The sequence below is a fragment of the Exiguobacterium sp. s36 genome, from assembly GCF_018618345.1.
Taxonomy (GTDB): Bacteria; Bacillota; Bacilli; order Exiguobacteriales; family Exiguobacteriaceae; genus Exiguobacterium; species Exiguobacterium chiriqhucha.
Genome location: NZ_JACSLW010000004.1, coordinates 57,672 through 171,343 on the forward strand (window position 1 = coordinate 57,672; position 113,672 = coordinate 171,343).

Genomic DNA, 113,672 nt, shown 5'->3' on the forward strand with positions numbered 1-113,672 from the left:
CAGTTCGGCCATTTCACAATGCTCGGTGACGGACGAGCACTCGTGCTCGGGGAACATGTCGCCCCGAACGGAAAGCGTGTCGATGTTCAATTGAAAGGCTCAGGTCCGACCGAGTATTCGCGTGGAGGCGATGGACGGGCCGCCGTTGGACCGATGGTGCGCGAGTTCCTCATCAGTGAGGCGATGCACGCCCTCGGCATCCCGACGAACCGTGCGCTCGCCGTCGTCACGACCGGTGAGTCGATCATGCGCCAAGGACCGAAGCATGGTGCCATCTTGACGCGCGTCGCGGCAAGCCATTTGCGCGTCGGTACGTTCCAATATGCCGCTGCGGCCGGCTCGATTGATGACGTCATCGCTCTCGCCGACTATGCGATTCAGCGCCACGACCCTGATCTTGAAGGAGAACCGAATCGCTATGAACAGTTCCTCGGCCGCGTCATCACCCGCCAAGCGAAGCTCATTGCGGATTGGCAACTCGTCGGATTCATCCACGGCGTCATGAACACGGACAACACGTTCATCAGCGGTGAAGGGATCGACTATGGCCCGTGTGCATTCATGGATACGTATCACCCGAACACCGTCTTCAGCTCCATCGACCGCGAGGGACGCTACGCCTATGCGAATCAGCCGTATATCGGGTCGTGGAACTTGGCCCGCCTCGCCGAGACGCTGTTGCCGCTCCTCGCTGACACGCAAGAAACAGCCGTCGATATCGCCAATAAACTGTTGAACGACTACACGGAAACGTACAAAGAGGCATACTTCACCGGACTTGCCCATAAAATCGGGCTCTACGTCCGAAAAGATGGCGACGATGAACTGACGGACGAGTTGCTCCGGCTCATGATGGAGTCTGAGGCTGACTTCACGAACACGTTCCGCGCGCTCACACTCGGCGACACAAATTCGCTTGCCTTTGCTAAGCAAGATGATGGCAAGGCGTGGCTGTCCGCTTGGCAAAAACGCCTCGGAGAGCAAGGTCTTCCTGATGAGGACGTCATCCGGCTCATGCGTCAGCATAACCCGGCCGTCATTCCGCGCAACCATCATGTCGAGGCCGCCCTCACAGCAGCCGAGCGCGGTGACTTTGGACCAGCCCATGCCCTGCTCGACGTATTGCGAAAGCCGTACGATTACGAAGCCGACTATGGACGCTATGTCTCTCCCGGACCACCTCGCAGCTATCCATATCAGACATTTTGTGGCACGTGAACCATTCTGCTTCGGCAGGATGGTTTTTTTGGAACCTTTTTCATTTTCGAGCGTAAAGTAGATAACATCACTTTTAGGAGGTTCAACATGCTTCTACTCACTTCACTCATTGCGTTAGGGTTTGCCTGCTTGATGTCAATCGAGCTATTACAAGGACCATTCATAGATGACTGGGCCTGGCTAATGCCTGCCTTTTTCTTTGCTGTTTCCTTTTCCACCTTGATGAGACATTTGAATAACCTTGAATGGAATGAATCGAAATGAAGATGACTATCTTGCTCATGGCAATCATCGTCTTATCCACGTCCTATCTCGTCTACAGTTTTTATCTGTCATTTACGGGTCAGCCGATTCAGCCGCAAGTAACTGGACTCGCAATCGGCGTCCTGCTCACGTCCTCGTATTTCGTGACAACCGGTCGTCTTCCGTTTTGGACAGAACCGGAGGAAGAAGACGTATGAAGGTTCTTTATTCCGTCTTGGTAGGATTCGGAAGCATCCTTTATGTCGTCTATGCCATGCACCTATTCCGCATTGGTTATCCTCAACCGCTCCTCTTGCATGTTTTGTTTGCCGCCACTGTATTTGGCATAATCTACATCGAACGCAAACGAAACCCCGAACATCGATGACGATGCTCGGGGTTGTTCTTTTCTATAGACTCATAGTCCGAAATGAATCATGTCCTTCTTGTCTACTTGGGCTTGTGTGATTTTGGAAATAAGTCGATTCAGTTGTTCCGACTCATGCGTGTACATCATCGCTTTGACGACTTGATAGAACAGCGCCAGTGACTCATATGGAATGAGCGTGATCCCGCATTCGTCTAATCCGAATCCAGGACGGTCATAGGAGTGGAAATACGTGCGCATCTCGTTCAGCTCCTCGATAAACTCATCCACCCACTCCCCATCCACCGAGACACAATCGAAGTGTTCAGGTGTATACGTATCATATGATGATTGACGATTTGTTGAATCCAATACACCGAATTCGTGCGTGTATGGCATGGCCATCCCTCCCTGTAAAAATATGTACACTTTAAATACCTTCATCGACTTAACCAAGTTTCGACCTACGTTCCTAACACGCATTCTCAATGAGAGTCTATGTAACGAATGGCAATGTATAATTATTTTCTTAGTCCGTTAAATCCCAAAATGAACCAAGTCTTTGCCTTCGCGTTCGGCTTGAATGATGAGACTCGCCAAATCGCTCAACTCTTCTGAACGATGGAATACACGTGACTGCGTGACGATGTCATAAAACATCGATAACGATTCGTTTGGGATGAGGGTAATTCCGTAATAATCCAGACCGAGATCAGGACGATGATACGAATGAAAATAGGTCCGCATAATCGAGCACGCTTCCATAAGCTCTTGGATAAAATCATCATCAACCTCAGTGTAGCCATTATAATCTGGATTACGTGTAGGTGCTTTCAATGTTCGTTCCCATAAATCAAATTCGTGCACTGGCAAATTAGAACTCATCCTTTCGCCTGCTTCAATTTATTCTTTAATTGGAAAATCCACCGACCACGCCTCCGGTAGCGAGTCCGAAAGGTCGAGCAACACCTCTTCCGACACATTGCCCGTCACGACGATGAGCTTGCCCTGGTCTACGTAAAACAAGCCGTTCCCTTCCGGTTGATTCAAGCGATACCGCTCATTTGAATCGTCTCGCCGGTCAATCAATTCTCCGTCTGCCACACTGGACGCATCGGTCACTAAAATCGTGATGCATTGCGTCTCATCATACAACGTCCACATCTCCACCGGCCGCTCGAGCTGACTCATCTCGAAGTTGGCGACAAACAGCTCTTCTTCAGGCAAGTCCAACCCGTGTCGGACTTTTTCGGCCGCCTCGGGAATCGTAAAGTTTTGAATCCCGTGCAACCCCCACTCCTCGTCCCGTGAATAGTTGAATACGCCGAACGAATCGTCGCGGTTTGGTAACTTAATGGCAATGAGCCCGAGATCATCGATGACGGTTTCATAGATTACACCGTCTTTCGATGGTCGCTCGGACGTGCCATCTGTATATTGAAGCGTGTATTGGGACGTGACCGCATCGACTAGTCGAACGGTCCCTTTCGGCACGTCCTCAATCATCGAGCCGAACACTTCTTTGTCCGTCGTTACGGGAATATCCTTGGAAGACGTCTCTTCTGCACTTTCATTAATTGTCACTCCTGATTCCGTCGGTTCGATCGGTTCAGCTCGTTCCGCCACACACCCACTCAGTCCCATCACTGCCAAACTTAACATCATTCCGATTCGTCTCATGTCACACCACCTTTATATCGTCTCCTCTCCTAAATTCCACCAAACGACAAAAAAACCTTCTTCGGAGAACAAGTCTCCAAAGAAGGTTGATTCATTATTTACGCAACTCTTCCAAACGCGCACGGACTGCGTCACGTTTGTCGAGGTAGTCTTTCTCTTTCGCCTTCTCTTCGTCGATGACGTGAGCCGGTGCCTTGCCAGTGAAGCCTGGGTTGCCGAGTTTCTTCTGAACGCGCTCGACTTCCTTCTCGTACTTCGCCACTTCTTTTTCAAGACGGGCGATTTCTTCCTCAAAGTTGATGAGGTCAGCGAGTGGGATGAACAGTTCCGCACCCGTCATGATGGCTGACATCGACTTATCAGGAGCCGTCAAGCCACGTCCGATTTCGAGCTCGGTCGCGTTCGTGAACTTGCCGATTGTCGTTTCGTTCGCGCTCAAGTAATCTTGTGTCGCCTCATCCGACGTCGAGATGAAGAGCTGAATCGGTTTCGACATTGGGGCGTTCACTTCCGAACGGATGTTACGGACCGAACGGATGACGTTCATGACCGCTTCGAACGCTGGTACCGAGTCCGCGAAGTGGAGCTCGTCGCGGCGTGTCGGGTAGCACGCACGGACAATCGAGTCGCCTTCGTGCGGCAAGTGCTGCCAGATTTCCTCTGTGAGGAACGGCATGAACGGATGCATGAGACGCATGATTGAGTCGAGCGTGTACGCGAGCACTGAACGCGTCGTCGCTTTCGCAGCCTCGTCCTCACCGTAGAGCGTGAGTTTCGCCATCTCGATGTACCAGTTACAGAACTCTTCCCAGATGAAGTTGTACAAGTAACGGCCGGCTTCGCCGAACTCATACTTGTCGACGAGACGTGTCACTTGGTCGATTGTGTCGTTCAAGCGAGTGAGAATCCACTTGTCAGCGAGCGTCTTCTCACCTGACAAATCGATCTCCTCATACTTCATGCCGTCCATGTTCATAAGGGCGAAACGGCTCGCGTTCCAAATCTTGTTCGCGAAGTTCCATGTCGATTCGATTTTCTCCCAATAGAAACGAAGGTCGTTCCCTGGTGTCGATCCCGTAAGGAGGAACCAGCGGAGCGAGTCCGCGCCGTATTGGTCGATGACTTCCATCGGGTCGACGCCGTTACCGAGCGACTTCGACATCTTGCGGCCTTCCGAGTCGCGGATGAGACCGTGGATGAGCACGTCGTTGAACGGCTGCTTCCCAGTGAACTCGAGCGATTGGAAAATCATGCGCGATACCCAGAAGAAGATGATATCGTAACCCGTGACGAGCGCGCTCGTCGGGAAGTAACGTTTGAAGTCTGCTGAGTCCGTGTCCGGCCAGCCCATCGTCGAGAACGGCCAGAGCGCTGACGAGAACCATGTGTCGAGCACGTCCTCATCTTGGTGCCAGTTCTCACTGTCCGCCGGTGCTTCTTTGCCTACATAAATCTCACCTGTCTCGTTGTGGTACCACGCCGGGATGCGGTGGCCCCACCAGAGTTGGCGGCTGATACACCAATCGCGGATGTTCTCCATCCAGCGGAGGTATGTGCCTTCAAACCGCTCAGGGACGAAATTGACTTTCGTGTCATCATGTCCTTGTGCTTCGAGCGCTGCTTTCGCGAGCGGCTCCATGTCGACGAACCACTGTTTCGAAAGATACGGCTCGATGACCGCGCCTGAACGTTCCGAGTGACCGACCGAGTGCGTGTGCGGCTCGATTTTGACGAGCGTGCCGTCTGCTTCTAGGTCTTTGACGAGTTGCTTGCGGCATTCGAAACGGTCGAGCCCTTCGTACTTGCCAGCATTCTCGTTCATCTTGCCGCCTTCGTCCATGACGAGGATGCGCGGGAGCTCGTGGCGGTTCCCGATCTCGAAGTCGTTCGGGTCGTGCGCCGGTGTGATCTTGACGCAACCTGTACCGAACTCCATGTCGACGTAGTCGTCAGCGACGATCGGAATCTCGCGGTTCATGACCGGAAGCATGATCGTCTTGCCGACGAGGTGCGCGTAACGCTCATCTTTCGGGTTAACGGCAACGGCCGTATCGCCGAGCATCGTCTCCGGACGCGTCGTCGCGATCTCGATGTGGCCTGAGCCATCAGCGAGCGGGTATTTCATGTGATAGAACGCGCCTTCGACTTCTTGATAGATTACTTCGATATCCGAAACGGCCGTCTTTTGCGCCGGGTCCCAGTTGACGATATATTCGCCGCGGTAAATCAAGCCTTTCTCATAGAGGCGGACGAACACTTCCTGGACCGCTTTCGAGAGTCCTTCGTCGAGCGTGAAGCGCTCACGTGAGTAGTCGAGACCGAGGCCAAGTTTTGACCATTGGGCACGGATCGTATCGGCGTACTCGTCTTTCCATTCCCACGTCTTCTCGAGGAACTTCTCGCGTCCGAGGTCATAGCGCATAATGCCGTCCTCACGGAGCTTCTGTTCGACTTTCGCTTGTGTCGCGATCCCGGCGTGGTCCATCCCTGGGAGCCAGAGGACGTCATAGCCTTGCATGCGCTTGAGGCGCGTCAATAAGTCTTGGAGCGTCGTGTCCCACGCGTGTCCGAGGTGAAGTTTCCCTGTTACGTTCGGTGGCGGGATGACGATCGTGTACGGCTGTTTTGAATCGTCCTCGTCTGCTTTGAATACGTCGTTCTCTAACCAGTAGTCATACCATTTCGCTTCCGTCGCACTTGGATCGTACTTCGTCGGCATGGTGATTTCGTTTGTCTCGTTGGCCATATGCCCAACCTCCTCTAATAATGTGGACAAAAAAACGGCTACTCTCGTCCTTAACGCTAAGGACGAAAGAAGCCGTATCTTCCGCGGTACCACCTTAGTTCGCCAACAGGTGGCGCCCTCAAAATCGAATAACGGTCGATGGACCGGACCTTCCTACTTCGTTCAAAAGGTCAGCTCCGAGGCGACTTCCGCACCATCCTTCGCGGCCTCGCACCAAGCGGCCGCGTCTCTGAAAAAGGATGTTGATTGCGTACTATTCCTCATCGTAGCTTTTGTTCGTATCTGTTAAACAATTGTAGCGACAGAAGCTGTTTCCGTCAAGATTACAATGAAAACTCTTGTTGCAGCTCTTTGAACGTCGCGTCGACCGCTGCGAGCGTCAAGTCGATATCTTCGTCCGTGTGAACGGTCGAGAGGAACAATCCTTCGAACTGTGACGGTGGCAAGAACACGCCGCGCGCCGCCATCTTCTGATAGTAAGCACGGAACAAGTCGAGGTTCGCCGTCTTCGCCTTCTCGAAGTTCGTCACTTTCTCGTTCGTGAAGAAGAATCCGAACATCGAGCCGGCCCGGTTCGTGTCGTGCGGGATGTTATACTTCTCGGCCGCTTTCGTATAGCCTTCAGCGAGACGGTCCGCTTTGCGTTCGAACTCGGCGTAGTGCTCAGGCTTGAGTTGCGACAAGGTCGTGTAGCCGGCGATCATCGCGAGCGGGTTCCCTGAGAGCGTCCCTGCCTGGTAAATCGGTCCTTGTGGCGCGATTTGTTCCATAATCTCGCGTTTCCCGCCGTAGGCACCGACCGGAAGGCCGCCGCCGATGACTTTCCCGAGGCACGTCAAGTCCGGCGTCACGCCAAAGTAGCCTTGGGCACAGTTATAGCCGACCCGGAATCCGGTCATGACCTCGTCAAAGATGAGGAGTGAGCCATACTGTTCTGTGATCTCGCGGAGTCCTTCAAGGAATCCAGGTTGCGGTGGCACGAAGCCCATGTTGCCGGCCGCCGGTTCGACGATGACACCAGCGATATCGTCGCCGAACTTCTCGAAGGCGATGCGGAGGGCATCCAAATCGTTATATGGCACCGTGAGTGTCTGGCTCGCCAAGTCTTTCGGCACGCCCGGTGAGTCCGGGAGACCGAGTGTCGCGACGCCTGATCCGGCTTTGATGAGGAGCGAGTCGCCGTGACCGTGGTAGCAGCCTTCGAACTTCAAGATTTTCGTCTTGCCCGTGTAGCCGCGTGCGAGGCGGAGTGCCGCCATCGTCGCTTCCGTACCCGAGTTGACCATGCGCACCATCTCGATTGATGGGACGCGCTCGATGACGAGCTCGGCCATTTTTGTTTCGAGCTCGGTCGGTGTCCCGAACGTCCAGCCTTTCTCGGCTTGCTCTTGAATCGCCTTCGTGACGACAGGGTCGCGGTGGCCGAGGATGAGTGGTCCCCATGAGAGGACGTAATCGATATATTCGTTGCCATCGATATCGTAGACGCGTGAGCCTTCACCGCGTTCAGCGAAGATTGGCGTCATGCCGACTGATTTATAGGCACGGACCGGGCTGTTCACCCCGCCCGGCATGAGCGGACGTGCTTGTTCGAACGCCACTTCTGAGCGTGTTTGTTTGTAGGTCATGCGTAGTCTCCTTCCAAATAGCGACAGACGTCTTTTGCGAAATATGTGACGATGAGGTCCGCACCGGCCCGTTTGAAGCCGACCATCGTCTCCATGACGATGCGTTGCTCATCGACCCAGTCGTTCAAAGCAGCCGCTTTGACCATGGCGTACTCTCCGCTCACGTTATACGCCACGATCGGCATATCGAGCGAATCGCGCATGTCACGGATGATGTCCATGAACGCGAGCGCTGGTTTGACGATCATGAAGTCGGCGCCTTGCTCGACGTCCGATTGTGATTCGCGGAACGCTTCACGGCGGTTGGCCGGGTCCATCTGATAGCCTTTGCGGTCGCCTTCACCAGGTGCCGATTGCGCTGCGTCACGGAACGGTCCGTAGTACGCCGATGCGTACTTGACGCCGTAACTCATGATCGGGATATGGTTGAAACCGTTTTGGTCGAGTCCTTCACGGATCGCGGCGACGAAGCCGTCCATCATCGAGCTCGGCGCGATGATGTCAGCGCCTGCTTGCGCTTGCGTGATGGCCGTCTGGACGTGAAGTGGTAGCGACGCGTCGTTATCGACGTCACCGTTCTTCACGATGCCGCAGTGGCCTGTCGACGTATATTCGCACAGGCATGTGTCGGCGATGACCGTGAGCTGTGGTGCCCACTCTTTCACTTTACGGATCGCTTCTTGGACGATACCGTGGTCATGATACGCTTCCGTACCTTCCGGGTCTTTATGTTCCGGCACGCCGAACAAGAGCACCGATTGAATGCCGAGGTCGACGATCTCGTTGATCTCGTCCTCGAGACGGTCGAGCGAGAAGTTGAAGACGCCCGGCATCGAGCTGACTTCACGTTTAATGTCTGTCCCTTCGATAATGAAGAGCGGGTAAATCAAATCTTCTTTCCGAACATGATTTTCACGTACGAGTGCACGCATTGACTTCGATGAACGAAGACGACGATGACGGTCAAACTGGTTCATGAAAAATCCTCCCCTATACACTGTATTAATGCATCCATAGTATAACACTCAGGCACTCGGACCGGTAACGTCGACACTTCCCGGACGGCGCGCTCGGTCACTTCACCGATGCCATACCACGTCCCGTGGAAATGGTCGAGATATGGCGTGAGCGCCCGGACGGCGGACGGGCTGAGCACGAGGAGCGCCTCGATTCCTTCGAGCGCCTCGACTTCCGTCTCCGTCAGTTCACGGCCGATCGTCTCATAGACGACCCAGTCGTGGACGTTTTCGAGTTGCGTCATATGCGCCGTGTTCGCCAAGTCGCCCCGGGCGAACAAGACGACCTCGTCTGCTTTTACGACAGTTGCAAGGTCATGGAACAACGCCTCGCCCGTAAACGTCTCCGGCATGAGCGCGACGGTGAATCCAACGGCCTCGAGTGCTTGTTTCGTTTTCTCGCCGACGGCCGCGACTTTGACGTCACGCGGGACGTCACGGAGTGCCGGTACCGCCGTCTGGCTCGTCACGACGAGCCAATCGAATCGGCTGATTGGCATCTGGTTGTGCGTCAATCTCGTCTCGATGAGCGGGACGTGATGAACGGAAAGACCGCTCGCGGTGAGCCGGGCTCGCTGCGAAGCGGTCAGTCGTTTTGTCCCTGTGTACCAGACGTCACGCATTGACCGAGGCGAGAATTTCGCGCCCGCCGCGTCCGAGCAAATCGTCTGCTACGTCTTTCCCGAGTGCGACCGCGTCTGACGACGTCTTCGTCACGCGGAGCACTTCTTTACCGTCGACCGAGGCGATGAGGCCTGTGAGCGTCACGTTGTCGCCATCGACCGTCGCATAACCGCCGACCGGCACATGGCAGCTGCCTTCGATTGCCATGAGGAACGTCCGCTCGGCCGTTGCGGCTTTCGCCGTCACGTCGTCATGGAGCAATTGTAGAATTGCCGTCACTTCAGCGTCGTCCTTCCGGCTTTCGATGGCAAGCACACCTTGTCCGACGGCCGGGACCATCATGTCGGCGTCAAGCGCTTCGAAGTCGACGCGGTCCGTCCAACCCATGCGTTCGAGCCCGGCTTTGGCGAGCAAGATGGCGTTGAAGTTTTCTGTCTCGAGTTTTTTGAGGCGCGTGTCGATGTTCCCGCGAATCCATTGAATGTCGAAGTCCGGGCGAGCGGCGAGCATTTGGGCACCACGGCGCAGTGAGCTCGTCCCTATGACGGCACCTTCCGGGAGCGTTTCGAGCGTGTAGCCGTTCTCGCAAATGAGCACATCACGGGCGTCGACGCGTTTCGGCATGCAGCTGATATAGAGCTCTTCCGGCAACTCGGCCGGGACGTCTTTCATGCTGTGGACCGCGAAATCGATGTCCCCGGCGAGCATCTGTTGCTGAATCTCTTTGACGAACAACCCTTTGCCGCCGACTTTCGAGAGTTGCACGTCGACGATTTGGTCCCCTTTCGTCACGATCTCTTTGATTTCGAACTCGTTTTGAGCTCCGGCTTTCTTCAATTGATCGATGACCCATTTCGTCTGTGTCATCGCAAGTTGTGAGCGGCGTGAGCCGACGATAATTTTACGCATGATCGGTTATCCCCTTCATAGAAAAAGGCGACGAGATCCGCCGCCTTTTTTTGTTTTGTATTAGCGCATCAAGGCGCGAAGTGGTGCTTTCGCTGACATCGCTTCGGCTTCTTCCGTTTCCGGTTCGGCGTCAGGGACGTCGACATCCAGACCGAACGTCTCCACGAACTGATTGATGCGTGTGTTCGCATCCGGTTGAGCGGCGGCGTCTTTGATGTAATCAATCGGTTCACGAAGCATCTGGTTGATGATTGACTTCATGTGCTTGCCGATGACTTTTTTATCGCGGTCCGACAGATGATCGAGCTTGCGCTCGAGGCTTTCCATCGTCTCTTCTTGAATGTTGAGCGCACGGGCGCGCAATTCATTCATGATCGGCACGACACCGAGCGTGATGAGCCAAGTTTGGAACTCTTGAATCGCCTCATCGATTTTGATTTCAATCTTTTCGGCTTCAATGAGACGGGCCGCCAAGTTTTTATTGACGATGCCGTTCAAGTCATCCACATCGAACAAGTGGACGCCCGGAAGCGCCCGGACCGCTGGATCGATATCTCGCGGCACGGCAATGTCGATTAACAACAGTGGACGTTCCCGGCGGAGCAATTGAGCTGCGGCGACGTCATCATAGGCGATGACCGCTTCTTTCGCACCGGTCGAGCTAATTAAAATATCGGCGTCAAGCAAGCCGCAAGCAATCTCACGGATCGAGTGGGCCCGGCCTTTGAACTTGTCAGCGACCGCTTTCGCTTTGCTCTCGGTCCGGTTAAAGACGGCAATCTGTTTCGCACCGGCCTCGAACAAGTTGAGCGTCGTCAACTCGCCTGTCTCACCCGCACCGACGACGACGACTTGTTTGTCATCGAGCGACGAATACATTTCCTGGGCGAGCGTGACTGCTGCCGCGCTGACCGATACCGACATTTCCCCAATTTGCGTGTCAGTATGGGCGCGTTTGGCGAGCGTCACGGCTTCTTTGAACAGTTTGTTGAACACTGTTCCCGTCGTCCCGTTCTCTTGGGCGCGGAAGAAGCTCGATTTCACTTGTCCTAAAATCTGTGTTTCCCCAATGATCATCGAATCGAGTCCAGACGTGACACGGAACAAGTGGCGAATCGCCTCTTCTCCCTCACGAATCGATAAATACGGTGTGAATTGGTCCATCTCTAAATCAAACCAGTTGGCTAAAAACCGTTTTGTATAATAGCGTCCTGTGTGGAGCTGGTCGGTGACGACGTATAGCTCCGTCCGGTTACACGTAGACAAAATAACCGATTCAAAAATGCTTTTCTCTTCGCGAAGTGCAATCATCGCATCCACGATTTCTTGCTCCCCAAACGAGAACTGCTCCCGAATCGCGACAGGGGCTGTCTTGTTATTTAGTCCAACGACGACAATATGCATGTATCTCTTCCCCTCATCCAAAATCCACCGACGGTTGTCTTTTCTATATCAATCTCTACCGTACATTATAACAGTTCTTATCTGTGAACTATAATCTTCTGTTTGATTTTCCTGAAATAAAATAAGAATTTTTTGTGACAGAAAAAAGTAGAAACGGACATGACGACCATTTCTACTTGTTCCATCAATTAAAAGTTTTCGGATCGGTGATGATTGTACTCTCTTGTTTCTTTTCCTCTTCTTCCGCTTCGAGATAATGCTTCCGTTCCCTCAGCTTGTAGATGCGGACGATGTTTTTCACGACGACTTTTGCCACCGCGTAGAATGGGACCGCGATAAGCATCCCGATAATCCCGGCCAAGTTCCCGGCGACAAGTAAGACGATGATGATCGTCAGCGGGTGGACCTTGAGCGACTTGCCTTGGATGAGCGGCGAGATGACGTTCGATTCGATCTGTTGGACGATGATGATGACGACGATGACCCAAAGCACTTTAATCGGATCTTGGATGAAAGCGACGACAACGGCCGGTGCCGCACCGAGGAACGGTCCGACGTACGGGATGATGTTCGTCACCATCATGAAGAGCGCGAGTAGAATGGCATAGTCGAGTCCGATAATCCATAATCCGATGAGCGACGTGATTCCGACGAAGAACGCCACAATCAACTGGGCATGGACGTAGTTTTTAACCGTCGTATGCATGTCATGCAAAATTTTACGTGTCTCCGTCTCATAACTCGACGGCAACAACTTCACGATTGAGTCCGGAAGACGTTTCCCGTCAAGTAACATATACAAAAGCATGAATGGAATGACGACGATTGTGATGACGGCCGACGTGATGAAGCCGACAAGACGACCGAACGATGACGCGACATTCCCGAAGACGTCTCCGAGATACGACGTCACGTTGTTCGTGAAGTCGGTGAACATATCGTCATTCTCGGCGATGAAGCGTGACAAGAACTCATTTTGCATGAGCGAGTCACGAACGGCGAACGCCTGTACCTGCAATTCCTTGGCAATGCTCGGCATCGCGTTAACGAGTGACGTCACCTGCTCCGCGAGTACTGGGCCAAGGATGCTGAAGACGAGCGTAAAAATCAACACGAGTCCACCTAGCGTAATCCCGACGGCGAGCGGCCGTTTGCCGTCCATCCGTTTTTCTAAGAAATCGACAATCCCCACTAAGAAATAATAAAAAAGTCCGGCAATGATGAGCGGTACCGTGACGAGCGCCAAAATGACTTGGATTGGTTGGAACACGAATGAAATTTCCGTCCCGACCCAGATGACCAAGAAAATCGTCAGCGTCCAAAATAAAAAGCGGTACCATTTGTTCTGAAACATGATTTGCATCTTTCCACCTCGTTCTCTATTCTCTTGTCTTATGTAATTAGGACAATTATACGATAATTACCCGCTCTCGTAACCCTGAAAACAAAAAAGACGAGGGGTTGCCCTCGTCTTCGGTCAATCTTCTTCGCGTGTCAATAAATCGTAAATCGCTTTCCACGCTTCGTCTTTGCCTTCTGCCGTCTCCGCCGAGAACGCGACGAACCGGTCAGTCGATTCAAATTGAAGCTTGCGTTTGACGGCCGCTTCATGTTTTTGACGCTGCGCTTTTTTGATTTTATCGAGCTTCGTTGCCACGACGATGACCGGAATCTCGTAATGCTTCAAGAAGTTGTACATCGTCACGTCGTCACTTGACGGCTCATGACGGATATCGACCAACAAAACGACGCCGCGAAGCGCGCTCTGTGACGTCAAATATTGCTCCATCATGATGCCCCACTTCTCGCGCTCCGTCTTTGAGACTTTCGCGTAGCCGTAGCCCGGGACGTCGACGAACATGATTTCATCGTTGATGTTGAAGAAGTTCAGCGTCTGCGTCTTCCCTGGCTTCGAAGAAGTCCGTGCGAGTGCTTTGCGCTGACAAATCTTGTTGATGAACGATGACTTCCCGACGTTCGAACGTCCGGCGAGTGCGACTTCCGGTAACTCGTGAATCGGGTAATGGTCCGGTGCGACGGCACTCGTGACAAATTCTGCTTTAGTGATTTTCATTATTTAATTTCCTCCAAATGCTACTTCTAATACTTGATCGAGCGTCGTGACCGGGACGAACGTCAGTTTCTCACGGACGGTGTCTTGAATGTCATCGATGTCACGCTCATTGTCTTTCGGAATGACGATGGTCGTCAAGCCGGCTCGGTGTGCGGCGAGCGCTTTCTCTTTCAATCCACCGATTGGCAGGACGCGGCCGCGGAGCGTGATTTCCCCGGTCATCCCGATGTCACGGCGGACTTTCTTCCCGGTCAACGCCGAGATGAGCGCCGTCGCGATCGTAATCCCCGCCGACGGACCGTCTTTCGGGACGGCACCTTCCGGCACGTGGATATGCACGTCTTGGCGCTCATAGAACGTCGGGTCAATCCCGAACCGTTCCGCGTTTGAACGGACGTAGCTATACGCCGTCTGCGCCGACTCTTGCATGACGTCACCGAGTTTCCCCGTCAACTGGAGCTTGCCTTTACCAGGTGCGAGTGCAACTTCAATCGTGAGCGTGTCGCCCCCGAACGCCGTGTAAGCGAGTCCGGTGACAGCACCGATCGAGTCTTCCGTCTCCCCTTTGCCGTAGCGGTACTTCGGTTTCCCAAGGTAGTCGCCGAGGCTCTTCAATGAGACGGTGACGCGTTTCTTCTCGCCGATGGCGATTTGCTTCGCCGCTTTCCGGCAAAGTGAACCTATGACGCGTTCCAAGTTCCGGACACCGGCCTCACGCGTGTAACGGCGAACGACTTCGTAAAGTGCGTCCTCTTTAATCGTGAGCTGGCTCTTCTTCAAGCCGTGCTCTTTATACTGTTTCGGTACCAAGTGACGCTTGGCGATCTCGACTTTCTCGAGTTCCGTGTAGCCGCCGATTTGGATGAGTTCCATCCGGTCAAGGAGCGGCGCCGGAATTTGCGAGACGTCGTTCGCCGTCGCGATGAAGAGCACGTTCGATAAGTCGAACGGTTCCTCGATATAGTGGTCCGAGAACGAAACGTTCTGTTCCGGGTCGAGCACTTCGAGCATAGCCGACGCCGGGTCACCCCGGAAATCGGACGCCATCTTGTCGATCTCGTCGAGCAAGAACACCGGGTTTTTGCTCTCGGCCTGTTTCAAGCCACGGATGATGCGGCCTGGCATCGCCCCGATATACGTGCGACGGTGCCCACGAATCTCGGCCTCGTCACGTACCCCACCGAGCGAGACACGGACGAAGTGACGTTCGAGCGCCGACGCGATCGAGCGGGCGAGTGACGTCTTCCCGACCCCTGGAGGTCCGGCGAGACAAAGAATCGGCCCACGGAGTGAATTCGTCAATTGACGGACGGCCAAGTACTCGAGGATCCGGTCTTTCACCGACTCGAGCCCGTAGTGGTCGTCATCTAACACATCGGCGGCATGTTTGACGTCGAGTTTATCTTCCGTCTCGATGCCCCACGGGAGCGAGGCGATCCAGTCGAGATAGTTGCGGATGACGGCATATTCAGGTGACGTCGCCGGGACGACGTTCAACCGCTCGGCTTCGCGCATGACGTTTTTCCGTGTCGTCTCAGGCAAATCGAGCGCCTCGAGTTTCTCACGGAGACGGTTCGGTTCAGACTCTTGCGACTGGTCGCCGAGCTCTTGCTGAATCGTCTTCATCTGTTCGCGCAAATAGTACTCTTTTTGTGCCTGTTCGATCGTCTTCTTCGTCCGTTCGCGCAACTCTTGCTCGAGCTCGATGATCTCGACCTCGTGCGTCATAATCTCGAGCAGCTCTAAGCCGCGTTTGACGGCGTCCGGTTCTTCGAGCATCGCTTGGCGGATATCGACGTCGACGTCGAGCTTCGACGCGATATAGTCAGTCAACGACTCGAGCCGTTCATACATCTCGAAACGACGACGCTCGTCCGGTGACAATCCTTTGATGGACCCGACGAGTTTTCCGAACTGTTCTTTCAATAAGCGCACGAGTGCCGTCCGCTCGACTTCTTCCCCTTCGACGAGTTCAAGTGGCTCGACGTCTGCGAACCAGCCTTCCTTCGTCTCTTCGATCGAGTTGATCTTGACGCGTTCTTTCCCGACCAAGCGGACGCGGACTGTCTCGTTCGACAGCTCGCTCATCTTGGCGATATGGACGCGTGTCCCGATCGCGTACAAGTCTTCCGGTTCAGGTGATTCTTTCCCCGTCTCTTTTTGTGTCACAACAATCAAATCTGTCTCGTGTTCCTTTGCGGCAAGGAGTGCTCGTAGGGAGAGCGGACGCCCCACGTCGATTGTCACTCCGATGAGCGGATACACCACGACTCCACGCAAAGGAAGGATTGGTAATTGTTCCATTACAACGCCTCCTGTGCAAAAAGGCCCAAAACTCGGATGTGCCGAGTGTTTGAGCCTTTTTCGTTCAAAATTATGCTGTCTCTTTATTGTCGCCTGTCTGTTCGACAGTACCATCGCGAAGTACGTATTTCGGACCGGCAAGACCCGTAATCGTTTCATCCGTGATGATGACTTTCTCGATATCGTCGCGCGATGGGACAGTGAACATCACATCGAGCATCATTTCTTCGATAATCGAGCGGAGACCGCGTGCGCCTGTCTTACGTTTAATCGCAAGTTTGGCGATTTCAACCAACGCCTCGTCTGTGAACGAGAGTTCGACATCGTCGAGTTCGAGCATTTTCTCGTACTGACGAACGAGAGCGTTCTTCGGCTTCGTCAAAATCTCGACGAGTGCTTCTTCGTCAAGCGTCGTGAGCGTCGCCATAACCGGTAAACGACCGATGAATTCCGGAATCAATCCGAACTTCTGAAGGTCTTCCGGAAGCGCGCGGGCGAGCAAGTCTTCTTGCGTCAACTCGCGGTTTTCTTGATCGTTCCCAAATCCGATGACTTTCTTCCCGATGCGGCGTTTGACGACCGCTTCGATGCCAGCGAACGCGCCGCCGACGATGAACAAGATGTTCGTCGTATCGATTTGAATGAACTCTTGATGCGGATGCTTACGTCCACCTTGCGGCGGTACGCTTGCGACCGTACCTTCCAAGATTTTAAGAAGTGCCTGCTGAACGCCTTCACCCGATACGTCACGCGTGATCGATGGGTTTTCCGACTTACGGGCAATCTTATCGATTTCATCGATATAAATAATCCCTTTTTCAGCCTTCTCGACATCATAGTCAGCCGATTGAATCAACTTGAGCAAGATGTTCTCGACGTCTTCCCCGACGTAACCAGCTTCTGTCAAGCTCGTCGCGTCCGCGATTGCGAACGGGACGTTCAAGACGCGTGCCATCGTCTGAGCGAGAAGCGTCTTACCGCTACCAGTTGGTCCAATCATGACGATGTTCGACTTCGAAAGTTCGACATCATCAGAACGGCCGCCGGCGTTGATGCGTTTATAGTGGTTATAGACAGCTACTGAAAGCGCACGTTTGGCGCGGTCTTGACCAATGACATAATCGTCTAGGATGTTACGAATCTCTTGTGGTTTTGGAATGTCTTTAAATTCGACTTCTTCCTCCACACCGAGCTCTTCCTCAACGATTTCATTGCAAAGTTCGATACATTCGTCACAAATGTATACGCCAGGACCGGCGACTAATTTACGGACTTGTTCTTGCGATTTTCCGCAAAACGAGCACTTGAGTTGCCCCTTTTCCTCGTTAAATTTGAACATTCGGTACACCCCTTCTAAATGAAAATGGATGTAAGTGCGATAAATCGCCTATTTGTATTCCCAGGTGCGCATGCACCGTGAAAAGACATTTACATCTCTGCGTTGCAATAATTGTAGCATGAACAAATCACTTCATCAAAGATAAACACATGCAAAGTGTCGTGACGAAAAAAAGGACGACTGCTAGGCAGCCGTCCTTCTGTCATCCGATTACTTCGCTTTCCCGTTTTCAACGAGAACGTCGATCGCTTTACGGAATTTGAGATCACCTTTAAGTGTCTCGATTCCGCCTTGTGGCGCGAGCATCGTGCGGAGTTGATCCGGTGCGATGTTGTAAAGTTTAGACATTTCTTCGAGTTCTTTCTCAGCATCTTCGTCAGATACTTCGATCGCTTCTTTCTCAGCGATTGCTTTCAAGACGAGACGAGCTTTAACGCGCTCTTCAGCTTGCTCTTTCATCTCTTCGCGCATCGCTTCTTCAGTCGTTCCAGTAAGCTGGAAGTACATGTCGAGGTCGATTCCTTGTGAAGAAACACGTGTGCCGAACTCTTGAACCATGCGATCTACTTCTTGGTCAACGAGTACTGCAGGTACGTCGATTGTTGCGTTAGCTGTTGCTTGCTCGACGAGTTGGTCGCGCATTGTGCCTTCCGCTTCTTGTTTCTTCGCAGTTTCTAAACGCTCACGGATTTTCGCTTTCAACTCGTCGAGTGATGAAACTGACTCGTCGATGTCTTTTGCGAACTCGTCGTCGAGCTCAGGAACTTGCTTCGCTTTGACTTCGTGAAGTTTGACTTTGAATGTCGCTGGTTTACCCGCCAAGTTATCAGCGTGGTACTCTTCAGGGAATGTTACTTCAACGTCTTTTTCTTCGCCAGCCGTCAAGCCGACCATTTGCTCTTCGAATCCAGGGATGAATTGGCCTGAACCGATTTCGAGCGTGTAGTTTTCAGCCGTGCCGCCTTCGAATTGCTCTCCGTCAGCGAAACCTGCGAAATCAAAGACAGCTGTATCGCCGTTTTCGATTGCGCCTTCTTTGACAGCAAGCTCTGCGCCTTGCTGTTGAAGCGCGTCAAGTTCAGCTGCAACTTCTTCGTCAGTGACTGTTGTTTCAACAGCTTCGTACTCGAGACCTTTGTATTCGCCAAGCTCAGCTTCTGGCTCAACGACGAACGTTACTTTGAACGTTACAGGTTTGCCTTTTTCGAGCGTGCCGTCTACATCGATGTTTTCGAGAGCGATTGGTTCGAAACCAGCTTCTTCGACCGCACCTTGAACTGTGTCACGGTAGAGGATATCGAGCGCATCTTGATAGAGTGCTTCTTCTCCGTACATTTTGTTGAACATTGGGCGTGGCAATTTCCCTTTACGGAAGCCAGGCACGTTCAAAGTTTTGACGACATCTTTGAATGCGGCGTCGACTGCTTTATCAAAAGCTTCTGCAGGTGCTTCGTACGTGAGTACGCCTTGGCTACCTGATGTTTTTTCCCATTTTGCTGTCATGCTAAGTCCCTCCAACAATTCGTTTATACGTACAAGAATGTACAACAATCCGTATTATAGCATAAATCCGGCGACTGCACACAAGGATTTAGTCTAGAAACGCCTCGGTGAAACGCATGTCCGCCTCGAGGATTTCCGCTGCTAGGCCGTCAGTTTCCTCGTGTTGCAAGATGGCCGTTTTCGCCTGTCCGAGTGCCACCTCCACGTCAGACGCTTCTCGCGGTGTGAACGGGTAGTGCGTGTACATGTAATTCATAAGCAGTTGTGTCGCAATCTCGTCACCGTACACGACCCGCTGCAATTGATTGGTCATCGCTTCCCACGCTTGCGTATGCACGGTCGCCTCGTCTTGCGTCAATCGGTGCCGTGTCCCGAGATCGGTCCATTCGATGACCGGCAACTCGTCGAACGCTTTTTGGAGCACGATCAACTTCATCAACTTTGGACGTTCCGCGACGAGGAGCTCTTTCAAGACGTTGTCGAGGACATCGTCGATATTGAAATGGACGTGTTCAAGCGTCTCGATCTGTTCGCCGATTCCGCCTCGATGAAGGATTCGCTTCACTTTGGCAATCGCGGCCGGGAACTCGGTCAACTTCAACACTTGCAGTACTTGATGCGCTTGTGTGTTGACGTGATCGGTCTTCTCTTGCCATTCGAGATAGAGATTGATCCAGTGGGCCGCCTCGAACGGTTGGTCACGCATGATGTAATACTGGGCGATTTGAAGCCCGCCGGCTGCAGGTTCTTCTGCGACCGTCATCTGAGTCGTGACGAGTTCTTCGAGTTTCTCAAGCGTCTCCGGTTCTTCCGGACGTTCCATCAGACATTGGAATAGTTCCATGAAAACAAAGGGATCACCGGGCACTGCCTCATACCAATCCCACAGAATCGGTTCGACCCGTTGCCGTTCTCCGGCCGTGTCCGCCTCTTGAATCATCTTCTGAAGCCGCGACCAGTTCCCAGGAAACGGGTACGCTTTCTCTTTTGCCATCTCTCCACACCCTTTCCATTCATCTCCATCTTCCGTTAGGAATCGATTCGTTGTCAATCAATACCCCGAAAAACGAAAAAAGAGACAACCTCCGTGGAGGCTATCTCTATTTTAAATGGAAGTGTCCCAAGAGGGATTCGAACCCCCGACCGACGCCTTAGCTTACCACCATGGCTTTCGCCACCAACGTGTGTTGTTTGTAGTCTGGACTATATCTTCACCATTTCAGGTGCGACACGTGTAGTCTCTACGGAACCTCACGAGCAAGGTGCTCCTTCAATGGCTCTACCTCTAAAGGATGACCTTTAGTCCTTCGAACCATCTTGTCCCCGAAAGGAAATAAGTTTCCTCGGTATTACCATCAGCATGATCTGTTAAGGCTTCACCGATATAGTGTCGTCCACTCCATAGGTTTCTGTTTCCCTATAAAGGCTCCTATTTGTCTTGAAGGGCGTTGCTCTATCCAGCTGAGCTATTGGGACATTGACAAGAAAACTATAATAGAAAAATGGTTTGCTGTCAATTCCTTCTTTTCATTCCGTCACAGCTTTCCGCTCACATCGAGATCCTCGACGGCCGAACCGTCCTCAGACCGATAAAAGCGGACGTTGGCCAGCCCGTTCTCGAGATCCATCAGTACATACGTCTTGTCACTCCGTCCGCGCGGCATCCGAATCGAGCCCGGGTTCACATAGAGCACCCCGTCCTCAATCAACGCTCCGGCGACGTGCGAGTGGCCGAACAACACGACGTTCGCCCCGACCTCTTCGGCCCGATAACGCAACCGGTTCAAGTCGTACTTCACGTCGTGGTGATGGCCGTGGACGATGAGAATCGTGCCTTCAGCCGTCTCCTCGATTCGCTCGAGCGGCAAGTCGCCACCGAAGTCGCAATTGCCGCGCACGGTGTGGTACGGGAGCAGGTGCTCGTCGACGAGCGCGAGTTGCGAGTCGCCACAATGATACGCGTCGTCGATTTCTTGTTCGTGCCGATTAAAGATGATCGATAGTTCTTCTGTCAATCCGTGACTGTCACTGACTACGAGAAAACGCATACGGGTCACCCTTTCATGAACGGAATGATTTCTGCCTCTAACTTTCGTAGTGCTTGACCGCGGTGACTGACCGCCGCCTTTTCGTCGCGTTCAAGTTCTGCTGCCGTCTTATGGAGCGACGGGACGATGAAGAGCGGGTCATAACCGAAACCGTTCTCCCCGTGCGGCGCATACCCGATCGTCCCTTCAATCGTTCCGCGTACCGTCAACGTCTCCCCGGACGGTTTGGCCAAACAGAGGGCACAGATGAAGCGTGCCGTCCGGTCGGTCGCCCCGTTCAACTTCTCGAGCAAGAGGGCGTTGTTCGCCTCATCCGATTTTTCAGGTCCGGCGAAGCGGGCCGAATGAACACCCGGTGCCCCGTCGAGCGCGTCGACTTCAAGCCCCGAGTCATCAGCGAGGACAGCATGGCCGAAGAAGCGGGCCGCCTCGGTCGCCTTCAGCTCGGCGTTCGCTTCGAACGTCGTGCCCGTCTCGTCCGTCTCAGGTGCGTCCGGGTAGTCAAGCAACGATTCGACCTCGAAGCCGAGCGGCGTGAGCATCCCTTCGATTTCTACGACTTTTCCTTTATTGCGTGTTGCGACGATGAGTTTCATGTTGTCTCCTCCAATTGTTCCCCGACATACCACCACGAGGCGCCGAGCGCGTCTTCGGCCGCTTTGAATAGCGTCTCGATCCCGCTTTGGGCCATCTGGAGCATCTCGTTCATCTCGAGCAACGTGAACGTTGCTTCTTCCCCCGTCCCTTGTACTTCGACGAAGCGTCCGCTCGCCGTCATGACGACGTTCATGTCGACCTCGGCCGCGGCGTCTTCTTCGTAGTTCAAGTCAAGGAGCAGTTCGTCGGTCCGTCCGACCGAGATGGCCGCGACGCCTTCTTTAATCGGCGTGTCGTCAAGCTTGCCTTGACGGATGAGCGCATCGACCGCGAGGACGAGGGCACAGAAGCCGCCCGTAATCGAGGCCGTGCGCGTACCACCGTCCGCTTGGATGACGTCACAGTCAATCCAAATCGTCCGTTCGCCGAGCCGTTCCAAATCGACGACCGAGCGGAGCGAGCGGGAAATCAAACGCTGAATTTCCATCGTCCGGCCTGACTGCTTCCCTCGGACCGATTCGCGGACCGTACGGTTGCCGGTCGCGCGTGGGAGCATGGCATACTCGGCGTTAATCCAACCTTGCTTCTTGCCGCGCAAGAAGTTCGGGACGCGTTCTTCGACGGTCGCCGTACAGATGACTTTCGTGTCCCCGATTGAGATGAGGACCGATCCTTCCGCATGCTTGTTCACATGGGGAACGATTTCGACGGGCCGGAGCTCGTCATGGTTTCGTTCGTTACGCATCGACACCGGACACCTCTACTTTCTCCGCTCTCACGGGCTGACCGAGCCACTCTGTCGCGAGTCGGTCAAAGATGACGACGTCCCCCGTCGCATAAAACTGATGCGCCGGGACCGTGTCGAGGTCGTTCTCAAGCTCTTTGAAATCAAGGATGGCCGCCACTTCGAGCGCCGTCTCGTCACCAGATGAAATCAAATGGACGTCCGGTCCGACGACGTCTTGAATGACCGGAGCGAGCAGCGGATAATGCGTGCACCCGAGGATGAGCGTATCCATCTCGGAAGACTGGAGCGGGCGGATCGTCTCGGCGACGATGGCGCGGACACGTTCCCCGTCAAGTTCGCCGGCTTCGACGAGCGGTACGAACGGTGGACAGGCGAGCGAATACACATCGATCTCGCCGGCAACGTGCCGGAGTGCCGTCTCGTACGAGTTGCTCTCAATCGTCATCTTCGTACCGATGACGCCGATATGTTTATTGCGCGTCCCTTTGACGGCCGCGCGGGCTCCCGGATCGATGACACCGATGACCGGGATGTTGAGGCGTTTGCGCGCCTCTTTCAAGACGACCGCTGTCGCCGTGTTGCAGGCGATGACGATCATCTTCACGTTCTTGCTTAACAGGAACTCAATCAGTTCCCATGTATAGGCTTCAATCTCATCGTGCGGGCGCGGGCCATACGGGCACCGTTCCGTGTCGCCGATATAGATAATTTCTTCTTTCGGTAGTTGGCGCATCAGTTCTTTGACCACCGTCAAGCCGCCAACTCCTGAATCGAGTACTCCAATCGCTCGTTTCATGATCATCACTTCCATTCCCATCTATCTTACCAAAAAAGCCGATTCTGAAAAAGAAACGGTCTCGTGACAAACAAAAAAGACGAGGTAGCCGATTGGCCGCCTCGTCCGTCGCTCAATTACTGAGCAAGACCTTCGCTTGTGAGCATGTCAGAAAGCGTGTTAACCGCTTCTTCTGCATCGTCACCAGCTGCAGTGATTTTGATTGTAGAATCTTTTGCGATTCCGAGTGAAAGAACACCCATGATTGACTTGAGGTTTACTGTTTTACCGTTGTACTCAAGGTTGATATCTGATTGGAACTTAGAAGCTGTGTTAACCAACTGTGTAGCTGGACGAGCGTGAATTCCTGAATCTGCAACGACTGTGAACGTTTTTTCCATGACGTGATAGTCTCCCTTCAAATTTCAATTCTACAGGTGAACCTGCAGAATAATTGTTTGTGAACTCATTATCAAATGATAGCGGATTCGCAAAAATTCTGCAAGCGATTTTTATATTCTGGAGTCCATTCGGTCGGACGACCGGATTTCGACAAGTGCACGAGGCTCGTGCGCCCCGCGAACATGAGCTGTTCTCCATCATATGCCCCGTAATGAATATCACATGAAGTGTTTCCGACCGTCAAGACATTGGCATACACCTTGATCGATTGGCGCGGCATCACCTGGCGGACATAGTCGCACTGGGCGTCCGCCACGACGACGAACCCATCTTTTAACGAGAACCCTGTCGCTTCAAGCAACTCGATCCGTGCATCCTCGAAATAGATGAACGGGATCGTGTTATTCATGTGGCCGTACGGGTCGCACTCCGAAAATCGGACTTTGACGTCTAGCGCGACCCCTGCTCTGACACGTGTTTCCCAATCGGCTTCCCGGAAGTACTTCGTCATCCGTAACCCTTACGCCTCGACCGCAGAACCGGTGCGGCCTTTGTCGCTACCGAAGAACGATTTGAACGAGTGAAGCGTCGTCTGACGGTTCATCGCAGCGATTGACGTCGTGAGCGGAATGCCTTTCGGACAAACTTCGACACAGTTTTGTGCGTTTCCGCACTGTGCGAGGCCGCCGTCTTCCATGAGCGCTTCCAAACGGTCTTCCGCGTGGAAGGCGCCGGTCGGATGCGAGTTGAAGAGACGGACTTGCGAGATGGCGGCTGGTCCGATGAAGTTCGATTTGTCGTTGACGTTCGGGCATGCCTCGAGGCAGACACCGCACGTCATACATTTCGATAGTTCATACGCCCATTGACGCTTGTTCTCTGGCATCCGTGGTCCTGGTCCGAGATCGTACGTCCCGTCAATCGGAACCCAAGCCTTCACTTTTTTCAACGCGTCGAACATGCGCTGACGGTCGACTTGAAGGTCACGGACGACCGGGAACGTCTTCATCGGAGCAAGACGGATCGGCTGCTCGAGTTTATCGACGAGTGCCGTACACGATTGGCGCGGCTTGCCGTTGATAATCATCGAACAAGCGCCACACACTTCCTCGAGACAGTTCATGTCCCAGTTGATTGGTGTCGTCTTGTCCCCGTTCGCATTGACCGGGTTCCGGCGGATTTCCATCAACGCCGAGATGACGTTCATGTTCGGGCGGTACGGGACGGTGAACTCTTCAGTATAGGTCGGTTGATCCGGCCCGTCCTGGCGTTCAATGATAAAACGAATGTCTTTTTGATCTGCTTGCATCGGCGTCGTCATTTCGTCTTCGCCCCTTTCTTCGAGTAATCCCGTTTACGTGGCGGGATTAACGAAACGTCGATCTCTTCAAACGAGATATCGACTTCCCCATTGTCGTAACGTGCCATCGTCGTCTTCATGAAGCGCTCGTCATCACGTTCCGGGAAGTCCGGTTTGTAATGAGCTCCACGGCTCTCGTCGCGTTTCAAGGCGCCAAGTGTGATGACGCGTGCGAGGTCAAGCATGTGGTCGAGCTGTCGGATGAACGATGCCCCTTGGTTGCTCCAGCGGGCCGTATCGGTCGCGGAGATGTTGTTATAGCGTTCACGAAGTTCACGGAGTTTGAGGTCCGTCGCTTCGAGTTTATCGTTGTAACGAACGACCGTGACGTTGTCGGTCATGAGTTCGCCGAGCTCACGGTGGATTTGATACGCGTTTTCCGTACCGTCCATCGCGAGGATGTCGTTGAACCGCTCGATTTCTTCACGTTCGTTGAAGTTGAAGAGTGCTTCTGGCACGCTCTCTGTCGCTTGGTCGAGACCGCGCATGTAATGAACGGCCGCAGGACCGGCTTCCATCCCGCCGTATACGGCCGAGAGGAGCGAGTTGGCACCGAGACGGTTGGCACCGTGCATCGAGTAATCGCACTCACCGGCAGCGAATAGCCCTGGGATGTTCGTCATCTGGTCGTAATCAACCCAAAGTCCGCCCATCGAATAGTGAACGGCCGGGAAAATCTTCATCGGGACTTTCCGCGGGTCGTCGCCGACGAACTTCTCGTATATCTCGAGGATACCGCCGAGTTTGATGTCGAGCTCTTTCGAGTCTTTATGCGACAAGTCGAGGTACACCATGTTCTCGCCGTTGACGCCGAGCTTCTGGTTGACGCAGACGTCAAAAATCTCACGCGTCGCGATATCACGCGGCACGAGGTTTCCGTAGGCCGGGTACTTCTCTTCAAGGAAGTACCATGGCTTGCCGTCTTTATACGTCCATACACGTCCGCCTTCACCACGTGCTGACTCACTCATGAGACGAAGCTTGTCGTCCCCTGGGATCGCCGTCGGGTGGATTTGGATGAACTCGCCGTTCGCATAGACGGCGCCTTGACGGTAAACCGCTCCAGCCGCTTGTCCGGTGTTGATGACCGAGTTCGTCGATTTACCGAAGATGACGCCTGGGCCACCTGTCGCAAGGATGACCGCATCCGATGGGAACGCTTTAATTTCCATCGAGCGTAAATCCTGACAGACCGCACCACGGCAGACGCCTGATTCGTCGATGATGGCACGGAGGAACTCCCAGCCTTCATACTTCTCGACGAGCCCTTGCGCCTCATAGCGACGGACCTGCTCGTCTAGCGCGTAAAGGAGCTGTTGCCCTGTCGTCGCACCGGCGTAAGCCGTGCGGTGATGGAGCGTGCCGCCGAAACGTCGGAAGTCGAGAAGACCTTCTGGCGTCCGGTTGAACATGACGCCCATCCGGTCGAACATGTGGATGATTTTCGGTGCCGCTTCTGCCATCTTTTGGACTGGCGGTTGGTTGGCGAGGAAGTCGCCCCCATAGACCGTATCATCGAAGTGTTGCCAAGGAGAATCCCCTTCCCCTTTCGTGTTGACGGCACCGTTGATGCCGCCTTGTGCACATACTGAATGTGAACGCTTGACCGGTACAAGCGAGAATAGTTTTACCGGAACACCCATCTCAGCCGACTTGATTGTCGCCATGAGTCCAGCTAGACCGCCACCGATGACGATCAAACTTTGATTTGCCATGAACTTTTCCCCCTATTACAAGATGCCAGCGAACGTCAAGATTGAACGGATGCCGACAAAAGATAGTGCCAAGAAGACCGCGCCTGAGACGTAGCTCATGAAGCGCTGTGAACGAGGCGACTGTGTGATCCCCCACGTGATGGCAAACGACCAGAGACCGTTCGCGAAGTGGAACGTAGCCGAGAGGATCCCGACTATGTAGAAGATAAGCATGAGCGGATTGTCGACGATGTTTTGCATCATCTCCGCATTCACTTCAACGCCACGTAACTTCGCCAAGCGCGTTTCCCAAACGTGCCAAGCGATGAAGATGACGAGGAAGACGCCCGTGAAGCGTTGGAGCATGTACATCCAGTTACGGGCGTATGAGTAACGGTTCGTGTTAATCGAACCGAGAAACGCATAATACACGCCATACACGCCGTGGAAAATCATCGGCAAAGCGATGATGGTGACTTCAAGGAAGTACAAGTACGGTAAGCTCTCCATGAATTTTGCTGCCTTGTTAAACGACTCCACCCCATCGACGATATAGTAGTTGACCGACAAGTGGACGATCAAAAACAGGCCGATTGGGATGACCCCAAGTAGCGAATGGACTTTACGACTGAAATAGTCACGCTGCGAAGCCATTCTAGTTCCCCCTTTGTACGAGCCCTTGGCTCGTTTTGTAAATAAAAGCGTTTTCAAATGTAAATATAGCTTTCTGTCTCCTATTCTACTCTTGTGAATTTTGTATGACAAGACAACCTGACCGATTTGTGACACATTCTTTTGCAAAATACCCGGTGACCAAAAGCCGATTCGTCGTTATAATGGTATAGAGAGATTGGAGTGATGGAAGAAGATGGAAACGATGAGCCAACCCACTTTCGCGATCGAACTGTTGCGCGATTATGTGTTGACGGATTTGCTTGGGGACGATTACGCCCAAGTCATCTATTGGTCGGGTAAACGGGTCGCACGCAAGTTCCCGGTCATGCCCAATGAGGAACTGAGCGCCTTCTTTAGTGAGGCCGGCTGGGGAGATTTGACGCTGTTGAAAGAAAAAGGAAATAAATTCTTGTTCGAGCTCATGCCCCCACCCGCGACCCAAGAAAAGGCAACTGGCTACTTCCAGCTCGAGGCTGGTTTTTTAGCCGAACAGATTGCGGGTCGTTTCCAATGTGTCGCCGAAGGCTACGCCGACGTGACGCGCAAGGCCGTCCACATCACCGTCCAACTAGACCGAAAAGATACGTACGAATGAAAAAGAGCCGATGCGAATTTTGATCGCATCGGCTCTTTCTTTTTGAGTTAATCCTCTAACTCATCCATCTCTTCATACGGAAAGAGGCGCTCATTGGCGAAGATATAAAAGTCGATGAGTTCCGACCTTGAGAACGTACTGTCTTCACCCGCATACGCCGCTGCCGCTTTTTGAATGACATGCAGGAGATCAGTCGGAATCGATTGTCGCTTCGCCCACTCGAGCACTTCTCGTTTGGCGAGCACACGTCTATCCGTCTCGTAGGCCATCACCCGCACGAGGTTCAATACGCTGTACACGGGATGGTTATCAAGCGAGCTCAGGCAATCCAATGCGTCGTCCTTGATTGCTTCTCGGTAATGTCCATCCTCAAACCCGACCACCAACTCATGCATCGGAGTCCCGAACAAGACACAGCCTCGCTCCATGATGACTTTGAGGTGGGCGGCCAAATCCGAATCGGTCATTTCTCGTTGCTCATGGAGCAACTCGTCGATTGACGTTTCTTCTAACCGCATGCGCCACTGCTCACTATAATGGAACTCGAACGGACTCGGATGGACCCATTCTTGTAACGCTCGTTCCGTCAGCACGGTCAGCTCGAGCGGATAAGGCTGCGTCGAAGTCTCCAGGCACAGTCGCATCAAACCGAGCCGTTCCTCGTCCGACAGGTCTCGGTCGCTCACGAACAGTAAATCGACGTCGCTCTGTCGCGGATGAAAGCCTCCCATCGTCAAAGACCCGTGCACGTACGCATGTCGAATCGCGTCGGTCACGTCCGCCAAGTCACGCACGAACTGTTCAATAAAAGGGGATGTCTCGTCTGGAAAATCGGCTAACGCGTCTCGGTTCATTCATCGGTCTCCTCATGGACGTATTGGATTACGGTCTCGGCCAACTTCTCCGGCAGACCCGCTTCTTTCAACTGTTCGAGCGAGGCGAGACGGATCTGCTTCATCGACCCGAAATGACGAATCAATTGCTGACGCCGCTTTGGCCCGACGCCCGGGATATCGTCGAGCACCGACTTCGTCATCTTCTTCGTCCGCAGGCTGCGGTGGAACGTGATGGCGAAGCGGTGGACCTCGTCTTGCATGCGTTGCAGCAAATAGAACGCGCTCGAACGTGAGTTCAATTCGACGACCCCGCCGCCTTCCCCGAACAAGAGCTGGCTCGTCCGGTGACGGTCATCTTTCTTCAACGAGCCGACGGGCAAGTCGAGCCCGAACTCGTTTTGCAGGACGTCGAGGGCGGCGTTCAATTGCCCGATGCCCCCGTCAATCAACAGCAGATCCGGCAGACGTTTCTCTTCCGTCAACAGACGGCGGAATCGACGGCGGACGACCTCTCGCATCGTCTCATAGTCGTCCGGTCCTTGGACGGTACGAATCTTGTATTTGCGATATTCCTTCTTGAGCGGCTTGCCATCCTCGAAGACGACGAGCGCCGAGACGGCGTCCGCACCTTGGATGTTGGCGTTGTCGATGATATCGACGCGCGACAAGTTCGGGATACCGATTGCCTCACCGAGTTCACGCATGGCGAGGAGCGTCCGCTCTTCGTCGCGGGCGAGCAACTCGAACTTTTCGTTCAAGGCGATGCCCGCATTTTTCGTCGCCAAGTCGAGCAACTGTCGCTTCGCCCCTCGTTTCGGCTGCATCACTTTCGTGCCGATCGCCTCGTTCAACAGATCGATGCGGACGATCTCAGGGACGAGCACTTCCTTCGGCAATACGTTCTGCTCGTAGAACTGGACGATGAAACTCTCGAGTTCCTCGGACGGTTCCCCGTGAAGTGGGAACAGGGACACGTCGCGCTCGATCATCTTGCCGCCTCGCATATAGAACACTTGGACGCACATCCAGCCGCGGTCGAGTGTGTAGCCAAAGACGTCACGCGCTGTCGGGTCGGCCGTGATCATGTTCTGTTTGTTCATAATCGATTCGACGGCCCGGATTTGGTCACGGAGCTCGGCGGCACGTTCGAACTGCATGTCTTCGGCAGCCAGTCCCATGTCGACTTGGAGTTTGGCGAGCGTCTCGCTCGTCTCCCCGTTCAAGAAGCGTCGAATCTCTTGGACGATCTCTTTTTGCTCGTCCGTGTCGATGGCGAGCTCACACGGTCCGAGGCACTGCCCGATGTGGTAATACAGACAGAGCTTGCGCGGCATCGGTTGGCATTTTCGCAGCGGATACAACTTGTCGAGCAGCCGCTTCGTCTCGTTGGCGGCATAGGCGTTCGGATACGGCCCAAAATAGAAGCCGCCGTCCCGCTTCAGCTTCCGTGTCGTGAGCAACCGCGGATACGGCTCGTTCGTGATTTTGATATACGGATACGACTTGTCATCCTTCAAGCGGATGTTATATTTCGGGTCGTGCTTTTTGATGAGCGTCATCTCGAGCAAGAGTGCCTCGAGCTCGCTCGCCGTGACGATATATTCGAAGTCCCGAATCTCGGCCACAAGGCGCATCGTCTTGATGTCGTGCGCCCCGGTGAAATACGACCGGACCCGGTTCTTCAGATTTTTCGCTTTCCCGACGTAAATGATTTCCCCGTACTCGTTCTTATGCAAGTAACAGCCGGGCTCGTCCGGGAGGAGCGCCAATTTATGTTTAATGTGGTCAGAATGACTCAAATTCAATCACCTCAGTTTAGGTTCCTTCCAGACGGGAAAAAATTGATGAAGTCTCAGAGGGAGGGTTTTGGAATGAAACGGTACGATGTCATCATCATCGGCAGCGGCTCGGCAGCGAGCCAAGCCGCCAGCGTGTTACGTGACGCCGGTAAACAAATTGCGATTGTCGAGAATTGGACGTTCGGCGGGACGTGCCCGCAGCGCGGGTGTGACCCGAAAAAAATGCTCGCGGAAGGAGCCGACCTGATTGCCCGGGCCGAACGGATGAAACCGCTCGGTGTGACCGGCGAACTCAAGCTCGACTGGCACGCCTTCAAACATCGTGTCGACGAGTACCGCTTTGCCGTCCCGACGACGAAGATGCATCATTGGCAAGAACACGGCATCGATTTGTTCGAAGGCGAACCACATTTCATCGACGAAGACTCGATTGTCATCGAAGGACATGAAATCTCGGCGCATCAATTCTTGATCGCATCGGGGCAAATCCCGCGTCCACTCGACATTCCCGGCGGAGACGCTGCCATCACGAGCAACGACGTCTTCGACCTTGAGGTGTTACCGCAACACGTCATCATCGTCGGAGCCGGTTATATCGCCTTCGAGTTCGCCCATATTCTGCGCCGGTTCGGATGTGACGTGACGCTCCTCGTCCGGTCGCGGGCGTTGAAGCCGTTCGACCGTAAAGTCGTCAAACGGCTTGTCGATGAGACGATTCAAATCGGGATCGATGTCCGCTATGGAATCGAACCGGTCGACATCAATGGCGACGTCGTGACGCTATCAGATGACTCTACCCTTGTAGGACTCGTGCTTAACGCCACCGGGCGGATTCCGAGCATCGAGCGACTTCGGTTGGATGCGGCCGGCATCGAGTCCGACCACGGCGGCGTCTTGGTCAACGAGTTTCTCCAGACGACGAATCCGAACGTCTATGCGGCCGGAGACGTCGCCAAGAGCCGCAACCCGGCCCTCACCCCGTTCGCCGGACAGGAAGGCCGCATCGCCGCGCTCAACCTGCTCCGCAACAACACGCGTCCGCTCCCCGAGCGTCCCGCCCCGACGGTCGTCTTCACGACACCACCGATTGCCAAAGTCGGGCTGACGGTCGACGAGGCCAAGGCGCAAGGGATCGACTATGAATGTAAAGACAACGACTTGTCCCATTTCTTGACGTATGAGCGGATCAACGACACGACGGCGTTCTCCCGCATCTTGCTCAGCAAAGACGGTCATGTGCTCGGCGCCCACTTGATTGGGCAACACGCGCCGGAACTGATCAACTTGTTCTCATTCATTATACAAAACAATATGACCCATCAACACGTCAAACACTTGGAGTTCGCGTATCCGACGTCCGCGTCCGATATTTCGTACCTCATCTAAAAAAGGCTCTTCCATCGTGCGATGGAAGAGCCTTTCGTCATTCGATTCCTTTATCCTTATCTTCTTGCAAGGCGTCCTGGAGCGATTTGTCCCAGAGCTTGACCCCTTGGGCGTGAGCTGCCCGAGCAATTAAGTGTCCGCCGACCGGAGCCGTCAACAAGACGAAGAACAAGCCGAGCAGGAGTCGTGCGTCAAAGATACGCTGGTCGACCCAGACGTGCAGGAGCGCCGCGAACAAGACGAACATGACGCCGAGCGTCGCGCTCTTCGAGGCCGCATGGGCCCGCGAGTAGATGTCCGGCAGCCGGATGAGACCGATGGCCGCGACGACGGTGAAGAATACCCCGATGATTGTGAAGACACCGGTCAAAATGTCATAAATCATTGTTGCGGTCATGTTGGATGATCTCTCCCTTCTCGAGGAATTTCGAGAACGCCACCGTTCCGATAAAGGCTAAAATCCCGAGCAAGAGGATGACTTCGAAAAACATCGTCGTGTCGAGCAGAATCGACAACAGCGAGACGACGGAAATCAAGCCGATTCCGATCGAGTCGAGCGCAATGACACGGTCAGCCGTCGTCGGTCCTTTGACGACCCGATACAGCATGCCGAGCATGGCGAGCACGAGGATGGCGAGCGCCACGTAAATAATAATATCTAACATTAGCTGGTCGCCTCCTTAATCTTCGTCTCAAAGTTATCGTGAATGCCTTGCTTGAGCGACTCTTTATCCGGCATATGGAGCGCATGGATATATAGCGTCTTATTGTCGTCCGACACTTGGACGACGAGCGTCCCTGGTGTCAGGGTGATGAGCATCGACAGCCAACTGACCTTCCAACCGGCATCGAGCTCGGTATGGTACCGGAAGATGCCTGGTTGGATTTTCAGTTTCGGGCTGAGGACGAGCCGGAGCACCTCGACATTGGCGAGGACAAGCTCCCGACAGAAAATCAAGAACAGTTTAAGCAGTTTCAAGACGCGGATGAAATAGAAATCCGTATTCTTGAAGAAGCGGCGCATCATGAAGATGACGAGTAATCCGAGCAAATAGCCGATAAGAAATCCGCTCGTCGTGAACGTACCCGTGAAGAACATCCAAATGAACGCCAGGAAAAAGTTGATGAGTAGTTGGTAAGCCATCTCTAAATCACTCCTTAATCACGGCATCGATATAGATTTCGGGTTGCACGAGCGGTTCAATTGCCTGGGTAATGAACGGATGCATCGCCTCGGCGCCGAACCCGTAAGCCACGGCGACGGCGACGAGCAAGAACGTCGGCACGATGAGTTTCTTCATGTGCGGAACGAGCGGACCGTCGTAGGCACGCTTCTCTTCTCCCCAGAATCCGTACAAGAAGATTTTGATGACGGAGAAGAGGACGAACAAACTCGACAGCAAGATGAGGAGTGGCCCGAACAGGCTGCCCTCGGCGACCCCACCTTGAACGATTAACAGTTTCCCGAAGAATCCGCTAAGCGGCGGAATCCCGGCGAGCGACAAGGCGGCGATGAAGAACGTCCAGCCGAACAGCGGGAACCGGGTAATCAAGCCACCCATGTCGCGTAACTGACCAGACTTGGTGATGCCGATCATCATGCCGACGAGCATGAACAAGGCGGCCTTGATCAACATGTCATGAATCAAGTAGTAAAGCGCCCCTTCGAGCGACGTCTGCGTGTTGAGCGCAATCCCATAGAGAATCACGCCGACTGCGATCATGATGTTGTAGATGATGATCAATTTGACGTCATTATAGGCGATGGCGCCAATCATCCCGATGACGATTGTCAACACGGCGAGAATAATCAAGAAGTTCTGCGTGAACGACCCGACATCAAACAGGAGCGTGTATGTCCGCAAAATCGAGTATACCCCTACTTTCGTCAGAAGCGCCCCGAACATAGCAAGGATTGGCGTCGGTGCCACGACATACGAGCCCGGGAGCCAGTAGTGTAACGGTACGAGTGCACCCTTTAAACCGAAGACAATCATGAACAATACCCCGATGACGACGAGAACGGATTGATTCTCGACGAGCGGAATCTTCTGCGCGAGGTCAGCCAAGCTGAGCGTGCCGACCGTTCCGTAAAGCAGCGCGACGGCCATGACAAACAACGCCGAGGCGATGACGTTCACGAGCAAGTACTTGATTGACTCGCGAAGTTGGACCCCTTTCCCGCCGAGGACGATCAACACGTATGACGAGATGAGGAACACTTCGAAGAAGACGAACAAGTTGAAGATATCGCCTGTCGTGAAGGCACCGTTCACCCCGACGAGGAGGAACAGCATCGCGACATAGACGTAGTTCGACTCATACGCGTCCGAGAAGTAATGGGTCGCGAACCAGACGATGAAGAAGACGATCAACGTCGACGTGGCGACGAGCAATGCCGACAGCATGTCCGAGACGAGCGTGATCCCGAACGGTGCCGGCCAGTTTCCTAAATTGACGGTCAAGATGCCGTCCTGTGACACGGTGAAGATCAGCAGCACCGTCACTGCGAACGTTACAAGTAAAGCCCCGAGTGCCACTCCGCGTTGCAGACGAATCTGCTTCGGCGCGAAGAGGAGGATGATGGCCGCAAGCGCCGGGATGACAATCGGAAAGATCGGTAAGTTAATCATTCGATTCCGTTCCTTTCATTTCCTCAATATTATCCGTATTCAGTTCTTGATAGGCCCGATACGCGAGCACTAGGAAGAACGCGGTCACCCCGAAGCTGATGACGATGGCCGTCAAGACGAGCGCTTGCGGGAGCGGATCGGTATATTCCGTCACCCCGTCGACGAGGACTGGTGCCGCTCCGGTTTTCAATCCGCCCATCGTCAAGACGAGTAAGTGGGCGGCGTGACTGAGCAGGCCGGTGCCGATGATGATGCGCAACAAACTCTTTGAGAGAATCATATAGACAGCGCTCATCGTCAAGACACCGATGATGATGCTAACGAAGATTTCCATTATTCACTCTCTCCAATCGTTTGAATGATCGTCATCGTCACACCGATGACCACAAGGTAAACACCAAGGTCGAAGGCGATTGCCGTGTGAAGCGTCTGTTCGCCTAAGAGCGGCAAGTCAAACTTACCATACGCATGCGTCAGGAACGGACGGTCCCAGAAGATGCTGTGAAGCGACGTCAGTAACGCGATAGCGAGACCGAGCGCCGTCATCTTGCGATAGTCGAACGGAAGCACGTCGGCGAGCGTTTTCGAATCAAAGGCAAGGAGCAACAATACGAGCGCAGCCGCCGTCATCAAACCACCGATGAAGCCTCCGCCCGGCGAATAGTGCCCGGCGAAGAAGAGATTGATTGAGAACACGATGATGATGAAGAAGATGATCACCGCGGCCGTCTGTAAGATGACGTCATTGACTTGATCATTTTTTCGGTTCATGTTCACGTGCTCCTTTCGTACGTTCTGTCGTTCTGAATTTGATCATCGTGTAAATCCCGATGGCCGCGATGGCAAGGACGACGATCTCGAACAACGTATCAAAGCCCCGGAAGTCGACAAGGACAACGTTGACCATGTTTTTCCCGGCTGCTAAATCATAGACATTTTCTTTATAGTACTCTGAGATTGACGACAGGGAACGGTTCGATAGCGCCATGAAGCTGAGGAGCATGACCGTCACCCCGACGATTATCGAGACGATTGCATTCTCGATTTTGAATTTCACGCGCACTTCTTTCTTGCTGATCTCTGGCATATGGTAGAAGACGAGCAAGAACAGCGCGACCGATACCGTCTCGATGACGAGCTGCGTCAAGGCCAGGTCCGGTGCATTGAAGAAGACGAAGAACAACGCGACCGAATACCCGACGACACCGAGTAGAATGATCGATGGCAGGCGCGAACGCATGAACAGAATTGCGATTGATGCCAAGATGACAACAGCCCCGAGGACGTATTCATACGGTGCGACAGGTTCCATCTCGCCGAACGAGAAGTTGAACAAATCGAACCAATACATCGAGAACAACATCATGCCTGACAAGAACAAGAAAATGTAGACCAAATACGAGCGGATGAAGCCCGTCATATAGTTATCTTTGAAGCGGTACGCCGCCTTGTTCGACCAGACGAGCGTCCCGTCATACATGCCGTTGAGTGTCAGGCGGTGTGGAATCCGGTTATAGATGCCCATCCACTTGTTGATCGTGTAGAACATGAGCGTCCCGAGCAGGATGACGCCGATCGTCATGAACAGCTCCGGTGTCAATCCGTGCCAGAAGTAGATGTCTACTTTGACTTCTTGCCCGCTCGCGACGAGCGTCGGATAAATCGATTCGACGGCCGGCTTGATGAGCGAGTTCGATAACACGTTCGGCACGAATCCGAGCACGACGACGAGGATGGCGAGAATCGCTGGCGGGATGAGCATCCCGATCGGTGCCTCGTGCGGCTGTTTCGGCAATTTGTCGAACTGGGCTTTGCCCATGAACGTCCGCGTGAAGATAATCAAGCTGTAGATGAACGTGAACACACTCGCGATGAATGCGACGACCGGAATCAAGATGCCGATCGTATCGAGCGCGAAGAAGTCCATTGAGAACACTTTCGTCGTCGCCTTCAAGAACATCTCTTTACTGAGGAATCCGTTGAATGGCGGTAACCCTGCCATCGACAATGAGCCGATGACGGCGATCGTGAACGTGATCGGCATGACGGTCATGAGACCGCCGAGTTTGCGGATGTCACGCGTCCCTGTCTCGTGGTCGACGATTCCGACCATCATGAACAGCGAGCCTTTGAATGTCGCATGGTTAATCAAATGGAAGATTGCCGCGATCGTCGCGACCATATAGATGTTGTCATCCATGCCGTCATAATGAAGCGCCGCGGCACCAAGTCCGAGGAGCGACATGATGAGACCGAGCTGACTGACCGTCGAGAAGGCGAGAATCCCTTTCAAATCGGTCTGTTTGACCGCGTTGAACGAACCCCAGAACAAGGTGAACGTCCCGACCGCGGCGATCGTCCATAGCCAGATCGGTGACTCTTGGAACACCGGGCTCATCCGTGCGACGAGATAGAGACCGGCCTTGACCATCGTCGCCGAGTGGAGGTACGCACTGACCGGGGTCGGTGCTTCCATCGCGTCCGGCAACCAGATGTGGAACGGGAATTGCGCCGACTTCGTGAAGGCTCCGAGCAAGATGAGTATCATCGCCGCGATAAAGAACGGGCTGTCCGCGATCACTGCCTGATTGGCCACCATGTCGCGGATGCTGAACGAGCCGACAATCGACTCGAGAATCACGATTCCCCCGAGCATCGACAGACCACCGAATACGGTGATAAGCATCGATTTACGCGCCCCGTAGCGAGAGCGCTCTTTCTCGTACCAGTACCCGATCAAGAGGAACGACGAAATCGACGTGAGTTCCCAGAACATGTACATGACGACCATGTTGTCCGAGAGGACGACACCGAGCATCGCGCCCATGAACAAGAGCAGATACACATAAAAATGACCGAGCGACTCTTTGTCTTTATTCAAGTAATAAATCGAATAAAGGACGACGAGCGCCCCAATCCCTGTAATCAGGAGGGCAAACAATAGTCCGAGCCCGTCCACGTAGGCCGTGAAGTTGATGCCGAGCGATGGCATCCATTCGACCGTTTCCGTCACGACGTCTCCCGCGCTCGTGATTCCGATGAAGCGGAAGAAGTACACGAATAGGACGACCGGAACGATTAACACGAACCAACCCGTGTGGATTCGCTTCAGCGCCCGGAACAAGAACGGGATGAACGGTGCCGCGAGAAGCGGCAATAAGATAGCTAAATGTAACACCGACAAGAAAATTCCTCCTTCGAACAGAGTCTTACAAACGATGGCTTAATTATTAAGGTCATTTGACGCCATCACGTCTTCTTCATGAGTATAGCGTAAATTTTCAGTCTGTTTCCATGATAAAACCTTCGCGTATTTTGACGCCTCCCCGATTTCTCCCGAACTGTTAAATATGAAGGGAGTCGACAAAAAGCGACGAAAAAAAATTACAATCGCACTCTATATGTATGCGTTTTCAGGTGGTGATTTGTCCGAATTCTCGCCCTCAATCCGTACCGAACCTTAACCGTTGATATTCCATGCGAAACGACTAAACTCCTTCTTCCCTAACACGCCCAACAAAAAACAGCCGACCAGTTGCCCGGTCGGCTGTACGTGATTATTGTGCTGTTGCGATAAACTCTTTGAGTGCTTCTTTTGGTTGGAAGCCCATTGTTTTCGAAACAGGTTGTCCGTCTTTGAACATCATAAGTGTTGGGATACTTTGGATTTGGAAAGCGCCCGCTACTTCTGGGTTCTCGTCAACGTCGAGTTTAACGATTTGGACTTGGTCGCCCATCTCTTGGTCAAGCTCTTCGAGTACCGGTGCGATCATGCGGCACGGTCCACACCAAGCTGCCCAGAAATCGACGAGGACGACGCCCTCTTTTACTTCTTGTTCAAATGTTTGAGTCGTTGCGTGTTTAATAGCCATTTGGTAAATACCTCCCCAGTAAGATGTGAGAGCCGAATGAATCACTCTCATGCATTTCATGTTCAGAGTATACCACGGAGGGTACGTTTCCCCAAACGTTCTGCATATCAGCTATTGACGAGGTGCTTGCGGAACTCTTCCGTCAGGAGTGGGACGACGTCGAACAAGTCGCCGACGATACCGTAATCGGCCACGCTAAAGATGTTCGCTTCCGGGTCTTTGTTGATGGCGACGATGACTTTGGCGTTGCTCATCCCAGCCAAGTGTTGAATCGCGCCCGAGATGCCGCAGGCGATATATAAGTCCGGCGTGACGACTTTCCCCGTCTGACCGATTTGAAGTGCATAGTCGCAATAGTCGGCGTCACATGCTCCACGTGAAGCACCGACGGCACCGCCAAGCAGTTCAGCGAGTTCTTCGAGCGGCTTGAAGCCGTCTTCGCTCTTGACGCCACGGCCACCGGCGACGATGACTTTCGCTTCCGTCAAATCGACTTTCCCCGTCGCCTTGCGGACGACTTCTTTGACGATCATGGCGAGGTCTTTCAGTTCAACGCTCGGTGTCTCGACCGTTGCGCTCGCCCCGGCCGTACGCGGCAGTGCGTCGATGTTGTTCGGGCGGATCGTGAAGAACATGACCGAGTCTTTGAACTTCACTTTCTCGAACGCCTTCCCTGAATAGATTGGGCGGACGAACTCGGCGTCTTTGCCTGATCCTTCGATTGAAACGACGTCACTGATGAGACCTGCGTCAAGACGCGCCGCGAGTTTCGGGGCGATGTCTTTCCCGAGTGCCGTATGACCGAGCACGATCATGTCCGGTGACTCTTGGTCGATGACTTGGCGGAGCACTTGCCCATAACCGTCCGGCGTGTAGTGCTTGAGACGCTCGTCTTCGATGATGAGGACGCGACCCGCGCCGTACTCCCCGAGTTCCGTCGCGAGTGCTTTGACGTCATCCCCGATGACGACCGCCGTCACGTCGTCCGTCAATTGCTTCGCTGCGGCGATTGCTTCAAATGATACGTTCCGTAACGCGCCTTCACGCGCTTCTGCGAGTACTAAAGCTTTCATCTATGTGTCCCCCTTAAATGACTTTGGCTTCCGTGCGAAGTAATTGAACGAGCTCGCTCACTTGAGACGACGTATCCCCTTCAAGGATGCGCCCGGCTTTCTTCTCTTCTGGCAAGAAACGTTCGATCGTCTCGATTTTCGCTTCGATCTCGTCTTCATCGAGGTCGATGTCCGACAGTTCGAGTTCTTCGAGTGGCTTCTTCTTCGCCTTCATGATGCCTGGAAGGCTCGGGTAACGCGGTTCGTTCAATCCTTGCTGCGCTGTCACGAGGAGCGGGAGCGCCACTTCGATCACTTCAGTGTCCCCTTCGACGTCGCGTGTGACCGTCGCTGTCGTGCCGTCGATATCGAGTTTCGTGATCGTCGTCACGTAGTTCATGTCCAACAGTTCAGCGACACGTGGTGCGACTTGGCCGCTACCGCCGTCAATGGCGACGTTCCCGGCGAAGATGAGATCTGGCGCTTGCTCTTTCAAGTACGTGGCGAGCACTTTCGAAATCGTCACATGGTCTGCGTCCTCGACGTCATCCTCGATCGAGATGCGAACCGCTTTGTCCGCTCCCATCGCGAGCGCCGTTCGAAGTTCTTTGTCCGCGTCTTCTGGTCCGACCGTCACGACCGTGACTTCTCCCCCGAGATCGTCACGCTTACGGATGGCCTCTTCGACCGCATATTCGTCATACGGGTTGATGATGAACTCAGCGCCGTCTTCTTGAATTTCCCCATTCTCGAGCTGAATCGCTTCCTCTGTATCGAACGTACGCTTCAGCAATACAAAAATATTCATCGTAGTTCCCCCTTATAAGTTGTTCGCACCATCATTCATGAATCAGCGTTCATTTTTTGAGCTAGCGAGAGGGCTTACGGTTAAGCAAGCCCTTTTTTTAACATATGGTGTACTTTCGGTAGTGTCGACATCAAGTCATACTTGAAGCCGCTCGCCATCCAACTCGTGACCACTTCATCGATCGTGCCGAAAATCATCTGCCGAGCGAGTCGATAGTCGAGATCGCGATCGAATTCGCCGGTGTCGATCCCGTGTTGTACGACCGCATCGATTAAGTTCAAGTACGGTTTGAGCACTTCGCTAATCTTTTGACGGAGCGCCAAGTTCGACTGCCGGAGCTCGATTTGCGTCACGACGGCGAGGTCGTAATCGGCCGATAGTTGCTTCAAGTGCGACTCGATCAACTGATACAGTTTGTCGCCGGCCGTCGTCTCCCGCTCGATTTGTTGTTTCGAGTAGTCGATGAACAGGCCCATCTTCGTCTGGAACAATTCAATCAACAGATGTTCCTTGTTTTTGAAGTACAGATAAATCGTTCCGTCGGCGACGCCCGCCTCTTTGGCGATGGCCGTCACCTTTGCACCGTGATAGCCATGATCCGCAATCACTTTCACTGCCGCATCGATAATGCGGTCACTTTTTGATCCATTCTTTGTCATAAACACCCAAGCTCCTTACCGCTGCTTAAAAATGAATGATGGTTCATTCATTTATTATTCTATCATGTGACACGCTTGTGTCAACTGCTTTGTTTCACTTGTTTCGCCTTCTCTTCGTCGACGAGGACACGACGTAAAATCTTACCGACGAACGTCTTCGGCAACTCTTCCCGGAACTCATACAGCTTCGGTACTTTATACGCTGCGAGCTTCTCGCGACAGTGCTTGTCGAGCTCTTCTTCCGTCACGCTGGCGCCGTCACGCGTCACGATGAACGCCTTGACCGTCTCACCGCGATACGGGTCCGGTACGCCGATACAGACAGCTTCCTTGACGGCCGGATGTTCGTATAGCACTTCTTCAATCTCACGCGGATAGACGTTGAAGCCTCCGGCGATAATCATGTCTTTCTTCCGGTCGACAATATAGAAGAATCCATCTTCGCCCATATAGCCGAGGTCACCGGTCGCGAGCCATCCGTCCTTCAAGACGGCTGCCGTCTCTTCTGGCTTCTGCCAGTACCCTTTCATGACTTGCGGACCGTGCAGCATGATCTCCCCGATTTCACCGATATCGGCCAGTGTCTCTCCGTCTGCCATTACAATTTTAGCAGAAGTGTCCGACAACGGCACCCCGATTGAGCCGACAATCCGTTTATCCCATAAGAAGTTCGCATGTGTGACCGGTGACGTCTCCGACAAGCCGTAGCCTTCGACGATGCGTCCGCCCGTGATGCTCTCGAACTGCTCCTGTACTTCGACCGGCAGCGGGGCCGAGCCCGAGATACACGCCTCGATTGACGACAAGTCGTATTTCTTCAGTTTCGGGTCGTTCAAGATGCCGACGTACATCGTCGGGGCGCCCGGGAAGAAGTGTGGTTTCTTCTTATTGATCGTCTTCAAGACGTCGGTGACGTCGAAGCGTGGCACGAGGACGAGCTCATATCCGTTCGCCATCCCGAAGTTCAGGCAGCACGACATGCCGTAAATATGGAAGAACGGCACGACACATAAGACGCGTTTCTCGTCGCCGCGATTATATCTATAGAAGAAGTTCGAAATCTGGTCGACGTTCGCCGTCAAGTTAAAGTGGGTCAACATGACGCCTTTTGGCAGACCTGTCGTCCCGCCCGTATACTGCAGCACCGCGACGTCTTCTTTCGGATCGACCGCGACCGGCGTGATTGGATCGAACTGTTTATAGTCCTTGAACGCGACCGAACCTGTCGTATCGATGACGATATTGTTCTCGCGCTTCACTTTGATCGGATACAGCTTATTTTTCGGGAACGGTAGATAGTCGGCGATGCTCGTCGTGATAATCGTTTTGACGTCCGTCTTCTGCTTCACACGAAGTGATTTTGGATACAGGAGGTCGAGCGTGACGATGATGCTCGCACCGGAGTCCGTAATCAAGTTCTCGAGCTCATGCTCCGTGTAGAGCGGATTCGTCTGGACGACCGTACCGCCGGCGTACAGGACCGCATAGAACGAAATGACGAATTGTGGACAGTTCGGGAGCATCAGACTGACACGGTCCCCTTTTTGCAGCCCTTTCGATTGAAGCATCGTCGCCAACCGTTTTGCCGCATCGTCGACTTCGGCGAACGTCAACTCTTTGCCAATGAATGAGATGGCGGTCTTGTTCGGGAAATCGGTCGCGGCTCGGGATAGCGCATCATAGAGCGGCTTCACCTCATAGTCAATCGTTTTCGGCATGTCAGCTGGATAATCTTGCAACCACGGTTTGTTCATCGCATTTCCTCCTTGGAATGAATAGTCATTCAGTTAACTCTATTATAATGCCAAGAAAACGCTTTCATCTACCCTTTACCCGATAATTTTCAGAAAATATCGAAAAAACGTGTGCGGATGAAAGTTTCCGCACACGTTCAGATTCTCTTGAAATAGGCTTCCGTCTGTTCTTCGTTGCTGATTTTCTCGTCCAAGCGGTCCTTCAACTCTTTTTCCCACTTGATCGTCGAGAAGTCGATGTCGAGCCACGCCTCCATCTCCGGGCGTGAGAATGCGTACGTCCGGTTCGGGAAAGCGAAGCGGACGATTTCCGCGTTTTGGACGAGCGTGAAATACGTCGCCGCGTTGCGGATCGCCAACCGCTCTTGCTCAATGCGCTCGATTTCCGGGTCGCTGTAGCGCACCGTCAAGCCGTACGGCCGTTTCGACGTCTGTAGCTCGATCGACTTGTAGCAGTCATGCATCGGCAACGTCTGGGCGATGCCCGAGACGGCGCTGTTGTCCCCGACGTATGAATCTTTGTATTGGAAGGCGTTCGGTCGATGGGTATCCCCGCATCCCGCGAGCATGACGAGCAAGACGACGAGCAGACTGAGCCGTTTCATGAAAATCCTCCTTTTAAGATTTTAGTTTCAAGTTAAAGCGGTAAAGCAACCGTTTGGCGAGCAAGTGGGCGATGAAGCCTCCGAGCACGAAACCGATGATATATAAGACGATATTTGGCGAGAACGTTACGGCTGACAGCAGGATGCCGCCGAGCATACCGAAAGTGAGCACCATGACGAGATGGACGAGCCAGAGCCAGTCCGAGAACATGAAGAAGCGGCCGTTGTTCTCTTGCGGGGCCCGGTTGAACGCCCATAATCCGAGGCCGAACGAGATGACGATTGACGCGAGTACACTGAGTGGTGCCACCGTGACAAAGTCTTCCCATAACCCGTTCGATCGGAAGATGTCATACGTGTCGATGTTGAAAACATTCGCCAGCGGTGAGATGACGCGCAACGGGATACTTTCCATCCACATTTGGGTCAAACTGTACGACACATCAATGAAGCGCTCGAACGTGTACAGCGACCCTTCAATCAAAGTAACAATCCCGATCGGGAACAGAAGGGCAACGAATGACCAGAGCGCCTGGGAAATCGACTCGCCCCCAAATGAACCCATCCAAAGCGAGATCGAGAAGACCGAGATGCCGGTCAACATCATAAATAGAATCATGATGGAGACCTCTAAATCTTTTGGCTGAATCAAAAAGCTAAAGTTCGACAAGTGGATGATTGCCATCAAAAGCGGACCACCGAGCAACGTCGCGACGACGAAGCCACTGGCCCCAATCAGCCATTTCGATATGTACAATTGGGTCCGTGTGAACGGTAGTGACATCGAGAAGTCGGACATTTGGCTGTTCCGTTCTCCGCCAATTAATACCGACGCCATGAGCAGTCCAAAGACGACGTAAAGGAAAATGACCATCCCCATCGGAATGAGTGACATCAAACCGTTGTAAAGCATCCCAACGCTTTCGCCCGATTCAAAGAACCATCTGTCCGGCAGGTTTGAGGCGTCCAATGGAACCCCCTCAAAAGACGAAGGATTGGCCCGGATATTCTCGATTTCTCGATTAAAGTCTTCCAGTTGTGTCCACGCCGGTACCGTGAACACGATGACGCTCAACACGACGAGCAACATCCATAAAATCGAGACTTGTTTCCAATCTTTCTTTAATAGGACTTTAAAAGACACTTGCCTCACCTCCTAATTGGACCCGGAAGATGTCTTCGAGCGACATCGGGATTTCTTCGACGAGCATCGGGTCGTGCGCATCGACGAACGTATCGAGCTCTTTCGTCCGTTCTTTCGCCATGAACAAGGCGACGCGTCCGGTCACATTGATGATTTCGATGTCCTTGCGCTCGAGCAGTTCGACCGGTACTTGGTCGTTGAAGACGACTTGCAGTTTGACGCTCGTCTCGCGCGCCTCCTCGAGCGACATGATCGCCTTGACGCGCCCTTTCTCGATCATGATGATGCGGTCGGCGATTCGTTCGAGCTCATGTAACTGGTGACTCGAGACGATAATCGAGCAGTTGCGTGCCTCGACTTGGGCGATCATCAGCTTCAAGACGTCCGACTTGGCGACGACGTCGAGTCCGTCCGTCGGTTCATCGAGTAGATAATATTTCGCTTGGACGGCGAACGCGAGCGAGAGCGTCACCATCGCCTTTTGACCTTTCGAGAGCTGGCGAATCTTCTTGTTGTCGATGTTATAGCGAGTGAGTGTCTCTCTGAAAACGGAACGGTTGAACGACGGATAAATCGATTCGTAGAGCGCTGCCGCCTCGTTAATCGTATAATGTTTGAGGGCGTCGGCCGAATCCGGGACGAAGATGACGTCACGCTTTAATTCTGCTTTTTCAAAGATGCTTGACGGTCCGTAGCGGACATCACCTTTATCCGGTCGAATGATGCCGACCATCGTTCGGAGCAACGTCGTTTTTCCGGCTCCGTTCCGGCCGACGAGCGCGATGATTTCACCCGAGTTGACCGTGAAGTCGATATCTTCTAACACTGGCTGGCGATCGATCGTCTTACTCAGTTGCTGTACTGTCAGCATGGTTCTCCCCTACTTTCTTATACTCTGTCTCAAATAGCGTCAGCGCTTCGGTGAGCTCAATATTGGCATAATGGCAATCGATGGCGAGTTTCTTGATTGCTTCAAGGATCGGCGCGCGCGGCGAGTCTTGGTCAATCCAGTCCTCGGACACGAACGTCCCGCGTCCGCGATGCATCTCGAGCAAGCCGAGCCGTTCGAGTTCCTGATACGCCTTGCTGACCGTGTTCGGATTGATGACGAGATCGGTCGCGAGTTCACGCACCGACATGACTTTATCCCCTGGACGTAAAATGCCACGGATGACGAGCGCTTTCGTCTGGTTAACGATTTGTTCATACAGCGGTTCCGCGCTCTTCATATCAATTTTATATAACATGGGTCACACCCTTTCTTGTGTACGTAACTTAAGTGTATTATATGTATTAGTACACGTAAAGATATTAGTTCTTCAAGGGCACTTTCAGTTTACAGGTATTTGGTAATAAATTGAATACGACTTTGGACCGAGGTAGGACACTTCCATTTCAGGTACATTGGTAGAGAGGTGAATCAAAAATGAGAAAACGATGGTTAGTCGCGACCGCTGTCGCCGTGACCGCGCTTGGCACGACATGGTCGACGTATGCAAAACAAGATGAGGAAGAACGATACGCATCCTATATTGAAGATACATATGGAGAGGACGTCCAGGTCACGCTCAAGCGTGACTGGAAGATGGGCGGCTATGCGGCCGAGTTCACGCTGACTGATCCGATACTCGAAGGTGACTACTGGGCCGAGACGTATCGGTCTGATCAAACAATCCATGACAACGTGCTCGAACATGTCTGGCAACAAGAGGCCGAAGACACGTTCAAGGAGCGACTCGAGCAACTCGACTTGTTGACTGAGGCAGAGACGGTTCGCGCGAGTGTGCCGACCGGTGTGGATGAAGGGGTTGCGACGACCGTACGCCCTACCCCGACGTCCGTCTTCGACGTCGAGTCGAAAGAGTTCTTGGACGTGTCGGTCATGTTCCATGAGGACTGGGCCAATACCGATTCGCAGAAACAACGGATGCTCGACGTGATTCGTGCTTTGGAGGACGACGTCTACTCGATTCACTTCTCGTTCGACGGGACACCGTATGAGGATGACGACTTCACCGAGCGGTATTTGAACGTCGCCCGCGACTCCTTACCGGGAGAACCGGCGATGCATGAAATTCAGACGATTGAGGACTTGAATCGTCATGATCGACTGTATGGCTTTGACGAGACGACGTTCATCCATGACTACCACTTCGATGGCACCAAATATGAAGAATGATTTCCATTCGCACGAGCGGATGGTTTTTTTGTGAGCATTCTCCTTTACAGCACAGCATGAATGTTTTACATTTGACGAGTCAACAATTGACTTATCAAATGAGAGGGGTGAGACACCACAGATGGAATTACGAGATATCAGCCGACTGCTGTACCAAATCAAACTGGCGGACCAACGCGTCGCGACCTCGTTCGAGAAAGAGACGGGCTTCAGCCTGACTCGCTACGAGATGCTCATGATTGTGCATGACAAGGGCGTCTGTTCGCAAAGCGAGATTCAGCAGGCGATGAAAATCGACAATGCGGCCATCACCCGCCATTTGAAGATTCTTGAAGAAAAAGGCTACGTCCGACGGGAACGGAACACCGCGAACCATCGTGAAGTGTTCGTTCATTTGACCGACGAAGCCAAGCATGACTTGACGAGTTGTGAACAAAACCATGACCGCGGTAAACACTTGATTACGAAAGTGCTGTCCGAGTCAGAGATCAATCAGCTGTCGAGTCTGCTGCAAAAGCTTAACCAACTATAACAAGAGAGAAAGAGGTAATATCCATGGCAACTACATTCGAAAACAACACATTCACTGACGTGATGCTCGGTCGTAAATCGATCCGCGTCTACGACGAGAACGTTAAAATCTCACAACTTGAAATGCTTCAAATGATTGAGGAAGCGACAACGGCTCCTTCTTCAGTCAACATGCAACCGTGGCGCTTCGTGGTCGTCGAAAGCCCAGAGGCGAAAGAGACGCTCAAGCCGCTCATCCGCTTCAACGTCCGTCAAAACGACACGTCGGCTGCGATGGTCCTCATCTTCGGCGATATGGAATGCTACGAGCTCGGTGAAGAGATTTATGACCAAGCTGTCGCCGAAGGCAAGATGCCACAAGAAGTACGCGATCAACAGCTCGGCGCGATCCTTCCGTACTACAAAAATTTGTCGACACAAGAGATGAACGACATCGTCAAAATCGACTCGAGTCTCGCTGCGATGCAATTCATGCTCGTCGCCCGTGCTCACGGTTACGACACGAACCCAATCGGCGGTTTCGAGAAAGACCAACTCGCGGAAGCATTCGGTTTAGATAAAGACCGTTACGTGCCGGTCATGATTCTCTCGGTCGGTAAAGCTGCAGAAGAAGGCTACCAATCGGTCCGCCTCGACGCTGAAAAAATCACATCATTCAAATAATCGGAGGACACCCACATGATCTTAATCAATGCTATTTTCGACGTGAAAGAAACAGAGTTTGACAACTTCTTGGCAGACATCAACAAGCTCATCGACTCGTCGAAACAAGAAGCCGGTTGCTTGAGCTATGAGCTGTTCCAATCGACGACTTCAGAGAACCGCTTCGTCATGATCGAGAACTGGGCCGACCAAGCTGCCGTCGAGCAACATAACCAAAACCCGGACCTCATCGCATTCGCCCAAAACGTAGGCAACTACGTGTCGGCGAAGCCGGTGCTCCATGTGACGGAAATCGCGACGGCCAACTAACATGTCTGGGCTCACCCTCGTCCTCGGAACGCTCGTCGCACTCGAGTTCTTCTACATCCTGTATTTAGAGACGTTCGCCACTCGTTCAAAAACGACGGCCCGTGTCTTCAACATGACGGAACAAGAGCTCGCGCGTGATTCCGTGTCGGTGCTGTTCAAGAATCAAGGTGTCTATAACGGATTGATCGGCGTCGGCTTGCTATACGGGTTGTTCGTCAGCCAGTCAATCGAGATTGTCACGATGCTCCTCATCTATATCGTGCTCGTCGCGTTGTACGGCAGTATCACGAGCAATAAAAAAATCATTCTCACGCAAGGCGGATTGGCGATTTTGACGCTATTGTCCATGTTGTGGTGAGCTGAAAGCGGTCGACTTCGTGTCGGCCGTTTTTTTGTACGCGGCGTGCGCTATACTGAAAAGTGAGGTGATATTCGATGACATACACATGTCCTTGTTGCGGCTATCAAACACTTAACGAAGACCCACCCGGCACGTATGACATTTGCGACATCTGTTTTTGGGAAGACGACGGCGTTCAGTTCAGCGATCCAGATTATGAGGGTGGTGCCAATAGGGTGTCGCTCAGGCAAGCGCAACAGAACTACATTCATTTTGGCGCATGCGATCGAGGTTCGCTCAAATTTGTCCGGACTCCGAACGAGCACGAGATCAAAGACCCGAAGTGGTGACCGTTAACAAAAAAATAGGCATACAAAAACCGCTTCTACGCATTGGTAGAAGCAGCTGTTTTGTTTATACACCGAGAATCGCGAACGAGACTCCGACGACACCGATGAGCGCCATCGCGTAAACCGGTACGCGTGGCATTTCACCGTTATTATCGAGCGCCTTCCCGAACATGTAGAACACGATTGGGTGGACGAGGAACGGCATTGAGAAGATAAGCGGTATGAGAAGCGATGCTTCTGTCCCGAACATGCCGCCTTGGACGGCTGCGAAGAGACCAAAGTGCGAGATGGCTGACGATTGAGCCATCGTCGTGTAGTCGAACGCGATCGTGCTGAAGCTGAGGATGACGAGTCCACCGAAGACCGCCATCATCTGCCAACCGAACGAGAACTGCATGAGCGCTTTCACTTCTTTGAAGTCTTCTCCGTTGGCACCGCGCAAGTTTTTGAGCGAGAGTGCCGTTAACGTGAGACCGACCAAGACGATGATTGCCGTCGGCCAAATCCAGAGCGCCCCGTTATCGGCACTGACTGCCAAAATCGAGAACACGAAGATGTGACCGAAAAACGGGATGTTGATCATGATTGGGGCACGTTTGGCTGCCACTTGACCGAAGTCACCGGCCGTACATGCGCCTGTGAGACCACTGTGCGAGAGCGAGCCGGCCATACCTGGTGCGAGGTTGCGGATGTGTCCTGTGCGGGCGAACCACATGAGGAGCGCAATCCCACCGAACATCCAGAACAATTGACCGAAGAAACCGTACACGAGAATCGAGTTCATGCCTTCGATGGCGAACGCATCACCGATCCGTGAACCACCGACCATGAAGTTGGCTGCCAAGACGACCGGGATCCCGGCGAACAGAAGCGCGCGGACGGTCGGTCCATACGTCCAGTTGTGGAAGATGGCACCGAGTGCTGACGAGAGCAACATCGCGAAGAAGATCTGCGGAAGCGCGATAATCGGTTGAACCGCCACGGCGATGCCGTACGACACGAACAAGATGACGAGCATCAAGACTGTCTCGATGACGCCTTTACGCATGTATACCTTCTTATCGTCGATTTGCGCCTTGTGGTCGATCAAGAGGAACGATGCCGCGAGACCGATCAACGCGAGAATCGGATAGTAGAGCATGATGCCCTCTGCCGCGCCCGGTTGAATCATCATGCGGAAGAACCCTTCGAGACCGACGAGCAAGAAGAATGAACGGAGGATGAAGATGAACTGTGTCCGCCCTGTCCCGAGGAACATCTCTTCTTTTGATGGAACAACGATGTCTTTCATGTCTAGCTCTTGCTTGCTTAAAATCTTGCGAAGTTCTTGTCCACCGACGAAGAACGACACGACGAGCGCGATGATCGTCGTCCGTGACATGTAGTCGACGAGCGGGAACTCAGGGAGACCCGGTGTCGCGATGCCCATCTCGACCATGGCGAAGCCAAGTCCGAGACCGAAGATGACGATAACGAGGATTGGTGAGAACCGTGAACCAGCCACGACCATCCGCGATAAAATGACCATCGGGATGACGAAGGCCATGAGCAACCAGAATTGGTTGAGTAATTGTACTTGCGATAATTGCTGAACGATTTCCATGGATAAACCCCTTATACATTTTTTTCACACTGTTTCGAAGTTTACAGGATTGAACATTCTGTGACAAGGGGGTGTGACGGATTGTAAACATTGAAAGCGGAACCAACTGAAATGGTTCCGCTTTCGGTTACTTATTCGGTTGGCGAAGGCCCCAAACACCTTTATTTCCCGTGGAATAAAACAAGTCGTCTTTGCCATTGAAGCTGGCCGAATCGCTCGAATGGGCACGAATCTGTTTATTGACGTGAGCCTTCCAATCTTTATACCGATCGAGCTCGAGTTGATAGTACGACCGCTCGATATATTCGTTGATTTCTTTCAATGACGCCGTCCCACCGTGATGCTGGAGGGCGAATTGGATTTTGCGAAGTAGTGCGCGTTTCAAATTATCCCTCACCTTTCACTAAATACTTCTAAGTACTCTTCAAACTTTTGTTCCACTGCTTTAAAGATTCTATCATGAGCAACTTCACCTTCAATACGGTATTCTTCCCTCACATAAAACATATCATCAATTAATTCAAAGGGTGGAGAAATATTGCTTAATCTAGTTGAAGTGGTCGATAGATACTTTAATGGCAGTGTTCTTAAATGCCGTTCCATTTTTGCTTGTGAAAAGTTCGTTGTAAAGTCAGCACTTATATTTTTAAGAGTATAAGAACGGAGTTGCTCGTTAACCAAATCATAATAAGGTCTCGCGAGTTCAGTTATTGAAATTGGAGCACACCAGTCTTCTGAACCCCGCTCTAACATTATCTTCAGTACGTTCATTTTATATGGTCCTTGCCTATCGAATTCATCTATATACTGAATTAACCGCTTAAGCCGATCTTCCATAATTACGCCACCCTCATTCTGAAGCCTTACGACTGAAGTAGTGATGTAGCCGCACTTCAACGATTTGACTGACCCACTCGTAAACCAAAGGATGAACAAACGCTTCATTCTGCTCGATATGTAATGCTTCCTCTGACACATAGAACGGTCCTTTAGCTATTTTATCAAACGGCATCCGTAAGAGTAACCTTTCAATCTTTCGTTGATGGAACGGTGATTGGAAGTCTTTCGTCTGTCCGTCAATTTGTTGACGATATGGGAATGCATTGATGAACTCATAGAATGGACGAGCCGCCTCGCTCGCTGAGAGTGGTTGAAGCCATCCCGCGACCCCACGACTTAACATGATGGATAACACAATCATCTTATAGCTCTTCGTCATGTCTGTGTATTCTACTTCAAGCAACAGCGACTTCACCTCTTCAAACAGGTGACTTTCTTCGTCATCCAGCTCCCCCACCCGATTGAGGAACCCGCAAAACCCTCCGTCTTTCTTCCATTCAGAACGATAGGCATCTATCGAGTATTCACCTCGCTGGATTAACTCTAGGTAACTCGGACGTCTTCCGAGTTCTTCTTTCACCATGAAGTAGTTACGCTCCAACTGTTGTCGCCGTGTCGAAGAACGGGTTACCATTCGCTTCAATAAATCGATGGCGTGCAAATCGAATTCGATGGTACATTCGCCTGGCAAATCCACATCTGTTGGAAGTGCTTTGAAAATCGGCTGTCGTTTCGTCGTCAACAGCGCCAACTTCTTATCGATGTTCTTATAGTTCCCAATCAAATCGATGATGGTGCAGTGCGTCTTCCCGCTCAATAGACGTAATCCACGGCCGATCTGTTGCGTGAAGACCGTCAACGATTCAGTCGGGCGGCAGAACAATAGCGTATCGATTTCCGGAATATCGACACCTTCATTAAATAGATTGACCGCGAATATGATATCGAGATGTCCCTGCTTCAATTGACGCATCACATCAGCACGATCATATTCGGTCTGGCTATGTAACGCGATAGCCTGCACACCTTGCAGGCGGAAATAGTCGGCCAAGTACTCAGCCTGTGTAACTGACGAACAGAACCCAAGCGCTCGAGTCTGGTGATGCATCCGCCAGGCATCAAAGATTTTTTGAGCGACACTTTCCTTCAACTGCTCCGCCAACAGTTCGTCCTGATCATAGCGACGACCATTGATCAATCGAATCTGTGAATAATCGATTTCATCATAAATCCCTACGTAATGGAATGGCGTCAAATACGACTCTTCAATCGCTTCTGTGAAGTGCATCTGATATGCGACATTGTCATCGCATAATGCGTAGACGTCTCCCCCATCTAGTCGGTCCGGCGTCGCCGTCAATCCGAGCAAAAACTTCGGTTCGAAGTAGTCCAGGACACGTCGATAAGATGGTGCCGCCGAATGATGGAACTCGTCGACGACAATCAAATCGAACTGATCTGGTGTGAACTGCTGCATTCGATGTTTCGATGCCAACGTTTGTATCGAAGCAAATAAGACATCTGCCGATTCCTCATCTCTCGAATCACCGCCAAGCAATAATCCCGTCTTCCATTCGCTCGAGACTTTCCTATACGATGCTTCAGCTTGAAACAGAATCTCTTTCTGATGGGCAATAAAAAGCACTCGTTTGAACTGGCTGGCGAAGAAGGCGCTCAAGTACGTCTTGCCTAGTCCGGTAGCAAGCACGAGCATCGCTTTGCGTCTGCCTTCGTCCATTGTCTCGCGTAAAGCTTTTAAAGCAGCGTCTTGCACAGTGTTCGGCGTGATTGTATCGTCCTCGATATAGACCGGAGTTGATTCTGCCACTTGCTCGGCTTCCTTCATTCGATCTTGTCGGGCCGTATACTCTTCCCGATAAGGCTGTAATGAGATGGTGTTCATGATTTGGGCGTAATCACTATAGAACAGCTCATGAAACGCGTCGACGGACTGTTCGAACACGTCTTCCGAGATGCTCGCCGGTATCTCGACGTTCCACTCGACACCTCGATTTAAGGCACTATGCGACAGATTGGACGAGCCGACAAAGAACGTCCCTCCATCTTGGGTACGGAATAAATACGCCTTCGGGTGGAATGACTGGCCTTTCGATCGATAGAGCCGTAGCTCCACTCCTTGAATGTTCATTAACATTTCAAGCGCTTCTGGATTCGTCAAATAGAGGTAGTCTCCAATCAGAATACGGACTTGGGCACCTCGACTGACTGCTTGCTTAAGTGAAGTGGCGAGTTCTTGAACACCAGATACTTGCGCAAACGCGACGACCATGTAAATTTCAGTCGCCGCGTCGATTTGGTGTTGTAATGGAATTCGTAGATGACTGGTGTGCAGACGTAACTCACTCATGGTCAAGGACCTCTTCCAAGAAGAGGCCTTTTTCAAAACCGCCCCGCTTCTCTCGCTTCCCCTCACGGATGCGATTCAATTCTTCGAAACTCGCGCCATGCATTTTCCCAAGTGTATAGACAAGTTCAAGAATGTCAGCAAGTTCTTCGAGTGACTCTTCATCGATGTTCGTCTCTTCGTACTCTTTGATTTCTTCATAGAGTTTCAAGCGTGCCTGTTCGAAATGTTCGGCTTGATTCAAGTGTTTGACGACAGGAATTTGTCCTGCTTCGTGAATGATTTCAGGAATCCGGTCGCGGATTAATTTATTATGAATCATACTTAGTCCTCCTATTTGAAATAATTTCATATTACTTATAACTAGATCTTTATTTTGATTTTTGAAATAATAACAATATATAACTTATTTTAAAAATTTATCTTACTAAATTCTTTTTAGGGAGGTACCTATGTCAAACATTATAAATAGAGAAATCAAAGAAATTATAGCATATGGAACATCTACAAACCCAAAAATTTCCTTGTCAGAAGATCAAGCATTTAATGTTCTATTGCTTCAATATTACTGTTTTAAAGAATCAGATATTTCAAAAGTGTGGTATGAAATTCTTTCAATGATTACAGACGGTAAAGATGATGGCGGAATTGACGCTATCTATTTTGATGAAGAAGACTCAAAAATAATTATTCTACAGAATAAATATTCAAATGCAATTCAAGTTCAAGATGTGGTAAATGAAATTAATAAGATTATCGCTACTATGAATGATTTTAAGGAAGCTCACACAGGTAGTTATAATAAAAAGACAAAGCGACTTTTGCAAGAATCGTTGGATAGGTTAACAGATGAAAATGAAGGTAACGTTGAAATTTTATTTTCTTCGTTGGCGACTATTGATATACATAAAATAAAATCAAAATTACTAGGTATTGAAGATAGAGTTGCGTATATAACAGTATTGAATAAAGGTAACATAGAAGAAATGATTGAAAAACTTCAGCTACAACATGAGGTAGTAGCCGAAGATAGTTTATATATCGATAATACGAAAAATGTGTTGAAGTATGCTAGCGATCAACATAAAGGTATTTTTGTTAATGTTAGCTCAGAATCAATAAGCCGCTTATATAATAAATATAATCAAAAAGGACTATTTAATTTAAATATTAGAAGATATATCAGAAATAAAAATGTTGACGATGGAATTAAAAACACTCTAGATAATAATCGTGATGAATTTTGGTTTTTAAACAATGGTTTGACAATTGCATGTACAGATTTTGTAGAAGATGGAAACAAAATAAGACTATATAATTTTTCCATAGTAAACGGTGGTCAAACAACAAATTTAATTGGAGAATATAAAGGCAAAAATAGAGACGAATTTTATATACCCTGTAAAATTGTTTCGAGTGTAGATGAAGTCTCTAGCCAAGATACAATGAAGTTCTTTAACACCATTGCGGAAGCTACAAATTCACAAAAGCCTATTCAACCAAAGGATTTAAAATCGAATTCCCCAGAAATGCGCTCCTTACAAACATTGTTACTAAAACATAGAGTATTTTTGGAAATTAAAAGAGGAGAAAAAACAGCCAAAGATATAAACATTAAAATCAAAAATGACGAGTTGGCACAACTAATTTTTTCTTTCGTAAATCAAAAACCAGGTACATCTAGATCAAATAAAAATTCGCTATTTAATAACAATAAATTTTACAAACAAATTTTCTTTAAGCGTTATTCTAGCGAAGTTGAGAAAACAGAATTTTTGTTAGACTTAATTGAACTCAATGACAGATACAATACATTACAAAAGAAATTTAAAGCAGAACTTAGTGATCAATTTAACCTAGAACAAGCTAATATATTTAATAATGGAAAATTTGTTCTGTTTGCGCTATTTGGATTATCTTATAGAATAATTAATGAAGATGTAGAGATAAGTTCTTTGAAATCTAATTCCTCTTTAATTGAAGATGATGACTTTATTTATGGACCTTTTATCTCTAACTACAAAGAAGACGATATTGAACAAAAATTAAAAGACTTGATTACTTTCTTTGTAAATATTCTTGATGAAGAATATACAAATCAATATGAAAACAAAAAAGTAACTAGCGTTAGTAACTTTTTTAAGACTGACAAAAAATATATCAATGACATTTTAAAAACTACAGTCAACAAATTAGGTAGAACTTATCTCTATAAAGAGTTCCTGGAATACGGTCAAATTTTTAAAAGAAAATAATAATTTATAAAAAAGTATCTTGCGATTATTCTTTCTGTTATGAGGTACTATTTATCTACTTAAAGGCCCTATAGTCATGATATCCGACTTTAGGACCTTTATTTTTCTCTCTCAAGTTAACCTATTAGCTCCTACTCCACAATCTCAAACGCCTTCACATACACGACATGGTCGAGGAAAATGATCCACTCATCCTCGAACTGAACGAACCCGTCCGTCGCATGACGGAACGACTGATAAATCGATTCGAGCGCCGCATAACGACTCTCCGCTTCCACCACTTGCGTCAACACCTCATCGTTAATCATATGGAACTCAATTTCGAACTGTTTCATTGTTTCCACTCCCTTTCACTCGATTCAACACGCTCATAACTCTTTTCCCCATTCCGTCCCATACTCCTCTCGAAACCAAGACGAAAATTTATCCGGCTATCAGCAGGAAACTTTTTCCTTTACACTATGATAAATAGTCAGAAAATTACGTGTTCTTACATATTTAATAATGACTATCTTATCCCACCAAGAGAGGAAGCTTCCAATGGACTATGCCTTTGAATGCAAACACCTGACGAAACGCTTTGACAATGGCGACGTCGCGACACTCGCTCTCGACGATGTGAACCTCCACTTCGCCCACGGCGACTTCATTTCCATCATCGGTCCATCCGGTTCGGGCAAGTCGACGCTACTCAGCTTGATTGGCACGCTCGACCGTCCGACCGACGGCACGCTCTTATTCAACGGTGAACCGATCTCGACCTTGTCCGCAAAACAGCTCGCCGACTTCCGCTTCGACAACATCGGTTTCATCTTCCAACAGTTCCACTTGATTCCGACGTTGACGGCGCTCGAGAACGTCATGGCACCGCTGTTCGGACGCAAAGTCGATTATGACGGGGAAGAACGTGCCCTTGAACTCTTAAAAGAAGTCGGCTTGAGCGACAAGGCGAACTCGCTACCGTCGCAGCTGTCCGGCGGTCAGCAACAACGCGTCGCCGTCGCCCGTGCCCTCATCCACCGTCCGAAGTGGCTGCTCGCGGATGAGCCGACCGGGAACCTCGACACGCATACAGGTGATATCATCTTCGACCTGTTGACGCGTCTGAACCGGGACAACGGCTGCGGCGTCTTGTTCGTCACGCACGACCCGGAGCTCGCCGACCGGGCGAACCGAAAAATCGAGATGCGCGACGGGCAGGTCGTCGCCTTGAGCGACGTCCATCATGCTTAAGTTCATCTGGAACTCATGGTGGCGGAATAAGGAACGCTTCATCCTGCTCATGGTCGGGATGCTCATCGTCAGTACCGGGCTCAGCTATTTGCTCGGGGTGACCCAGGCAAACAACGGTACGGTCGTCAACGAGCTGCAAAAGCGTTGGGACTCCTCGTACCATATCGTCGTCCGTCCGGAAGGCAGCCGCAGTGTGACCGAAGACTTGAACTTGCTCGAGCCGAACTATATGAGTGGACTCGAGGGCGGAATCACGCGCGAGCAATACGAGACGATTCAACAAATCGCAGATATCGATGTCGCGGCCCCGATTGCCATGATTGGGTCGACTTATTCGAGCTCGTTCACCCAAACGCATACGTTTGATAAAGCGGGTCTTTATCGACTCAAGATGAATACGCTCATCGATACGGGCATTGAAAAAATCAACGACTTCCAAGATCTGAAAGCTTATTTTTGGGTCGGCTGGATGCCAAACGGCGATTCGACCCACATCGGAATCGGTCCGACCGCCCTGTACGAAGAATTCCCACTCGATTACGGAAGCGACGTTATGCTCGCCGGGATTGACCCGGTCGCCGAAGCGAAACTCGTCGGGTTAGATGATGCCGTACAAGCGACAGAGTTCAGTCGTTACTTCAATGAAGAGGATGTCCCAGAACCTTACGATGAAGAAGTCACAACGATCCCGATTTTGATGAGTACAAAAGACTACGTCGACGCCTCGATCAACTACACCATCGAAGAAGTCGATGTCGATACAAGCGATCAAGAAGCGTTCATCAAAACGTATCTCGATAAAGGGAAAGAGGAATACCTTGATAGTTTGAAAGGGACGAAAGTTGCCTCATACGACTTTACAGCCCAACAAATGCACGACAATATCACAAAACACATTTTAGAAGGGAAACCGCAGCCACAAGATCCTCGTCTCACTATGGAATATACTTGGATTGCGGAGAAGGCATCACCACTCGTCTACGAGGGCGTGACGAGCCCGTTCCCGAAACGTTGGCCATACTCGTATCAAATCAAGCCGTTCCTCGCTGAGGGTCGCGTAGCTTATGGTCAAGAAAGTATGTATCGCAAGTCCAATTTATACGCGGAAGACATCAACGATGCACCGAAAGTGAGATATAACTACATCGGATTATTTGACCCTTCGAAACTGAAGCTATCAAAAGACCCGCTGACGGAACTACCGATGGAAACGTATTTCCCGGCCAGTGCCGAATGGGTCATGAACTCGAAGGATGAGCCGGTCAACCCACCGACGACCGTCAAGCCGACGAACAACCCGTACAGCTTTCTCACAAAGCCACCTTCGATGTTGACGACACTCGACGCCGCATTCGCCATCGCCGGCGACAAAGCCATCTCTGCGATTCGCGTCAACGTGAAAGGCGTGGACGTCTTAAACGAAGAGAGTGAGGCGAAGCTTCAAGCGGTCGCCAAAGAGATTGAAGACAAAACGGGTCTCATCACGGACGTCACGCTCGGCTCGTCTCCACAGTATGCCGTGACGTATCTGCCTGGACTCAAAGATTCGAGCGCGCTCGGCTGGATTCAACAGCCATGGATTAAACTCGGATCGTCGATTACGATTTTCCAAGAAGCGAAACTCGGCTTCTCTGGCGTCGTCGCGAGCGTCATCCTCGTCGCGATGCTGTACGTATTCAGCTCGAACATCATCATGCTGTACGCCCGGAAGAAAGAGTTTGCCATTCTGTTGTCGCTCGGTTGGAGACCGAGCCAACTGTCGAAGCTGTTGTTCCTGGAAGCGACGATTCTCGGTTCGATGGTCGCGCTCATCTCATGGATGATTCTTGGGACGTTCCTATGGACGGCAGCCGGTTCAACGTCGATTGCCCGCATCTTATTGATTGGACTCGCCGGTCTGTTGATTTACTGGCTCGGGACGCTCATCCCGATTCGACTCGTGCAGAAAATCAAACCGTATGAGACGATGCAGTCAGGTGAGGTGTCGAAAGGACGCCGTTTGCTCCGCTCTCGCTCGAGCGTCGGCATGAGTTTGAACCAGCTCGTGACGTATTGGCCGCGGACGACGTTGTCGATTCTCGCCATCGCCTTACCGACGAGTCTGTTCGGTTTCTTCCTATTCGTCACATTCCGCCTTCAAGGCGTCTTGTATACGACATGGATCGGCGAGTTCGTCGCCCTTGAAGTCGGGACAATGCATTACGTCGCCATGGGGGTCGCCTTACTCATCGCGATGCTGACGACGACAGAAATCATGTGGCAAAACGTCTCGGAGCGCAAGCCACAGCTCGCTGTCTTGAAAGCGCTCGGTTGGCAGAACACGTCCATTCGTCGCCTCGTCTTGACGGAAGGCGCGTTGACCGGTTTCTTCGCCGGACTGCTCGGCGTGACAGTGACTATCATCATCGTCACCATCATGTATCAGCAGTTCCCGACGTCCGAGTTGCCGTTCCTGTTCGCAACCATCCTCATCCCGGTCGTGACCGGTGTCCTCGGGGCACTCCTCCCAGCAGAGCGGGCTGTCCGCATCACACCGGCTGAAGCTATCGGCGGACACGTCGTTAACCAGAAGAAAGTCGAGAAACGGTTCCGTCTTGTGCTCGGGACGACTGCGACCGCTCTCGTCGTCGGCATCATCAGCTTGTTCGTCTTCACATCACCTGAAGTGAAACCGGTGACGGAAGAAGCGAAGACGACACCAGCTCCGACCGCACAGACGACCGGTGCGAAACAAGCTGATTTAAAAGCAGATAAACCGAAAGAAGCCAAAGCAACCACACCAAAAGAAGATGATCTTCAAAAAATCATGAACCTCGGTACGTTCCAAACGTTTATCGGGGATCCACAAATGAAGAAACGTGAATTCCAAGTCGGGGAACCGGTCTACGCCTCACCGGATGGGACCGAACCGGAAGCTGGAAAACGATTCGTCAGTCTCCCGCTCTCTCTCTTTCATGAGGATGATGGATATGGCGGCACTATGGACTATCGACCGAACGGGTTCCGTATGTACACGTCAGACGGGAAAAAATATAGTCCAGTCGATATGGTCAACCACAATAAAAAAGCGTTCAAGAACGGTTTTCGTTATTTCGCAGGCGAGAAATCCGAAATCGATTTAGTCTTCCTCGTTCCAGAGAAAGAGAAAACGCTCGTCTTGTATGCTTCAAGTGGCGCCATGCCGAAAGTGTATACCGTTAAAATTGAAGTGCCCTAAAGCAAAAAACGGAGCGTCGTCCCTCACTGGGATGGCGCTCCGTTGCGTTTACATCATTTTGGCTCATATCGAAATTCTGACACTTTTTCGTTGGCTCTTGAATACAGCGACTCCATCGAGAATCGACTTGGACGGCTCGTGTCCCCACCGTATAAGGCCTCGATGGTTTGATCGATATACACGTTTTCCGCTTCTAGATATTCAATAAAGAGGTCTTTATACTCATCGGCCGAAGTATCTTTATGTTGCACACCCTCCAGTTCAACTAAAAACCTATCGTTGTCTGCTTGCATTCTCTGCAACTCTTTAACTGCTCCAGATATGGCGACCACATCTGTTGGCACACTTGATAACGCGAGCATCTTACCTTGATGGTCGCGCGCTGATGAGAGGATGGAAGCGGCATCGAAATGGATGACTCGTCTGTCGTCAACCGGTTCAACCGTGCCAACGCAACCGGTTAAAATAGACGTCATGCCGATGAATAGACATATGGATAAAACGAACTTATGGATACGCTTCCCTCCTCTGAACTTAATCACGCTTCTTCAAATGTCTATCCCCGCAAGAAGCACTTTCAGTGAACAAACTTGAACGTTCGCTTCCCTGCTGATTTTGCTTGATATAGCGCCTCATCCGCTTGTTTCAAAAGCGTGACCAACGTCGTACGCTCATCTCGTATGTAGGTGACGATGCCAATGCTCGTCGAGACTTGGTAACCCTCATCCCACCTGCTTAACTCATCGATAATCTGAGTCGCGATGTGGCCCCATTCGTCTCGACCCGCAGCCTGTGAAAAGTGGAGCACGAACTCATCTCCGCCTAACCGGACCGCGAACGCATCACCTTGTTCGTTCACAATCGTTTGAAGCCTTGCCGCCACTTCTTGCAGGACGGTGTCCCCGATGTCGTGACCGTACCGATCGTTCACGCTTTTAAATCCGTCCAAGTCGAGGAAAAAGAGCGCGCCATGCTCATTCGAGCCATCTTCAAAGTACTTCGTCAAGTAGCGTCGATTGTACAGCTCCGTCAACATATCTCGCCACACAAAACGTTCTAGTTCCAAATAATACGAGAACAGCTTGACGATTCGTTGGAGCAACGCGATACTCCTCGAATCCAACAGACTCGCCTCATCATTGACGGCACACAACGTGCCAAACTTTTCACCGTTCGTCAGTGAGATTGGGATACCTAAATATGAGCGGATGTTTACGTCGTCGAGTAGCCGTTCCACTTCCTCCACATCACAGTCTCGCTTGATATCTTCATATCGCAACGGTTGATTGTTCTCGAAATCAATGCGATTACAAACAGAATTGCTCAAATCGACGACCATGTTTTCCGTAATCTGAATCGATGATTTTTGATTGGACAGTTTCAAAATGACCTGTTGCGAGTCTGTGAACGCAGTCAAATAAAACATTTGCTCGGGCAAAATTTCATTTGCGAGATCAAGGACATCGTTCGCAAGCTCGTCAAAGCTCTCATACATCTTCAATTCTTCAAATTGTGTGTTCATAAAAACTCCTCCACCCGATCCCTTTCTGCGCACATCCTATGCATTGAAAGGTTATGTTTCTCTCTTCGTCTTCATACATTTTACCATATGAGGATTGAAAGTAGAGAAAGGTGCAGGGATGAACGCTCGATTTGTACACTCGCTTCTTCTCCTTCGTTTATGCCTCGTCCACGACCTCGATGATGACGCCCGTATCCCCGACTTTCCCCAAGTCGAGCACGGTCGGATCTTCGTATGCCAAGACGTGAAACTCTTGCTCAATCGTGCGAATGACATAATGCGATAGTTCGCCTCGGTCTGTATTGACTCGGTCCGTCCCCATCCATTCCTTGGCGAACTTACTCAAAAGAGAGGTTTTCAATTTCACGATGGGATGCCCGTTCGCTAACCCTTCCTCCGGAATCCCGTGTTCTTCAAGTGTACCGAGAAACACCGCATATTGCTCGAAACGGATGCTGATTCGGTCCCGTTCTGAGGCCCACGTCAGCAACAACGTCGGGTCACTTGCCCCGAAAAACGTCCACTCGAGTGGGTAATAGGTGACGCCCTTCATCTGGAACGACTCCGTCTCGAGCACATAGTCTTCCGTCGTCATCAAAAAATCTAAATCAATCGCCATTCACGAATCCCCCTAGCAATCTTGATATAGTCTCGCAAAGCATAACACCATACATACTCATTGACTAGGATGATTATAATTGAAAGGTGATTGAGATTTGTAAGAAAATTCAACACTTCGGCAATACGATTCTCAGAAACCGACTATAAAACAATATTCCCTAAGTGAAAAAATATCGTATGCTACAAGAAAGAATACTGAACACGCCTTTCTTTGTGAGCATAAATAAAATAAAGAACCTGTGATATCAGATAAATCGAAATCACGGTCGCTATTCATTTGGTTTAAGCATTCTCTTCTAAGATGATAAAGTCGGCATCGATGATATCAGGGTTTACACGTTTCATTTCTTTGTAGCTTGAGACAAGCTCTTCATATGACACATCGACACTTTCCTCAAGTGCTTCCAACAACCGATTTCCCATTTGTGACATTGTCGAATATGTGAGTCCTCCCGAAATGACTCCTCCCGCAATCGGAATGAACTTAGACACGCTTTTCGCAAACGTATTTCGCGTCATCTTTACCCCAATTAAGCTAGACACCTTTTTAATGATTGGATAGTAAAATGTCTTCATAAGTGCTTTATTCGGCAATTGCTTCAATGCCTGCTTCGACAACTGTGACGATAACACTTTAATCGTCGCCGTCGCACCACCGACTCCGAACATAACCCCTAAGAAGAGAATCAAGTCCCCATTCACCCGTTCGACGTCCAATTCATCTTCATCCCAGAAATCCTCGTAGCCGTGCAAATACCCAATTTCTTGCGCTAACCTCAGCGCGACCCCGAAAAATTGAGCCGTGTCAGCTGGAATAGTAGCTGCGAGTGCAATTCCACCCGGTAATCCAGCCGCAAACGATGCCGTAGAGCTTTTCATCGTTTGGTTCATAATATTCTTCTTCGCGACTTTGCGAATCAACGCCGGTGAAACATTCGCTTCGATTGGTCCCTTCTCGACGATTTCAGCGAGTAGCACAGGCGGGACATGCTTACTGAAACTTTTCGCTAAAAACTCTTTTCGGTCCACTTTTACACCCGGCAATTTCACCGTGTTCGTAATCAACACTTCAAACAAATCTGATCCACTCGACAATCCCGACACCTCTTCCGTTTTGATTTAATACTCATCATCTATATCGGCTATATTCATTATTGAGTCTTACACTATCAGTATAAATCTTCTATAAGAAGAATTGGTAAAATATTTCATTTTCAGAAATCGATTATCTAAAATCCTACTCATAAAATCAAAAACGGAGCGCCCATCTCGGACGCTCCTTGCTTCGAGTTAATAAAAGATAAACCACAGTGCCGCTGCCACTAAAAACAGGCCGGCCCCGATGAAGAGAATCTTCGCTAGTCTCTCATATACCATGTCTTCACCTCACCAACGCCGCGCCGACGACGAGCGAGACCCCAATCGAGAGCAGGAACGCCATCAGTCCGACGGCGATGTTCCCTTTCCCGATCTCCTCGTTCACTTTGAGCGACGGCGTCAAAAATTCGAATAGCCAATACGTCACCAACAAGAGCACGAAACCGAAGCTCCCGCCGACCAACACATCCATCGTCTGGTCGTGGTGGCTCTCGACGACGCGGAAGATGTTGGCGAGACCGACGATTTTTCCGCCGGTCGCGAGTGCGACGGCGATGTTTCCTTTTTGAATCTCGCGCCAATTGCTGTACGGCGTCGTCACCTCAAAGATGGCGAGACCGACGACAATCATGAGTCCGGCGATTGAATATAAGCCGAGCGATTCAAGCAATACGTTGACGTTCACATTCCCCATTACCATGTTCCCCTCACTTCAGTTCGACGACCGTGACACCGAGTCCGCCTTCCCCCATCCCCCCGGGGCGCTGACTCTTCACGTGACGATGTCCTTTAAGATACTCCTGCGTCGCTTGGCGCATCGCCCCGGTCCCAAGACCGTGGATGATGCGAACGTTGTCGTACCCCGACACGAGTGCCTCGTCGATATATTTGTCGAGGCGGGAAAGTCCTTCTTCGACCCGAACACCGCGCAAGTCGAGCTCCGACTTCGTCGAGCTCTGACGCTTGAGCGAGCTGCCTTTCGACTGGAGCGACTGCTCTTTCGAAGGCCCGATCTTTTGAAGGTCGTCCGCTTTGACGTTCACTTTCATAATCCCGACTTGGACGTTGTACTCGTTATCGTTCAATTGCTTCACGATATAGCCCTTTTGGTTGAACGTCGTCACTTTCACTTCTTCGCCTTTACTGAACGTACGTTTCTGTTGCGCTTTTTGTTTCACTTTTTGAATCTTTTTATCTTGGAGCGTCGGTTTCGCCGATTCAAGCTGTTTCTTCGCGGCGATGATCTCGTGCTCTTTGACGATGCCTTCTTCACGAAGCTTCTTCAAGCGGTCGATGACTTCGTTCGCTTGGCGCTTCGCTTGTTCGACGGCCTTTTCGGCACGAGCCTCGGCTTCGCCGTACATCGTGTCGCGCTCACGCTCGAAATCGGTCAGCTTCGCTTCGAACGCAGCCTGTTCAGTTTCGAGGTCGTGGCGTTTGACAATCAATTCTTTCTCGAGCTGCTCGGCGCGATGCTTGGCCGCCTCGAGCTCATTGATCATCGATTCGACCGACTCGGCGTCGGTGCCGACATGGCTTCGCGCCTTGTCGATGACCTGTTCAGATAAGCCGAGACGTCGACTAATCTCGAACGCGTTCGAACGCCCCGGTACGCCGATCAATAGGCGGTACGTCGGGCTGAGCGATTCGATATCGAACTCCATCGAGGCGTTCATGACGCCTTCCCGGTTATAGGCGTACGCCTTCAGTTCCGAGTAGTGCGTCGTCGCCGCCACACGGGCGCCGCGACGTTTCACTTCGTCAAGGATGGCGATGGCAAGGGCCGCCCCTTCTTGCGGGTCGGTCCCGGCACCGAGCTCATCGAATAGGACGAGTGACATGAAGTCGATCTTGTCGAGCATGCTGACGATGTTCGTCATATGCGAGCTGAACGTCGACAAGCTCTGCTCGATTGACTGTTCATCACCGATGTCGGCATAGATGGCGTCAAAGACGGATAGCTCCGTCCCGAATTCGGCCGGCACGTACAGACCTGACTGCACCATCAGTTGGAGCAATCCGAGCGTCTTGAGCGTGACCGTCTTCCCGCCGGTGTTCGGTCCGGTGATGACGAGCGACGTGAACGCCTCGCCGAGTTCGACGGTGATCGGCACGACCTCATCTTGCGGGATGAACGGGTGACGCGCCTGTTTCAACTTGATTTCACGTTCATCGTTCAGTTTCGGTTCCGTCGCTTTGAGCTGATGCCCGTAGGCGACTTTTGCGAACACAAAGTCGAGCGTGGCGAGCACGTCGAGGTTCGTCACGACCGAATCAGCGACACCGCCGACTAGGTCTGACAGTTCGCTCAAGATGCGATCGATCTCGGCGCGCTCTTTCAAGCGGACTTCTTGAATCTCGTTGTTGATCGACACGATCGCCTGCGGCTCGATGAAGAGCGTCTGGCCTGATGCCGATTGGTCGTGGACGATCCCGCCGAACGCTTGGCGGTACTCCATCTTGACCGGGACGACGTAGCGGTCGTTCCGAATCGTGACGATGGCGTCCGACAGCATCTTCGCGTTGTTGCGGAGGATGTTGTCAATCCGTGAACGGACGCTGCCTTCAAAGCTACGGAGCTGGGTCCGGAGGCCACGGAGACGGTCGCTCGCCGAATCTTGGACCGTGCCTTGGTCGTCGATGGCGTGACGGATCGTCTGTTCGACCTCGATCAGCTTCGTCAAGCGCTCGGCATACTCGTCGAGACGCGGGATGCGGAGGTCTTCATTGTCCTCGTGCAGCTTCTCGAAGAAGTTCTTCACTTGGCGGCCGCTGTACATGACGGCGGCGACGGCGAGCAGTTCGCTCGTCGAGAGGACCGAGCCGATGGCGGCCCGCTTCACTTCACTGCGGACGTCGGTCAGTCCACCGAGCGGCAACCGGTCGCGGAGTCGGACGACCTCGGTCGCCTCGCGGGTGACGTTCAAGTTCGACAGTACCCGATCGTACGTATAGTCGGGCTGCATGTTGAGCGCCCGTTCTTTTCCGAGCGAGCTCGCGGCGTGGGCGGCGAGCTGCTGGCGGAGTTTTTCATATTCTAAAACGCGTAACGCGTGATCCATCTAGCATGTTCCTTTCTGTCGCTTCGCGTCGATGAACGCCTTGGCGTCCTCGAACGAGAGGCAGTTGATGATGTCTGACGGTTCGAGATAGGCTTTCCGGGCGTGCAGGACGCCGAGTGCCATATCTTCCATCATATCAGGGTGGTGCGTATCGGTGTTGATCATCAGTTTAACCCCGGCCGCCTTCGCTTTCTTCAGCGTCGAGGCAGTCAAATCGAGCCGGTTCGGGTTCGCGTTCAACTCGAGCGCCGTCCCCGTCTCTTTCGCGAGGGCGATCAAGCGCTCCTCGTCGATCGGATAACCGTCACGGCGCCCGATGAGGCGCCCGGTCGGATGGGCAATGACGTTGACGTACGGCGAGCGGCAGGCGTTCTCGAGCCGAGCCATAATCTCGTCGACGGATTGGTCCATCTTCGAGTGAATCGAGGCGACGACGTAGTCGAGCGTCGCCAAGAACTCAGGCTCATAGTCGAGCGTCCCGTCCGGGCGGATGTCCATCTCGACACCGCGCAGGACGTGCATGTCGTGTTTCTTGGCGGCAGCGAGAATCTCTTCCCCTTGCGCCTCGAGCCGTTCTTCGGTCAAGCCGTTGACGAACGACATGTATTTACCGTGGTCGGTGATGGCGATCCACTCATAGCCGCGCGCTTTCATCGCCGCGACGAGCTCGTCGACCGTCAACTTCCCGTCCGACCAGACCGTGTGCATATGGGCGTCGGCCTTGATATCGTCGAGTGTGACGAGCTTCGAGAGGTCGTGCTCGAACTCGAGGTTGCCCGCCCGGAGCTCCGGCGGGATGAACGGTAGTCCGTAGCGTTCGAACAGCTCGGCTTCCGTCTCCGGTTGCCAAAGGCCGTCCGCCGTCTCGACGCCGTACTCAGAAATCGACTCGCCCTTCGCTTTCGCGAGCTGGCGCATGCGTACGTTATGGTCTTTCGAGCCGGTGAAGTGATGGAGCGTCGCGGCGAAGGCTCCCGGTTCGACCATGCGGAAGTCGACCGACACCATCTCCTCGCGCTCGAGGACGAGCGACACTTTTGTCTCTCCGGCCGCGATTACCTCGTTGATGAACGGGAGAGCGAGCAACTTGTCACGGAGGGCGACAGGCTCTTCGGTCGCGATGATGAAGTCGAGGTCTTTACACGTCTCCTCGGCGCGGCGGAAACTGCCCCCGACCGAATGGCGCAAGGCGAGCGGTTCAGCTTCGAGCACCGTTTCAATCTCTTCGACGACCGGGCGCATCATGGCGTATGCGAGACGCTCCGGACGTGACTCGAGGTTCCGTGCCGCCGTGAGCAACTTCTCGACGCTCTTGGCGCCGAAGCCCGGGAGGCTCGCAGCCGTCCCGTCCTCTAATACGGTAATCAGCGTCTCGAGATCGACGACGCCGACTTCGCGGAGCTTGGCGAGTTTCTTGCCGCCGAGCCCTTGGATTTTGAGCAGTTTCATCAGGCCATATGGAATCTCTTCTTGGAGTGACTCGAGCACTTCACTGCGGCCCGTGTCCCGCCACTCTTCGAGGACGGCGGCCGTCCCTTTGCCGATCCCGGAGATTGTCGTCAAATCCTCGATGTCCTCGAGTTCGAGTTCGGTGTTCTCGAGCGCCGTCGCGGCTTTGCGGAAGGCGTTGATTTTGAACGGGTTCTCCCCTTTAATCTCCATGTATTGCGCGATCTTTTCTAGCAGCATCATCGCTTCAACTTTATTCATCGTGCTTCCCCCTTTTCCATACAGAAAAGGCCGAGACACAAGCACTAGCTTGCATTCCGGCCTGTCGTGTTACAACATCTTATTCGAGAACCATTCAGAGAGATATGGCGTGTCTTGAATGATGTACGTCGCGAGCGACGAGTTGTCGACGGCGCTCTGGACGCTTGCCATCGGTACGAACGCGATGACCCACAAAATGAAGAACGTGATCACGTACGCCTCGAAGAAGCCAAGGACCGCTCCGATGATTCCTTTCAATTGACGCAAGATCGGCAAGTCCGTCAAGAAGTCGAGCATCGATAGGATGAGATGCAAGACGAGCTTCGTGATGACGAACAAGACGACGAACCAGAAGACGTTATAAAACGTCATCTCGAGTCCTGTCAGTGCGTTTAAATCGATGACACCTTCTGGAAGCGACCCATCGAGTTGCGACGGGTATGGAATCCATAGCTTAAACGCTTCGGCGAGATCACGGTAGTACGCATTGGCGACGAGGAAGCTGATGATGAGCGCGACCCAATGGCCGAGCTGCAAAATCGCCCCGCGACGGAATCCGTTAATGATCCCGATGAACAAGAAAAACAGTATAAGTAGAGTAACCATAAAGTGATTTATTCTCCCGTATTTCGTTTAGTTTTGACGTGATCACTCGCGATTTGGATAGCGGCGAGCACCGCTGCCTGACGAGCGTCTAGATGAGGGGACTGTTCACGAATCTCACGGATCTTGCTATCGACCAGAAAGCCCACTTCCCTCACATGATCGGCCGGCTCTTCGCTGACGATCGTATAGTCCTGACCCGCGATATGAATCGTTGTTCGTTGTACCTGCACGCGTCACCCCTCCTTTACGTCTATTCAAAATTAATCATAACATCGTTTGTATATTAGGAAAAGAAGAAGGTCCCTCCCTTTTCCACTCCAACATTTTGTGATACCCTATTTCAAAGTTGTCAAACGTCAATCTTTGTTGAAAAATGAAAGATAGGGTGGCAACACGTCGCTAAATGTGCGAAAATAGCAACAATTCAAACATTAAGAGAGGATGATTTATTTGAAATTACGTATTGGCCTTCTAGGTCGCATCATCATCGCTATCGCATTCGGGATTCTACTCGGTAGCATCGTACCAGAAAGCCAGAACTGGATTGTCCGGACGTTTGTCACGTTCAACGCAGTCTTTGGGCAGTTCTTAGGCTTCGCCATCCCACTAATCATTCTCGCTTTCATCATTCCAGGAATCGGGGAACTTGGAAAAGGCGCTGGGAAATTGGTCGGTTTGACGGCCGCCATCGCTTACGTATCAACAGTCGTTGCCGGGACGCTCGCCTACTTCACGACGAGCAACTTGTTCCCGCAAATCTTGTCACGCAGTACGGCCTCTGCTGAAAACCCGGAAGAAGCTCTTTTGAAAAGCTTCATGGAGTTCGAGATTCCACCGGTATTCGGCGTCATGACGGCGCTCATTCTCGCCTTCGTCATCGGCATCGGGATTGCCGCCATCGAAAGCAAGCGCTCGCTCGATTTGGCCATGGATTTCCGCGATATCATTGAACTACTCATCAGCAAAGTCATCATTCCACTATTACCGATTCACATCGCCGGAATTTTCATGAACATGACGTACGCCGGACAAGTCGCTGAGATTCTCTCGGTGTTCTCGCTCGTCTTCGTCACGATCATCGTCCTTCACTTGACGATGCTCTTGATTCAATACTCAGTCGCAGGTGCTCTCAACAAAGAGAACCCACTTCGTCTCTTGAAGACGATGATGCCGGCTTACTTCACAGCCATCGGGACACAGTCGTCAGCGGCGACAATCCCGGTCACACTTCGTCAGGCGAAAGCGAACAACACGGACGAAGGCGTCGCCAACTTCGTGGTGCCGCTCTGTGCGACCATCCACTTGTCAGGGTCGACAATCACGCTCACATCGGTCGGTGTCGCCCTCATGTACTTGAACGGCATGCCGATGTCATTCGCCATCGTGCTCCCGTTCATCCTCGCCCTCGGCGTCACGATGATCGCAGCACCAGGCGTACCAGGTGGAGCCGTCATGGCCTCGCTCGGTTTGTTCGGTTCGATGCTCGGATTCAGCGAAACGATGCTCAGTCTTGTCATCGCCCTCTACTTGGCACAAGATAGCTTCGGTACGGCGACAAACGTCACGGGAGACGGCGCCATCGCCAAAATCGTTCATTACTTCAAACGCAACACCAACATTTTGGATGACGCAAAAGAACGCGAAGAAATCGCGTAATCTCATCTATAATTTGATAGAATGAAAAAAACGGGCAAGCCATCAGGTTTGCCCGTTTCGTATACATACGATGAAAGGGTGTTCATATGGAACTGATTCGTTGGAACGACCTATCCGGATTTGAAGAACGTGTCATGCCCCACCTGCTCGAACATGAGGCCGAGAACAGCTTGATGATTGGCGTGCTCGATGCCATCAAACAAGGCCGATACGAGTCGTATCATCAACTCACCGTCGAAGATGACGGTGATGTGCTCGCGATCCTGCAAGTGACTCCGCCCCATCCGCTCAACTATGTGCTCGTGAAGTATGAGCGAGAGGATGACGTCCTTCGTCTGCTCGTGCCTGAACTATTAAATGGTGATATCCCATTCACCGAGGTCGTCTCGCAAGCTGATCTAGCGATGAATTTCTACACGCTCTGGTACATCCTGACGGCGCGAGAGCCGAAAGTCTTCATGGAGCAAGGCCTATATCGTCTTGATCGTGTCAACGACATTCCGCTGTCGGAAGGGTCGATGCGACGGGCTACCGAGGACGATGAGGCATTCCTCGTGAAGGCGTATAACGCGTTCGAAAAGGATACCGGTTTACCGGTCTCGTCGAAGGCAAACGCGACACAAAAAATTGCGACGATGCTCGAGAATCAAGAAGTGTACGTCTGGGAAGTCGACGGCAAGGTCGTCTCGTGCGCGAAGAAATCGCGCGAGACCGCGAACGGCGTCACTGTCTCGTTTGTCTACACGCCAAAAGCGTTGCGCAAGCGCGGCTATGCCCGCTCGCTCGTCGCCGAGCTGAGCCGGGAGCTCTTGACGTCGAAACAATATTGTACGCTCTATACGGATTTGAGCAACCCGACATCGAACAAGATTTATAAAGAAGTCGGTTATGAAAGAATCTTCACTTCTGCGTGGATTCGATTGCCTAGCTGATTTGATGCGCCTCCCCTATACTGTAGGTGGAGGCGATTTTTGATGAACAGATTATTCGGTTGGTGGCTCCGCATCCCGCGCCGGGTACGGTTGACCGCCTTGACGGTCGTCACACTCGCCGTGCTCGGCTATATGGTGTTTCTCGGCGGCCGGAGCATGCTCGACGACCCGAACTGGGACACGCTCTGGCTGAGCGTCATCGGCGCCGCCCTGCTGACCTTTATCGCGTACAAGGCAACAAAAAAGTGATCGACGCGTTCGTCGATCACTTTTTGTATAGGCTTAGAAGAATGAAGCTGGGTTGACCGTGCTGCCCGCGCTCGAAGATGAGTACGAGTAACCACCACGGTGGATTTCGAAGTGCAAGTGTGAGCCAGTCGAGTTCCCTGTGCTACCCATGCCGCCGATGTGTTGACCTTGTGTCACACGTTGGCCGGCCGATACTGATACCGAGCTCATGTGTGCGTATACCGTCGTCCAAACTTGACCGTTCAAGACGTGCGTGATGATGACGTGGTTCCCGTAAGCGCCACCCCATCCAGCTGTCGTGACCGTACCTGTTTGTGCTGCGTTGATCGGTGTGCCGACCGGTGCTGCGATATCAAGTCCGTTGTGGAACGAGTAACCGTTCGCACCACTCGCCGCGCCCCATCCTTGTGAGAGACGACCGTTTGCCGGACGTTGGAACATGCCGCCGCTTGCCGGTACAGAAGATGCCGCTGCCGACGCTGTCGGTGTGCTAATCGCGCTAGCGCCAGTGTTTGTCGCTTGTTTTTTCTTCGCAGCCGCTGCTGCCGCTGCCGCACGTTTCGCTTCTTCAGCCGCACGACGTTGTGCTTCCATTTCAGCCTTGATGGCTTTCTCTTGCGCTTTGAGTGTTGACTCCATTTCTTGGAGGCTCATCAATTTCGATTCGAACTTCACTTTCTCAGCGTTGAGTTTCTTAATCTTCGCTGCGCGCTCTTTCATTTTCTTGTTGAGCGTCTTTTGACGTTGTTCGAGTTCTTCTTTTTGTTTCACGAGAGCATCGCGCTCGGCTTTCAACTCAGCTTGCGCTGCAGCCAATTTTTCTTTCGTCGCTTGATACTCTTCGAAGATTTGTTTGTCGTTCTCTTGAATCGTACCAGCCGTGATCATGCGTGTGAGCAAGTCACCGAAGTCTTTCGATCCGAAGATGAACTCTGCCCAGTCGATCGAGCCGCCGCCATTTTTTTGCATCGTGGCCATGCGCTCTTTCATGAGCTCTTCTTGCGCCTTCATTTTTGCTTCATATTGTTTAATCTGCTTTTGAAGGGCTGCAATTTTTTGTTGTGTTGCACGAATCTCAGCTTTCTTTTGCGCGACGTCATTGATGACGTCTTGGAGTTCAGCATCTAACTTGTTGATTTCTTGCTGCTCTTTGCTGATCGCCTGTTCACGTTTTTTGATCGAGGCGTTCGCTTTGCTCTGTTCACTGTTATTCTGTTGTTGCTGCTGTTGCACCTTTTTCTGCTTGTCTGTAAGTGACGCTGCATAGCCAGGTGTCGTGCCGCTAATGAGAAGAGCTCCTAAAGTGACGGTTGCTGCAAGTTTCTTCAAGTTAACCAATGTGCTTCCCTCCGCTGAGTTCTCTGAATTTCTATATAATATAGATCGCATAAATTATAAATTAATAGGCGAAATTCGATATCGCTCTGAGACTCATTATAGCAATCTAAACCTAAAGTTATTTTACACTTATATTTCATTCCCATTACATTGACCTGTTTTAGGTTTTATCCGTTTAAAAATGGGGGTATAAAGGGCTTTTGCAATTTTGCTTGTCACACAAACGTTATAAATCAAAAAGAAAAGCACTTCATGAAAGCGCTTTTCAAATAACTACCTATACGATTTTTTTACCACCATGGAGACACGAATCCCGATCGTGACCGTTTATGACGTCCTTGTTTGAACAGCAGAAACCCGCCAATCAATAGAATGCCACAGGCGGCACCAAAACTATCGAGCATGATGTCTTGGATGAGCGGCGTCCGCTCGGGTGTCAAACTTTGATGGAACTCATCAAAGATGGCGACCGTGTTCGCGAGCGCCCAGGCGAACAAGAGCGTCAGCCCAGGATGGAGTCGCGTACGCGATACCGCTTTGACGAGAAGTGCCCCGAGTGCGAAGAAGACGGTGAAGTGCGCCGCTTTCCGAATCAAGAACTCAATCAAGCCGGCACTCCCTTTCGCCTCGAGCGATACCGCTCCTCCGGCATACTCGAAGTCGACGGTCGAGAGGACAGGTTCGGCCCACGTCCAATTGATGCGTTCGAGCGGTGAGACGATGCTTTGGTCCGAATACGGGGTCGCGCTCGAGAAGAATAAGCCAATCAGGATCAAACCGATCCATATAAATTCATTTTTCAATATGTACATGACACCTTTCCTTTCTACAACGAGTCTCATTATACGCCGTCCATCACGTTTCATTGTAACAACGACTTCATCATTTCATGACAATTTGATTGCGAACGACCGATTCAAAGTCGTGTCTTGAAATCGCGATTGGTATAATGAAAAGAAAAAAGGGGGAATCAACATGATCTATCAATATGAAGCAGCCGACATGAGCGGCAAGCTCCAACCGCTATCCAAATACGAAGGTGACGTCCTATTAATCGTCAACACGGCGAGCAAGTGCGGCTTCACCCCGCAACTCGACGGGCTCGAGAAATTATATGAACGTTATCAGGGCCAAGGGTTCCATATCCTCGGCTTCCCATGCAACCAGTTCGGCAATCAAGACCCGGGGTCGAACGAGGAAATCAGCGAGTTCTGTCAATTGAACTACGGCGTGACGTTCCCGATGTTCGCCAAAGTAGACGTGAACGGCAAAGACGCCCACCCGCTCTTCCAATACTTATCGAAAGAAGCACCCGGCCTGCTCGGCTCGAAGACAATCAAGTGGAACTTCACGAAGTTCCTCGTCGATCGGAACGGCAATGTCATCGAGCGGTTCTCGCCGCAGACGACGCCGGACGAGATCGAGACGGCCGTCAAACGCCTGTTATAAGTCAAAGGATGGTCCGCCGCAATCCGGCAGGCCATCCTTTTTTATTAGCGTGGTGTGATGAAATTGATCGTATAGAACGGGCTCGACTCCTCATTGTAGACGAGGCCGACCGACACGTGCGTGAAGCCATCTTTTAAGATGTTCTCCCGGTGGCCGAGCGAGTTCATCAGTCCCCAGTGGGCATGGAACACGCTCATCTGCCCCATCGCCAAGTTCTCGCCGGCAAGGGAGTAAGCGATTCCGGCCTCGTTCATCCGCTCGAACGGATCGCGGCCTTCGGGATCCGTATGGCTGAAGAAGTTGTTCCGGGCCATGTTCTCACTATGGGCGCGGACGACCGGTAATAGCGGCTCGTAATCGGCGAGCGCCGACAGTCCGAACTTCTGGCGGTCCCAGTTCATGAGCATTCGCATCAACTGTTCGTTCGCGACGAGATTGTCTTCCGACACGTCACCGTAATAGCCCTCACTCGATTCCTCGACGTCCCGGTCGACGGTGAGCACGGCTTTCAGCTTGTCGTCGTCATGCTGATCGAAGAACAGCGTCACGTAGTCATCATCAATCGCATAGACGTTGAACGACGGGTCGTCCGGAATCAAATAGCGCTTCAGTCCCTTATTATACGATTTGACCTCATCGAAGCCGATTTTTTCGATTTGTTGTCGTGTCGTCTCGCCCACGATGAGCCCTTCAAAGATGCTGCCCGTCTCGAACTGATACTGGCCTTGCTTCGACCCGTCGGCATCAATCAACTCGAGGCTGCGGTCGCCGCTCTTCTCGAGCAAGTACCAGTCGTGCCCGGCATATTGGCTCGTGAAGCGCGGGGCGTCGGTCGAGCGTTCTTGCTGCTCCTCCGCCACTTCCGTCGACTTCACTTGAATGCTCGTCGGCGCCGACACGTTCGGCACTTCAAATTTCCAGGCCGCATACATGCCGATTGCGAGCAATAAAATCACTAGTTTACGAAACATCGCGTCTCCTTTCGAAAACCTACTCCTCTCGCTCACCGAATGCACGCAAGCGCGCCTTGATATCGATGAGCATCTCCATATAAGCGATATACGTCGCTTGATCTATATTCAGCATACCACTCACTTTGAGCGGTACCTCTTCGGCCTGCTCACGCAGTGCGCTCCCGGACGGCGTGAGTGACAAGAGGACACGACGCTCGTCGTCGGTCGCCCGCACTTTCTCCACGTAATCGAGTTGCATGAGCCGCTTGACGAGCGGTGACAACGTGCCCGAATCGAGCGTGAGTCGCTCCCCGAGCTGTTTCAAATCGATATTGTCCTCTTCCCACAAGACGAGCATGACCAAGTACTGGCTATATGTCAGGTTTAACGGCGCCAAAATTGGGCGATATAGTCTTGTAAGCTCTTTTGAAGCGGTATAGAGCTGAAAACAGATCTGATGCTCTAATGTTAATGAACTTTTCATAAAATTTCCTCCGGCTATAGTCTTAGGACAAGCATATCATTTGCTTATCTGTTTGACTGCCCTATAATTAGATTGTGCACAACTTAATTGCCTAAAAACGAAATGGAGGAATTGAATCATGAAACCATTATTCACAGCTTCTGCAACTGCAATCGGTGGCCGCGAAGGTCGCGTCACATCGACGGACGGCGTCATCGACTTGAACGTATCAATGCCTGGCTCAAAACACGCGGACGAAGCGACGAACCCGGAGCAACTCTTCGCAGCAGGTTACGCGGCATGTTTCGGTAGCGCCTTGAACCTCGTCATCGGCAAAGAACGTATTAAAACAGACGGCACGAACGTCACAGGACACGTGACGCTCAACCAAGACGATGAAGGTTTCTTCATCTCGGTCGAACTCGAAGTCGAAATCAAAGGTGTCGATCAAGCGACGGCGGAACGTCTTGTCGAAGCGGCACACCAAGTTTGCCCGTACTCGAAAGCGATACGCGGCAACGTCGACGTCAAGTTGACTGCCAAAACAGCATAATTCGATGGCCCGCTTCCGAGCGGGCTTTTTTTGCGTCCGGAGCATCAACAGAGTAAACTGAAGAAACGAACGATTCATCGAGAGGAGGCGGACGATGTTCAAAGGCAAACGTAAATATGTGACGATCGGCGTCGGAGTCGCGTTCCTCCTCGCCGCTTTCTATAACGGACTGACCGTCCGGAACTATACGGTCGAGTCGGACAAGCTCGCGTCGGGACAATCGTTCCGGGTCGTCCTATTGTCCGATTTGCACAGCTATTCGTACGGGGACGACCAACGCGTCTTAATCGACAAAGTGCGGGAACAGGAACCGGATTTGATCGCCCTTCCCGGCGATATCCTCGACCGCTTCCGCTCACCCGATGCCTCCTTCGAATTGATTGAAGGGCTGCAGGGCATCGCGCCGATGTATTTCGTGACCGGCAACCACGAGATTGACGGCTCTGACGACTTTGTCCGTCACGACGTCAAAGACGTGTTCCGCTCCTACGGCGTGACGGTGCTCGAGAATGAGACGGCCTCAGTCAACGTCAACGGGGTCGATCTCCTCGTCGGTGGGCTCGAAGACCCGCTCCGGACGTATACCGAAAATATTCAGGCGAGCTGGGAAGAGACGGCCTTGACCTCGCTCGGCGATGTCGACACCGAGACGGCGTTCAGCCTGCTCTTGTCACACCGGGCCGAACAAGTCGAGACATACGCCGCCCTGCCGTTCGACCTCGTCCTGTCAGGCCATGCCCACGGCGGGCAGGTTCGCATCCCCTATTTATTGAACGGACTGTACGCGCCGGACCAGGGCTTCTTCCCGAAGTATGCCGGCGGCCTGTACGAACACGAGTCGTTCACCCACGTCATCGGGCGCGGCTTCAACTATAGCGTCAGCGTACCGCGCGTATTCAACCCACCGGAGATCGTCGTCATCGACGTCACTGGGACCGGGGCTCCTCAGTGAGTCCCTTTTCCTATTTTCCCCAAAAATCGGATTCGCATGCGTGCGGGAGGGGTACAGTACTCTTGTTGTGACTTACTTGTTTTTGAAAAAAGGGAGGAAGTGGACAAATGCGTGCTGTCACCTATCAAGGAGCGAAGAACATCGAAGTGAAAGACGTGAAAGACCCAGAGATTGAGAATCGGGAAGAGATTATCGTCAAAATCACCTCGACGGCCATCTGCGGATCAGATTTGCACATCTACTTAGGCAACATGCCGACCCGACATGGCTACGTCATCGGGCACGAACCGATGGGCATCGTCGAGGAAGTCGGACCTGACGTGACGAAAGTGAAAAAAGGCGACCGGGTCGTCTTACCGTTCAACGTCTCGTGCGGCCATTGTTTCTATTGCGAGAACGAGATGGAGAGTCAGTGTGACAATTCGAACCACGCCCCGCATACGGACGCGGGCGGCTATTTCGGATTCACCGAGCAGTTCGGGAACCATCCTGGGGGGCAGGCCGAATATTTGAAAGTGCCTTACGGCAACTTCATGCCGCTCGTCATTCCCGAATCGTGCGAACTCGACGACGAAGCACTCCTCTTCCTCTCCGACGTCATCCCGACCGCTTGGTGGAGTTTGGACAGTTCCGGGATGAAAGCCGGCGACACGGTCGTCGTCCTCGGTTCGGGACCGGTCGGACTAATGACACAAAAGCTCGCCTGGGTGCGTGGTGCGAAACGCGTCATCGCCGTCGACCCGGAATTGTATCGCTTGAACCGAGCCAAATTGTCGAACAACGTTGAGACCGTTCTCATGAAAGACCCGATTGATACGGGCAAATACATTTATGAGATCACGAACGGCGGTGCTGACGTCGTCATCGACTGTGTCGGCTTCGACGGCAAAATGTCTCCAATCGAGAAAGTAGAGCAAAAGTTGATGGTTCAAGGCGGCACGCTCAGCGCCATCAAAGTCGCCAAAGAAGCGGTCCGGAAGTTCGGGACGGTTCAATTGACCGGGATTTATGCGATGAACTATAACCAGTTCCCGCTCGGCGACTTCTTCACCCGTAACGTAAGCATCCGGACGGGACAAGCACCGGTCATCCACTACATGCCCGAGCTGTTCCAGATGATCGTCGACAAGAAGTTCGATCCGACCGACATCATCACGCACCGCTTGCCGCTCGAACAGGCGGCCGACGCATACAAAATCTTTAACGATCATTTGGACGACTGCGTCAAAGTCGTCTTGAAGCCATAACAAAAGCGGTCCCCGACTTCTGTCAGGGACCGCTTCTTCGTTTACCAAATCGTTCGTTTCTCACAACATTGCGCTTCCCGTTCGATTTGAACGGTTGAACGCTCGAACGTGGCGAATTGACGGATTCGTTCCGTCACATCATGCAAGACGCGCTGGTCGTCCGTGTCGGACTCGATTAAGACGTGACACGTGACAGCGAGTTCGTTCGATGAAATCGACCAGACGTGCAAGTCATGGACTTCTTTGACACCGTCGATACCTCCGAGCTCCCGTTGCATCGCCACGACGTCGACTTGGTCAGGTGTCCCTTCCATCAAGATGTGAATCGCCTCCCGCGTCACCCGGTAGCCGCTGACCAAGATGAGCACGGCGACGAACAGGCTCGCGATCGGATCGGCGAGCGTCCAGCCGAACGCCATAATCAACACGGCCGCGGTGATGGCCCCGACCGAGCCGAGCAAATCGCCGAACACGTGCAACAACGCACTGCGGACGTTCAAGTTGTCACGCTCGCCCCGCATGAGCAGCCACGCCGCGAGCACGTTGACAAGTAGCCCGATGATCGCGACCGTGAGCATGCCGCCGCTTAAAATCTCTGGCGGTGCGAACAAGCGTTGATACGCCTCGATGATGATATAGATGGAAATGACGAGCAACGTCAAGCCGTTGACGAACGCCGCCAAAATCTCGAAGCGTCGATAGCCGAACGTCCGCTCCGGCGTCGCTTGGCGTGCCCCGAACCGGACAGCGAGGAAACTGAGCCCGAGTGCCGCCGCGTCGCTGAGCATATGGCCCGCGTCCGACAACAGCGCCAAACTGTTCGTCCAGATTCCGCCGATGACCTCGACGACCATAAACGTCGCAATCAGGACGAACGACCAGAATAATGCCCGTTGGTTCGTCGTATGATGATGGTGATGGTCGTCCCCGTGATGTTCGTGATGTGCGCCCATATTGTCGCCCCCTCTCTCTACTAGTTTATACCTTCCACCCCTAACATTCAAACGTTCATTTGAATGAATACATAAAAACAATCGCCGAAAGGGATGTCCTCTCGACGATTGTCGTTATTTCTGTTCGAGCCGGACCCGCATGACACCGTCATATGGGAACAACTTCAACTGGCGAGTCTCGCCCTCATACCAACTGCCGGCGTTTTGACTGCTCGTCGCTGTCACATCAGGCGTCGCGACCGCTTGTCGGTCCCAGTCGATTGCCCGCACTTGCTGGTCACGTACCATCAAGAAGAAGCCGTCATAGAAATGGTATTCGTTCACTTGGTCACGCTGGACCGCTTTCGGGGCACCGAGTGTGGCCCGGACACTGTCGATGTCTTGGCCGAGCACTTCGAGTGTCGCTTCATCAGCCGTCGGGACGACGGTTTTCCATGCCGCGGTCACATCGTCATCGGAAATGCTCGTCGCTTCTCCCGTCACTTGTGCTTCCGTCACCCATCCGGTCGTCCGCTCATTCAATTGGAGCTTGACGAAACCACTGACGGCCTCGAGCTGTTCGAACCGGTCACCGAGGTCGGCCTCATAAATGACCGTCGCGCGGTCGTCGGCGAACACTTTCGTATAAGGTGCCGCGATATAGACGTACGTTCCCGCTGACTCGTCGGCCTCCGCTTCCGGCTCGTCTCCTTCTGTCGCCTCTGATTCATTATTGACCGACTCGGTCGCGATGTCGTCTGTCTCCGGCAACGCCGAGTTCTTCGTATCCATGAGGGCCGCGAAGGCGATGACGCCGACGAGTGAAGCAATCAATGCGATGACCGTCGCCGTTTGCCATAACCGCTTCCGCTTCCGTGATGCGGCCCGTGATGCCCGAACTTCTTCTTTCATATGATTCCACCCCTATTTGTTTCGTCTATTCTGTTCGGATTCGGCAAGGGGGATGCCGTTTCCTGCCTCGTCGAAGAAAATATGCGGTTCGCTCGTCAATGTCTCAAGCGTCTGGAGCGTCGCGTCAACGTCGACCGGCTTTGTATCTCCGGACTCGAGCACGCGTACCGTCTCCCCAAGCTCGATCGTCCGGTCCGTCAAGCGGTGGAACGTCCGGTCATGCGAGATAAGAATCAATCCGCCTCGATACACTTCGAGCGCGGCCTCGATTTGCTCCCGTGTGGCCACGTCCAAATAGTTCGTCGGCTCATCGAGGGCGAGCAGGTCCGCGTCCGAGAAGTACAAGATGAGGAAGGCGATGCGGCACTTCTCACCCATGCTCGCCTCTCGGATTGGCTTATACACCTCATCGCGGCGGAACAAGAAATGGGCGAGCAGCGTCCGCGCCTCCGTCTCGGTGATGTCACTTTCGGCCAGGAGCGCCTCGAGCAACGTTCCTTCGGCCGGTAATCGGGCGAGCGTCTGTGAGAAGTAACCGATTTTCAGTTTCGGATGACGCTTGATATCCCCTGCCTCCGGTGCGAGTTCGCCAATCAATAGTTTCAACAGCGTCGTCTTCCCGCTCCCGTTCGGTCCGACGATGGAGATGCGGTCACCCCGGTTCACCGTGAGCGAGAGTCGTTCAAAGAGGGGTTCGTCGTAACCGAACGAGATGTCGTCGACCGCAATCCACGTCTTCGCCTCGAGTGGGTCGGCTTGGAAGCGGACCGAGATATGGGCCGCATCTTTCGGACGCTCAGGTCGCGTCCCTTCGAGCTGTTCGAGTTTACGTTCCCGGGCCTTCATCTTGATGGCAAGGTTCGCCGCGCCTTTTTGAGCGCCAGGACTTCGCACGCTCGCCGTCGCTTTCGCTTTCAAATGCCAGCCCTTATATTGGGCGATCATATCGAGCAGCTCCGACTTCCGCGCCACATAGCGGGCATGGGCCCGCTCGTCGCGTACCCGTTCCTCGGCCTTCTGATGTTTATACGCCGTGTAGTTGCCCGGATAGCGGACGATGGTCCCCTCATTCAGCTCGAGGATGACGGTCGCGACGTCATCGATGAATTGACGATCGTGGGAGATGGCGAGAACCGTCCCCGAAAACTCGTCCACCCAGCGTGTCAGCCACTCGATTGAGTCCAAATCGAGATGGTTCGTCGGCTCGTCGAGCAGGACGATGTCGACGTGTCGCATCGTGAGACGGGCGAGTTGGACCCGTGTCTGTTCACCGCCGCTCAACTCGCGGAGTCGGCTCGAGTCATGTCCTTCAAGTCCAAGTCGTTTGAGGGCCTGTCTCGCCTCAAGTTCGAGCGCGAAGGCGTCAACCGCGAGTGCCTCGTCATACGCTTCGAGCACGCGCGCCGAATCCCCTGATGTGACGGCAAGGTAGAGATTGTAGCGCGCCAAGTCGCCTTGCATGACGTAGTCGAGCGCGGTCTCTTCTCCATCAAACACCGTCTGTTCGACGACACCGATCGTGCCTAAGACGTCAATCGAACCTGACTGTGGGGCCAGTTCACCTATGAGCAGCTTGAATAGCGTCGTCTTGCCGGACCCGTTCTGGCCGAACAAGACGGCCCGTTCGCCTGCAGCGACGTCGAACGAGACGTTGTCGAATAAGGGTTGCCGGTCGTGGTCGAACCGGACTTGCTTCATACTTAACATATTGTTTCACCTCGCTAGTTTGTCCGATACGCGATGAAACAAAAAACACCATCCGCAACGTGCGGTGGTGTGAAGAGATCCGATCAAGCGGAAAGAAGGGTCACCCCTTAGCCTGAAATTGGACACACTTCACCCGTGACTGTTCGTGCGAACAGTGATGATTCGTTTCATCAGTTGAGGGAGTGTGACTTTTTCATGGCACGCGGTACCTTCCTTTCCTAAGTTACTGTCACCGTACCAAATTGAAAGCGGATTCGCAAGAGCCGGACCACAATCTCCCATTTTTTCTACACCTTCCGGCGGATGCGGGGTCGTCAGTCGAGCGGTATGATTAAACCATCTTAGATGATGAGGTGACTGTTATGCGATTACGAAACCTACTCGTCCCGAGCGCCGTCCTGGCGAGCGTCGGTACGTTCTTATATACCCGATTGAAACGAAGACTGCCTCGACCGGCTTTTAAAGTCCCGACGGTCAAACCAGACCTCGCCTCGTTCGATGAGACGATGGTCAGTGCCACTTGGGTCGGCCATTCGACCGTGCTCATCCATTGGTACGGATTGAAAATTTTGACGGATCCGGTGTTCTCGAAGCGGATCGGCGTCCACGTCGGGCCGGTCACGTTCGGGATGAAACGTCACACCGCCCCTGCCCTCTCGATTGAGGAGATCGGGCACGTCGACGTCATCCTGCTCAGCCACGCCCATATGGACCACTTCGATCATAAGAGTCTGAAACGACTGATCACCCGCGACACGGTCGTCATCTCGGCCCCGGGCACGAGCAAGCTGTTACGTAAATATCCGAGCCTGCAGACGCTCGAGATGCATCCGCACGACAAGCTGACGCTCGCGAACGGGCTTCACGTCCAAGCCATTCCTGTCGCCCACTGGGGCAATCGTTTCCCGTGGGACAAACATATGGGCTATAACGGCTACGTCTTGAAATATAAAGGCGTCCGCATGTTGTTCGCCGGGGATACGGCGTTCACCGAGTCGTTCAACGGGCTCGCGAACAAAGAACCGATCGACCTCGCTTTCTTCCCGATCGGTGCCTATCAACCGGAGTCGTTCGAGGAAGCCCACTGCACGCCGGAACAGGCATGGACGATGTTCAAACAGAGCGGCGCGAAACGTTTCTTCCCGATGCATTGGGACACGTTCGCCTTATCGTACGAACCGGTCGAGGAGCCGTATGAGCGACTCATCGCCGCTGCCAAGCTCGAACGTGACCAAATCGTGATCAAGTCCCACGGCGAAAGCATTCGGCTGTAGCTTTCGCTTTCACTTCCGTGCGATTTTCGGTAACGTAAGAGTTGAGAGGGAGGGAATCAATATGGAATGGACAACACTCAACAATGATGTGAAACTGCCGATGCTCGGGCTCGGCGTGTACAAAGTGGAAGACGGGGCGGTCACGGTCGATACGGTCAAAGCAGCGCTTGACGCGGGCTATCGATTGATCGACACGGCCGCTATCTATCAGAATGAGGAGAGCGTCGGCCAAGCGATTCGCGAATCCGGCGTCCCGAGGGAAGACATTTTCGTGACGACGAAACTGTGGAACGAGTTCCACGGCTATGACGAGGCGCTCCAAGCGTTCCAAGACAGCCTCGACCGGCTCGGTCTCGAGTACGTCGACTTGTTCTTGATTCACTGGCCGATGCCGCGCTTCGGTAAATTCGTCGAGACGTATAAAGCGCTCGAACAGTTGTATGAGGAAGGCAAGGTCCGGGCCATCGGGGTCTCGAACTTTGAAATCAGCCACCTTGAACAGATCATCCAGTCGTGCTCGATCGTCCCGGCGGTGAACCAAGTCGAGATCCACCCATACTTGTCCCAAAAAGAGTTGATCGCGTTCTGTCAGCGGTACGATATTCAAATCCAGGCGTGGAGCCCGCTCATGAAAGGGCGCGAGGCGCTTGAGGATCCGGTCATCGCCGAGATCGCGAACAAGCACGGGAAGTCACCGGCTCAAGTCATCCTGCGTTGGCACTTACAGAACGGTGTCGCCGTCATCCCGAAATCGGTCACGCCGAGTCGAATTCGTGAGAATATAGAGGTGTTCGACTTCACGTTGACGAAAGAAGAGATGCACGCGATCGACGGACTCAACCGGAACGAGCGGACCGGGTCTGACCCGAACGAGATGCACAAAATCCACTACTGAGGAGAGATTTGACATGTTCAAAAAACTAGCTTCTGATTTGACGGGCTTCAGCGATATCGGTGAAGTCATCGACCCGAAAGATTTCGATAAGGCGGATTCGGACGATTACGTCCTCCATGAGGACAACGAGAAGATTTACTTCTTAATCAAGTCGAAATCGGACGAGTATTGCTTCACGAACTTGGCGATGATTCACCTCGACGGGACGAGCGCGATGAGTTCGAAACGCGTCTTGTATCGCTATCCATACGCCCACTTCCCATTGAATAACGTCATGTTCGAGACGGCCGGCACGGTCGACATGGACGTCGAAATCAAATTCACCATCGGCGACAAGCCGTATTCGATTGACGTGAACAAGAAACAAATCGAGCATGTGAAAGACTTGTATAAATCGCTCCTCGCCATCGCCGAGAAACAACGCGAAGGCCGGAAGATGATGGAATACGCCAACGCCTCGCTCACGCATTCGGTGTCGATTTTGAGCGGGCTTCGTCAAGGCGATATGAATGTCGCCTCGACGTTCAAGGAATTGAATGAACAGAGCTTCGACTGGCTTAAAGGTCACTACCACGAGTGGAACCGCAAAGATTTCGGTGACGTGTTCGAGAAGTACATCAACAACTAATGAAAAATGGCCCACGATTCAGACGAATCGTAGGCCATTTTTATTTACTTTCATCAATCAACTGTTCGGCGAGCCGTTGGAACAAGTGGCTCATATGGACGGCCGAGGCGATGGCGAGCGACTGTTGGATGCCGTTCGTCTCGTTCGTGCGCACGTTGGCGAGAAGCGTCTCGGCTTGTTCCTCGAACGCCTGCATGTTCTGTTCTTTCTGAACCTGGTACGCGTCATAGAAGTCCTCGAGCGAGAAGCCCTCGTCCGACTCGTTCAGCGGCCGGAGCGTCTCTTTGATGTCATTGATCGAGAGCAATCCTTTCATCTCGTAAATCAGGCTGAGCAACATCAAGTGCTCGTTCGTGTACTTCTTGTTTTTGACGGGATGGAACAGCTTACCTTTGGCGTAGTTGTTGATCATCGTCTTCGTCAAAATCGTCTCGTCGTCACTCCGCTTCATCTTGCCGTAATGTTGCTCGAACAGCTGGATGACTTGGTCCATATATAAGTCAATCGTCGGGAGCACCTGCTTCGGCAACGTCCCTTCCGTCTCTACAATTTCATGCGGTTTCATCGAATCACCTCCCCTTCAGTATACGGACAAACCGGATTTGTCGAAACAAAAATCTTGTCGTTCTGACGTATACAGCTTATCATGTAGTTATGGATACTACATGACGTGATAAGGAGTGTTTTACATGAATTCGATTTTTCGGGAACCGATTAACGCACTGACCCACTTGGCCGGTGCCGTGCTCGCGTTCGTCGCGTTGATTGCGATGACGGTGAAAGCGTCACTGCTCGGCGAGCCGCTCGCCATTATGGCTGCGATTTTGTTTGGCATTAGCCTCGTCTTTCTCTATTTGTCGTCCGGTCTGTACCACAGCATCATCGCCTCACCGAACGTCATCGCCTTTTTCCGGAGAATCGATCATGCGATGATTTACGCCTTGATTGCCGGGACGTACGCCCCACTCACATTGCTCGCGCTTGAGGGACCGACACGTTGGGTGTTGTTCGGTACCGTCCACGCGCTCGCCTTGTTCGGCATCGTCTTCAAGCTCGTCTGGTTCCACGCCCCGCGCTTCTTGTCGACGGCGCTCTACATCGGCATGGGTTGGTTGTCCGTCTTCTTCATCGGACCGCTCCATAACGTCATCGGCAACGCCGGCATCTTCTGGCTCATCCTCGGTGGCGTCATGTACACGATTGGTGGGCTCATCTACGGGTTCAAACCGAAGTTCGTCAACTGGCGCGGTTGGGGCTTCCACGAGGTGTTCCACTTGTTCATCTTGTTCGGCAGTTTCGCCCACTTCGTCTGCGTGTTCTGGTACGTCTTCTGAGTCCTCCTTGCGAGGACTTTTTTTGTGAGCACATTCATTTACTTCGATTTCAAGACATCCTACACTGACTGTAGGAGGGATTAAATATGAAAATTGAAGTTTGGTCAGACTATGTCTGTCCGTTCTGTTATATCGGCAAGCGCCGTCTAGAAGAAGCGCTCGAACAGTTCCCGCACGCGGACAACGTCGAAGTGGAGTTCAAGAGCTTCGAGCTCGACCCGAACGCACCGACGTCGGACTCGCGTTCGATTTACGAAGCACTCGCGAAGAAATACAACATGCCGCTCGATCAGGCGAAAGGCACAACGGCCCAAGTCGCCGCCCAGGCCCGCACCGTCGGACTCGAGTACGACTTCGACAACATGGTCGTCACGGGTACACTCGACTCGCACCGGTTGACGCACTATACGAAGACGGTCGGAAAAGAGAAAGAATTGTCAGAAGCGCTCCTTAAGGCGTATTTCGTCGACGCGAAACATATCGGCGACCACGACGTCCTCGTCGAGATCGCAACAAGTGTCGGACTCGATGCCGACGCCGTGAAAGACGTGCTCGCTTCAGACGTGTACACGGAAGACGTCCGCGCTGAAGAGAAACGCGCGAGCGACCTCGGCATCACCGGCGTCCCGTTCTTCGTCTTCGACAACAAATACGGCGTCTCTGGCGCCCAACCGACCGAAGCGTTCACGCAAGTGCTCGAGAAGACGTGGGCCGAGTCGGCACCGACGCTTCAAGTGCTCTCGGGTGGTGCGACGTGCACGGATGACAACTGCGATATTTGATGTGAAACGAATAAAAGCAAAGCATTCGCCCATATTTGGACGAATGCTTTTTTGTTAATTTAAATCTTTCATCATATCCTCAAATGAAATGGTTTCAGAACTTTCTTTGTGCCTATGCATTGCTTCGTTGTAAAATTTCAAATCGAGTTCATTCTCGATACGTTCAAAGACAGTGTCCCGAACGAGAGTCGAGAGGGAGAGGTTCTTAGACTTTGCATACGCTCTAATCAGACGCTCGTCTTCTTCGTTGAGTTCAAAAGATATCGTCCTCATACAATCGACCTCCTATATGGAACATTGTATTACAAAATGGAAATGTTCATGTAGTCAAAACTTATATCTCTCGGAAGCCGAATCCCGGCTTCTTTTTTGTAGCTTTCTAAATCGTTCTGAAGGATAATTATTATTACCTAATAAGAATCGAGGACTTAACCATATGTGGAAAAATCGCAACGTCTGGATCATCTTGACCGGGGAGTTCGTCGCCGGTCTCGGGCTTTGGCTCGGCATCATCGGCAACTTGGAGTTCATGCAGGAGAAAGTGCCGTCTGACTTCGTCAAGGCGCTCATCCTCGCTGGCGGATTGCTCGCCGGGGTCGCCATCGGGCCGCTCGCCGGCCGTCTCACCGACCAAGGCTCGAAAAAGAAAATCATGCTCATCTCAAGTATTGTCCGGGCGCTGAGCGTTCTATTCATGTTCGTCGCCATCGAGACGGGAAGCGTGCTGTGGATGGTCGTCTTCCTCGTCTTCCTGCAGGGGTCGGCCGCGTTCTACTTCCCGGCACTCCAGGCCGCCATCCCGCTCATCGTCAAGGAACGGGAGCTGCTCGCCTTGAACGGGGTGCATATGAACGTGTCGACGCTGTCCCGGGTCATCGGGACGGCCATCGCCGGCATCTTGCTCACGCTCATCTCACTTCGGGACGTCTACGCGCTCTCGCTTGTCGCTTATCTGCTTCTCGCCGTCGCGACGTGGTTCTTGAAGATCGACGAGACGACCGTCCCGTCTGCGAAGAAAGTGGACGCGAAATCGTCCGGCGGGTTCAAGGACGTCTTTCCAATCATCAAATCGATTCCGGTCATCTTTATGACACTCGTCATGACGCTCATCCCGCTCCTCTTCATCGGTGGGTTCAACTTGCTCGTCATCAACATTAGCGAGCTGCAAGATTCGACGGCAATCAAAGGATGGATTTACACGGCCGAAGGGATTGCCTTCATGGTCGGTGCGTTCCTCATCAAACGGATCGGTGAGAAGTTCTCCGTGTTCTCCATCTTGTTCACGTTCTCGTTTTTGATTGGAATCGCCCAGCTCATGCTTTACTTCGCCGACATCCCGGCCGTCTCGATCGCCGCATTCGTCTTGTTCGGCTTCTCGGTCGGTTGCTTCTTCCCGACGGCCGTGACGATTTTCCAGACACGGATGCCGAAAGACTATCACGGCCGCTTCTTCTCGTTCCGGAACATGCTCGACCGGATCGTCTTCCAAGTCGTGTTGCTCGTCACTGGCTTCTTCCTCGACTTGATCGGCTTACAGCTCATGGTCGTCTTGTTCGGGATCAGCTCGATCCTCATGACGGCAGCGTTCCTCGTCTATACGCGCAAACACAAACTTCATATCGAACCGGACGAGGCCGAACGCCTCTCTTCATAAAAACAAGCGGTGACCGATTCGGTCATCGCTTGTTCGTGTCTTCGATGTCACGCCACCAGTTGGTCGTGTCGTTCCGTCCGTCGAGTGTGATCCGCTCACCGATTCGTGGCGTGAGCACGTCCTCTCGTGGTAAGAGCCCCACCATCTGCTCAGCTGGGTCGAACCAGGCATGGAACGATAGCGTGAACGCGCCCCAATGAATCGGGAGCATCTTGTCGGCCCGCACGTCACGGAACGCCTGTGCCGTCTCACTCGGTTGCATGTGCACGTCCGGCCAGCGCTCATCGTATTGTCCGCATTCGAGCGCCGCGAAATCGAACGGTCCGTACGCGTCGCCGATTTCTTTGAAGTGTGGTCCATACCCGCCGTCCCCGCTGAAGAACAGGCGGTCCGTCTCGCCGAGGACGACCCATGACGCCCAGAGCGTCGCGTTGCGGTCGGTGAGCGAGCGGCCCGAGAAGTGCCGAGCCGGCGTACAGACGAACGTCCATGAGCCGAAGTCAAACGTCTCGCCCCAATCGCGCTCGACGATGCGTTCCGCCCCGACGCCCCACCGTTTCAAGTGGCTACCGACGCCGAGCGGGACGATGAAGACGGCAACCTTGTCTTGAATCGCTTGAATCGTCGCATAGTCCAAATGGTCGTAATGGTCGTGCGTGAGCAAGACGACATCGATGTCCGGCAAGCCGTCGAGCTCGAACGGCAAGTCTTCGCTGAACCGCTCGTTCTTCGCGAACGGGAGCGGCGATGGGCTCCGGCCGAACATCGGGTCGACGAGCATCGTCTTACCGTCCATTTGGACGAGCATCGCCGAGTGTCCGAGCCAATAGATGCGTGTGAAGCTTGAACCGAGTTTCTCGCTGAAGTCGATCGGGACGACCGGTAAGCGCTCGCTCGGTTTCCGGAGCGAGTCCGGATTCAAATATTCCTTCGACATCGAAATCATGTCGTCCGATGAGAACCGCATCGGCGTCTCGAGCTGATTCTGAAACTTGCCGTTCACCAGGTTCGGCGACCGGAGCGCCTTCGGCTTTTTCCCGAGCGGTTTATATTGCGTGAGCACGGTACCTGTCACGGCAGCCAGGCCCATCAATGAAAATAATAGTGTCTTCTTCAATTCCATCCACTCCTCTACCTTATTCATTATACGGTACCAACGCCGATTCCCCTGTTTTCGAATACAAAAAAGACGGCACGGGCCGTCTTATGAGTTCTGTAAAATCTTGATGTCATTGACGATATCCTCGATTGGCACGTCTTGGAATCCTTGATACGCCTTGATGATTTTCCCGTCCTGGTCGACGAGATAGAACCACGTCGCGTGATCCACTTGGGTGCCTTCTGACGGTTTGCGGACGAGCGCTTTGAAGTTTTGTTGCGCGAACGCCTCAATCTCTTCTTGCGAATAGCCCGTCAAGAATTGCCAATCGGCTTTCGCCAAGTCGTAATCAGCCATGAACGCTTGAATCTTGTCCGGCGTATCGACGGTCGGGTCGACGCTGAACGACACGAATTGGACGTCTTCGACGCCTTCCTCGACGAGCGCTTCATTGAGTTTCGTCATGTTGTACGTCATCGGTGGACAGACCGTCTCACAGCTCGTGAAGACGAAGTCGGCCATCCAAACTTTGCCCTTCAAATCGTCCAGACTAACCATCTCTTCATTTTGATTCATATAGTCGAACGACTCGATCTCCCAATTGAGCGGGTCTTCAATCTCCTGGCCGCACGCGGCGAGCACCGCCATCAAGCTGATCAATCCGATGAGCATCCATTTTTTCACACGTTCCATCTCCTTCATTGTCAATTGCGTCTCACGCGCCAGACGAGGAGCGTGATCAAAGTAAATGCCGTCAAGGCAAGGAACGGAATCGTCACGAACCCGAACCAGTTGATGTATTGCACGTTGCACGGTACGCCTTGCACGCACGGCTTGATATCGGCGAAACCGGGTACTTTTTGAACCAAATAATGGTACAGTGAAACCAGACCTCCGAGGATGGAGAGCGGCAATACATACTTCTTCACCGCCCGGTCGTCCGTGAACACGGCGACCCCGAGCAAGATGACGAGCGGATACATAAAGATGCGTTGAATCCAGCAGAGCTCACATGGCACGAACTCGCGAATCTCGCTGAAATAAAGACTGCCGAGCGTCGCCGTGAGGGCGACGAGCCAAGCGAGATACAGACCATAACGGGTCAAGAATGACTGCTTCATGGCGTGCCTTGCTCGATCAATCGCTCAATCGTCTCGTAATCGAACGGGTCCTCGAGCATGACGCCGTTAATCATGATTGACGGTGTGAACTGGACACCTTGCTCTTTGACGAGCCCGTCATCGAGACTCACCTGTTCGAGCACCGTCGAGTTCTCACTCAAATCGTCCTCGAGCTTCGCCACATCGACCGATGTCGTCTCGCTCGCAATCTCTGTCAACCGCTCGACCGTGACCCATGCCTCGTCGTGCTGTTGACTTGCCGGTTGCGCGTCGTAAAGCGCCTTATGGAACTCCCAGAACGCGTCCGGGTCTTGTTTATACACCGACTCAGACGCGAGCGATGCCAAAATCGACTCTTGTCCGTGGAACAGGACGTTAATGTAGCTGAAACTGATTTTCCCTGTATCGATATAGTCTTCTTTCAACTTCGGATAGACCGTTTCGCCCCACTGTTTACAAGACGGGCATTTGTAATCCCCGAATTCGACGACCGAGACGGGTGCGTCCGCATCACCGAGCGTCGGCTGACCTTCCGTCGACACGTGTTCTGTCGTCGCCGGTGCCGCCGTCTCGGCTTGTTCGGTCGGTTGATTCATCAAGACGACCACGACGGCCACGAGGGCGACCGCGAGCAGTGTCGCGATGACTAATAGTTTGTTCTGTTTCAATCGTTTCACCTCTATTTGTATCGATTCGTCTTTCATTATAACGAAAGCGCTATCTGTTTCCACGAAATCGACCTTGTTTTTTCTCAACTTTGCTTCATGTCATGGAAAAAATGACGATGAACAAAGTGGATGTTGTGATTGTAGGAGGAATTTGTTCATGAAATCATTTTCGATGCGTCTCGGTCTCATTTTGGCGCTCAGCATCGCCACACTCGTTTTTTTACTCACTATCACGCTTACGTATATGACGAGTCAACGTTCCGCCGCCTCGCTCGAAGCGGAGATTGGGGAACGGTTGTCGATGACGTCGCATCAGCTCGTCGACAAGCTCGACTTTTACATGTGGTCACGCTATCAAGAAGTGCAATTACTTCAAGGGCTTGACGCCTTGAACGACCCTGCCTCGAGCCGGGCCCTGCTCGACCAGGTCCAGACGAACATCCCCGCTTTCTCGTGGATGGGCGTGACCGACGCGTCGGGGAACGTCGTCGCTTCGACGAACGGAATCTTAGAAGGCGCCAGCATCAAAGAACGCCCTGTTTTCCTCGAGGCACAGACTGAGCCGTTTATCGGCGATGTGCATGAAGCCGTGTTGCTCGCCGAGCTGTTGCCGAACCCGAGTGGCGAAGTCCTCCAGTTCGTCGACATCAGCGTCCCGCTCGTCCGTGACGGGACCTTCCAAGGCGTGCTCGCGACCCACCTCAGTTGGGAATGGGGCAATGAAGTGCTCCGCCACTTCAACCGGACGCTCCACCATCAGTCCGAGTATACCGACTTGTTCGTCGTCAGCGGACGTGACAACACGGTGTTGCTCGGTCCCGACCACCTCGTCGGCAAACCGCTCCCAACGTCATTGAAAGAAGGCTGGCACGTCGACACGTGGCAGGACGGAACTTCTTATTTGACTGGTGTCGCCACCGGTGAAGGTTATGAAGATTACGCCGGACTCGGTTGGAGTGTCGTCGTTCGCCAACCGACCGAAGTCGCGTTCGCCCCGGTCATCGAACTAGAGAACAAAATATTATGGATCGGTCTCATCGCCTCGCTCGTGACGTCTACGCTCGGATGGTTCCTCGCCTCGATTGTGACGCGACCGTTACAACGGATCACCGAAACGGCTGCTCTGATGAAGCAAGGGAAGGCCAAGACGTTCCCGCACCAGTCTGGGATTCATGAGATCGAATCGCTCGCATTCGCCCTCGAGTCACTTGTCTCGTCTCTCACCGAATCTGAGACAGAACGTGTCCATTACGAGTCACTCGCCAACCGTGACGTCTTGACCGGACTCGCGAATCGAACGGCGCTTCGACACTATTTGAACGAAGCCCAAGCGACGAAGAACGAGTACGTCTGTTTCTATATCGACCTCGACGGTTTCAAAGCCGTCAACGACACGTATGGACACGCCACAGGCGATGATGTCTTGATTGAGATTGCCGAACGGTTGAAACGCGTGACGCTCGATGGTGCCTACCCGGTCCGGTTGAGCGGTGACGAGTTCTTCCTCTTGTTCGAACGGAATGGAAAGAGTGAACGATTGATCACTCAAATCGGACAAGACCTCATCACTTCCCTGTCCGAACCGATCGCCATTGAAGACGGGACGACAAGCGTAGGGGCAAGTATCGGCGCCTCGCTCTGGCAGACGGAGACGGTGCCACACGCCGCCATCGAACGGGCGGACCAGGCGCTCTATCGCTCAAAGGCGAACGGAAAGCATCAAATCACGCTCGATGAGACGCTCATCGTATAAGCAAAGGTCCATGCCGCTCGGCATGGACCTTCTTGTATTACGCTTCGAACAACAATTGTTCTGGATCTTCAATCATGTCTTTAATGTGCTTGAGGAATGTCACGGCCTCACGACCATCGACGATGCGGTGGTCATACGAGAGCGCCACGTACATCATCGGGCGGTTCTCCATCGTTTCCGCGTCGATAGCGATTGGGCGGAGTTGAATCGAGTGCATCCCGAGAATCGCGACTTGTGGGCCGTTCAAGATCGGTGTCGACAAGAGTGAGCCGAAGACGCCACCGTTCGTGATCGTGAACGTTCCACCTGTGAGGTCGCTCAACCCGAGCTTGTTATTGCGCGCTTTATCGGCGAGGTGCAAGATGTCTTTCTCGATTTCACCGAAGTTCTTGCGATCCGCTTCGCGGACGACCGGGACGACGAGGCCGTCCGGAGCCGACACGGCGATACCGATATCATAGTATTTTTTCAAGACAATCTCGTTGCCTTGAATCTCAGCGTTCAAGTACGGCATCCGTTTGAGTGCCGCAACGGCCGCCTTCGTGAAGAACGACATGAAACCGAGTTTGACGTCATTGTCTTTGATGAACTTCTCTTGGCGACGTTTGCGGAGCGCCATGACAGCCGACATATCGATTTCGTTGAACGTCGTCAGCATCGCTGCCGTCTGTTGCACTTCGACGAGACGGTTGGCAATCGTTTGACGACGGCGCGTCATTTTGATGCGCTCTTCGTCTTTGCCGCTCGCTGCTGGTTGCGGTGCCGCTGCCGGAGCTTTCGGTGCTTGTGGCGTTGGCGTCGGTGCCGGTTTCGACTCGTGGCTCGTCACGTCATGGACGTTGATGCGGCCAATCGGGTCGTTCGTTTGGATGGCTGACAAATCGATGCCTTTCTCACGGGCCAGTTTACGGGCCGCCGGTGTCGCAATCGGTCCTTTGCCAGGGCTCGCGACGTGTTCTTCACGGCGCTCGACTTTCTTCGCTTCTCCGACCGCTTCGACTTTCGTCTCGGCTGGTGCTGGAGCCGTCTCAGAAGGTGCTTCTGTCTTTGTCTTCGTCGCGACGGCCGTGCCGCCACCCGATCCTGAGCTGAGGCGAGCGATCACTTGTCCAACTTGGACCGTGTCCCCTTCGGCCGCCAATTGCTCGTCGAGCGTGCCCGACTCATCGGCCGGCACCTCGATGTTGACTTTGTCCGTCTCGAGTTCGACGATGGCTTCCCCTTTTTCGACGTGGTCGCCTGGCTGTTTGAGCCAAGACGCGACCGTTCCTTCCGTAATGGACTCTGCTAATTCAGGTACTTTGATTTCGATCACAATGAGTTCCCCCTTAACTTATTTACGATCTTTTTGGTATGTGCTCGTGCCGGCAGCAGCCGAGACGGCGTCACGTGAAATGGCTTCACGGATGATTCGTGCTTGCTCTTGTTTATGGGCTGTCGGATTCCCTTCAGCCGGGCTCGAACGGCGGCGACGGCCGACGTAGCGGACGTTCAGACGGTTCGATGTGACCGCTTCGAGACGAGGCTCGATGTACGTCCATGCCCCCATGTTCTTCGGCTCTTCTTGGACCCAGACGATCTCTTTCGCGTTCGGATAGCGGCTAATCAATTCACGGATCTCACGGACCGGGAACGGATAGATTTCTTCGACGCGGATGATGTGCAGGAAGTCGAGTGACTCCTCTGACTTCATCGTCGCTTCTTGCAAATCGATTGCCATCTTCCCTGAACAGAAGACGAGACGTTCGACTTGCTCCGGATTCTCACCGAGACCAACTTGTTCGATGATCGGACGGAAGTTATTGTCTGACAGTTCATCGACCGATGAGGCTGCAAGCGGATGACGGAGCAGGCTCTTCGGTGTCATGATGATCATCGGACGGATTTGTTCCGTGCCGAGCATCTTCGCCTGACGACGCAAGATGTGGAAGTACTGCGCGGCCGTCGACAAATTCGCGACCGTCCAGTTTTTCTCTCCAGCGAGCGTCAAGTAACGCTCCATGCGGGCGCTCGAGTGCTCTGGCCCTTGGCCTTCATAGCCGTGCGGCAACAGCATGACGAGACCTGACTTCTGTCCCCATTTGGCGCGGCCGGCCGAGATGAACTGGTCGAACATAACCTGGGCCGAGTTGGCGAAGTCACCGTACTGTGCTTCCCACAGCACGAGCGTGTCTTGGGCGAAGACGTTATAGCCGTATTCGAAACCGAGCACTGAACCTTCCGAGAGCGGGCTGTTGTGCACCGAGAACGAGGCGTTCGCCGTCGACAAGTGATGGAGCGGCGAGAACTTCTTGCCTGTCTCGACATCGTTCAACATGATGTTACGTTGCGCGAACGTACCTCGCTCCGAATCTTGTCCGCTCAAACGGATTGGTGTGCCGTCCGAGATGATCGAGGCGTAAGCGAGCGTCTCGGCATGGCCCCAGTCGACTTTCCCGTTGTCCGCGAACGCGTCACGGCGACGGTCGAGCACTTTTTGCAGCTTATGGAACACGCCGAAGCCTTCCGGCCAGACGAGCAATTCGTCATTCAATTGCTGGAGCACGTCACGTTCGACACCTGTCTCAACGAACGGGAAGCCTTTGTGGACCGCTTCCGGCAAGATGATGTCGGCATCTTCTTCTTCGGCCGGGACGAGGTCACGGGCCGATTTGAGACGGTCTTCAATCGATTGCTCGATCGTCGCTTTGTCTTCTTTCGACATGACGCCTTCCGCTTCGAGCACGTCGGCATACACATGACGGACCGATTTGTGTTCTTTGATGGCCTTATAGAGCACTGGGTTCGTGTTCATCGGCTCATCCATCTCGTTATGACCGTAGCGGCGGTAGCCGACCAAGTCGACGAGAATGTCTTTATGGAACTTGGCGCGATACTCGCTGCACAATTTAGCGACAGCGACACATGCTTCCGGATCGTCCGCATTGACGTGGAACACCGGAATCTCATAGCCTTTGGCGATATCACTCGCATAACGTGTCGAGCGCGAGTCGCTCGGGTCGGTCGTGAAGCCAATCGTGTTGTTGGCGATGACGTGGACCGTCCCGGCTGTACGATAACCATTCAAGTTCGTCATGTTGAGCGTCTCGGCGACGATGCCTTGACCTGGGAACGCGGCGTCCCCGTGAATCAAGATTGATGCCGCCTTGTCGTCATGTTGGACGGCCATCCCTTTTTCAGAGCGGTCGTCTTGCGCGGCGCGCGTATACCCTTCGACGACCGAACCGACGAACTCGAGGTGACTCGGGTTGTTGGCGAGGTTCAAGCGGACTTCTTTCTTCTCTTCTAACACTCTGCGGTCGAGACCGAGGTGATATTTCACGTCGCCGGACCAACCGAAGTTGATGCCGATCGATCCTTCCGACGGAATCAATTCTTTATTCGGGGCGTGCTGGAACTCAGCGAAAATCATCTCATACGGTTTTCCGAGCACATGCGCGAGCACGTTCAAGCGTCCACGGTGAGCCATCCCGATGTTGATATGTTCTGACCCGCTCGAGATGAGACCACCGACCATGGCGTCAAGGAGCGGCACCATCGCGTCGAGCCCTTCGATTGAGAAGCGTTTTTGTCCGACGTATGTCTTATGAAGGAACGACTCGAACAACTCTGTTTCCGCTAGACGTTGGAACAACTCGATTTTCTCGTTCTTCGAGTATTTCACTTTCAATGCGCCCTGCTCGATGCGGCGGCGAATCCAACGCTTCTCTTCCATATCATCCAAGTGACGGAGCTCGATGGCGACCGGTCCTGTATAGACGTCAAGCAAGTGACGAACGAGCTCGAGCGCGTTCGCACCCGGCTTCGGCACGTCTTCCGACAACAAGTGAGCCGGTACTTGCTCGAGGTCCGCTTCACTCAAGCCGTAGCGGTCAAACGCAAATAAGCCGTGCTCGCGCGGGTGGTCTTTGAGCGGATAGATGTCGGCCGCTTTATGGCCGAGTGCCCGGATATCATTGACCAACCGTGTCGCTGCCACGACTTTCTCTAAATCAAACGATGCAGCCGGCGCGACAGGTGCGCTCGCTTCCGGTGCCCCGTGCTCGTCAAAGTATTGACGCGTCTCCGCATCGACTGATTCTGGGTCTTCCACATACTGCTCGTACAATTCAACGATATAGCCTAAGTTTGGACCATAAAATGCTTGCACTTCTTCGCGACCGTTCGACGACTCTCCCATTGAATAAATCCCCCTATCCGTTCCTATGCGCCCGATGTGTGAACGCTTTCATTTTAACATTAAGCACGAAGCAGTTCATCCTTCTGATTCGTCCTGCAAAAAGAGCCAAATCTTGCCTCTTTCTCTCCTCTCCATACTACACCTTTCCATATGGAAAGACCCTTTCAAATTCACAATTCGTCCATACTATTTCAATAAGTTTTCCTTATCAACAAATTGTGAAATCAGGCTTTTGTTTCAACAATTTCAAAAATAGGTGAAACCTTGTTTCAATCTGCCCCGTATAGTACGGTAATCCAGTTGGAAAATACTCTCAACGAAAGCAAGGTGACCTTATGTTATCCGTACAAAACGTACACAAGAAAATGGGGCAGACGAACGTCCTGACAAACGTCAGTTTTGACGTCACCCCTGGAGAAATCTTCGGATTCCTTGGACCGAACGGCGCCGGGAAGACGACGACGATCCGCATCATCACCGGACTCATGCCGGCGACACACGGAACTGTGACTGTCGACGGGTTCGACGTCTCAACAGATCGCCAACAAGCGCTCAGTCGCATCGGAGCCATCGTCGAGAACCCGGCCTTCTATCCATATTTGACGGGCCGCGAGAACTTGATTCATGCGATGAACTTGATTCCCGGCTTAAAGAAAGTCGATTTGAACGCCCTCGGTGCCCTCGTCGGACTCGAGACGAAACTTGATATGAAAGTGAAACAATACTCGCTCGGGATGAAACAGCGCCTCGGGATTGCCCGTGCCCTACTCCATAACCCGAAAGTTTTGATTCTCGACGAACCGACGAACGGGCTCGACCCGGCCGGAATCGCCGATTTGCGTAACTACTTACGGCATTTAGCCGACCATCGCGGCATCGCCATCCTCATCTCAAGTCATTTATTGAGCGAGATGGAACTGATCACCGATCGGTTCGCCATCATCGACCAAGGACAAATCAAATCGATTCAAGGTGACGGCGAAGCGAAGACGGAGAGCGTCATCCTCTGTAAAGTCGACCGCAAACAAATGAACGAGGCGCTCGATGTCGTCGCACTCGCGTTCGATGACGTGAAAATCATTCAACAATCGGCCGAGACGTTCATCGTCCCACGTCCGGAAACGGATATCCCGCACTTGTTGAAACATCTTGTCGATCGCGACATCGCGGTCTATCAAATCGGCATGAAACACGAGACACTTGAGGAGCAGTTCTTGAAAGTGACGAAGAAAGAAGGAGGCACGAACAATGCGTTCATTACTAGCCAATGAATTTATGAAGTGGCGGCGCACGATCAAACCGTTGATCGCGCTCGGCATGTATACCGGGATTATCATCTTGACGTACTTCATCGTCCGGAGCGGCGACAATCCAGGTGACGCGGAAACATTCGTCAACTATGCGACGATGGCCGCCATGACGTTCCTCGGTATTTTCACGATCGTGTTCACAGCCGAGATGATTGGAAATGAGTTGAAATTTGATACGTTGAAGCACTTGCTCATGAGCCCGTACTCGCGCGACCGGATTTTACTCTCGAAACTTGTCGCCGCGCTCTTGATTATGCTCGTCCAATTCGTGTTCATCCTTGCCGTCACATATGGCTTCGCCTGGACGCTCGACGGAGCATTGACGTTCGAGCAGTTCCGCAACGTCTTACTTAGTGTCTCGAGCGGCGTGTTCGTCATCTTCTTGACGCTCATGTTCTCGGTCGTCTTCAAGTCCGTTGGCGTCGTCATTGGTTTCACCGTACTTGCCAACTTCGTTTCGACGATGATTGGCGGACTTCTTATCGCTTGGAAGCCGGACATTGCCAAATGGATCGTCTTCTTGCATACGGACCTGTCGATTTATTACCAGAGCCCTGGCTTCATGGAAACAATGGACGTAACGATTTGGTTCTCGGCGTTCTATGTGTTGATTCATATCGTCGCGTTCTATATCATCACTGCATTCGTATTCCGGAGCAAAACGTTTGCTGAATGACGATTAACGCCGTCGGCAGAGTGGTACTTCATAATGTGAGACTCATTTTGAATGGAGGGACCACGATGTCAAAGACGGCGTTACTCATCATCGACATGTTCAATGATTTCGACTTTGTCGGCGGGGAGGACCTACTTCGAAACACGGAACCAATTGTCGACCCGATATTAAAACTGAAGCGTCATTTTAAGGCGAACGATTGGCCAGTCATCTATTGCAACGACAACTTCGGTCAGTGGAAAGACAGCACCGAGGATATCATCCGTCACGTCGAGTCGTCGAAAGGCAGCGCCATCGCAAAACGGATTGCACCGGAAGACAAAGAGTATTTCATCATCAAACCAAGGCACTCGACGTTTTACGGGACGCAGCTCGATATCTTGTTGCGTCAACTTGAGGTCACATCGCTCGTCCTGACCGGTGTCGCCTCGGACATCTGTATCTTGTTCTCGGCGAACGACGGCTATATGCGCGAGTATGAACTCCATGTCCCGCGCGACTGCGTCGCCGCCGAGACGGACAAACGAAATGATAGTGCCTTGACCGTCATCCATGAGGCGCTCGGCATTTCGACCGATGATGCCGACACGTATATAAAAGATACCCAGGTGTGATAAAAGCCTCTGATTGTTGGACACATAATCCCAACATTTCAGAGGCTTTTTCGTTTTGTTTTCAGCTATGCTTGATATATTAAGAAACAATGAAGGATGTGACAACATGTATCTCACAATTGGATTATCGTTACTCGTTTGCGTGCTTGCCCTCATTTTTACAATCATGGTCGGACTCGGGAAAGACAAATCAGACTACAATCAAAAGAAAAGCTGGTCAATGGTGTCGTGGACGTATATCGTCTTGTTCCCGGTCTCATTTTTGGCGCTCGGCCTGTTATACTATTTCATTACCCGATGACCTCGTTCATCGGGATTTTTTATTTGACCGCGACGGTGATGCCGATTGGATAATGGCGCGTCCCCCGCTTCGGTTCGACGAGCACGCCTCGCTGGTAATAGAACTCGGTCGATGTGAATGCCGTAAATAATTTCTCAAACTCGGCCTCAGTGAACTGATGGGCATGGAAGGGCTCATTCGTCGGTTGCCCGACGCCTTGACCGAACGGTGTCGACAACACCAAGATTCCGCCTGGCTTCAATAAGTCCCACACGTTCGCCATGAACGCCTCATATTCGGTGACATGTTCAATCGTCTCGAAGCTGACGATACAATCGAACGACCCCAGTTTGTCCGGCAACGTCCGGTCGACGACATCGCCGACGATATAGTTGACGTTCGGATGGTGATAACGCCCTTTCGCATAACGTGTCGCCTCTTCTGACAAGTCGACGGCGACGACCTCGGTCACAATCCCTTTCAAGTTCTTCGCAATCAATTGACTGCCATATCCACTCCCACTTGCAAAATCGAGGACGCGTCCGTTCATGTATAACAAGGCGAAATGGTAACGGGCGATATGTTCGAGCAACAAGCCGTTCAGCGGGTCCATGCGATCTGGGATGACCCGTTCTCCCGTATAATCTAATGTCATCTCGTTCTCCTTTTCTGATGTGCACTTCTTTCATCTTAGTCTTCCTAGCGCGCGACGACCACAAAAAAAGAGAAAAGATTGTCTCCAACCTTTCCTCTCTTCGTTATTGGTCTTGCTTGAAGCGGAGTAAATCCGAATAGATGAGCTGATCGTTCATCTCGAGGATTTTGTTCGCTTCTTCTTCAAGTGGCGTACATGCTGCACCGTCTTCGGCGACTTCGCCAGTCTTCGCGTCATAACACATCGACTGCGTGAACAGATGGTCTTGTGTCACGACCGTTCCATCACGGAAGATGGCGCGGTCATAATGCTCTTTCGAGAACAAGTCATTCCCGAATCCGACCTGTTCAGACGTATCGATTCCGAGCAAGTGCTGAATCGTCGGGTTCATGTCGACGTGACTTCCGATCGTCTCGTGCACTTCACCTTTGTCTTGGCCCGGTAAGTGGATCGCGAACGGGACCGCTTGGAGCTTGGCCACATCGTATGGCGTCAACTCGTCTTTCCCGAGCAGATCCGCCATGGCGGCGTTATGGTTCGTCGAGATGCCGTAATGGTCACCGTAGACGACGAAGATCGTGTCATCCCACATGCCGTTCGCCTTCAACTCGTCGATGAACAAGCCGAGGGCGTAATCCTGATAGGCAAGCGCCTGCGGGAAGTTGTTGAGCGTCGTCGAGTTCGTCTCAAATTTCGGGACGAGCTCGTGCTTCTCACTCGGCATCGTGTACGGGAAATGGTTCGTCAGCGTGATGAACTTCGCATAGAACGGTTCCGGTAGCTCTTCGAGCATCGGTACCGATTGGCGGAAGAACTCATCATCGAGCAGACCCCACTCCGTCATATCCTCAGGGTTCCCGAGGTCGTAGCTGGCTTCGTCAAAGAACTTGTCGACGCCGATGTTTTGATACATCTGGTCGCGGTTCCAGAACGATTTGTTGTTGGCGTGGAACACGGCCGAGTAATAGTTGTCATCTTTGATGACTTCCGGTAACGCGTTATATTCGTTGTCGGCGTTCGTGAAGTAGACTCCTCCACGCGAGAGGCCGTAAAGCGAGTTATCGAGTGCGAACTCGGCATCTGACGTCTTCCCTTGACCGGTCGTATGGTAATAGTTCGGCCAGTAATGGGACTCTTCGATCAGTTTGTTCAAGTTCGGCGTGATGTACTCGCCATTCGACGCTTTCATGTTGTGCGTGAAGTTTTGGGCCGACTCGAACGAGACGACGACCACGTTCTTGCCTTTATACTTCCCGAACATCTCCGGGTCCGGAGCCGCATAGTTCTGACGTGTGAAGTTCTCGACTTCGTCCAGTTCAGAACCGTCTGCGAGCGCCTTCTGGGCCGACGTCTTCGTTTGGAGCATGGCGTCGTAGACGTGGAAGTTGAACGTTCCTAAGTTTTTAACCAACAGCTCTCGGTCGAACGAGCGCGTCAACAGTTCTGGACGCTCCGTTTCGGCGAGGACGAGGTTGAACCCGAACAAAGCCGCGGCCGCACCGAACGTGATTAAGACGCGGCGTTGCGATGCCTGGCTCGTCTCGTTCATCTTCCATAATAGGAATGGAAGCACGACGAGGTCCCCTAATAGAAGCAAGTCTTTCCATTCGAGAAGCGACAGGAACGAAGACGAGAGCGTCTCCATGTTCGACGACTGGAACAAGACCGGTACGGTCAAGAAGTCTGTGAACTCACGATAGTACGTCGTATCCGCGAACAAGATGAGCGAGGAGACGAGGTACAGACTGTACAGTGCCCACTTCCGCTTATTCCCCCCAAAGAAGAAGCTGAAAGCGAACAGGAACAACGTGAAACTGAGCGGGTTGATGATGAGGATGAATGCCTGGACCGCGTTCTCGGCCGGCATATTGAAGAAGAACTGATACGCGATCAGCGACTTCGTCCATAACAGGATGGTGAACATCCAAAACAGACGGTGTGTCTTGAACGAGTCGAGCGCCGTCTGGCGGAAGCGGTCCATCCTTCCTTTCGATTGATTCGTGTGATTCATGTAAACACTCCTTATATGGAATTCAAGTTAAAGATTCATTTTCTTTTTAGACGTATAAGCTATATTTTAACGTTCCCTTGAACTCAATTCAACTAATTGACGTTTACAACTATACACAAACTTAACAATCCGATTGCAATGTTTACGAAAAAAAGACTACCGAGTCGCCTCGGTAGCCGATTACGAGTGATTCGCTCACCCGATGATATCCATCCAAATTTTTACTGTACTCGCTAAAATGAGTAACGCTAAAATCATCTGCAGTGATTTCGTCTTCATGTTTTTACCGACGTTCGCGCCGAGCGGTGCGGCGATCAAACTGGCGATAATCATGATGACGGCAGGTTCCCACACAATTTGGTCGGTGATGATTTTCCCTGCTGTCGAGCCGATTGACGAGATGAACGTGATGGCGAGCGAACTCGCGATTGCCATCTTCGTCGGAATCCGGAGCACGACGAGCATAATCGGCATCAAAATGAACGCGCCTGCCGCCCCGACGATTCCCGCGGCCACCCCGACGACGAACGCCGAACTCGCTGCAATCACTTTATTGAATGTGACTTGGTCGAGCGGGACGTCCTCGACGTTCTTTTTCGGTAAGAACATCATGATTGTCGCAATCGTCGCGAGCACGGCGTAGACGACGTTAATCAAGTTCTCAGACAAGAGCGTCGAGCCGTAGCCGCCGATGAAACTCCCGATCAAGACGGCGACACCCATATACAGGATGAGCTGCTTGTTCAAGTAGCCGCCTTTCCGGTATGCGTAAATCCCACCGATTGTCGCGAAGAAAACTTGAATCGCGCTGATTCCCGATACTTCATGGGCGCTGAACGCTGCGAAGCCGAGAAGCGGTGGAATGTACAACAGCATCGGATATTTAATAATCGATCCGCCAATCCCGACCATCCCCGAAATGAACGACCCGATAAAGCCGATCAAAAAGATGGTGATAATAAATCCAAATTCCATATTAACTCCTCCAATTCCCTACCCTCTATATAAGTAAGTTTTATTGTTGTTCCCAAGCGATCATGCCGCCTGAGATATCATAAATTTCCGTGTAGCCACGTTCTTGCAACAGCTGTGCCGCTTGAGCACTTCGATTTCCGCTCTGGCAGATGACATAAATCGGTTCATCTTTCGGATAAGGTAATTCGGTTGCATTTAATGATGAAAGTGGTGCGTTCACCGCTCCTTCAATATGCCCCCCCTCGTATTCATCCACTTCTCGGACGTCTAACAAGGTTATTTCTTCGTTTTCCAATCTGTTTTGTAGTGTTTCGACGTCGATTTTTGTAATTTCACTCTCATCTGACGTAAAAAGAACGATTCCGACCGTCGCTAGCACTAAAATCGATACAATCATCATGATTTTCTTCAATTTTCGACCTCCGATTCTTTTTCTTGCATTCAGTATACCTCAGGGGGTATATTAAAAACAACGAAAGAAACTCACTTCAAAAATTCTTGAATCACAAAGGAGATTTATCACTCATGAAAACCATTTCGACTACTGAACTAGAAACGTTGCTTCAATCTGATGAGACGCTTAACTTGATTGATGTTCGAGAGACAGACGAATTTGCAGGTGGCCACATCAAGCAAGCGAAAAACGTCCCACTCTCTGAATTCGGTGCGAAAGTCGATGAGCTCGATCGTTCGAAACCGATTCACGTCATCTGTGCGGCAGGCGGACGAAGCATGAACGCTTCGGCTTACCTCGACTCACTCGGCTTCGATGTCGTCAACGTCGATGGCGGCATGATGAGCTGGACAGGTGAAACGGTCTAACAATCTTCTATATATACAGTACAAAAACACAGTCGTTTACAGTCAACTATTCTTAGGGGGTATTCCACATGTTATTACGTTATTTCTATGATCAAAAATTAGCACAAGCATCTTATATGGTCGGTTGCCAAATGACCGGCGAAGCCGTCGTCATCGACCCGGCCCGTAACATCACACCGTATCTTCAGGAAGCTGAAAAAGAAGGCATGAAAATCGTCGCGACGGCTGAGACTCACATCCACGCCGACTTCGTATCAGGTTCACTCGAGCTTGCGAAACGCACCGGTTCAACAGCTTATCTCTCAGACGAAGGTGACGCGTCATGGAAATATGCGTTCGCGAAAGACATCGATTCAAAACTCGTCAAAGATGGCGACACGTTCAAAGTCGGTAACGTCACACTCGAAGTCATGCATACACCAGGTCACACGCCAGAACACATCTCGTTCTTGCTCTACGACCGGAACCAAACACAACCGATGGGCATCTTCACAGGCGACTTCGTCTTCGTCGGCGACATCGGTCGTCCTGACCTGCTCGAAGAAGCAGCCGGCGTAAAAGGAACGACAGCCATCGGTGCCGAGCAAATGTTCAACTCGCTCAAGAAGTTCAAAGCTCTTCCTGACTTCGTTCAAGTCTGGCCGGGCCACGGTGCCGGCAGTGCCTGTGGGAAAGCGCTCGGCGCCATCCCGACATCGACAGTCGGTTACGAGAAAGCGACGAACTGGGCACTTCAAATGACTGATCAAGATGCGTTCATCAAAGAGTTGACGACGGATCAACCAGAACCGCCGAACTACTTCGCAATGATGAAGAAAGTAAACAAAGAAGGCATTCAAGTGACGAACATGATCGCTCGTCCGGAAGTCGTCGGTACGGACCGCCTCGACACGCTCGTCGACGAGACACACGTCGTCGATACACGTACAGGGGAAGAATTCGCCAAAGGACACGTCCCTGGCACCATCAACATCCCATACAACACGAAATTCGTCTCATGGGCCGGCTGGCTCGTCAACTTCGACAAAGACATCACGCTCATCGCGAGCGCGGAAGACGTCGAACAAGTGCAGACCGATCTTCAATCAATCGGTCTCGACCGTCTCCGCTTCATCGTCCCAGTCGAAGAGCTCGGTCAAGAACTCTTGACGGAAACGTACACGGACGTGACAGCGGAACAAGCGATTGAATCAGCTGAAAAAGGTGACGTCTTCGTCCTCGACGTCCGGAATGCGACGGAATGGAATGCGAGCCACTATGAGAAAGCAGAGCGCATCCTACTCGGTAAGTTAGCGCGCGACCACGAAGGCCTCCCGACAGACCAAACAATCGCCGTTCACTGTGCGTCAGGCGTCCGTTCACGGATGGCCGCGAGTGTGCTACAATCACTCGGCTACAAGGATATCCAAAACATCCTCGGTGGCTATGGTGCGATGAAGACTGTCCTCAATGCAGAACAAATCGGCTAATGCTATACTACAAACAAAGAAAGCGCCCACTCGTCTGGGCGCTTTTTCTCTAGGAGGGATTGTGTGATTGCGATCGGTCCATTGAACGTTCGACTCGATTTACTGGCTATGATGGCCAGCCTGCTCATTCTCTACATCGGTTTTAAAAAAATCGGCTTATCGGAAAAAGACCGCGACGCCGTCCTCGGCACATGGTTCGCCGGTTTCCTCGCGTGGAAAGGAAGTGCAATCGTCCTCGGTCTCGCGTCGACGGGTAGTTTGGCCTTATCCCTTTATGCGACCGGGGGCACGTGGTCAATCCTGATCGCCGCTGGTGTGATTGCATTTTTCGTCTACCGGCTCTCGCCTAGCCTTCGTGGCTATTGGTTGTTCTCGGCCTTGTTCCTTTGGTTTGCGATGACGCTCGTCGTCCCGAAATATGGGACGCTCCCGCTGCTTTCTTCATCGCAACCGCTCCATCTCTATATGGCCGCCCTCATCGTCTTACTGCTTATCGCGACGTGGCGCTGGATGCGGACACCGACGCTCGGAGCACTGCTCTGGACGGGGGTCGGTGCATTTTCGATTTGGTTGATCGGGTCAATCGTCACCGGTACGTTCGAGTTGTGGTGGGTCATTCCGTTCTTCCTTCTAATCGCCGTCGCCGCCTACGTGGCGCGACCGTCCCAGAAGACCCTTCAATACGGACTCGGTCTCATCGTCGTGCTCGCCATCATCAACGCCAGCCTACCAGACGAGACACCACGACTCGAAGCCGGTTCGTCTCAGACCGGTTTGAACATTGGTCAAGTGCCACCGAACTTCGAATTGAAGCGGACGGATGGGACGACGTTCAACTTGAGTGAGTTGCGCGGCGAACGGATCGTCGTCAACTTCTGGGCGTCGTGGTGCCCACCGTGTCGGGCCGAGATGCCTGACATGGCCAAGTTTGCCCGTGAACAAGACGATGTGACCATCGTCGCCGTCAATACGACGACGAGCGAACGGGATGTCGCTGATGCCGAATCGTTCGTCGCCCCGTATGAAGATGCGTTCGAAGTCGTCTATGACGAAGAAGGAATCGTCGGGGATGCGTATCGGATTCAGGCGATGCCGACGACGTACGTCCTCGATGAAAATGGAGTCATCGTCGCCAAGCAATTCGGCGCCATTGACCACGCCTGGCTCGATGCTCAGACAAATTGAAAATAAAGGAGCGGTTTTCTCTCGATTGAGAAAAGCCGCTCCTTTATTTGTCTCGCCGGTAATTCTACTCATCTTTTTTCGTAAGCTTCAAATTCTTTTGAACCTCGTTTTGGAGAATCAGGATCTTGTTGAATAGATAACCACCCTACTAGACCTGTGACAAGCGAGAACAGACTGATCCCCAGTTGAGAAATCGACACAGACGTCATCAATCGGTCAATGATGTTAACAATAATGAATGTACTCATGATGTGAAGGAACAAAGCTAACATCCCTGTATGTGATTGGATGACATTGAGAGTCGTCAACGCCTTCAATAAAGCCGACAGAAACAAGTTAATCGGGATCTCTGACAGTCCGTATACGAGGAAGAAGAGGAGCAGACTCCACAACGATTCATATTGTAGACCGAGTATTTTCAAGATTAGAAATTCAAGAGATGTAAACACAATCAATATGATTGAAATAATCAACGTACAAATCAATAAAGGTTTGATTCCTTTTATCGTGATTGCCTCCTTCTGTTTAGACAGCGTCCCCAAATTAAAAACCGCCTGAGCGGTTCTTAATTTTGCTTTAAATAACCTTGAGTCTTCAAGAAGTCTTTTACGTCGAGCCGGGTCGGTTTCGATAACATCCGTCCCATTTGTCCGGTCCACGTGTCGCTTCGTTGGTTCGACCCACGGGCCGCGTAGTAGTCGTGAATCGTCGCATCGTACGCATCGAGTTCTTGTTTCAGTTGCTCGGCGTCTGCGACGTATGTGTTCTCGTGATAAATATGTTCGAGCGGGAGGCGCGGTTTTTGACCTTCGACGTGCTCCGGTACACCGACGGCAAGTCCGAAGAGCGGCAATACCCGCTCCGGCAGACCGAGCAGTTCCTTCACGGCGAACATATCATTGCGAATCCCACCGATGTAACAAATGCCGAGGCCCATCGATTCGGCGGCCACGACGGCATTTTGCGACGCGAGCGCGGCATCGATGACCGCGACAAGCAACTTCTCGTCCGTCTCGAGCGTCGCATTCACTTCGGCCTCCCGCAGTTCTCCAATCAACTCGTGTCGATATAGGTCGGCGCAGAAGACGAAGAAGTGACCGTTGTCGATGACGTATTGCTGGTTGCCGGCGATTTCGGCCAGACGTGCTTTCTTCTCCGGGTCGGTCACCCCGATGATGGAATAGGCTTGGATAAAGCTCGACGTCGACGCGCGCTGGGCGCTCTCGACGATGAGCCGGATTTGTTCGTCGGTTAACGTCTCGTCCGTGAACGAGCGGACAGAGCGGTGGTTCAGTAGTGTTTCGATGACTTGATTCATGAAGCTTCCCCCTTTTTTCTTATCTTGGCATAACCACAAGATCGGGACAATTTTGAAAGCTTCTATTCAGACATCCACCTCAAAAATCGCCCACGGTAGCCAAAGGACAGATTCTGTCTCCACGTCTTCTTGATTGCTATATGTACAATAGCGTTCTGCTTCTTCAAGCGTCGGAATCAAGCCATGTTCATTCAAACGAAACGGGAACTGTTCAGCAACGTATTAGTTCGTTGTTTCATCATCATTCTTGCTCAATCGCTTTGATGATTTTGGCTGGGTTTCCAGCCACCACGACGTTCGGAGGAACATCTTTCGTTACAACGGAACCTGCAGCGATAACCGCACCATCGCCAATCGTTATTCCTGCCAAAACGACGCAACTCCCTCCAATCCATACATCGTTGCCGATATGAATCGGGGTAGCGATCCCACTCTTGTTTCGGTCACGTGAAGGTAACGCATGTCCTGCCGTATAAATCCCGACGTTCGGTCCAATCATGCAGTCATCGCCAATCGTTACTTCAGCCATATCTAAAATCGTACAATTATAGCCTGCATAAAATCGATTTCCCACATGAATGTTAGTGCCTAAGTCACAATGAAAATTGTGTTCAACGACCGGATTTTCACCCACTGTACCAAATAGTTCACGGAGGATTGACGCTCGTAACGTATCATCATCGACTTCAGATGCATTGAAGCGCTGCACGAGCCGCTGTGCACGTCTTCCTTGACGCTTCAGAGCGTCAGTTCCTCGTTCATAATAAATGGTCTCTCTCATCACATGTTCCTCCTGACGTATGGATTAGGGCCTGCTAGTCAAAACGAGCCATCCCTGTGCTCTTCATTATACGCAAAAAAGCAGAGCGGCTGTTGCCGACTCTGCTTAAAATAATTATTCCGTCACTTGACTCAAGAACGGTGTGATATCGACGTTAAGTGCTTCCGAGAGACGCGCACCGAGGTCGCGGTCGGCCCGGTAGAAGTTGCAGATCAAGAGGAGCACCGTGTTTTCATGGCGAACTTCTTTAATATGCGCCACCAAGTTGTTCACGAGTGCCGTCTTCTCTTCTTCCGAGTAGCGACGGTACACTTCTCCAGCTTGACCGAAGTCGTTCGTCTTCTCGATTTTTTGACGTCCGGCCACGCCTGAGAGTGGTTGTTCCGTCTCGATATAAGCCGCGTCCGGTTTCGGTGCGTCCTCATAGCGGTTCGGTTCATAGTTGACCGGGCTCGTTTGTTGTTTGAACGGCATCACGCCATCACGCTGATTGTTCGACACTTGTGCGAACGGACAGTTGATTGGGAGCTGCAAGTAGTTCGCTCCGATACGGTAACGTTGCGTATCCGAATAGGAGAACAAGCGACCTTGGAGCATTTTGTCTTCCGACGGTTGAATCCCAGGTACAAGCACGCCCGGGTTAAAGCCGACCGATTCCGTCTCGGCAAAGTAGTTATCGACGTTTTTGTTGAGTGTCATCGTGCCGACGAGTTGATACGGGATGACGTCTTCGAACCAGTCTTTTGTCGCGTCGAGCGGATCGAAGTCGAAGTTGTCCATATCGGCCGGGTCGAGGATTTGGACGTAGAGATCCCATTCTGGGAAGTCGCCTTCCTCGATGGCGTTGAACAAGTCGCGTGTCGCATGGTTGAAGTCTTCGGCCTGTACTTTCGCCGCTTCTTCCATCGACAAGTTTTTAACGCCTTGTTTTGGGACCCAACGGAGTTTTATGTACACCGTGTTTCCGTATTCGTTGACCCATTTGAATGAGTGGACCGATGAACCGCGCATATGACGGTATGAGGCTGGAATCCCTTCATCGCTGAACAAGTGGATGAGCATGCTCGTCGATTCCGGCGTGAGCGACATGAAGTCGAAGAAACGGTCTGGGTCTTGCAAGTTCGTCCGTGGGTCCGGTTTGAGTGAGTGGATCACGTCTGGGAATTTGATGGCGTCACGGATAAAGAAGACCGGTAAGTTGTTTCCGACGAAATCATAGTTCCCTTCTTCCGTGTAAAACTTGACCGAGAATCCACGTGGGTCACGAAGCGTCTCTGGTGAGCCAAGACCATGGATGACGGTTGAGAAGCGAGCGAAGATTGGTGTCTCTTGTCCCTCTTCCTGCAAAAATTTGGCTTTTGTATATCGTTTCATGCTATTTTTAACTTTGAAGACACCGTGTGCTCCGGCACCACGGGCATGCACGACCCGCTCCGGCACGCGCTCACGGTCAAAGTGGGCGAGTTTTTCAATGAGTTGATAATCTTCGAGAAGTGTCGGGCCGCGGCGACCCGCTGTGATGGAGTTGGCGTTATCCCCGATTGGGACGCCTTGGTTAGTAGTTAGACGACGATGTTGATCCATATTGTTGCCTCCTCTTTATAATTATTCTTACAAAGTTAATGATATTAAAAGATAATAATTATTACAAATAAAACGCTCGAGCACTGCTCGGGCGTTTTGCAATCGCTTTCAGTTTTTACGTTTCTTGTGTTGTTCTTTCCGGTGAATCTCGGTCACGAGCAAGGCTGCGATAATGCCGCCGAGTGATCCGGCAACGAGATCGACCATCGTGTCGTCGTTCCCGTTCCCTTGCATCGTCGTGTTCAATAGCAAGTCCGATGTGAATTCATACATTTCCCAAAGTGCCGCCCCGGCCATCGCGAAGACGACGATATAGACGAAGACGAACCGCTTCGGCATCTCAAGTCGGATGTCCTCATCAAGTCGACTTAAGAAATCGAAGCCGAGAAACGCCAAGAAGACGCCGCTCAACACGTGAAGAAACGTGTCCCACCAACCGTTCGAATACAAGCCGACAATCGACCCCAAGTACTGCGACGCAAACAAGAATAAGATATAGGCGACTTTCATTTTAGCGTCGAACTCGGTTTTGAACGTCTTCTCGAGGATGAACGGAATCAAACCCGACACGATCCCTGCCCCGGCGACGCTCGCGTCAAACCACTCTCCTTCGATGATCGACGTGACGAGTATGACCGCCATGAACAACACGAACCCGAATTCCAATAGACGTCCTCGTGTCAGTTTCATCTCTGCGCGCCTTCCTTCGTAAGAATGTCTCACCTACCGTATTCCCGTTTCAGCGACCGTTTCAACAATCCCTTCCGAAAATTCGTGCTTTTGTCGGATTCTTCCGTCATCGGTTTGTCTCATACTGAAAGAAACGATTCGAGGAGGAACACTCATGCCGATCAACCCTTATCTCAATTTCAATGGCGACTGTCGCGACGCCGTCCTGTTTTATGCCGACGTCTTCGCCGAGCCCGCCCCGGACATCATGACGTTCGCTGCCCAGCCTGGACCGGACGGTGAACCGGTACCGGACGAGCTGGCCGACCTCGTGCTCCATGCCCGTCTGAGCGTCCACGGCACTTCGCTCATGTTTTCGGACGCGATGCCGGACGGTCCAGCCACGTTCGGACAGAACATCACGCTCGCCGTCGTGACAGATGACCTCCACGCCATCCGTCGTGAATTCGAGGCCCTATCTGACGGCGGCCGTGTCCTCATGCCGCTCCAAGAGACGTTCTGGAGCAAAGCGTACGGCATGGTCGAAGACCGTTTCGGTGTCCAATGGCAATTCAGTCACGAGGCTTGACCATGACAAAGACCCCATGCTACTTGCGATGGGGTTTTTCGACTCTTTTTATGATTAGCATTATGACGGGGCCATGAATCAACACTGAATTACTTGTGAACGGAGAAACAAGGCTGTAAGCAACATGAGATAAAAATGATCTGGTTCTCTATATCGCGTTTTAAAATGAGGTTCTGCGTATAAAGTGAAAAAACTTTCAGGGAGATGGGATAAACTCATGAAAGAAGACAAACACGAACACTCAAATATTCCGATTTGGGCTTATGAGACTATTGAAATAGAAGATTCTAATGTGCAGTGGGCACGGTTAGGTCTACAAGAAACAAGAGAGTTGTTCGACTTACTTTCAAAGTTTGACATCAAGGAAGCGGAACACATAGGTAGTACGGCCGTTCCTGGTCTACCCGCAAAACCGATTATAGATGTGATGATTGGGATCGAATCGTTTGAAAAAATTCACGATATTGTTGATACGTTAACGTTGCATGATTGGCACTATGTACCACCTGAACTAGATGGACAATCCTGGCGGAGATTTTTTGTGAAAGTAAAAAATGATAAGCGAGTTGCTCATTTACACATCATGAAAATAACAGAAGATCGTTGGGGAAAACAGATTGAGTTTCGAGATAAATTACGAGACAATCCTTCGCTTGTAAATGAGTACGGGCTTCTTAAAAGACGTTTAGCAAAAGAATTTCGTAATGACCGAGAAAAGTATACTCAAGCTAAAGCTGCCTTTATAAATCAAGTATTAAACACCTGACTTGGAGGCATGGAAACACGAATTGGGCAAACATGACTGCAGCAATGCTTCACTTCGGGCAGAACCATCAATAAAAAAAGAATCAGACCGCATATTGCGATTTGATTCGTTAACAGCTCGAGACCCCATCGCAATCGATGGGGTCTCGTTTATTTCTGGGCGACAAAAAAGATTCGTTCTGCGTTCGGGCCCGGAGCTTGGTCCGTAAAGTCGGCCGTGACCGATTTCACATGGAA

The 113,672-nt window shown here is 52.2% G+C and carries 119 protein-coding genes and 1 other annotated feature (2 of these 120 cut by a window edge); of the genes, 37 read left to right on the forward strand and 82 right to left on the reverse strand.

Going from position 1 to position 113,672, the window contains the following annotated elements:
* The 3 genes from KNP95_RS09990 to KNP95_RS10000 all read left to right on the forward strand — a co-directional run.
* Window positions 1-1,218: the 3' portion of a protein adenylyltransferase SelO gene (locus KNP95_RS09990; RefSeq protein WP_214836911.1), read on the forward strand. The gene continues 219 nt to the left of window position 1, outside the view; 1,218 of the gene's 1,437 nt are visible here — the last part of the coding sequence; its start codon lies beyond the left edge, outside the window; it ends in the stop codon at window positions 1,216-1,218.
* Between the two features lie 87 nt (window positions 1,219-1,305).
* Window positions 1,306-1,482 carry a hypothetical protein gene (locus KNP95_RS09995; RefSeq protein WP_158001045.1) on the forward strand — a complete coding sequence of 59 codons (177 nt, stop codon included), beginning with the start codon at window positions 1,306-1,308 and terminating at the stop codon, window positions 1,480-1,482.
* Window positions 1,479-1,679 (forward strand): hypothetical protein, encoded by a 201-nt coding sequence (locus KNP95_RS10000; protein WP_029595847.1) that lies wholly within the window; start codon window positions 1,479-1,481, stop codon window positions 1,677-1,679. Before KNP95_RS09995 ends, KNP95_RS10000 begins: the two co-directional genes overlap by 4 nt.
* Before the next feature lie 200 nt (window positions 1,680-1,879).
* Here KNP95_RS10000 and KNP95_RS10005 read toward each other — a convergent pair whose 3' ends face one another.
* The 24 genes from KNP95_RS10005 to KNP95_RS10120 form a co-directional block, all read right to left on the reverse strand.
* Window positions 1,880-2,227 (reverse strand): hypothetical protein, encoded by a 348-nt coding sequence (locus KNP95_RS10005; RefSeq protein WP_029595848.1) that lies wholly within the window; start codon window positions 2,225-2,227, stop codon window positions 1,880-1,882.
* 138 nt (window positions 2,228-2,365) lie between these two features.
* Entirely contained in the window at window positions 2,366-2,713 is a 348-nt protein-coding gene (locus KNP95_RS10010; protein ID WP_029595849.1) for a hypothetical protein, read from the reverse strand.
* Between the two features lie 18 nt (window positions 2,714-2,731).
* Complete coding sequence (locus tag KNP95_RS10015; RefSeq protein WP_214836913.1) at window positions 2,732-3,508, reverse strand: hypothetical protein; 777 nt, start codon at window positions 3,506-3,508, stop codon at window positions 2,732-2,734.
* A gap of 94 nt (window positions 3,509-3,602) precedes the next feature.
* Window positions 3,603-6,254: a valine--tRNA ligase gene (locus tag KNP95_RS10020; RefSeq protein WP_214836915.1), complete on the reverse strand. Its 2,652-nt coding sequence runs from the start codon at window positions 6,252-6,254 to the stop codon at window positions 3,603-3,605.
* A gap of 55 nt (window positions 6,255-6,309) precedes the next feature.
* Window positions 6,310-6,530 (reverse strand) — a binding site (T-box leader).
* 47 nt (window positions 6,531-6,577) lie between these two features.
* On the reverse strand, window positions 6,578-7,882 hold the full coding sequence (gene hemL / locus KNP95_RS10025; RefSeq protein ID WP_214836917.1) for a glutamate-1-semialdehyde 2,1-aminomutase: 1,305 nt from the start codon (window positions 7,880-7,882) through the stop codon (window positions 6,578-6,580).
* Complete coding sequence (gene hemB / locus KNP95_RS10030; RefSeq protein ID WP_214752645.1) at window positions 7,879-8,859, reverse strand: porphobilinogen synthase; 981 nt, start codon at window positions 8,857-8,859, stop codon at window positions 7,879-7,881. The genes hemL and hemB overlap by 4 nt, the downstream gene beginning before the upstream one ends.
* Window positions 8,856-9,521, reverse strand: coding sequence for a uroporphyrinogen-III synthase (locus tag KNP95_RS10035; protein WP_214836919.1), 666 nt, complete (start codon window positions 9,519-9,521; stop codon window positions 8,856-8,858). The genes hemB and KNP95_RS10035 overlap by 4 nt, the downstream gene beginning before the upstream one ends.
* On the reverse strand, window positions 9,514-10,431 hold the full coding sequence (hemC, locus tag KNP95_RS10040) for a hydroxymethylbilane synthase (RefSeq protein WP_214836921.1): 918 nt from the start codon (window positions 10,429-10,431) through the stop codon (window positions 9,514-9,516). Before hemC ends, KNP95_RS10035 begins: the two co-directional genes overlap by 8 nt.
* 60 nt (window positions 10,432-10,491) lie before the next feature.
* Window positions 10,492-11,835 carry a glutamyl-tRNA reductase gene (hemA, locus tag KNP95_RS10045; RefSeq protein ID WP_021066849.1) on the reverse strand — a complete coding sequence of 448 codons (1,344 nt, stop codon included), beginning with the start codon at window positions 11,833-11,835 and terminating at the stop codon, window positions 10,492-10,494.
* Window positions 11,836-12,019: 184 nt separating this feature from the next.
* Window positions 12,020-13,198, reverse strand: coding sequence for an AI-2E family transporter (locus KNP95_RS10050; protein ID WP_214836924.1), 1,179 nt, complete (start codon window positions 13,196-13,198; stop codon window positions 12,020-12,022).
* 114 nt (window positions 13,199-13,312) lie between these two features.
* Complete coding sequence (gene yihA, locus KNP95_RS10055; RefSeq protein ID WP_021066847.1) at window positions 13,313-13,909, reverse strand: ribosome biogenesis GTP-binding protein YihA/YsxC; 597 nt, start codon at window positions 13,907-13,909, stop codon at window positions 13,313-13,315.
* Window positions 13,910-13,912: 3 nt separating this feature from the next.
* A complete protein-coding gene (gene lon / locus KNP95_RS10060; RefSeq protein ID WP_021066846.1) occupies window positions 13,913-16,213 on the reverse strand; it encodes an endopeptidase La in 2,301 nt (766 codons plus the stop codon).
* Window positions 16,214-16,283: 70 nt separating this feature from the next.
* Window positions 16,284-17,552 carry an ATP-dependent protease ATP-binding subunit ClpX gene (clpX, locus tag KNP95_RS10065; protein ID WP_021066845.1) on the reverse strand — a complete coding sequence of 423 codons (1,269 nt, stop codon included), beginning with the start codon at window positions 17,550-17,552 and terminating at the stop codon, window positions 16,284-16,286.
* 210 nt (window positions 17,553-17,762) lie between these two features.
* Window positions 17,763-19,055, reverse strand: coding sequence for a trigger factor (gene tig / locus KNP95_RS10070; RefSeq protein ID WP_021066844.1), 1,293 nt, complete (start codon window positions 19,053-19,055; stop codon window positions 17,763-17,765).
* 88 nt (window positions 19,056-19,143) lie between these two features.
* Window positions 19,144-20,049, reverse strand: a complete 906-nt coding sequence (locus KNP95_RS10075) for a hypothetical protein (protein ID WP_214836928.1) — start codon at window positions 20,047-20,049, stop codon at window positions 19,144-19,146.
* Window positions 20,050-20,590: 541 nt separating this feature from the next.
* Entirely contained in the window at window positions 20,591-21,103 is a 513-nt protein-coding gene (locus tag KNP95_RS10080) for a metallophosphoesterase family protein (protein WP_214803015.1), read from the reverse strand.
* A gap of 5 nt (window positions 21,104-21,108) precedes the next feature.
* Window positions 21,109-21,699, reverse strand: a complete 591-nt coding sequence (locus KNP95_RS10085; RefSeq protein ID WP_214836931.1) for an XTP/dITP diphosphatase — start codon at window positions 21,697-21,699, stop codon at window positions 21,109-21,111.
* Window positions 21,696-22,445 (reverse strand): ribonuclease PH, encoded by a 750-nt coding sequence (gene rph, locus KNP95_RS10090; RefSeq protein WP_029595858.1) that lies wholly within the window; start codon window positions 22,443-22,445, stop codon window positions 21,696-21,698. Before rph ends, KNP95_RS10085 begins: the two co-directional genes overlap by 4 nt.
* On the reverse strand, window positions 22,438-23,244 hold the full coding sequence (gene racE / locus KNP95_RS10095) for a glutamate racemase (protein WP_031200117.1): 807 nt from the start codon (window positions 23,242-23,244) through the stop codon (window positions 22,438-22,440). The genes rph and racE overlap by 8 nt, the downstream gene beginning before the upstream one ends.
* Before the next feature lie 116 nt (window positions 23,245-23,360).
* Complete coding sequence (locus KNP95_RS10100; protein WP_021066838.1) at window positions 23,361-23,624, reverse strand: phosphocarrier protein HPr; 264 nt, start codon at window positions 23,622-23,624, stop codon at window positions 23,361-23,363.
* 71 nt (window positions 23,625-23,695) lie between these two features.
* Window positions 23,696-24,136 (reverse strand): acyl-CoA thioesterase, encoded by a 441-nt coding sequence (locus KNP95_RS10105; protein ID WP_029595860.1) that lies wholly within the window; start codon window positions 24,134-24,136, stop codon window positions 23,696-23,698.
* A gap of 9 nt (window positions 24,137-24,145) precedes the next feature.
* A complete protein-coding gene (sdhB, locus tag KNP95_RS10110; RefSeq protein WP_021066836.1) occupies window positions 24,146-24,946 on the reverse strand; it encodes a succinate dehydrogenase iron-sulfur subunit in 801 nt (266 codons plus the stop codon).
* Window positions 24,943-26,700 carry a succinate dehydrogenase flavoprotein subunit gene (gene sdhA, locus KNP95_RS10115; RefSeq protein ID WP_214719955.1) on the reverse strand — a complete coding sequence of 586 codons (1,758 nt, stop codon included), beginning with the start codon at window positions 26,698-26,700 and terminating at the stop codon, window positions 24,943-24,945. Before sdhA ends, sdhB begins: the two co-directional genes overlap by 4 nt.
* Before the next feature lie 15 nt (window positions 26,701-26,715).
* Window positions 26,716-27,333, reverse strand: a complete 618-nt coding sequence (locus tag KNP95_RS10120; RefSeq protein ID WP_021066834.1) for a succinate dehydrogenase cytochrome b558 subunit — start codon at window positions 27,331-27,333, stop codon at window positions 26,716-26,718.
* A gap of 223 nt (window positions 27,334-27,556) precedes the next feature.
* Here KNP95_RS10120 and KNP95_RS10125 point away from each other — a divergent pair, with 223 nt between their 5' ends.
* Window positions 27,557-27,949 carry a YslB family protein gene (locus KNP95_RS10125; RefSeq protein ID WP_251138526.1) on the forward strand — a complete coding sequence of 131 codons (393 nt, stop codon included), beginning with the start codon at window positions 27,557-27,559 and terminating at the stop codon, window positions 27,947-27,949.
* A 47-nt stretch (window positions 27,950-27,996) separates the two neighbouring features.
* On the opposite strand, the gene KNP95_RS10130 is transcribed toward KNP95_RS10125, so the two are convergent.
* Complete coding sequence (locus KNP95_RS10130) at window positions 27,997-28,803, reverse strand: aminoglycoside adenylyltransferase domain-containing protein (protein ID WP_214836937.1); 807 nt, start codon at window positions 28,801-28,803, stop codon at window positions 27,997-27,999.
* Complete coding sequence (gene uvrC, locus KNP95_RS10135) at window positions 28,800-30,584, reverse strand: excinuclease ABC subunit UvrC (RefSeq protein ID WP_214802998.1); 1,785 nt, start codon at window positions 30,582-30,584, stop codon at window positions 28,800-28,802. Before uvrC ends, KNP95_RS10130 begins: the two co-directional genes overlap by 4 nt.
* 72 nt (window positions 30,585-30,656) lie before the next feature.
* On the opposite strand from uvrC, the gene KNP95_RS10140 reads away from it, so the two are divergent.
* A complete protein-coding gene (locus KNP95_RS10140; RefSeq protein ID WP_214827188.1) occupies window positions 30,657-31,970 on the forward strand; it encodes a dihydrolipoyl dehydrogenase family protein in 1,314 nt (437 codons plus the stop codon).
* 37 nt (window positions 31,971-32,007) lie between these two features.
* On the opposite strand, the gene mnhG is transcribed toward KNP95_RS10140, so the two are convergent.
* The 16 genes from mnhG to KNP95_RS10220 form a co-directional block, all read right to left on the reverse strand.
* Window positions 32,008-32,367 carry a monovalent cation/H(+) antiporter subunit G gene (gene mnhG, locus KNP95_RS10145; protein WP_031200113.1) on the reverse strand — a complete coding sequence of 120 codons (360 nt, stop codon included), beginning with the start codon at window positions 32,365-32,367 and terminating at the stop codon, window positions 32,008-32,010.
* The gene (locus tag KNP95_RS10150; protein ID WP_021066828.1) at window positions 32,345-32,635 is read right to left on the reverse strand and encodes a Na(+)/H(+) antiporter subunit F1; all 291 of its coding nucleotides are present in this window, start codon (window positions 32,633-32,635) and stop codon (window positions 32,345-32,347) included. The genes mnhG and KNP95_RS10150 overlap by 23 nt, the downstream gene beginning before the upstream one ends.
* Window positions 32,635-33,114, reverse strand: coding sequence for a Na+/H+ antiporter subunit E (locus KNP95_RS10155; protein ID WP_058763184.1), 480 nt, complete (start codon window positions 33,112-33,114; stop codon window positions 32,635-32,637). Before KNP95_RS10155 ends, KNP95_RS10150 begins: the two co-directional genes overlap by 1 nt.
* Window positions 33,115-33,121: 7 nt before the next feature.
* A complete protein-coding gene (locus KNP95_RS10160; RefSeq protein WP_021066826.1) occupies window positions 33,122-34,603 on the reverse strand; it encodes a Na+/H+ antiporter subunit D in 1,482 nt (493 codons plus the stop codon).
* A complete protein-coding gene (locus KNP95_RS10165) occupies window positions 34,596-34,937 on the reverse strand; it encodes a Na(+)/H(+) antiporter subunit C (protein ID WP_021066825.1) in 342 nt (113 codons plus the stop codon). Before KNP95_RS10165 ends, KNP95_RS10160 begins: the two co-directional genes overlap by 8 nt.
* A complete protein-coding gene (locus KNP95_RS10170) occupies window positions 34,937-35,374 on the reverse strand; it encodes a Na(+)/H(+) antiporter subunit B (RefSeq protein ID WP_021066824.1) in 438 nt (145 codons plus the stop codon). Before KNP95_RS10170 ends, KNP95_RS10165 begins: the two co-directional genes overlap by 1 nt.
* Window positions 35,358-37,787, reverse strand: coding sequence for a Na+/H+ antiporter subunit A (locus KNP95_RS10175; RefSeq protein ID WP_214713964.1), 2,430 nt, complete (start codon window positions 37,785-37,787; stop codon window positions 35,358-35,360). The genes KNP95_RS10170 and KNP95_RS10175 overlap by 17 nt, the downstream gene beginning before the upstream one ends.
* A 373-nt stretch (window positions 37,788-38,160) precedes the next feature.
* Window positions 38,161-38,475, reverse strand: a complete 315-nt coding sequence (trxA, locus tag KNP95_RS10180) for a thioredoxin (RefSeq protein WP_021066822.1) — start codon at window positions 38,473-38,475, stop codon at window positions 38,161-38,163.
* Between the two features lie 107 nt (window positions 38,476-38,582).
* Window positions 38,583-39,548, reverse strand: coding sequence for an electron transfer flavoprotein subunit alpha/FixB family protein (locus KNP95_RS10185; RefSeq protein ID WP_214836940.1), 966 nt, complete (start codon window positions 39,546-39,548; stop codon window positions 38,583-38,585).
* A gap of 13 nt (window positions 39,549-39,561) precedes the next feature.
* Window positions 39,562-40,335, reverse strand: a complete 774-nt coding sequence (locus tag KNP95_RS10190; RefSeq protein ID WP_021066820.1) for an electron transfer flavoprotein subunit beta/FixA family protein — start codon at window positions 40,333-40,335, stop codon at window positions 39,562-39,564.
* A gap of 80 nt (window positions 40,336-40,415) precedes the next feature.
* A complete protein-coding gene (locus KNP95_RS10195; RefSeq protein ID WP_021066819.1) occupies window positions 40,416-40,994 on the reverse strand; it encodes a fatty acid metabolism transcriptional regulator FadR in 579 nt (192 codons plus the stop codon).
* An 80-nt stretch (window positions 40,995-41,074) separates the two neighbouring features.
* On the reverse strand, window positions 41,075-42,748 hold the full coding sequence (locus KNP95_RS10200) for an AMP-binding protein (RefSeq protein ID WP_214836943.1): 1,674 nt from the start codon (window positions 42,746-42,748) through the stop codon (window positions 41,075-41,077).
* A gap of 137 nt (window positions 42,749-42,885) precedes the next feature.
* Window positions 42,886-43,353 carry a DUF4825 domain-containing protein gene (locus tag KNP95_RS10205; protein ID WP_058763177.1) on the reverse strand — a complete coding sequence of 156 codons (468 nt, stop codon included), beginning with the start codon at window positions 43,351-43,353 and terminating at the stop codon, window positions 42,886-42,888.
* 13 nt (window positions 43,354-43,366) lie between these two features.
* Window positions 43,367-44,497 (reverse strand): ABC transporter permease subunit, encoded by a 1,131-nt coding sequence (locus KNP95_RS10210; RefSeq protein ID WP_214836946.1) that lies wholly within the window; start codon window positions 44,495-44,497, stop codon window positions 43,367-43,369.
* A complete protein-coding gene (locus KNP95_RS10215; protein WP_214836949.1) occupies window positions 44,487-45,368 on the reverse strand; it encodes an ABC transporter ATP-binding protein in 882 nt (293 codons plus the stop codon). The genes KNP95_RS10210 and KNP95_RS10215 overlap by 11 nt, the downstream gene beginning before the upstream one ends.
* Window positions 45,343-45,744: a GntR family transcriptional regulator gene (locus KNP95_RS10220; protein WP_021066814.1), complete on the reverse strand. Its 402-nt coding sequence runs from the start codon at window positions 45,742-45,744 to the stop codon at window positions 45,343-45,345. The genes KNP95_RS10215 and KNP95_RS10220 overlap by 26 nt, the downstream gene beginning before the upstream one ends.
* Window positions 45,745-45,923: 179 nt before the next feature.
* On the opposite strand from KNP95_RS10220, the gene KNP95_RS10225 reads away from it, so the two are divergent.
* The 6 genes from KNP95_RS10225 (at window position 45,924) to KNP95_RS10250 (ending at window position 48,869) form a co-directional block, all read left to right on the forward strand.
* Entirely contained in the window at window positions 45,924-46,676 is a 753-nt protein-coding gene (locus KNP95_RS10225) for a hypothetical protein (protein ID WP_214836952.1), read from the forward strand.
* 121 nt (window positions 46,677-46,797) lie between these two features.
* Window positions 46,798-47,208, forward strand: a complete 411-nt coding sequence (locus KNP95_RS10230; RefSeq protein ID WP_214836955.1) for a MarR family winged helix-turn-helix transcriptional regulator — start codon at window positions 46,798-46,800, stop codon at window positions 47,206-47,208.
* A 23-nt stretch (window positions 47,209-47,231) separates the two neighbouring features.
* Entirely contained in the window at window positions 47,232-47,870 is a 639-nt protein-coding gene (locus KNP95_RS10235) for a nitroreductase family protein (protein WP_058763170.1), read from the forward strand.
* A 15-nt stretch (window positions 47,871-47,885) separates the two neighbouring features.
* A complete protein-coding gene (locus KNP95_RS10240) occupies window positions 47,886-48,179 on the forward strand; it encodes a putative quinol monooxygenase (protein WP_214836958.1) in 294 nt (97 codons plus the stop codon).
* A gap of 1 nt (window position 48,180) precedes the next feature.
* Entirely contained in the window at window positions 48,181-48,537 is a 357-nt protein-coding gene (locus KNP95_RS10245) for a DUF1304 domain-containing protein (RefSeq protein ID WP_214836960.1), read from the forward strand.
* Between the two features lie 77 nt (window positions 48,538-48,614).
* Window positions 48,615-48,869, forward strand: coding sequence for a CPCC family cysteine-rich protein (locus tag KNP95_RS10250; RefSeq protein ID WP_214836963.1), 255 nt, complete (start codon window positions 48,615-48,617; stop codon window positions 48,867-48,869).
* A gap of 64 nt (window positions 48,870-48,933) precedes the next feature.
* Here KNP95_RS10250 and KNP95_RS10255 read toward each other — a convergent pair whose 3' ends face one another.
* The 5 genes from KNP95_RS10255 to KNP95_RS10275 form a co-directional block, all read right to left on the reverse strand.
* Entirely contained in the window at window positions 48,934-50,472 is a 1,539-nt protein-coding gene (locus KNP95_RS10255; RefSeq protein ID WP_214836966.1) for a hypothetical protein, read from the reverse strand.
* A 127-nt stretch (window positions 50,473-50,599) separates the two neighbouring features.
* A complete protein-coding gene (locus tag KNP95_RS10260; RefSeq protein ID WP_214836968.1) occupies window positions 50,600-50,857 on the reverse strand; it encodes a hypothetical protein in 258 nt (85 codons plus the stop codon).
* An 8-nt stretch (window positions 50,858-50,865) separates the two neighbouring features.
* Window positions 50,866-51,309, reverse strand: coding sequence for a hypothetical protein (locus KNP95_RS10265; protein WP_214836970.1), 444 nt, complete (start codon window positions 51,307-51,309; stop codon window positions 50,866-50,868).
* 13 nt (window positions 51,310-51,322) lie between these two features.
* Entirely contained in the window at window positions 51,323-53,680 is a 2,358-nt protein-coding gene (locus KNP95_RS10270) for a DEAD/DEAH box helicase family protein (RefSeq protein ID WP_214836972.1), read from the reverse strand.
* The gene (locus KNP95_RS10275; protein WP_214836974.1) at window positions 53,673-53,999 is read right to left on the reverse strand and encodes a nucleoside triphosphate pyrophosphohydrolase; all 327 of its coding nucleotides are present in this window, start codon (window positions 53,997-53,999) and stop codon (window positions 53,673-53,675) included. Before KNP95_RS10275 ends, KNP95_RS10270 begins: the two co-directional genes overlap by 8 nt.
* Before the next feature lie 130 nt (window positions 54,000-54,129).
* Between KNP95_RS10275 and KNP95_RS10280 the strand changes: the two genes are divergently transcribed.
* Window positions 54,130-55,932, forward strand: coding sequence for an AIPR family protein (locus KNP95_RS10280; protein ID WP_214836975.1), 1,803 nt, complete (start codon window positions 54,130-54,132; stop codon window positions 55,930-55,932).
* A 131-nt stretch (window positions 55,933-56,063) separates the two neighbouring features.
* On the opposite strand, the gene KNP95_RS10285 is transcribed toward KNP95_RS10280, so the two are convergent.
* On the reverse strand, window positions 56,064-56,267 hold the full coding sequence (locus tag KNP95_RS10285; RefSeq protein WP_021066795.1) for a hypothetical protein: 204 nt from the start codon (window positions 56,265-56,267) through the stop codon (window positions 56,064-56,066).
* A 205-nt stretch (window positions 56,268-56,472) separates the two neighbouring features.
* On the opposite strand from KNP95_RS10285, the gene KNP95_RS10290 reads away from it, so the two are divergent.
* On the forward strand, window positions 56,473-57,165 hold the full coding sequence (locus KNP95_RS10290; protein ID WP_214836977.1) for an ABC transporter ATP-binding protein: 693 nt from the start codon (window positions 56,473-56,475) through the stop codon (window positions 57,163-57,165).
* Window positions 57,158-60,382: an ABC transporter permease gene (locus KNP95_RS10295; RefSeq protein ID WP_214836980.1), complete on the forward strand. Its 3,225-nt coding sequence runs from the start codon at window positions 57,158-57,160 to the stop codon at window positions 60,380-60,382. Before KNP95_RS10290 ends, KNP95_RS10295 begins: the two co-directional genes overlap by 8 nt.
* A 53-nt stretch (window positions 60,383-60,435) precedes the next feature.
* Here KNP95_RS10295 and KNP95_RS10300 read toward each other — a convergent pair whose 3' ends face one another.
* The 9 genes from KNP95_RS10300 to zapA all read right to left on the reverse strand — a co-directional run bounded on the left by KNP95_RS10300 (window position 60,436) and on the right by zapA (window position 69,231).
* Window positions 60,436-60,924 (reverse strand): hypothetical protein, encoded by a 489-nt coding sequence (locus KNP95_RS10300; protein ID WP_214836983.1) that lies wholly within the window; start codon window positions 60,922-60,924, stop codon window positions 60,436-60,438.
* Between the two features lie 35 nt (window positions 60,925-60,959).
* Window positions 60,960-61,904 carry a sensor domain-containing diguanylate cyclase gene (locus KNP95_RS16160; protein ID WP_214836986.1) on the reverse strand — a complete coding sequence of 315 codons (945 nt, stop codon included), beginning with the start codon at window positions 61,902-61,904 and terminating at the stop codon, window positions 60,960-60,962.
* Between the two features lie 157 nt (window positions 61,905-62,061).
* On the reverse strand, window positions 62,062-62,523 hold the full coding sequence (locus KNP95_RS10310) for a hypothetical protein (RefSeq protein ID WP_214836989.1): 462 nt from the start codon (window positions 62,521-62,523) through the stop codon (window positions 62,062-62,064).
* A 284-nt stretch (window positions 62,524-62,807) separates the two neighbouring features.
* Complete coding sequence (locus tag KNP95_RS10315) at window positions 62,808-63,620, reverse strand: bacteriochlorophyll 4-vinyl reductase (protein ID WP_214836993.1); 813 nt, start codon at window positions 63,618-63,620, stop codon at window positions 62,808-62,810.
* 286 nt (window positions 63,621-63,906) lie between these two features.
* Window positions 63,907-64,323 (reverse strand): DUF350 domain-containing protein, encoded by a 417-nt coding sequence (locus tag KNP95_RS10320; protein WP_087576464.1) that lies wholly within the window; start codon window positions 64,321-64,323, stop codon window positions 63,907-63,909.
* Window positions 64,324-64,330: 7 nt separating this feature from the next.
* On the reverse strand, window positions 64,331-66,685 hold the full coding sequence (locus KNP95_RS10325) for an endonuclease MutS2 (RefSeq protein ID WP_131471036.1): 2,355 nt from the start codon (window positions 66,683-66,685) through the stop codon (window positions 64,331-64,333).
* On the reverse strand, window positions 66,686-68,395 hold the full coding sequence (polX, locus tag KNP95_RS10330) for a DNA polymerase/3'-5' exonuclease PolX (protein ID WP_029595895.1): 1,710 nt from the start codon (window positions 68,393-68,395) through the stop codon (window positions 66,686-66,688).
* Between the two features lie 69 nt (window positions 68,396-68,464).
* Window positions 68,465-69,001, reverse strand: a complete 537-nt coding sequence (locus KNP95_RS10335) for a CvpA family protein (protein ID WP_021066786.1) — start codon at window positions 68,999-69,001, stop codon at window positions 68,465-68,467.
* Between the two features lie 8 nt (window positions 69,002-69,009).
* On the reverse strand, window positions 69,010-69,231 hold the full coding sequence (gene zapA, locus KNP95_RS16080) for a cell division protein ZapA (protein ID WP_021066785.1): 222 nt from the start codon (window positions 69,229-69,231) through the stop codon (window positions 69,010-69,012).
* A 211-nt stretch (window positions 69,232-69,442) separates the two neighbouring features.
* Between zapA and KNP95_RS10345 the strand changes: the two genes are divergently transcribed.
* The 3 genes from KNP95_RS10345 to KNP95_RS10355 all read left to right on the forward strand — a co-directional run bounded on the left by KNP95_RS10345 (window position 69,443) and on the right by KNP95_RS10355 (window position 71,838).
* Window positions 69,443-70,657, forward strand: coding sequence for a dicarboxylate/amino acid:cation symporter (locus KNP95_RS10345; RefSeq protein ID WP_021066784.1), 1,215 nt, complete (start codon window positions 69,443-69,445; stop codon window positions 70,655-70,657).
* An 86-nt stretch (window positions 70,658-70,743) separates the two neighbouring features.
* Window positions 70,744-71,589, forward strand: coding sequence for a GNAT family N-acetyltransferase (locus KNP95_RS10350; protein WP_214836996.1), 846 nt, complete (start codon window positions 70,744-70,746; stop codon window positions 71,587-71,589).
* Window positions 71,590-71,631: 42 nt separating this feature from the next.
* On the forward strand, window positions 71,632-71,838 hold the full coding sequence (locus KNP95_RS10355; RefSeq protein ID WP_021066782.1) for a hypothetical protein: 207 nt from the start codon (window positions 71,632-71,634) through the stop codon (window positions 71,836-71,838).
* A gap of 33 nt (window positions 71,839-71,871) precedes the next feature.
* On the opposite strand, the gene KNP95_RS10360 is transcribed toward KNP95_RS10355, so the two are convergent.
* Window positions 71,872-73,176: a murein hydrolase activator EnvC family protein gene (locus KNP95_RS10360; protein WP_021066781.1), complete on the reverse strand. Its 1,305-nt coding sequence runs from the start codon at window positions 73,174-73,176 to the stop codon at window positions 71,872-71,874.
* 290 nt (window positions 73,177-73,466) lie between these two features.
* A complete protein-coding gene (locus KNP95_RS10365; RefSeq protein WP_214836998.1) occupies window positions 73,467-73,988 on the reverse strand; it encodes a VanZ family protein in 522 nt (173 codons plus the stop codon).
* Between the two features lie 163 nt (window positions 73,989-74,151).
* Here KNP95_RS10365 and KNP95_RS10370 point away from each other — a divergent pair, with 163 nt between their 5' ends.
* Complete coding sequence (locus KNP95_RS10370; protein WP_029595900.1) at window positions 74,152-74,625, forward strand: glutathione peroxidase; 474 nt, start codon at window positions 74,152-74,154, stop codon at window positions 74,623-74,625.
* 44 nt (window positions 74,626-74,669) lie between these two features.
* On the opposite strand, the gene KNP95_RS10375 is transcribed toward KNP95_RS10370, so the two are convergent.
* Both KNP95_RS10375 and KNP95_RS10380 read right to left on the reverse strand, forming a co-directional pair.
* On the reverse strand, window positions 74,670-75,596 hold the full coding sequence (locus KNP95_RS10375) for a CAP domain-containing protein (RefSeq protein WP_214837001.1): 927 nt from the start codon (window positions 75,594-75,596) through the stop codon (window positions 74,670-74,672).
* 19 nt (window positions 75,597-75,615) lie between these two features.
* On the reverse strand, window positions 75,616-76,062 hold the full coding sequence (locus KNP95_RS10380) for a MarR family winged helix-turn-helix transcriptional regulator (RefSeq protein ID WP_214837004.1): 447 nt from the start codon (window positions 76,060-76,062) through the stop codon (window positions 75,616-75,618).
* Between the two features lie 118 nt (window positions 76,063-76,180).
* Here KNP95_RS10380 and KNP95_RS10385 point away from each other — a divergent pair, with 118 nt between their 5' ends.
* The 3 genes from KNP95_RS10385 to KNP95_RS10395 all read left to right on the forward strand — a co-directional run bounded on the left by KNP95_RS10385 (window position 76,181) and on the right by KNP95_RS10395 (window position 78,793).
* The gene (locus tag KNP95_RS10385) at window positions 76,181-76,594 is read left to right on the forward strand and encodes an organic hydroperoxide resistance protein (RefSeq protein WP_214837007.1); all 414 of its coding nucleotides are present in this window, start codon (window positions 76,181-76,183) and stop codon (window positions 76,592-76,594) included.
* A 94-nt stretch (window positions 76,595-76,688) separates the two neighbouring features.
* The gene (locus tag KNP95_RS10390; RefSeq protein ID WP_214837010.1) at window positions 76,689-77,546 is read left to right on the forward strand and encodes a metallophosphoesterase; all 858 of its coding nucleotides are present in this window, start codon (window positions 76,689-76,691) and stop codon (window positions 77,544-77,546) included.
* Window positions 77,547-77,653: 107 nt separating this feature from the next.
* Window positions 77,654-78,793 (forward strand): zinc-dependent alcohol dehydrogenase, encoded by a 1,140-nt coding sequence (locus tag KNP95_RS10395; RefSeq protein ID WP_058763103.1) that lies wholly within the window; start codon window positions 77,654-77,656, stop codon window positions 78,791-78,793.
* Between the two features lie 41 nt (window positions 78,794-78,834).
* On the opposite strand, the gene KNP95_RS10400 is transcribed toward KNP95_RS10395, so the two are convergent.
* From KNP95_RS10400 to abc-f, 3 genes are all read right to left on the reverse strand, one after another.
* The gene (locus KNP95_RS10400) at window positions 78,835-79,746 is read right to left on the reverse strand and encodes a cation diffusion facilitator family transporter (RefSeq protein WP_214719995.1); all 912 of its coding nucleotides are present in this window, start codon (window positions 79,744-79,746) and stop codon (window positions 78,835-78,837) included.
* A 114-nt stretch (window positions 79,747-79,860) separates the two neighbouring features.
* The gene (locus KNP95_RS10405; protein ID WP_214837012.1) at window positions 79,861-80,637 is read right to left on the reverse strand and encodes a hypothetical protein; all 777 of its coding nucleotides are present in this window, start codon (window positions 80,635-80,637) and stop codon (window positions 79,861-79,863) included.
* Between the two features lie 12 nt (window positions 80,638-80,649).
* Window positions 80,650-82,344, reverse strand: a complete 1,695-nt coding sequence (gene abc-f, locus KNP95_RS10410; protein WP_214837014.1) for a ribosomal protection-like ABC-F family protein — start codon at window positions 82,342-82,344, stop codon at window positions 80,650-80,652.
* A 362-nt stretch (window positions 82,345-82,706) separates the two neighbouring features.
* Between abc-f and KNP95_RS10415 the strand changes: the two genes are divergently transcribed.
* From KNP95_RS10415 to KNP95_RS10425, 3 genes are all read left to right on the forward strand, one after another.
* Window positions 82,707-83,618, forward strand: a complete 912-nt coding sequence (locus tag KNP95_RS10415) for an MBL fold metallo-hydrolase (protein WP_214837016.1) — start codon at window positions 82,707-82,709, stop codon at window positions 83,616-83,618.
* Between the two features lie 61 nt (window positions 83,619-83,679).
* A complete protein-coding gene (locus KNP95_RS10420) occupies window positions 83,680-84,513 on the forward strand; it encodes an aldo/keto reductase (RefSeq protein ID WP_214837018.1) in 834 nt (277 codons plus the stop codon).
* A gap of 13 nt (window positions 84,514-84,526) precedes the next feature.
* Window positions 84,527-85,141: a PH domain-containing protein gene (locus KNP95_RS10425; RefSeq protein ID WP_021066768.1), complete on the forward strand. Its 615-nt coding sequence runs from the start codon at window positions 84,527-84,529 to the stop codon at window positions 85,139-85,141.
* Window positions 85,142-85,181: 40 nt separating this feature from the next.
* On the opposite strand, the gene KNP95_RS10430 is transcribed toward KNP95_RS10425, so the two are convergent.
* Window positions 85,182-85,706 carry a DUF1836 domain-containing protein gene (locus KNP95_RS10430; protein WP_214799018.1) on the reverse strand — a complete coding sequence of 175 codons (525 nt, stop codon included), beginning with the start codon at window positions 85,704-85,706 and terminating at the stop codon, window positions 85,182-85,184.
* A 124-nt stretch (window positions 85,707-85,830) separates the two neighbouring features.
* Between KNP95_RS10430 and trhA the strand changes: the two genes are divergently transcribed.
* A complete protein-coding gene (gene trhA / locus KNP95_RS10435) occupies window positions 85,831-86,475 on the forward strand; it encodes a PAQR family membrane homeostasis protein TrhA (protein ID WP_021066766.1) in 645 nt (214 codons plus the stop codon).
* Between the two features lie 86 nt (window positions 86,476-86,561).
* A complete protein-coding gene (locus tag KNP95_RS10440; protein ID WP_214837020.1) occupies window positions 86,562-87,257 on the forward strand; it encodes a DsbA family oxidoreductase in 696 nt (231 codons plus the stop codon).
* 54 nt (window positions 87,258-87,311) lie between these two features.
* Here KNP95_RS10440 and relB read toward each other — a convergent pair whose 3' ends face one another.
* Complete coding sequence (gene relB, locus KNP95_RS10445) at window positions 87,312-87,530, reverse strand: type II toxin-antitoxin system RelB family antitoxin (protein WP_214837022.1); 219 nt, start codon at window positions 87,528-87,530, stop codon at window positions 87,312-87,314.
* Window positions 87,531-87,693: 163 nt separating this feature from the next.
* Between relB and KNP95_RS10450 the strand changes: the two genes are divergently transcribed.
* Window positions 87,694-88,911 carry an MFS transporter gene (locus KNP95_RS10450; RefSeq protein WP_131471020.1) on the forward strand — a complete coding sequence of 406 codons (1,218 nt, stop codon included), beginning with the start codon at window positions 87,694-87,696 and terminating at the stop codon, window positions 88,909-88,911.
* Between the two features lie 22 nt (window positions 88,912-88,933).
* On the opposite strand, the gene KNP95_RS10455 is transcribed toward KNP95_RS10450, so the two are convergent.
* The 4 genes from KNP95_RS10455 to KNP95_RS10470 all read right to left on the reverse strand — a co-directional run bounded on the left by KNP95_RS10455 (window position 88,934) and on the right by KNP95_RS10470 (window position 91,799).
* Entirely contained in the window at window positions 88,934-90,028 is a 1,095-nt protein-coding gene (locus tag KNP95_RS10455; RefSeq protein WP_241764601.1) for an MBL fold metallo-hydrolase, read from the reverse strand.
* Window positions 90,029-90,115: 87 nt separating this feature from the next.
* Window positions 90,116-90,703, reverse strand: a complete 588-nt coding sequence (locus tag KNP95_RS10460) for an SCO family protein (protein WP_029595916.1) — start codon at window positions 90,701-90,703, stop codon at window positions 90,116-90,118.
* Window positions 90,704-90,714: 11 nt separating this feature from the next.
* The gene (locus tag KNP95_RS10465) at window positions 90,715-91,131 is read right to left on the reverse strand and encodes a disulfide oxidoreductase (protein WP_021066760.1); all 417 of its coding nucleotides are present in this window, start codon (window positions 91,129-91,131) and stop codon (window positions 90,715-90,717) included.
* Window positions 91,128-91,799 (reverse strand): DsbA family protein, encoded by a 672-nt coding sequence (locus KNP95_RS10470; RefSeq protein ID WP_214837025.1) that lies wholly within the window; start codon window positions 91,797-91,799, stop codon window positions 91,128-91,130. The genes KNP95_RS10465 and KNP95_RS10470 overlap by 4 nt, the downstream gene beginning before the upstream one ends.
* A gap of 157 nt (window positions 91,800-91,956) precedes the next feature.
* On the opposite strand from KNP95_RS10470, the gene KNP95_RS10475 reads away from it, so the two are divergent.
* Entirely contained in the window at window positions 91,957-93,552 is a 1,596-nt protein-coding gene (locus KNP95_RS10475) for a diguanylate cyclase domain-containing protein (RefSeq protein WP_214837028.1), read from the forward strand.
* 37 nt (window positions 93,553-93,589) lie between these two features.
* Here KNP95_RS10475 and odhB read toward each other — a convergent pair whose 3' ends face one another.
* Window positions 93,590-94,867, reverse strand: a complete 1,278-nt coding sequence (gene odhB / locus KNP95_RS10480; RefSeq protein ID WP_214837031.1) for a 2-oxoglutarate dehydrogenase complex dihydrolipoyllysine-residue succinyltransferase — start codon at window positions 94,865-94,867, stop codon at window positions 93,590-93,592.
* An 18-nt stretch (window positions 94,868-94,885) separates the two neighbouring features.
* Window positions 94,886-97,732 carry a 2-oxoglutarate dehydrogenase E1 component gene (locus tag KNP95_RS10485; protein WP_029595919.1) on the reverse strand — a complete coding sequence of 949 codons (2,847 nt, stop codon included), beginning with the start codon at window positions 97,730-97,732 and terminating at the stop codon, window positions 94,886-94,888.
* A 335-nt stretch (window positions 97,733-98,067) separates the two neighbouring features.
* Here KNP95_RS10485 and KNP95_RS10490 point away from each other — a divergent pair, with 335 nt between their 5' ends.
* From KNP95_RS10490 to KNP95_RS10505, 4 genes are all read left to right on the forward strand, one after another.
* Window positions 98,068-99,003, forward strand: a complete 936-nt coding sequence (locus KNP95_RS10490) for an ABC transporter ATP-binding protein (protein WP_029595920.1) — start codon at window positions 98,068-98,070, stop codon at window positions 99,001-99,003.
* Window positions 98,981-99,718: an ABC transporter permease gene (locus tag KNP95_RS10495; protein ID WP_021066754.1), complete on the forward strand. Its 738-nt coding sequence runs from the start codon at window positions 98,981-98,983 to the stop codon at window positions 99,716-99,718. The genes KNP95_RS10490 and KNP95_RS10495 overlap by 23 nt, the downstream gene beginning before the upstream one ends.
* A gap of 65 nt (window positions 99,719-99,783) precedes the next feature.
* The gene (locus tag KNP95_RS10500; protein WP_214837034.1) at window positions 99,784-100,332 is read left to right on the forward strand and encodes a cysteine hydrolase family protein; all 549 of its coding nucleotides are present in this window, start codon (window positions 99,784-99,786) and stop codon (window positions 100,330-100,332) included.
* A 106-nt stretch (window positions 100,333-100,438) separates the two neighbouring features.
* Complete coding sequence (locus KNP95_RS10505) at window positions 100,439-100,633, forward strand: hypothetical protein (RefSeq protein ID WP_021066752.1); 195 nt, start codon at window positions 100,439-100,441, stop codon at window positions 100,631-100,633.
* A gap of 19 nt (window positions 100,634-100,652) precedes the next feature.
* Here the strand turns inward: KNP95_RS10505 and KNP95_RS10510 are convergent, their stop codons facing one another.
* The 4 genes from KNP95_RS10510 to KNP95_RS10525 form a co-directional block, all read right to left on the reverse strand.
* On the reverse strand, window positions 100,653-101,267 hold the full coding sequence (locus KNP95_RS10510) for a class I SAM-dependent methyltransferase (RefSeq protein WP_214837037.1): 615 nt from the start codon (window positions 101,265-101,267) through the stop codon (window positions 100,653-100,655).
* Window positions 101,268-101,370: 103 nt separating this feature from the next.
* Window positions 101,371-103,278 (reverse strand): LTA synthase family protein, encoded by a 1,908-nt coding sequence (locus tag KNP95_RS10515; RefSeq protein WP_214714034.1) that lies wholly within the window; start codon window positions 103,276-103,278, stop codon window positions 101,371-101,373.
* A 195-nt stretch (window positions 103,279-103,473) separates the two neighbouring features.
* Complete coding sequence (locus KNP95_RS10520; RefSeq protein WP_029595924.1) at window positions 103,474-104,253, reverse strand: sulfite exporter TauE/SafE family protein; 780 nt, start codon at window positions 104,251-104,253, stop codon at window positions 103,474-103,476.
* A 40-nt stretch (window positions 104,254-104,293) separates the two neighbouring features.
* The gene (locus tag KNP95_RS10525) at window positions 104,294-104,665 is read right to left on the reverse strand and encodes a rhodanese-like domain-containing protein (protein ID WP_242679019.1); all 372 of its coding nucleotides are present in this window, start codon (window positions 104,663-104,665) and stop codon (window positions 104,294-104,296) included.
* A 113-nt stretch (window positions 104,666-104,778) separates the two neighbouring features.
* Here KNP95_RS10525 and KNP95_RS10530 point away from each other — a divergent pair, with 113 nt between their 5' ends.
* The 3 genes from KNP95_RS10530 to KNP95_RS10540 all read left to right on the forward strand — a co-directional run bounded on the left by KNP95_RS10530 (window position 104,779) and on the right by KNP95_RS10540 (window position 107,729).
* Window positions 104,779-105,075: a rhodanese-like domain-containing protein gene (locus KNP95_RS10530; RefSeq protein WP_021066637.1), complete on the forward strand. Its 297-nt coding sequence runs from the start codon at window positions 104,779-104,781 to the stop codon at window positions 105,073-105,075.
* A gap of 68 nt (window positions 105,076-105,143) precedes the next feature.
* Window positions 105,144-106,544, forward strand: a complete 1,401-nt coding sequence (locus tag KNP95_RS10535) for an MBL fold metallo-hydrolase (protein ID WP_214837040.1) — start codon at window positions 105,144-105,146, stop codon at window positions 106,542-106,544.
* Between the two features lie 63 nt (window positions 106,545-106,607).
* Window positions 106,608-107,729, forward strand: coding sequence for a redoxin domain-containing protein (locus KNP95_RS10540; protein WP_214837042.1), 1,122 nt, complete (start codon window positions 106,608-106,610; stop codon window positions 107,727-107,729).
* A gap of 68 nt (window positions 107,730-107,797) precedes the next feature.
* Here KNP95_RS10540 and KNP95_RS16215 read toward each other — a convergent pair whose 3' ends face one another.
* The 5 genes from KNP95_RS16215 to KNP95_RS10565 all read right to left on the reverse strand — a co-directional run bounded on the left by KNP95_RS16215 (window position 107,798) and on the right by KNP95_RS10565 (window position 112,102).
* Window positions 107,798-108,388 carry a YrvL family regulatory protein gene (locus tag KNP95_RS16215; protein WP_353048990.1) on the reverse strand — a complete coding sequence of 197 codons (591 nt, stop codon included), beginning with the start codon at window positions 108,386-108,388 and terminating at the stop codon, window positions 107,798-107,800.
* Window positions 108,295-109,047 carry an oxygen-insensitive NADPH nitroreductase gene (gene nfsA / locus KNP95_RS10550; RefSeq protein WP_131472295.1) on the reverse strand — a complete coding sequence of 251 codons (753 nt, stop codon included), beginning with the start codon at window positions 109,045-109,047 and terminating at the stop codon, window positions 108,295-108,297. Before nfsA ends, KNP95_RS16215 begins: the two co-directional genes overlap by 94 nt.
* Window positions 109,048-109,288: 241 nt before the next feature.
* On the reverse strand, window positions 109,289-109,828 hold the full coding sequence (locus KNP95_RS10555; RefSeq protein WP_214755698.1) for a sugar O-acetyltransferase: 540 nt from the start codon (window positions 109,826-109,828) through the stop codon (window positions 109,289-109,291).
* 114 nt (window positions 109,829-109,942) lie between these two features.
* The gene (locus tag KNP95_RS10560; RefSeq protein ID WP_214837046.1) at window positions 109,943-111,412 is read right to left on the reverse strand and encodes a catalase; all 1,470 of its coding nucleotides are present in this window, start codon (window positions 111,410-111,412) and stop codon (window positions 109,943-109,945) included.
* Window positions 111,413-111,520: 108 nt separating this feature from the next.
* Window positions 111,521-112,102 carry a DUF2238 domain-containing protein gene (locus KNP95_RS10565; protein ID WP_021066644.1) on the reverse strand — a complete coding sequence of 194 codons (582 nt, stop codon included), beginning with the start codon at window positions 112,100-112,102 and terminating at the stop codon, window positions 111,521-111,523.
* Between the two features lie 154 nt (window positions 112,103-112,256).
* Between KNP95_RS10565 and KNP95_RS10570 the strand changes: the two genes are divergently transcribed.
* Window positions 112,257-112,670, forward strand: coding sequence for a VOC family protein (locus KNP95_RS10570; RefSeq protein ID WP_214837047.1), 414 nt, complete (start codon window positions 112,257-112,259; stop codon window positions 112,668-112,670).
* A gap of 217 nt (window positions 112,671-112,887) precedes the next feature.
* Window positions 112,888-113,436: a GrpB family protein gene (locus tag KNP95_RS10575; protein WP_214837049.1), complete on the forward strand. Its 549-nt coding sequence runs from the start codon at window positions 112,888-112,890 to the stop codon at window positions 113,434-113,436.
* A 149-nt stretch (window positions 113,437-113,585) separates the two neighbouring features.
* On the opposite strand, the gene KNP95_RS10580 is transcribed toward KNP95_RS10575, so the two are convergent.
* A protein-coding gene (locus KNP95_RS10580) for a class I SAM-dependent DNA methyltransferase (protein WP_021066646.1) crosses the window boundary here: on the reverse strand, window positions 113,586-113,672 show its end. 639 nt of this gene lie beyond the right edge of the window; 87 of the gene's 726 nt are visible here — the last part of the coding sequence; the start codon falls outside the window, past its right edge; its stop codon occupies window positions 113,586-113,588.

What these genes read in the sequence shown, in the direction of transcription:
- KNP95_RS10355 (WP_021066782.1), top strand. Translation starts at nt 71,632, where the DNA reads ATGAACAGATTATTCGGTTGGTGGCTCCGCATCCCGCGCCGGGTACGG.
- trhA (WP_021066766.1), top strand. Translation starts at nt 85,831, where the DNA reads ATGAATTCGATTTTTCGGGAACCGATTAACGCACTGACCCACTTGGCC.
- KNP95_RS10050 (WP_214836924.1), bottom strand. Translation starts at nt 13,198, where the DNA reads ATGCAAATCATGTTTCAGAACAAATGGTACCGCTTTTTATTTTGGACG.
- sdhB (WP_021066836.1), bottom strand. Translation starts at nt 24,946, where the DNA reads ATGACGACGCCGATGCAAGCAGATCAAAAAGACATTCGTTTTATCATT.
- KNP95_RS10485 (WP_029595919.1), bottom strand. Translation starts at nt 97,732, where the DNA reads ATGGGAGAGTCGTCGAACGGTCGCGAAGAAGTGCAAGCATTTTATGGT.
- hemB (WP_214752645.1), bottom strand. Translation starts at nt 8,859, where the DNA reads ATGAACCAGTTTGACCGTCATCGTCGTCTTCGTTCATCGAAGTCAATG.
- KNP95_RS10250 (WP_214836963.1), top strand. Translation starts at nt 48,615, where the DNA reads ATGACATACACATGTCCTTGTTGCGGCTATCAAACACTTAACGAAGAC.
- KNP95_RS10270 (WP_214836972.1), bottom strand. Translation starts at nt 53,680, where the DNA reads ATGAGTGAGTTACGTCTGCACACCAGTCATCTACGAATTCCATTACAA.
- abc-f (WP_214837014.1), bottom strand. Translation starts at nt 82,344, where the DNA reads ATGTTAAGTATGAAGCAAGTCCGGTTCGACCACGACCGGCAACCCTTA.
- KNP95_RS10395 (WP_058763103.1), top strand. Translation starts at nt 77,654, where the DNA reads ATGCGTGCTGTCACCTATCAAGGAGCGAAGAACATCGAAGTGAAAGAC.
- trxA (WP_021066822.1), bottom strand. Translation starts at nt 38,475, where the DNA reads ATGGCTATTAAACACGCAACGACTCAAACATTTGAACAAGAAGTAAAA.
- KNP95_RS10380 (WP_214837004.1), bottom strand. Translation starts at nt 76,062, where the DNA reads ATGAAAAGTTCATTAACATTAGAGCATCAGATCTGTTTTCAGCTCTAT.
- KNP95_RS10295 (WP_214836980.1), top strand. Translation starts at nt 57,158, where the DNA reads ATGCTTAAGTTCATCTGGAACTCATGGTGGCGGAATAAGGAACGCTTC.
- KNP95_RS10080 (WP_214803015.1), bottom strand. Translation starts at nt 21,103, where the DNA reads ATGCGTTTTCTCGTAGTCAGTGACAGTCACGGATTGACAGAAGAACTA.
- KNP95_RS10520 (WP_029595924.1), bottom strand. Translation starts at nt 104,253, where the DNA reads ATGGAATTTGGATTTATTATCACCATCTTTTTGATCGGCTTTATCGGG.
- KNP95_RS10310 (WP_214836989.1), bottom strand. Translation starts at nt 62,523, where the DNA reads ATGGCGATTGATTTAGATTTTTTGATGACGACGGAAGACTATGTGCTC.
- KNP95_RS10215 (WP_214836949.1), bottom strand. Translation starts at nt 45,368, where the DNA reads ATGCTGACAGTACAGCAACTGAGTAAGACGATCGATCGCCAGCCAGTG.
- KNP95_RS10200 (WP_214836943.1), bottom strand. Translation starts at nt 42,748, where the DNA reads ATGAACAAACCGTGGTTGCAAGATTATCCAGCTGACATGCCGAAAACG.
- KNP95_RS10020 (WP_214836915.1), bottom strand. Translation starts at nt 6,254, where the DNA reads ATGGCCAACGAGACAAACGAAATCACCATGCCGACGAAGTACGATCCA.
- KNP95_RS10170 (WP_021066824.1), bottom strand. Translation starts at nt 35,374, where the DNA reads ATGAACCGAAAAAATGATCAAGTCAATGACGTCATCTTACAGACGGCC.
- nfsA (WP_131472295.1), bottom strand. Translation starts at nt 109,047, where the DNA reads ATGAATCAAGTCATCGAAACACTACTGAACCACCGCTCTGTCCGCTCG.
- KNP95_RS10205 (WP_058763177.1), bottom strand. Translation starts at nt 43,353, where the DNA reads ATGAAACGGCTCAGTCTGCTCGTCGTCTTGCTCGTCATGCTCGCGGGA.
- KNP95_RS10035 (WP_214836919.1), bottom strand. Translation starts at nt 9,521, where the DNA reads ATGCGTGACGTCTGGTACACAGGGACAAAACGACTGACCGCTTCGCAG.
- KNP95_RS10405 (WP_214837012.1), bottom strand. Translation starts at nt 80,637, where the DNA reads ATGAAAGAAGAAGTTCGGGCATCACGGGCCGCATCACGGAAGCGGAAG.
- KNP95_RS10365 (WP_214836998.1), bottom strand. Translation starts at nt 73,988, where the DNA reads ATGTACATATTGAAAAATGAATTTATATGGATCGGTTTGATCCTGATT.
- KNP95_RS10515 (WP_214714034.1), bottom strand. Translation starts at nt 103,278, where the DNA reads ATGAATCACACGAATCAATCGAAAGGAAGGATGGACCGCTTCCGCCAG.
- KNP95_RS10570 (WP_214837047.1), top strand. Translation starts at nt 112,257, where the DNA reads ATGCCGATCAACCCTTATCTCAATTTCAATGGCGACTGTCGCGACGCC.
- mnhG (WP_031200113.1), bottom strand. Translation starts at nt 32,367, where the DNA reads ATGACCGCAACAATGATTTATGACATTTTGACCGGTGTCTTCACAATC.
- KNP95_RS16160 (WP_214836986.1), bottom strand. Translation starts at nt 61,904, where the DNA reads ATGAACACACAATTTGAAGAATTGAAGATGTATGAGAGCTTTGACGAG.
- KNP95_RS10160 (WP_021066826.1), bottom strand. Translation starts at nt 34,603, where the DNA reads ATGATTAACTTACCGATCTTTCCGATTGTCATCCCGGCGCTTGCGGCC.
- KNP95_RS10575 (WP_214837049.1), top strand. Translation starts at nt 112,888, where the DNA reads ATGAAAGAAGACAAACACGAACACTCAAATATTCCGATTTGGGCTTAT.
- KNP95_RS10390 (WP_214837010.1), top strand. Translation starts at nt 76,689, where the DNA reads ATGTTCAAAGGCAAACGTAAATATGTGACGATCGGCGTCGGAGTCGCG.
- KNP95_RS10245 (WP_214836960.1), top strand. Translation starts at nt 48,181, where the DNA reads ATGTCTGGGCTCACCCTCGTCCTCGGAACGCTCGTCGCACTCGAGTTC.
- KNP95_RS10235 (WP_058763170.1), top strand. Translation starts at nt 47,232, where the DNA reads ATGGCAACTACATTCGAAAACAACACATTCACTGACGTGATGCTCGGT.
- KNP95_RS09995 (WP_158001045.1), top strand. Translation starts at nt 1,306, where the DNA reads ATGCTTCTACTCACTTCACTCATTGCGTTAGGGTTTGCCTGCTTGATG.
- KNP95_RS10430 (WP_214799018.1), bottom strand. Translation starts at nt 85,706, where the DNA reads ATGAAACCGCATGAAATTGTAGAGACGGAAGGGACGTTGCCGAAGCAG.
- KNP95_RS10440 (WP_214837020.1), top strand. Translation starts at nt 86,562, where the DNA reads ATGAAAATTGAAGTTTGGTCAGACTATGTCTGTCCGTTCTGTTATATC.
- KNP95_RS10220 (WP_021066814.1), bottom strand. Translation starts at nt 45,744, where the DNA reads ATGTTATATAAAATTGATATGAAGAGCGCGGAACCGCTGTATGAACAA.
- KNP95_RS10290 (WP_214836977.1), top strand. Translation starts at nt 56,473, where the DNA reads ATGGACTATGCCTTTGAATGCAAACACCTGACGAAACGCTTTGACAAT.
- KNP95_RS10560 (WP_214837046.1), bottom strand. Translation starts at nt 111,412, where the DNA reads ATGGATCAACATCGTCGTCTAACTACTAACCAAGGCGTCCCAATCGGG.
- KNP95_RS10400 (WP_214719995.1), bottom strand. Translation starts at nt 79,746, where the DNA reads ATGGGCGCACATCACGAACATCACGGGGACGACCATCACCATCATCAT.
- KNP95_RS10375 (WP_214837001.1), bottom strand. Translation starts at nt 75,596, where the DNA reads ATGTTTCGTAAACTAGTGATTTTATTGCTCGCAATCGGCATGTATGCG.
- KNP95_RS10185 (WP_214836940.1), bottom strand. Translation starts at nt 39,548, where the DNA reads ATGAAAGCTTTAGTACTCGCAGAAGCGCGTGAAGGCGCGTTACGGAAC.
- KNP95_RS10130 (WP_214836937.1), bottom strand. Translation starts at nt 28,803, where the DNA reads ATGAACCGAGACGCGTTAGCCGATTTTCCAGACGAGACATCCCCTTTT.
- KNP95_RS10475 (WP_214837028.1), top strand. Translation starts at nt 91,957, where the DNA reads ATGAAATCATTTTCGATGCGTCTCGGTCTCATTTTGGCGCTCAGCATC.
- KNP95_RS10015 (WP_214836913.1), bottom strand. Translation starts at nt 3,508, where the DNA reads ATGAGACGAATCGGAATGATGTTAAGTTTGGCAGTGATGGGACTGAGT.
- KNP95_RS10120 (WP_021066834.1), bottom strand. Translation starts at nt 27,333, where the DNA reads ATGGCTTCGCAGCGTGACTATTTCAGTCGTAAAGTCCATTCGCTACTT.
- KNP95_RS10140 (WP_214827188.1), top strand. Translation starts at nt 30,657, where the DNA reads ATGAAACGGTACGATGTCATCATCATCGGCAGCGGCTCGGCAGCGAGC.
- hemA (WP_021066849.1), bottom strand. Translation starts at nt 11,835, where the DNA reads ATGCATATTGTCGTCGTTGGACTAAATAACAAGACAGCCCCTGTCGCG.
- KNP95_RS10500 (WP_214837034.1), top strand. Translation starts at nt 99,784, where the DNA reads ATGTCAAAGACGGCGTTACTCATCATCGACATGTTCAATGATTTCGAC.
- KNP95_RS10420 (WP_214837018.1), top strand. Translation starts at nt 83,680, where the DNA reads ATGGAATGGACAACACTCAACAATGATGTGAAACTGCCGATGCTCGGG.
- KNP95_RS10370 (WP_029595900.1), top strand. Translation starts at nt 74,152, where the DNA reads ATGATCTATCAATATGAAGCAGCCGACATGAGCGGCAAGCTCCAACCG.
- KNP95_RS10280 (WP_214836975.1), top strand. Translation starts at nt 54,130, where the DNA reads ATGTCAAACATTATAAATAGAGAAATCAAAGAAATTATAGCATATGGA.
- KNP95_RS10195 (WP_021066819.1), bottom strand. Translation starts at nt 40,994, where the DNA reads ATGACAAAGAATGGATCAAAAAGTGACCGCATTATCGATGCGGCAGTG.
- KNP95_RS10075 (WP_214836928.1), bottom strand. Translation starts at nt 20,049, where the DNA reads ATGGCAAAAGAGAAAGCGTACCCGTTTCCTGGGAACTGGTCGCGGCTT.
- lon (WP_021066846.1), bottom strand. Translation starts at nt 16,213, where the DNA reads ATGGAACAATTACCAATCCTTCCTTTGCGTGGAGTCGTGGTGTATCCG.
- KNP95_RS10325 (WP_131471036.1), bottom strand. Translation starts at nt 66,685, where the DNA reads ATGGATCACGCGTTACGCGTTTTAGAATATGAAAAACTCCGCCAGCAG.
- KNP95_RS10335 (WP_021066786.1), bottom strand. Translation starts at nt 69,001, where the DNA reads ATGGTTACTCTACTTATACTGTTTTTCTTGTTCATCGGGATCATTAAC.
- KNP95_RS10345 (WP_021066784.1), top strand. Translation starts at nt 69,443, where the DNA reads ATGATTTATTTGAAATTACGTATTGGCCTTCTAGGTCGCATCATCATC.
- KNP95_RS10005 (WP_029595848.1), bottom strand. Translation starts at nt 2,227, where the DNA reads ATGCCATACACGCACGAATTCGGTGTATTGGATTCAACAAATCGTCAA.
- KNP95_RS10255 (WP_214836966.1), bottom strand. Translation starts at nt 50,472, where the DNA reads ATGGAAATCGTTCAGCAATTATCGCAAGTACAATTACTCAACCAATTC.
- KNP95_RS10190 (WP_021066820.1), bottom strand. Translation starts at nt 40,335, where the DNA reads ATGAATATTTTTGTATTGCTGAAGCGTACGTTCGATACAGAGGAAGCG.
- polX (WP_029595895.1), bottom strand. Translation starts at nt 68,395, where the DNA reads ATGAATAAAGTTGAAGCGATGATGCTGCTAGAAAAGATCGCGCAATAC.
- KNP95_RS10285 (WP_021066795.1), bottom strand. Translation starts at nt 56,267, where the DNA reads ATGAAACAGTTCGAAATTGAGTTCCATATGATTAACGATGAGGTGTTG.
- KNP95_RS10510 (WP_214837037.1), bottom strand. Translation starts at nt 101,267, where the DNA reads ATGACATTAGATTATACGGGAGAACGGGTCATCCCAGATCGCATGGAC.
- KNP95_RS10350 (WP_214836996.1), top strand. Translation starts at nt 70,744, where the DNA reads ATGGAACTGATTCGTTGGAACGACCTATCCGGATTTGAAGAACGTGTC.
- KNP95_RS10265 (WP_214836970.1), bottom strand. Translation starts at nt 51,309, where the DNA reads ATGGAAGATCGGCTTAAGCGGTTAATTCAGTATATAGATGAATTCGAT.
- KNP95_RS10240 (WP_214836958.1), top strand. Translation starts at nt 47,886, where the DNA reads ATGATCTTAATCAATGCTATTTTCGACGTGAAAGAAACAGAGTTTGAC.
- rph (WP_029595858.1), bottom strand. Translation starts at nt 22,445, where the DNA reads ATGCGTAACGAACGAAACCATGACGAGCTCCGGCCCGTCGAAATCGTT.
- KNP95_RS10225 (WP_214836952.1), top strand. Translation starts at nt 45,924, where the DNA reads ATGAGAAAACGATGGTTAGTCGCGACCGCTGTCGCCGTGACCGCGCTT.
- KNP95_RS10155 (WP_058763184.1), bottom strand. Translation starts at nt 33,114, where the DNA reads ATGGCTTACCAACTACTCATCAACTTTTTCCTGGCGTTCATTTGGATG.
- KNP95_RS10085 (WP_214836931.1), bottom strand. Translation starts at nt 21,699, where the DNA reads ATGAAACTCATCGTCGCAACACGCAATAAAGGAAAAGTCGTAGAAATC.
- KNP95_RS10565 (WP_021066644.1), bottom strand. Translation starts at nt 112,102, where the DNA reads ATGAAACTGACACGAGGACGTCTATTGGAATTCGGGTTCGTGTTGTTC.
- KNP95_RS10105 (WP_029595860.1), bottom strand. Translation starts at nt 24,136, where the DNA reads ATGACGAAGTACTTCCGGGAAGCCGATTGGGAAACACGTGTCAGAGCA.
- relB (WP_214837022.1), bottom strand. Translation starts at nt 87,530, where the DNA reads ATGAGGACGATATCTTTTGAACTCAACGAAGAAGACGAGCGTCTGATT.
- KNP95_RS10385 (WP_214837007.1), top strand. Translation starts at nt 76,181, where the DNA reads ATGAAACCATTATTCACAGCTTCTGCAACTGCAATCGGTGGCCGCGAA.
- KNP95_RS10000 (WP_029595847.1), top strand. Translation starts at nt 1,479, where the DNA reads ATGAAGATGACTATCTTGCTCATGGCAATCATCGTCTTATCCACGTCC.
- KNP95_RS10425 (WP_021066768.1), top strand. Translation starts at nt 84,527, where the DNA reads ATGTTCAAAAAACTAGCTTCTGATTTGACGGGCTTCAGCGATATCGGT.
- KNP95_RS10505 (WP_021066752.1), top strand. Translation starts at nt 100,439, where the DNA reads ATGTATCTCACAATTGGATTATCGTTACTCGTTTGCGTGCTTGCCCTC.
- KNP95_RS10150 (WP_021066828.1), bottom strand. Translation starts at nt 32,635, where the DNA reads ATGTTAGATATTATTATTTACGTGGCGCTCGCCATCCTCGTGCTCGCC.
- KNP95_RS10530 (WP_021066637.1), top strand. Translation starts at nt 104,779, where the DNA reads ATGAAAACCATTTCGACTACTGAACTAGAAACGTTGCTTCAATCTGAT.
- yihA (WP_021066847.1), bottom strand. Translation starts at nt 13,909, where the DNA reads ATGAAAATCACTAAAGCAGAATTTGTCACGAGTGCCGTCGCACCGGAC.
- tig (WP_021066844.1), bottom strand. Translation starts at nt 19,055, where the DNA reads ATGACAGCAAAATGGGAAAAAACATCAGGTAGCCAAGGCGTACTCACG.
- KNP95_RS10100 (WP_021066838.1), bottom strand. Translation starts at nt 23,624, where the DNA reads ATGGAAAAAACGTTCACAGTCGTTGCAGATTCAGGAATTCACGCTCGT.
- KNP95_RS10010 (WP_029595849.1), bottom strand. Translation starts at nt 2,713, where the DNA reads ATGAGTTCTAATTTGCCAGTGCACGAATTTGATTTATGGGAACGAACA.
- KNP95_RS10165 (WP_021066825.1), bottom strand. Translation starts at nt 34,937, where the DNA reads ATGGAAATCTTCGTTAGCATCATCATCGGTGTCTTGACGATGAGCGCT.
- KNP95_RS10230 (WP_214836955.1), top strand. Translation starts at nt 46,798, where the DNA reads ATGGAATTACGAGATATCAGCCGACTGCTGTACCAAATCAAACTGGCG.
- KNP95_RS10490 (WP_029595920.1), top strand. Translation starts at nt 98,068, where the DNA reads ATGTTATCCGTACAAAACGTACACAAGAAAATGGGGCAGACGAACGTC.
- KNP95_RS10535 (WP_214837040.1), top strand. Translation starts at nt 105,144, where the DNA reads ATGTTATTACGTTATTTCTATGATCAAAAATTAGCACAAGCATCTTAT.
- KNP95_RS10465 (WP_021066760.1), bottom strand. Translation starts at nt 91,131, where the DNA reads ATGAAGCAGTCATTCTTGACCCGTTATGGTCTGTATCTCGCTTGGCTC.
- hemC (WP_214836921.1), bottom strand. Translation starts at nt 10,431, where the DNA reads ATGCGTAAAATTATCGTCGGCTCACGCCGCTCACAACTTGCGATGACA.
- KNP95_RS10495 (WP_021066754.1), top strand. Translation starts at nt 98,981, where the DNA reads ATGCGTTCATTACTAGCCAATGAATTTATGAAGTGGCGGCGCACGATC.
- KNP95_RS10320 (WP_087576464.1), bottom strand. Translation starts at nt 64,323, where the DNA reads ATGGTAATGGGGAATGTGAACGTCAACGTATTGCTTGAATCGCTCGGC.
- KNP95_RS10275 (WP_214836974.1), bottom strand. Translation starts at nt 53,999, where the DNA reads ATGATTCATAATAAATTAATCCGCGACCGGATTCCTGAAATCATTCAC.
- clpX (WP_021066845.1), bottom strand. Translation starts at nt 17,552, where the DNA reads ATGTTCAAATTTAACGAGGAAAAGGGGCAACTCAAGTGCTCGTTTTGC.
- sdhA (WP_214719955.1), bottom strand. Translation starts at nt 26,700, where the DNA reads ATGGCAAATCAAAGTTTGATCGTCATCGGTGGCGGTCTAGCTGGACTC.
- KNP95_RS10415 (WP_214837016.1), top strand. Translation starts at nt 82,707, where the DNA reads ATGCGATTACGAAACCTACTCGTCCCGAGCGCCGTCCTGGCGAGCGTC.
- racE (WP_031200117.1), bottom strand. Translation starts at nt 23,244, where the DNA reads ATGAAACGAGCGATTGGAGTACTCGATTCAGGAGTTGGCGGCTTGACG.
- hemL (WP_214836917.1), bottom strand. Translation starts at nt 7,882, where the DNA reads ATGACCTACAAACAAACACGCTCAGAAGTGGCGTTCGAACAAGCACGT.
- KNP95_RS10450 (WP_131471020.1), top strand. Translation starts at nt 87,694, where the DNA reads ATGTGGAAAAATCGCAACGTCTGGATCATCTTGACCGGGGAGTTCGTC.
- KNP95_RS10125 (WP_251138526.1), top strand. Translation starts at nt 27,557, where the DNA reads ATGAGCCAACCCACTTTCGCGATCGAACTGTTGCGCGATTATGTGTTG.
- KNP95_RS10460 (WP_029595916.1), bottom strand. Translation starts at nt 90,703, where the DNA reads ATGGAACGTGTGAAAAAATGGATGCTCATCGGATTGATCAGCTTGATG.
- KNP95_RS10555 (WP_214755698.1), bottom strand. Translation starts at nt 109,828, where the DNA reads ATGAGAGAGACCATTTATTATGAACGAGGAACTGACGCTCTGAAGCGT.